This window comes from Pseudomonas sp. JV449, from assembly GCF_032424295.1.
GTDB classification, from domain to species: Bacteria; Pseudomonadota; Gammaproteobacteria; order Pseudomonadales; family Pseudomonadaceae; genus Aquipseudomonas; species Aquipseudomonas marginalis.
In genome coordinates, this window is record NZ_VYKD01000028.1 from 227227 (window position 1) to 342569 (window position 115343).

Consider the following 115343-nt stretch of genomic DNA (forward strand, 5'->3'; position numbering starts at 1 on the left):
CGTTGTAGCGCTCCAGCAACGGCGAGCCATAGCTCCAGGCACTGCTGGCAAATGACGAAAACGGCACCATTTCATCGTTGCTGTTGCGCACGAACCAGCGGTCCAGATCGGCCGCTTGCATCCGCGTGCTGGCTTCACCCTGCACGTAGACCTTCTTCACGCGGCCCTGGTTGAGGAAGTCATTCACATAGGTGCCGCCCAGCGCCGTGGACAAGGTGCTGTTGATGTCGCTGGTGCTCAGGCTCAGGGCCCCGGCCTTGCGGTCATCGATACTGATTTTGAGTTGCGGTGCATCGTCAAGGCCATTGCTGCGCACGCCCAGCAGGCGCGGGTCTTGCCTGGCCAGCGCGATGAACTGCTCGCGCGCCGCCACCAATGCGTCGTGGCCAAGACCGGCGAGGTCCTTGAGCTGCAAATCAAACCCCGAGCTCTGGCCCAGGCCACGCACGGCGGGCGGTTGCATCACGAATACATCGGCATCGCCAATGCTTGCCAGGGCCAAGGTGGCACGTTGGGCAATCGTGGCGGCATCGTCCGAGCGCTCACTCCAGTCCTTCAAGCGAATAAACGCCCGTGCGGTGTTCTGGCTGTTGCCGCCCATGCCCAGGCCGCTGATGCTGATCATCGCCTCGACTTCCGGCTGCTTGAGCATGTACGCCTCGAACTGCTGCAACACCGCCTGGGTGCGGCTGTCGGTAGCGCCCACCGGCAGCTGGATTTGCGCCATGAGAATGCCCTGGTCCTCATCCGGCAAAAACGAAGTAGGCAAGCTGGCATAACCCGCCGCCATGGCTGCGGCGATCAGCACATACACCACCAGGCTGCGCCATGAGCGTTGCAGGACAGCGCCGACCAACGCTTCATAGGCGCTGGAACAGCGTTCGAAGGAACGGTTGAACCAACCGAAGAAGCCCCGTTGAACCGCGTGCCCCGGCTTGAGCAGCGTGGCGCACAGTGCCGGCGTGAGGGTCATCGCCACCACCACCGACAGCACCATGGCCGAGACGATGGTCACCGAAAACTGCCGATAGATGATCCCGGTGGAACCGCCAAAAAACGCCATGGGAATAAACACCGCGCTCAGCACCAGGGCGATGCCGACCAGTGCACTGGTGATTTCATTCATCGATTGACGCGTGGCCGCCAGGGCCGACAAGCCCTGCTCGGCCATCACCCGTTCGACGTTTTCCACCACCACAATCGCATCGTCGACCAGCAAGCCAATGGCCAGGACCATGGCAAACATGGTCAGGGTATTGATCGAGTAACCGAACAACGCCAACACGCCAAACGTGCCCAGCAACACCACCGGCACAGTGATCGCCGGGATCAGCGTGGCCCGCAGGTTTTGCAGGAACAGGAACATGATCAGCACCACCAGCACGATGGCCTCGCCCAGGGACTTGACCACTTCCTCGATGGACAGGCTCACAAAGGGCGTGGTGTCGTAGGCGATCACGTTCTTCAATTGCATTTCGGTGGGGTAAAACGGCGCCAGTTCCTTGAGCTTGGCCTTGACTGCCTCGCCCACCTCCAGCGCATTGGCGCCCGCCGCCAGTTGCACCCCCATGGCGGCAGCCGGCTTGCCGTTGAGGGCCGAGTTGATGTCATAGCTCTCGCTGCCCAACTCCACGGTCGCCACGTCGCCGAGCAGCACGACCGCGCCGTCGCTGCCGGACTTGACCACCACATTGCGGAACTCCTCGGCCGTCTGCAGTTTGCTGCGCGCGCTGATGGTGGCATTGAGTTGCTGGCCCTTAACCGCCGGCAATGCGCCGAGTTGGCCGGCTGAGACCTCGGTGTTCTGCGCCTCCAGCGCAGTGCTCACATCCGACGGCATCAGCGCGTATTTTTCCAGCAGCGCCGGGTCCAGCCAGATACGCATGGCGTAGCCCGACCCGAGGGTCTGCACGTCGCCCACGCCGTCGATACGGCTGATGGAGTCGAGCAAGGTGCTGGAGATGTAGTCACCGATCTGGGTGCCGGTGACGCTGGGATTATCCGAGGCCAGGGCGGCAATCATCAGGAAGTCCGAGCCGCCCTTGGTCACGGTCAGGCCTTCGCTCTGCACCGACTGCGGCAAGCGCGACTCGGCCTGTTGCAGCTTGTTCTGCACCTGCATCTGCGCCACATCGGGGTCGGTGCCGGCGCCAAAGGTCAGGCTGATACTGGCGCTGCCCGCCGAACTGCTGGAGGCCGACATATAGGTCAGGTTGTCCAGGCCTTTCATCTGTTGCTCGATGACCTGGGTCACCGAGTCTTCGACGGTCTTGGCCGACGCGCCGGTGTAGGTGGCGGAAATACGCACGGTGGGCGGCGCGATGTCCGGGTACTGCTCCAGCGGCAACTGGCTGATGGATAACGCGCCGCCGAGCATGATCACGATGGCGATGACCCAGGCGAAAATCGGTCGATCGATAAAGAAACGCGCCATGTTCAACCCTCCTGCGCCAGGGCGCCGGCATCGGCGGCCTGGGTCTGGACCACGGCGCCGATGCGGACTTTCTGGCCACCTTCGACGATCACCTGGTCACCGGCCTGCAAACCCGCCGTCACCCACCACTGGTTGCCCACGGCGCGGTCAACGCTGAGCACGCGTTGCTCGACCTTGCCGTCAACCACCAGCAACACCGAGGTCACGCCGCTGGCGCTGCGACTTACGGCTTTTTGCGGGATCAGGATCGCCTGGTCATCCCGGGCCTGCTCCAACACGCCACGCACGTACATGCCGGGCAGCAGCACATGCTCGGGGTTGTCGAACACCGCACGCAAGGTCACGGTGCCGGTGCCCTGGTTGACGCTGACCCCGCTGAACTTGAGGCGGCCGTCGTGGTTGTAGGTGCTGCCGTCATCCAGCGTGAGGCTGATGCGGGCCTCGCCGTCGCCGTTGGCCTGCAACACGCCACGGGCCAGGTCGCGCTTGAGGGCGAGCAATTCAGTGGTGGACTGGGTCACATCCACATAGATCGGGTCGAGTTGCTGCACGGTAGTGAGTGCGGTGTCCTGGTTGGCCACCACCAGTGCGCCGGGGGTGACCGTGGACGTCTCGATACGCCCGGCCACCGGCGAGCTGATGCGGGTGTAGGCCAGGTTGATGCGGGCAGTGTCGAGGTCGGCCTGGGCCACCTGGACGTCAGCGGCGGCGGTCAGCAGGGTGGCCTGGGAATCTTCGTTGGTTTGCTGGCTGATGGCGTCGATCTTCACCAACCGGGCGTTACGCGCGGCGGTGGTCTGTGCCGACTTCAAGGTGGCGCGCGCCTTGGCCAGGCTCGCCTGGGCCTCAGCCAATGCCGCCTTGTAGGGTGCCGCATCCAGTTGGTACAGCGCCTGCCCGGCCTTGACCTCGGCGCCTTCGACAAACAGACGCTGCTGCACGATACCGCCGACCTGCGGGCGAATCTCGGCGACCATAAACGCCTGGGTGCGCCCGGCCAGCTCAGTGGTCATGACCTGGCGCTTGGGCTGCACAGTGATCACCGAGACCACGGGGGTGGCGACTGCCGGCGCAGGGTCGCCGGCCGAGCAGCCGCCAAGCAGCACCAGAATGACGAACGACAGGAGAACCGCGGCGGTTACCAGGTATTTGGCGAAAAGTTTGGTCGACATAGTTGCCTCTGCAAGACGGGGTGGTGCAAGCCTTACCGTCATGCTGCTCGGCAAATGTGCAGGAAAATTGAAGATTGCCCGCCTGGGTTGAATCTTTCCTCCATGGAGCCCTAAATGGGCGGGTCCACTCTTTTACGGCCCTTGTTCATGAAGTTGAGTATCTCCACCAAACTGTTTGTCGCCGTATCGGCCGGTGTGCTGCTGGTCATCCTCAGCATGGGCCTGGCCACCGGCTGGAGTTTTGGCCGCGGGTTTCTTGGCTATATCAATGAACAGGCGCTGGAGCGCATGGCCACGGTGGTGCCGCGCCTGGCCAGTGCTTATGCGCGCGAAGGCAATTGGGCGTTCATGCGCAACCGCCCGGATCGCTGGTTCGACATCATGCGCCCAGACCCCGACGAAGAACGGGTCACCCATGACCTGCGTACACCGCTGGCCTCGGACTTGACGGGTGCGCTGTTTCGCATCGCCCTGCTCGACAAGGACCGCAAGCGCGTCACCGGCTACACCGCGATTGGTGAGGATGCGCTGGTGAGCCCCATTGTGGTCGCGGGCGAAACCGTGGGCTGGCTGGCCGTGACCCCGTTCCAGAGCGTGACCGAGGCCGGTGGCGAACGCTTCCAGCAATACCAGCTGCGCACCAGCCTGGTGATGGGCGTGTTCTCGTTGCTGCTGGCGATGCTGATTGCCTGGTGGATCGCCCGCACGCTGCTGGAGCCGGTCAAGCGCGTGGCCGCCGCCACCCACCGCCTGGCCAGCGGCGACTACAGCAGCCGCGTGGCCGTGGCCTCCCACGACGAAGTCGGCCAACTGGCCCGCGACTTCAACCAGTTGGCCTATACCCTGGAGCGCAACGAAAAAATGCGCCGGGAGTTCATGGCTGATGTCTCCCACGAACTGCGCACACCGCTGTCGGTGCTGCGGGGCGAGCTGGAGGCGATCGAGGACGGTGTGCGCAGCCTGGATCAAAGCTCAATGAAGTCGCTGCAAGGCGAAGTCAGCATGCTCAGCAAGCTGGTGGATGACCTGTATGAACTGTCGCTGGCGGACGTGGGCGCCCTGACCTACCGCAAGGCCCCATGCCTGCTGAACGACGTGCTCGAAAACAGCCTGGCGATCTACCGGGAGCGTTTCACCGCCCGCCAGTTGCAGCTCGACCTGAAGCTGCCGCGCGAGCCCGTGGAGCTGCTGGCGGATGCCAGTCGGCTGCAGCAATTGTTTTCCAACCTGCTGGAAAATTCGCTGCGCTACACCGACGTCAATGGCAGGTTGCGCATCAGTGTGGGGGGCGACCGCGACACGGTGCGTATCGACTTTCTCGACTCCGGGCCGGGCGTGTCCGCAAGCCAGTTGCCACGCTTGTTCGAGCGGTTCTACCGTGGCGAGTCATCGCGCAACCGCGAGCATGGCGGCGCCGGCCTGGGCCTGGCAATCTGCCGCAGCATCGCCAACGCCCACGATGGCAGCCTGGTTGCCGACCACTCGCCCTACGGCGGCCTGTGGCTGACCCTGCGCCTGCCCCGGAGCCTGTGAACCATGCACGATGAACCGCCGATCCTGATCGTCGAAGACGAACCCAAGCTCGCCGCCCTGATGCGCGACTACCTGGAGGCCGCCGGCTATACCACCCGGTGCCTGGACAATGGCCTGCACGTGGTGCCCGCCGTGCGCGCCCACGAGCCCAGGTTGATCCTGCTCGACCTGATGCTGCCCGGCCGTGACGGCATGCAGCTGTGCCAGGACCTGCGTGGTTTCAGCGCGGTGCCGATCATCATGATCACCGCCCGTGTCGAAGAAGTGGACCGCCTGCTCGGCCTGGAAGTGGGCGCCGACGACTACATCTGCAAACCCTTCAGCCCCCGTGAAGTGGTGGCCCGGGTCAAGGCCATCCTGCGCCGCAGCCCGCAGCTGCTCGGCACCGGCGCGCCGCGCCTGCTGATCGACGAAGCCCGCTACCAGGCCTCGCTGGACGGCATCGCGCTGGACCTCACGCCCCTGGAACTGCGCCTGCTCAACACCTTCGCCCGCGCCGCCGGCCGCGTGTTTTCCCGCGACCAGTTGCTGGATCACCTCTACTCCGACCACCGCGTGGTCACCGACCGCACGGTGGACAGCCATATCCGCAACCTGCGGCGCAAGCTGGAACAGGTATGCCCGGGGGAAACGCCGATTGAGTCGTTGTATGGGGTGGGGTATCGGTTTCAGTTGGCTGAAAAGCAGCCACAGGCCTGACAACACCGCTTCCCACATTGGGTTCTTCGGTGCTTGGAAGATTGAGGTTACATCGGCGTGCTGCTGATAACCCGCAGCGCCAACCCCTCGTACGCATCCAGGGTAATGGTGAACTCGCCCTCCGCCGTCAGGTCGCCCTCCACCCGTTCGTTGATGATGTCCACCACCATCCCCGCCGCAATATCCGGCAGGTTCAGGGTTTCGGTGATCGGCGTGGCGCCGAAGTTCAGGGCGGTGATTTGCGTGCCTCTGCCGGCCGGCAATTCGTGGACCATGATCAACAGGCCGGGGTTCTGCACGTCGGGCACCAGTATCTGGCGGCTGGCGGCGATGTCGTAGGCGCGGCGCACGGCGAGGATCTTTTGCAGTTGCGAGGCGAACGAGTCCGGGTCCTGCAACTGGCTGTTGAGGCTGCCGTAGAGGCTTTTCGAGCGCGGCATCTGGCCGGCCGACAATTCTGCGTCCGGGTTCAGGTCCACCAGGTCGTACGCGCCGCGATGAATCCAGCGGGTATCGCCATCCTGCATCAAGTGCGCGACTTCCTCGGCGGCCAACGGCAGCGCGCCTACCAGGTCCCAGCCGGACAAGGCGAACACCCCGGGCTGCATGGCGTTGTACATCACCAGCAGTAAATGGATCTGGCGAATCTGTTGAATGTCGGCAGCACTGATCGCCTCCAGGTCGCGAATGCCCAGCGCGGCCGTGATGATGCTGGCGGTGGTGCAGGACACGCCATTGGTCACGAACTTGAGGTTATACGGCGCATGCTCGCCGGCCAGGCGTTCGTACATCTGCTCGCGGATGTGCTCGCGCAGGATATTGCCGGGGAATGTCTGCCCCTGGTAAAGGAAGGTGTCGTGGGCATGCAGGGTCCAGAAGTGCACCAGCTCCAGGGTCAGCTCATCGTGGTTCTGCAACGCGTGGATCAGCGAGCCGGGGTCGATGCCCTGGCGGTGCATTTCGCGCAGCATCAGGCGCAGGAATTCGGCATCGCCCATCAACAGCGCGTGCTGGTACGCCGGGCGGGTGATGAAGTCATAGGACAGGTCGGCGCCGCCATGGGACATCGACGCAATGTCATCCACCGTGAGGTTCAACTCCTGGAAGCTGAAACCACCGGCCTTGCGAATCGCCCCGCCCAGCAGTTGGTTGCCGGTGATCGACAGCGGATGGCTCTCGGACCAGGCCGTGCCATCGAGGGTGCGTTCCACGCCGAGGAAACCATTGGCGTCCAGGCGCAGGATCTTCGCGCCCATCACGTCGATGGCGTGCAAGGCGTCGCCGATGATCATCTGCTGCGCGGCGAAGGTCGGGTCGAGCCAGTTCAGCGACGGCTGGCCTTCCTTGAAGTAATGCAGGTACACCCAGCGACGCGGCTTGCCATCCACGCCGATGACCACCGGCGTGGTGCTCCAGTCGGTTTCCTTGACGCCGGGCTCGAAGAAGATCACCCGCTGTAACTGGCCGACGATATAGTGCTTGTCGCGCAGGGCGTCCACCTGGGCCGGGCTGAGGTTCTGCGCATCACGACCCTCGGTCACGTCGGGCAGCAGCGGCCAGTCTTCCTCGCGGATCTCCACCATATGGTAAAGGCCGGGGTAATCCTCGTAGGCCATCTCCGCCAGGCGAAAGTCCGCGCCCTTGCCGGTGTGGGACGGAATCACGTCGTCGATGATCACCGCATTGTGCGCCGCCGCCATGCGCGTCAACGCCTGCAACTGCGCCTCGGTGCCCAACTGCGGGTCGATCTCGAAGCTGATGCGGTCGAAATTGCCGTCGATGGTCGGCGTGTGCCGGGTGCCGGTCAGGCCACCGGATTTCTTCAGCGGGCCGTTATGGATGCCCTGGATGCCGATCTTCGACAGCGCATGCCATAGCGTCTCATCCCCCAGCGCCTCCAGCACCGTACCGCCCTCGCGCGTCACAATCGACGCCGGGTAGGCGGTAAACCACACCGACGACAAGGCCGAGGCATCACGGGGCCGGGTCTGCGCATACGGCTGTTGCCACAACCGGCCCTGGCCCGAATAGAGCTTCGCGCGCTGGCGTGCCGCGTGCAGCATCGATTGTTCCACCAGCCAGTTCACATGGTTGTTTTCAGCCGCGGTCATAAGCTTGGTACCTGTCGTGGTTAAACATTACTCGTGAACATATGAGGGCTCGGTGGGCCATTCGTTGCATTGCAATGTGGCGTGCCTGAACGGGTGTAGATACCGTCTTGTCCAACACCGCACAAATCCGTAGCTGTCGAGCCCCGGCGAGGCTGCGTCGGCCGCGGCTCGAGCTTGAGTCGGCAGCGCGCCTGACGCAGCCTCGCTTGCGCTCGGCAGCTGCTACGGGGGTGGGGCCGTGAGGTGGATTGGTTTTCGTAGCAGCTGCCGAGCCCCGGCGAGGCTGCGTCGGCCGCGGCTCGGACTTGAGTCGACAGCGCGCCTGACGCAGCCTCGTTTGCGCTCGGCAACTGCTACGGGGGTGAGGCCGTGAGGTGGATTGGTTTTCGTAGCAACTGCCGAGCCCCGGCGAGGCTGCGTCGGCCGCGGCTCGGACTTGAATCGGCAGCGCGCCTGACGCAGCCTCGCTTGCGCTCGGCAGCTGCTACGGGGGTGGGGCCGTGAGGTGGATTGGTTTTCGTAGCAGCTGTCGAGCCCCGGCGAGGCTGCGTCGGCCGCGGCTCGAGCTTGAGTCGGCAGCGCGCCTGACGCAGCCTCGCCAAGGCTCGACAGCAAGGGAATCGAGTCGGGCTCTCAGCAGGTTTCCCGATACTGCCTCGGCGTAAACCCCGTCGATGCCTTGAACTGTCGGGTGAACGCGCTGTGGTCGGTATAGCCGCACTGCAGCGCGACCTCGGTAATCGGCATGTCGCTGTGCAGCAACCGATGGGCGTGTTCCAAGCGTACTTTCTGGATCATCTGCCGGGGTGTCAGGTGGAACACGCGCTTGCAGTAGCGCTCCAGTTGCGCCACGGAAATCCCGGCGATGCGCGTCAGTTCACCGAGGGTGACACGGCGGTTGAAGTGCGTGCGGATATGCTCGTCCACAGCGGCCAGGCGTTGGTAGGCCGGGTGGGTTTGGCTGGCCGATTGCAGGTCGACCGAGATCCCGGCCAGGCCGATGATGCGGCCTTCGTGGTTGTACAGCGGCCATTTGTGGGTGAGGCACCAGCCGGGTTCGCGGCTGCCGTACAGGTGCAGTTCAAGTTGGTCTTCCAGCACAAAACCTTGCTGCAGCACGCGCCGGTCCTGCTCGGTGTAGCCCGGTCCCAATGGTGCGGGAAAGACGTCGGCGCTGGTCTTGCCCAGCAATGGTTGCAGCTGCTTGAGGCCGCAGCGCTGCACCAGGGTGCGGTTGGCGAGGACGTAACGGGCCTCCAGGTCCTTGATGAAGATGGCGGCATTGGGGATCACGTCGAGCATTGGCAGCAGCTGCGCCACACCGGCCAGTAGCTGCTCGATGCTGTGGGGAGGGCTGGCCCCTTGGCAAAGGCTCGCAAACGCGCGTTGAAGCATGAGTGTCTCTCCCCGGCTGTCACCTTGATGGCAAGCAGATTGCCCCATGCCTGGGGTGCTGTCGAGCAGGGCGAACTGTGCTGATTTCGTCATCGATGTCGGCAAAAAACATCAATCGCCGCCCAGCCTGCGCGTTCACGATAGGGCCACTGCATGCCTATCCCTACACTCACAAGAAGGCAGCCCACAGCTCTTATTGATGGAGCACGTTATGAAGCGACTGCATGTGATCGACTCCCACACCGGCGGCGAACCCACGCGCCTGGTGATGACCGGCTTCCCCGCGCTCAAGGGCGCGAGCATCGCCGACCAGTTGGAAAACCTGCGCACGGAGCACGACCCATGGCGCCGCGCCTGCTTGCTGGAACCCCGTGGCAATGACGTACTGGTGGGGGCGCTGTACTGCGCGCCCGTCACCCCGGGCGCCACCTGCGGGGTGATCTTCTTCAACAACGCCGGTTACCTGGGCATGTGCGGCCACGGCACCATCGGCCTGGTGGCGTCCCTGCAGCACTTGGGGCTTATCCAGCCGGGCGTGCACACCCTCGACACCCCGGTGGGGACGGTGGCCGCGACCTTGCACGACGACGGTGCCGTGACCCTGCGCAACGTGCCTGCCTATCGCTATCGCCAGCAGGTGACGGTGGATGTACCGGGCCATGGCGCAGTCCAGGGCGATATTGCCTGGGGCGGCAACTGGTTCTTCCTGGTCTGCGAGCATGGCATGGCGTTGGAGATGAGCAACGTCGACGCTCTCACCGACTACACCTGGGCGATGCTCAAGGCCCTCGAGGCCCAGGGCATCCACGGCGCAGACGGCGCCCTGATCGACCATATCGAACTGTTCGCCGACGACGCCCACGCCGACAGCCGCAACTTCGTCATGTGCCCTGGCAAAGCCTACGACCGCTCGCCCTGCGGCACCGGCACCAGCGCCAAGCTGGCGTGCCTGGCCGCCGATGGGAAACTCGCCCCCGGTGATACCTGGGTACAAGCCAGCATCACCGGCAGCCGCTTCGAAGGCCGATATGAATGGGACGGCACACGTGTCATCCCCTTCGTCACCGGCCGCGCCTACATGACCGCCGACAGCACCTTGCTGATCGACGAGCAAGACCCGTTTGCCTGGGGCATCTGAGCCCAACCCCTTTGATTGAACGCTGCAAGGAGCCAGGACAATGAGCGACAACATCTTCACCGGTTGCGTCCCCGCGCTGATGACCCCATGCACCGCCGCGCGCAAGCCGGACTTCGACGCGCTGGTCGCCAAGGGTCGCGAGTTGATCGATATCGGCATGAGCGCCGTGGTGTATTGCGGGTCCATGGGCGACTGGCCGTTGCTCACCGAAGCCGAGCGCCAGGAAGGCGTGGCGCGCCTGGTGGCGGCCGGCGTGCCGACCATTGTCGGTACCGGCGCGGTGAACAGCCGCGAGGCGGTGGCCCACGCCGCCCACGCGGCCAAGGTCGGCGCCCAGGGCTTGATGGTGATTCCGCGCGTGCTGTCCCGAGGTGCGTCCGCCACGGCGCAAAAGGCGCATTTCTCGGCGATCCTCAAGGCCGCGCCCAACCTGCCGGCGGTGATCTACAACAGCCCCTACTACGGCTTCGCCACTCGCGCGGAGTTGTTCTTCGAACTGCGTCGCGAACACCCGAACCTGATCGGCTTCAAGGAGTTCGGTGGCGCTGCCGACCTGCGCTATGCCGCCGAGCACATCACCTCCCAGGACGACAGCGTGACACTGATGGTCGGCGTCGATACCCAGGTGGTGCACGGTTTCGTCAACTGCAACGCCACGGGCGCGATCACCGGCGTCGGCAATGCCTTGCCCCGCGAAGTGCTGCACCTGGTGGCCCTGAGCAAGCAAGCCGCCAAGGGCGATGCCAAGGCCCGGCGCCTGGCGCGGGAACTGGAAGCGGCGTTGGCGGTGTTGTCGTCCTTCGACGAAGGCTGCGACCTGGTGCTGTATTACAAGCACCTGATGGTACTCAACGGCGACCAGGGCTACGCCCTGCACTTCAACGAGACCGACGTGCTCAGCGATGCCCAGCGGCGTTACGCCGAAACCCAGTACGCGCTGTTTCGCCAGTGGTATGCCAACTGGTCGAGAGAGGCGTAGCTGATGCACGACCCTGACCCTGCGGATATCGCCGTAATCGGAGCCGGCATCATTGGCGTTGCCTGCGCCCTGCAGCTGGCGCGCCAGGGGCGGAAAGTGCGGGTGATCGACCAGCAGGCGCCCGGCATGGGCGCCTCCTACGGCAACGCCGGGCACCTGGCGACCGAGCAAGTGTTCCCGATCGCCGACCTGTCGATCCTCAAGCGCTTGCCCGCCATGCTCATGGACCCCATGGGCCCGCTGCGCCTGGACTGGAAATACCTGCCACGCGCCCTGCCCTGGTTCATCCGCCTGCTGCTGAACCTGCGCCCGGCGAGTTACCAGGGCACGGTGACGGGTCTGCGCGCGCTCAATGAAGCGAGCTTTGGCGCCTGGCAACGGTTGCTGGCCAGTATTCAGCGCCCGGAGCTGTTGCGCGAAGATGGCTCGCTGCTGGTGTTCGAACGTTCAGACTCCCGCGCGGCCATCGATGGCTTGCAACGGCGCGTGCAGGCGCAAAACGTGCCGGTGGATTTCTGGTCGGCGGATGCCATCCGAAGGATTGCCCCGCAATTGGGCGCCCAGATCCAGGGCGGCCTGTTTTTCCCGCGAACAGGGCACTTCCTCGACCCTTACCGATTGGTCTGCGAATTGGTGGAGGCGGCCAAGGCCAGTGGCGTGCAGTTCCTCCAACACCAGGTGCTGGATGCGCGGGTTGAAGGCGATGGCGTCACCGTGAGCACCGATCAAGGCACCTTTGCCGCCCGCCAGGTGCTGATCGCCTGTGGCGCCCACTCGGCCAGACTCACCGCCGCCCTGACCGGCAAAAAAGTCCCACTGGATACCGAACGCGGCTATCACCTGATGCTGCCCCATGAACATCAGCGCCTGCCGTTTGCCGTCACGTCCCTGGAGCGCAAGTTCATCATGACACCCATGACAGGCGGCCTGCGCCTGGCCGGCACCGTGGAATTCGCCGGCCTCGACCGCCCGCCGAACATGGCGCGGGCGTGGCAGTTGCATCGGTTGAGCCAGGGGTTGTTTCGTGAGGATTTGAGTGCAGAGGACGCGACCCCGTGGATGGGCTTCAGACCGTCGCTGCCGGATTCGCTGCCGATTATTGATCGGGTGTGTGACGGGAAGGTGCTGCTTGCGTTCGGGCATCAGCATCTGGGGCTGACCCAGGCGGCGGTGACGGCGGAGATGGTGGGGCAATTGGCGTCGGGGGCGCCTGCGTTTTCGGGGTTGCCGGCGCTAGGGCCGTATCGACTGGGGCGGTTTTGAGAAGAACCGCCACGTCCAAGCACAGCAACTTGCACAAGCTATTTCATGTGGTGAGCGGGCTTGCCCCGCGTGGGGGGCGAAGCGCCCCTGATCAAGACGAATGCCGAGTCTCAGGCACTCCTCTGCGCCTGGTTTTGGGGCTGCTGCGCAGCCCAACGCGGGACAAGCCCGCTCACCACAATTGAGCTCGACAACTCCCACATTTGATCTTCATGGTTTTGCAGACGGTGCTCGCTTCACTGCACGAGATTACCGGTCGAAGCAGCCAACAGGGCATCCGCCGTGCCTTGGATTTCTTCGCGCATCCACAGCTTTTCCAACCAGCCGCCAGGAATTGCTTGGGCGCCATAATACGCACCGGCCAGCTGACCAACGATGGCTGCGGTAGTGTCTGCGTCATCGCCCAGATTGGCCGCCATCAGCACTGCCGCCGCAAAGCTGTCGGTATGGTGGAAGCACCAGAGTGCGGCCTCAAGGGACGCCACGGCGTAGCCGGTGCCGGCGATGTCATCACGCGACTTCTCCAGGTAATTGCCCTGCGCAAGTGCGGCGACTTTGGCGGTCGCGAGGTCCATCTGCGCCAACTGCAATACCTGATCCTTTGAAACACCCTCAAGCGCATTGCTGATTGCCTGGGCCAGCACCAGGCAGCACTCGATTGCTTCCAGAGCAGCGTGGGTGGTGCGCGAACTTTCGGCGGCGTAATGGCGGATACGTTGAAGGTCCGGAAAGTAAAACAACACCACCGGTGCAAGGCGCATCATCGAACCATTTCCGGCGGAATACGGATCCGTAGAACCTGAAAAGGGGTTTGCGCTGTCTTGATAGGCCGTTAGCGCTTTACTCACGGTCAGGCCAATATCGAAACAGTCGCCGGTGGAGCTCAAATAGCCCCATTTCCACCAATTCAGATAGCGACCCATCTGATCCGCCGCGTCAAACCCCTCTTTGCGCAACAGACTTTCGGCGAGGCACAGCGCCATTGAAGTATCGTCAGTCCACTGGCCGGGCTTGAGGTTGAACGGCCCTCCTCCCACCATATCGGTGAGCGGAGTAAATGTGCCACGGGGCATGAACTCGACCGTGGTACCGACTGCATCGCCACAGGCCAAGCCCAGCAAACTGCCGCGATAACGATCCAAACGTGTAAGAGACATGGGTCCTCCTTGAAAAATCATGTCGGAGTGCACGGAGCGGCAGTCACTTTACTTGACCAACCGCTTCTCCTTGGAGGGGCGATATCCGAAATACGAGCTGTAGCACTTGCTGAAATGGCTTGGCGAGACAAACCCGCACGCCACCAGCACCTCCACCTGTGACAGTTCGGTGTGCTGCAACAACCGGCGTGCTTCGGTGACGCGCAGTTCCATGTAGTAGCGCTGCGGCGTGGTGCCCAGTTGCTCCTTGAACAGGCGCTCCAGTTGGCGGCGCGAGCGGCCGGCGTAGACGGCGAGTTGGTCGAGTTCCAGCGGTTCTTCGAGGTTGGCATCCATCAGCTTGACCACTTCGCGCAGGGGCGCGCTGACGCTGACGTTTTCAGTGGGTTTGATCCGCCGGTAACGCGATTCCTCGAAGGCCAGGATGTCTTCGATACCTTCGACCAGGGCTTTGTCGTGCAAGCTTTTGATCCAGTCCAGGGCCATGTGGAAGGCGCCGGAGGGGCTCGACGCGGTAAGGCGGTCGCGGTCGATCACGTAGGGCTCGCTGGTAACGTGGGTGGCCTTGGACACTTCCGCCAGGGCCGGGCGGTGTTCGGGGTGGATGGCGCAGCGGTAGCCCTGCAACAGGCCGGCACGGCCGAGGAACCATGCGCCGTTCCACAACCCCGCGAGGCTCACGCCCTGCTCGGCGGCACTACGCAGCAGTTGGATCAGTTGGTCGTCAGCCTTGAGTTCGGTGCGAAAGCCGCCGCAGATCACCAGCAGATCCAGGCCTTGCAGCGCGGGCGCATCGAGACGCGCATCCGGCCGGATCACCAGGCCCAGGTCACTGATGACTTCCCCGTCGTCACAACCGAAGGTGCGCGTGGCGAACAGATCAGGTCGCAGCAGGTTGGCGGTGACCACGGTGTCGAGGGTCTGGGTGAATGCCGGCAGGGAAAAATGTTCGAGCAGCAGGAAGCCGACGCGAGTGACCGATGCCGGCTGGGAGGTTTCGTTGAGGTAGCGCAGGTTCTTGCCTTTCATGCCACCGCTGAACTGGCGTCTTTCCATCGAGGATTGGCCCACTTTTATTGTTGATGCAATGGGCGCCATCTTAGGGGGAAAAACGCTGGCTGTCTCAGGCACTGATCTTGAAAAAACCACGGGCGCCAAAAGCCCGTGGCAGAACCCTCGCCGACGCATCTGATACGGTTTTTTCTTTGCTATCTGCGCCTGTATTGAAACGCCGCCTGGGCGGACAATGGCCCCCATCCCCACCCCCTTCCTTCGGAGGCCTTATGACCAAGATGGCGATTTTCCTGTTCGGTTTTTTGGTGCTGACCATCGGCATCGGCCTGCTGGCGACCATCTCGCCGGTTTAGCACCTAGCCGGCAAACAACATCGGGTACAGCGACAGCACCAGCAACCCGGCCATTGACCAATTGAACAGCCTCAACCAGCGCGGCTCGCGCAGCACATTACGCAAGCCGCTGCCACACCCGACCCACACGCACACGCTGGGTAGGTTGACCACGGCAAAGACCAGCGCAATCACCAGCACGTTGGTGACATAGCCCTCAGCCGGCGTATAGGTGGTGATGGCCCCGAGCGCCATTATCCACGCCTTGGGGTTCACCCACTGAAACGCCGCCGCGCCCAAGAACGTCATGGGTTTGCCGTGTTCATCATTGCTATCGGACATGCCGCCCGCCGTGGCGATCTTCCAGGCCAGGTACAGCAAGTACACCGCGCCCACATAGCGCAACACCGTGTAGGCCCACGGGAATACCTTGAACACTTCGCCCAGGCCCAGGCCGACCGAAATCACCAGCAGCATGAAGCCGATACTGATCCCCAGCGCATGGGGCATCGAGCGACGAAACCCGAAGTTCACCCCCGAGGCAAGCAACATGGTGTTATTCGGCCCTGGGGTGATCGAGGACACGAAGGCGAACAGCACAAAGGCTGACAGCAGGCTGGTAGACATGGACATGGTGCGGCATCCGAGCAGTGTGGTAGGCCTGCGACAGTAGTGGGTTATGCCGCCCGGCGCCCCGTACAGCCAGGCACGGATCGAGGCATACACTTCAGGTTCAGATGGCTCCGGCGTTTTCACAAAGCTTTCACAGACGCGGCCTTATGGTGAACCCAGCTCCTAATGAACATCCCTTTTAGCCCGTGCTCCCCATCGCGGGCTTTTCTTTGCCTGGGATTTATACGGGGCAAAAAAGAGGTGAGCCATAATTCATGGCCCACCTCTGGTTGACTAACGGTTAACGCGGACCACCGCCTGGGCCACCGCCTTGACCATGACCACCACCGCCGTGATCACCACCCCCGCCACCGCCCGGCGGCATGAATATCCAGCAGCCCGACAAGGTCGACAACAGCGCGACAACAACAGCCGCCTTGGTTAGGTAATTCAACTTCATGACAACGCTCTCTGCTTTACAAGGTTGGGTGTACGTCAAGTAAGACCTCGGTAAATGAAGTCCGTCATGAGTTTCGTGTAACGTCTTGGTAGGGTTTGTGTTGGGGTGGATACACGTCATTCGTTGATGCGAGTAAGGCCAACTTCGCTACCTGATCAGCACCAAAGGGAGAAGTAGATGAAAGAGTTGATACAGGGCCTCGATGGACCCAGAACTGCCCAGCAGGAATTGTTTTATGACCTGGAAGATGCAACTGCAGTCATTGGCTGGTCCGTGGTTGAACTGACAGCCCTGGCAAACAGCAGCAGGACGCCGAGTGAGGCGTTGGCGCTAATGAAGATCGGCACGTTGCTGGCAACTCAGCGGGATAAAATCGCCAGGTACGCGGGTGAAGTGAAGGCGCAGCGCATCAGCAGGTCAGAGACTGGCGCTGAAGATAGAGTTCAGTACGCTCAAGAATGAGGGCCTCGACTCGGAAATCGTAGCCAGCCCTCGATCTTTACGTCAGCGAATAGTGCGAGCCAGCGGGAGCCGACTCGATCAGGTCATTCGACAGCAGCGTCAGGTTGAGCGTTTCTCGTCGAGATCATGTAGTTTTTTAACACCCTTCCCCGTCTTCCGCTCGTATTGATGATGAAAAAACCAAACGACCAAAAGTAGCATCGCCAGACCAAAAATGAATAGCAGCAGCTCTATTGCGGGACCTTCGTGTGAAAACATTTTCGTTCCTCATCCTGAAGTAGCGTGACTTGAAAACAGCCACAACCGAAATTATTCGTAACAATACGAACATTTTCAGGGTAGTCGCCAACACGGGCCATGACAACCTTAAAAGCCTCCTGACCCTTGATCTAGAAACGTCACTCGTCGAAAAAACCTTCGAGCGTGGGAGGGACACGGCACAACGCTGTACACAACGGGAAGGGAATGGCGCCTGCACAGGCGGATGCGGAGGAAGGTAGATCGGCCTGCTCGAGAGGTTGGCACCCGGGCCTTTTCTTCCGCCCAATAAAAAACCCCGTAGACGTTAATCTACGGGGTTTTCAAGAGTGGAGGCCGAGGTCGGAATCGAACCGGCGTAGGCGGATTTGCAATCCGCTGCATAACCATTTTGCTACTCGGCCTCAAACGATCAATGCCCTTGCCACTGGCATTCACCGTATAAAAACTTGAGTGGGCCATAGAGCCCTGCCTCTACTCTAACTCATTGAATACATTGAAGTTTTTAATGCTTCGTTGCGTTCGATGGGCGCCATTATGTACTCATTTGCTTTTGCCTGCAACCCCTTGATTTCAAAAATATTTCGTATTGGCATCAAGGGGTTGCGCGTCTGCCCTACTCCTTGATGAGCTGCTGCTGGTACTGCGGGTCGGCCTTGATCTGGGCGTCGGTGAACGGCAGTGGGCGGAGTTTTTTCTGCGCGAAGGCTTGGGTCTGGTCCTTGGCGTAGGGGGATGCCGGGTTGCTGGACAGGGAAAACGCGAGCACGCCCTGGGCGTGAGGCCCCTGGTCGTCGAAGGTGACGATCTGCAGGTAGCTGCTGCCGCTGACCACTTCGCGCTTGCCGTCGGCCCGGGGCACGGTTTGCATGGCGTTGTAGATCCCCAGCGCTTGCGGGCCGCCGTGGATCGGGGTTTGGCCGCTGACCTGGATATCGCCCCATTTGCTGTCGGCGTTGAGGCCGAGTTTGGCCACGGCTGCGCTGGAGGCCAGCATGGCTTCGCGCAGGGCCTTGGCCACGGGGGCGCGCTCGATGGCCAGGCCCCGTGGGGTGGTCAAGGGTTGGGCCGGGTCGAACGCGACGCGCCAGGCATCGGGGAGTTGCTGCAGGTCTTCAACCAAATTGATGAAGTGCACCAGGCCCAGGCCGCTGTCGAGGTTGGCGCGTCGGTCCCAGTCGTTGAGGCTGGTGCACAGCGACTTCAGCGCAGTCGCGTCGGTACCGAGGTATTTGGCGCAGAATTCCAGCAGGTCGGGCATGACCTGGCCGGCCAGGTACACCTCGTTGTCCATGACCATGTTTTGCAGGTCGGCGACGCTGATCGGTCGCGCCTCCAGGGATTGCAAGCGTTGCAGGGCGAAGCGTGCGCGCGGGCCGAGGCCGATGTGGTCCTGGCTGATCACCGGGGAGAAGCCGGTCAAGGGCGCCTTGGGGTTGGCCAGCCACGCCGAATCGTTAGAGTGCTGCACGTAGTCGCTACGCTCCAGCTGCGGCAACTGGTCGGAGGGGAAGATGCCGGCCTGGGCGGCACGCGGGTCGACGTCCCAGGCACAGGCACTGCGGGCACCGTCGAGCATGATCATCTGCAGGCCTGCACGCGGGTCGCTGCATTGCGCCAGTTTGGCCGCGCTGACGTTGGGCACCACCGACAGGTTCATGTACAGGCTCTGGCCCTGGTCATCGGCGGCCAGGGTATTGACCCACGGGATGCCTTGCAGGGTGTGCACCGAGGTTTGCAGGTCCTTGAGGCTCGTGGCACGGTTCATGGCGTACCACTGTTGCAGGACGCGGTCGTTGCCCAGGTTGGCATCGCGCAGGCTGAAGGCGTGGTGAGTGTCCCAATCCAGCTTGCCGGGCCATTGCACCACGGGGCCGAACTGCGAGCTGTAGACCGAGTGGGTTACCGGCGTCACGCTGCCGTCCGCTTGCCTGACCTGCACCGTCACCGAGGTTTTCTCCAGGGGGATGGATTTTCCATCCAGCATATAGCGCTTGGAGTCCTTGGGATCCAACGTCAGGCGATACAGGGTGAAGTGCTTGGACGTGTCCACCGTATGGGTCCACGCCACATGCTGGTTGAAGCCGATATTGATCACCGGCAGGCCGGGCAGCGCGGCGCCCATCACATCCAGCTGGCCGGGGATGGTCAGGTGCATTTCATAAAAGCGCATGCCGCCCACCCACGGGAAATGCGGGTTGGCCAGCAACATGCCACGGCCATTGAACGAGCGGTCGCGGCCCACCGCCACGGCATTGCTGCCGCGATCCAGGCTGAAGCGCTGTTGATTGGCGGCGGCCAATTCGAATGCCTTGGCGCTGGGTTGCACACTCGCGGAGGCCTGAGGCGGCGCGGCGCCGACCAGGGCTTCGGCGAACTGGCCGACACCGCCCTCCACCAACAATCTGCGGGTCAATTTCACCAGGTCTTCAACCACCAGCGGCCGCACCCAGGCCGCCTGGCACTGGGCGGGTGCGCCCTGCTCTTTCAGGTAACGGTTGTAGCCGGCCACGTAGCCTTGCATGCGCTGTTGGATCTGCGGGCTTTGCGTCTTCCAGAAAGCCGCCACCGCGCCCGGTGTATTCAGCCAGGTGAAAAACACATCGCTGGCCAGGTTGTTGCGCTCTTCCAGGGTCGACTGCTCGGGGCCGAAGTACCGGGCCCGCTCGCCGTTTACGGTAACCAATTCATTGGCCAGCAGGCACAGGTTGTCCTGGGCATAGGCATAACCGATCCCCAAGCCCAGGCCACGCTCGTCATTGGCGCGAATATGCGGCACGCCGAAACTGGTGCGGCGGATATCCGCCGACGCCTGTGTTGTCGATTCCCGTGCTGTTGCAGCCAGGCTCGCCCCCAGCAACAGCCCCGTCACGCACACCTTGGCCAACCCGTTGGAAATAATCACACAGACTCCGCAGTCAAATTGAACACCCTCACAGGGGTAACCACCCCACCGTAAAGACGCAAAAAACCGGGAGAAATTTAACCCTGGAGCGGGTTTATCCGAGGCGCTGCAGATGTGACAAAGCCGATACCGACAAATTTTCTACATCACACCCTTCATGATTTTGCACGCTCGTTCGTCTTATTGACTAAGAGCGCCATCATTTTCCTGATCAGGCTCTGATAAGGAGTTTTTGCATGTACAACCCGCAAGTGCCCACGGACGGACATTCACCCGCAGCCGACAGCCAATTTGGCAACGGCGCCCAAGCGTTCGGCAAAACCCCCGAACAGCAAGGCAACCAGCGTATTCGCCACCTGCTCAAGTGTTTCGGCCTGCGCACCAGCCTGATCCGGCTGAAGGTCATCGACGCCCTGCTCACCGCCGCCGACAACCAGCGCACCCTGGGGGTACGTGGCGTGCACAGCCATTTGCTGGAGCTGGGGATCCCGTTGTCGTTCCTGAGTGTGCGCGAGGTGCTCAAGCGCCTGTGCAGCGAAGGCGTGATCACCCTTAACGCGGATAAAAGCTACAGCCTCCATGAAGAGGCTGCCAAGGTACTCGACGCTCGAAGCTGAGGCTGACCTTAAAGCTTGACCTTGCGGCGCATGATGCCGTTGATCACCACCACGACGACCGCGACGGCGATGGCGATGGTCTGGAATGTCTTCTCACTGATAAACCCGATGTTCTGCAGGTAGGACAGGCCAAACATCGTCGCCAGTACCGCCAGGGCGATCAGGATCGAGTATTTCAAGCGTTGCTTTTGGGTCATGACGGGTTCCTGAACCGGAAGAATGTATTCACTGTGTATCGCCGAACACGCCAGGCACATACCCGGCGACGGGATGCACGGGGTCGACAGGGTCTTATGTTACAGGTGATGAAAAGCTTTGGCTCCTCCGGTGTGCCGCTCACCCCGACGGCGGTGGGCCGCCGGGCTCAGGCCATGCCTTCACTGGCTCCCCCCATGCACCCACCGCTGATGCAACCCGCGTGCAAGCGCATCCAGGGCAAACCCCAGCAGCCCGATCAGCAATACCATCGCCATCAGTTCCGAATAGGCCAGGCGATCACGGGTATCCAGGATGTAGTAGCCAAGCCCCGCGCTGACCCCGAGCATTTCGCACGGCACCAGCACGATCCACAGGATCCCAATGGCCAGCCGCACGCCAGTCAGCACGTGCCCCACCACGCCGGGGATGATCACCCGGCGCAAGGTTTCCCAGCGCGTGGCGCTCAGGCTGCTGCTCAACTGCAGCCAGCGCGGGTCGAGCTGGCGCACGCCGGCGGCGGTGTTGAGCATGATCGGCCACACCGCAGCAAACGCCAGCAGGAAGTAGATCGGTTGGTCCCCTACCCCCATCAGCATCACCACGATGGGCATCCAGGACAGCGGCGAGATCATCCGCAGAAACTGGAAGGCCGGCGTGGTCGCCGCTTCCAGGTTGCGCGAACTGCCCACCAGCAGCCCCAGCGGCACCCCCACCAGCAAGGCCAGGAACAGCCCGACGAAGATGCGCTTGAGGCTCACGACAATATGCAGATACAGCTCACCGCGCCCCAGCAATTCCCACAGGCTGCTGAAGGTGGCGGCCAGCGAAAAGCGCGCCGCCAGGCCGCCCCCATCGCCCCACACCTTCACCCCCAGCCACCACAGCAACAACAGGCCGGCCAGGCCACTCAACCCGAGCAACCAGCCCGGGACTCTGCGGTTGTTCAAACGCCAATCTCCTCGGTCCGCTCAAAGCCCTCGGGCAAGCCGAAGGTGCCCATGCCGCCCACCGCTTCGATGGCGTTGCGCACAAAGCGGTCATCCACCAGATCCTTGGCGACAAAGGCCGGGTCCAGATCGGCGAGGAATTTCTTGTCCCCCTCGATCAGCGTGTCCTTCAAACGTCGCACCAATTCCTCGGTGTAGCTGGGGAATGGATAGGGCTGGAAGTCGATGCGGTGCTCGTCCCAGTCGGCATGCCGGATCGCGCCATCGGCCAGGTAGGCCGCGCGGTCGGCAGCGGCTGGCGCCAGGACTTTGCTCAACACCGGCTCGGCATGTGGCGTGTAGCGGTTCGGGCCGTCCTTGGACAGCAGTTTCACCGCCTCTGCGCGGTTATCACGGGTCCACACCTGGGCCTTGACGATCGCATTCACGACTTTCTGCGACCACTCCGGGCGATTGTTCAGGTCGTGTTCGTGCATGAACACCACGCAGCACGCGTGATTGCGCCACACGTCACCGGTAAACCGCTGCACACGCCCGACCTTGAGGTTCTCCGCCAGGGCGTTGAACGGCTCGGCGACGATATAACCGTCGATGCGCTGGCTGGCCAGGGCCGGCGGCATGTCCGAAGGCGGCAGCACGATCAGGTTGACCTCATTGGCGCCGATCGCACTGCCGGCAGCACGCGCCACCGGGGTCAGGCCGTTGTCGCGGAACAGTTGCTGCACCACCACGTTATGGATCGAATACCAGAACGGGATCGCCACCGACTTGCCGCCCAGTTGCTTCACCTCGGTAATGCCTGGTGCCACGGTGAGCCCCGAACCGCCCACATGGTTCCACGCCACCACCTTGGCCGGCACCTGGCTGCCATAGCGTGCCCACACGGTCATCGGCGACAGCAAGTGAATCACGTTGACTTGCCCGGAGATAAACGCCTCGATCACCTGCGCCCAACTGCGCAGCAATACCGGGCGCTCGGCCTTGATGCCTTCGGCTTCGAACAGGCCGTTGTTATGCGCCACCAGCAAGGGCGTCGCGTCGGTGATCGGCAGGTAGCCGATGCGCACCGGCGCATCCGGCTCGCTGGCGGCGCGGGCCTGCAGGCTGCTCAGCAGCGGCAAGGCGCCGGCGGCACTGAGGACTGCGGAAAGTTTGAGAAAGTCACGGCGCGAGTGGGTCAGGTCATCCAGGCACATGGCTGGGCTCCAGCAGGTCAAGGGGTTGGGGTTGAGGGCGGCTCGCCTGCCGTAGGGTTTTAAGAATCTCGATGCGCAGCGCGCCGATGGCTTCCACCTGTTCTTCCCGTGGTTGCGGCAGGTCGATGCGCCATTCGCCCAGCGTCCGCGCCGGGCGGTTGCCCAGCAGCAGGATGCGGTCGGACAACAGCAGCGCTTCGTCGATGTCATGGGTGATCAACACCGCCGCCGAACCCTGCTCACGGTTGACCTTGAGCAACAGGTGCTGCATATCGGCACGGGTCACTTCATCCAGCGCACCGAAGGGCTCATCCAGCAACAGCACCTGGGGCTGGCGTGCCAGGCAACGGGCCAACGCGGTGCGCTGGGCCATGCCGCCGGACAGCTGCGCCGGAAATTGCTGGCGGGCGTGCTCCAGGCCAACCGCCGCGATGGCGTGGTCGACGCGCCGGCGGCGCTCATCAGCGCCGAGGTGCGGCTGGCGGGCGAAATCCAGGCCGAACGCGACGTTCTTTTCCAGGCTCAACCAGGGCAGCAGGCTGGGGTCCTGGAACGCTACGGCGACACGTGGATGGGGTCCGTTCAACGGCTCGCCCAACACCTGCACCTTGCCATCCTGGGGCGCCTGCAAGCCGGCAAGCACCCGCAACAGGCTGGACTTGCCGACCCCGCTGGGCCCCAGGATCGACACCACTTCACCGCGCTGCAATTGCAGGTCGAAGCCTTGCAGCACCGGGCCGCCGGCGTACCCCAGGCCAATGCCCCGGGCACTCAATACCACCGGGCTCACAGGTTGGCCTGGCGTTGCAACTCGGTGCGCAATTGCACCAGGCTGGGCGTAACGATCGGCACAAACGCCGACTCCCGCCAGCGCCGCGCAAACCCACTGCCATGGGCCGTGAGGTAGGCCTTGCCGCCGCTGGCCTGCAGTTCCAGCTGCACCGCGCTGGCGGCGGTTTCGGCCAGGCCGATGCGCAACTTGAACAGCGCCACCGGCTCAGCGGCGAAGCGCCCGGCGAGCAGGCCATTCTGCAGCTCGGTCACCAGGTGATCCAAGGTCCCGCGCAACCCTTCGAGTTCTTCGCGCAACACCGTGCGGGCCGCGCCCAGGTGATGGGCGACTTCCGCCAGCGAGCGCCGGGCCAGGCCGATCGACATACCGCACTGCAAACCCAGGAACGCCGGGCGCACGGCCGGCAGGAACTTGCGTGCATCCTCATGCAGCAACCACTCGCGACTCAGCTCGACACCTTCGAGGCCCAGGGCGGCGGTGTTGCTCGATTGCAGGCCGAGCAGCTCCAGATCGCCGGAACGTTGCAAACCCGCCACCGAATCCGGGATCGCCAGGATAAACGGCGCGCCGCCGCTGGCATGCTCGACCGCCGCCGCCGCGACAAAGCCGTTCTTGCGGAGGTTGGTCACCCAGTGCAGGCGACCGTTGAGGGTCCAGCCATGGTCGTTCGGCTCGGCGCTGATCTGCAGCGTCTCGATGCCCGACAGGAACTTCATCGCATTCGACAAACCGGTCGCCCCCGCCAGCCTGCCGCTGAGCAGGTCCGGCAGCAATTGCTCGCGCAGCCGCTCATTCGGGCTCTGCAGCAAATACTCGATAAACGAGCGCTGGCCCCAGCACACAAACGCCGCGGCCAACGAATGGCTGGCGACATGGGCGATGGCCTCGACGGCGCCGGCCACATCGCCGCCCAAGCCGCCGAAGGCTTTTGGCACACCGATACGCAGTATGTTGGCCTCTGCCAGCCGTGGCAGCACTTCCTGGGGATCGCAACTGCCCACATCCAGGGCCTGCGCTTGAACATCGAGCCAACGGCTCAAGATCGGGTCAAGCATTCATGTTTCTCCTTGTCAAAGCGGCAGGGCCATCTGCCCTTCAGCTGGCCGGTTTTTCCCAACGGTATTGCGCCAGCTCCGGGTTCAGCGGGGTACGGGCAAACACGTTAGCGAAGTTGCACAGAGTTGCCAGGCTCACCCCCAAAATAACTTCCAGGGCCTGGCCTTCGGTGTAACCGGCGGCGCGGAACGCGTCGAAACCGGCATCGCTGACATCGCCACGGGTGGCAATGACTTCCCGGGTAAAGGCAGCGAGTGTCTCATAACGGGCATTGGGCAATTCGCCGCGCTGGCGCAGGGCGTCGATCACCTCTTCCGGCAGCTTGGCCTTGTTGCGCGCCACGGCGGTGTGGCCGGCGACGCAGAAATCGCAGCCGTGGGTGGTGGCGGCAATCAACTGCACCACTTCGCGATCGGCCAGGCTCAGCTCGGCCTTGGCGTTCAGGCCCGAGACGGTGATGTAGGTTTCCAGCGCCGCCGGGGCATTGGCCAACACGGCCAGCAGATTGGGGATGAAACCCGAGGCTTTCAGCGCATTTTCCAGCAGCGGCTTGGCGGCGGGTGGCGCGGTTTGCGGGGTGAGCAGCGGTACACGGGACATGGAGCGGTCTCCTGAGGGGTCGTGTATCCAGTCTGTTGGTTATAAGAAATCCTCTCAATAGGCTAAAGTAGCGATTACTTGCTCTTGAGTCTTTCCATTAGATGAATTCTTCCAGTGCCCTTGTCGATTGGTTATTAGACAGCCTCGAACTCAACACCAGCCTGTTCCATGTCGGGCGCTATTGCGGCGATTGGCATGCCAGCACCCACGGCCTGGCGCGAGCGAGTTTCCACCTGATCGTGCAGGGCGAGTGCTGGCTGCATATCGCCGGCGAACCCACGCCCGTCGAGTTGAACAACGGCGACGCGGTGTTCCTGCTCCGTGACCTTGAGTATCGGTTGTCCGGAGCAGCCACGGCGGCCGGCGCGCGGGAGTGTCCGCGACGCCCGATGCTGCCCCTGGACAACGGCGCCAGCGACGGCGTGGGGCTGGTGTGCGGGTTCTTTCACTTCCAGTCGGGCTTGTCGGCGATGATCGTCGATACCCTGCCCGCGTGGATCGTCCTGCGGGCCGGCGACCCCTCGCTGACGGCCGCCCGCAACCTGTTCGAGCTGATCCTGCAAGAGTGCCAGCGCGACCCGGCGCCGTCCGCGGCCTTGCTCGAGCGCCTGTGCCACCTGCTGTTCCTGTATGTACTGCGCCAGCAAGTGCTGGATAACCACGCACTCGGTGGCCTGGCCGCGCTGGGTCGCCAGCCGGCATTCGCGAACCTGCTGGAACACTTGATCGCCCGCCCGGCAGACGCCTGGACCCTGGAAAGCATGGCGGCCTGCACCGGCTTGTCGCGCTCGGCGTTTTTCAAGCGCTTCACTGAATTGTGCGGGCAGTCGCCCGGCCAGGTGCTGCTGATGATGCGCATGCGCCACGCCTGCCAATTGTTCAAGCAGGACCAGACGGTCGCGGATGTCGCAGTGGCGGTGGGTTATCAGTCTGTGGCGGCGTTTACCCGAGCCTTCCACAAAGTGACCGGGCAGCAACCCGGCGCTTATCGCAAGGCCCAGGCCTAGCGTTGCAAACCGGTGCCCGGCCGACCACACAGCTCAACCAGCCAATCCACAAACACCCTCACCCGCTGTGACAACTGGCGATGGGGCGGATACAGCGCCGTCAGCGCCATTTTCGGCACCGGCAACTGCGCCAGCACGGGCACCAGGCGGCCCTCGGCCAGTTGCCGCATCGCATGATAGTGCGGCGCCTGAATCAGGCCATAGCCGGCTTCGCACGCAGCGAAATAACCATCGGAGCTGTTGACCGCCACGCGCTTGGGCAACTGGATCGAGTGCACGGCGTTGTCGACCAGGAACTCCAGGCCGAACCGCTTGCCACTGGCCGTGGAGACATACTCGACCATCTGGTGATTGGCCAGGTCGTCGAGGCCCGCCGGTATGCCCATGCGCTCCAGGTACACAGGACTCGCCAGGGTCAACTGGTCCATCATTGCCAAAGGCCTGGCCACCAGCGACTCATCCAGGGCCGGACCGCCGCGCAGCACGCAATCCACACCTTCGCGGATCAGGTCCACCGGGCGGTCGTTCAGGCCGATGTCCAATTCGATCTGCGGATAGCGCGCGGTGAACGCCGGCAACGCGGGAATCACAATCAAGCGCCCGATCCCCGAGGGCATATCCACGCTCAAGGTGCCGCGTGGGTTCTGGCGGCGGGTGGAGAACACCGCCTCGGTTTCCTCCAGGTCGGTGAGCAACTGTACGCAACGCTGGTAATACGCAGCGCCGTCCAGGGTCGGGCTGACCTGGCGCGTGGTGCGCTGCAGCAACTGCACGCCCAGGTGCGCTTCCAGTTGCTTGATCAGGATGGTCACCGACGCGCGCGGCAGTTGCAGGCTGTCGGCGGCCTTGGCAAATCCACCCAACTCGACAATCCGGGTAAACACACGCATGGCGTTAAAACGATCCAAGGGCCGACTCCAGGAGGATTATTTAGAAATTACCAATAGTGATAGTGCTTTTAGCCGGTTTATCCAGGTTTTGTCGAGGGTAACAATGGCGTCCTACCTCATCAGGAGCTGCACCCATGCACACTCGTCAACTCGGTAAGAACGGTCCCCACGTCAGTGCCATCGGCCTCGGCTGCATGGGCATGAGTGACTTCTATACCCCCGGCACCGACACCACGGAGGCCACTGCCACCCTGCATCGCGCCTTGGAGTTGGGCGTCAATTTTCTGGATACCGCCGATATGTACGGCCCCCACACCAATGAGCAACTGATCGGCAAAGCCATTGCCGGCAAACGTGACCAAGTGTTCCTGGCGAGCAAGTTCGGCATTGTGCGTGACCCGGCCAATTCGGCGGTGCGTGGAGTGAACGGTCGCCCCGAGTACATTCGCGATGCCATCAACGGTACCTTGCAGCGCCTGGGCGTGGACACCCTGGACCTGTACTACCAGCACCGAATCGACCCGCAGGTGGCCATCGAAGAAACCGTCGGTGCCATGGCCGAGCTGGTGCAGCAAGGCAAGGTGCGTTACCTGGGGCTGAGCGAAGCATCCGCCGCCACGCTGGAGCGCGCCCATAAGGTGCACCCGATCAGCGCCCTGCAAAGCGAATATTCCCTGTGGAGCCGCGACCAGGAAAGCAACGGCTGCCTCGCGGCCTGCCAACGCCTGGGGATTGCGTTTGTGCCTTACAGCCCGCTGGGCCGAGGTTTCCTGACGGGCGCACTGAAAAGCCCGGAGGATTTCGATGCCGATGACTACCGCCGCGCCAACCCACGCTTCCAGGGCGAGAACTTCGCGAAGAACCTGCAACTGGTCAAGCAGGTTCAAACCCTCGCGGCAGACAAAGGCGTCACTGCCGGGCAACTGGCGCTGGCGTGGGTGTTGGCACAAGGCGACTTCATTATTCCGATTCCTGGCACCAAGCAGCGCAAGTACCTGCAGGAGAACGTGGCGGCCGTGTCGATCCGACTCGGCGCGGCTGAACTGGCGGCACTGGAGAGGATCTTTCCGGCCGATGCAAGTGCCGGCCTGCGCTATCCCGCAGAGGTGATGGCCATGCTGGATATCTGACGGCCAAGCTCAAGGGGCACCCGGTTTGCGGTGCTCCGACGCCAACACGTTTAGCACTAAAGCCCCTCCGGGGGCGGGGAACCTTCTCAGTCGGAGTTCCACGTAATAGCAACCCTGATACGTAATCAGGGTGCCCTTACACGCACACCCAAGAGGACATGCCGATGCTATCTGCACTTGCCCATTCCCTGACATCCGGACTCTACGCCCAACTCCCCCAGCCTTTCGCTGAAACAAACGCTTCGCACTTCACCCCTCCCACCGACCTGACGCCAGGCATCGTGAACCGCCGCACCCACACGCTGCTTGTCGACGGTGACACCAAAATCAGCAGGGTCGTTGACTGGAACCCAGATGACCTCAAGGGACCGAAGATCCTGACCAGTTATCTCCACGTGGAAACCGGTAATGCCGCCGACCGTATCCACGTGCGCAGTTGGTCGGTGGACAAGCTGCAGATCTTCATCAACGATAAACCGCATTTAGTCGATATCAATACAAAGGAAAGAAGCGAGCACGAGCTTTTCATCGACAGCCACGGCGGTGACGACACGGTCATCATCGACGATGACGTCAAGCTTCGCGTGAGCGTGAAAGGCGGCGACGGCAACGATTATCTCCAGGCGGGCGGAGGTCGCAGCAGGCTTTTCGGAGGGGCTGGCAACGATATCCTGCAGGTGGGCAGCGGCCTGGGTTATGCCGAGGGCAACGACGGCGATGACACAATCATGGGAGGTCCCGGCAATGGCGTAATGTACGGTAATAAAGGCAAGGACCTGCTCATTGCAGGCTTTGGCCCCTCCACCAGGCAGACCTATCTGGACGGTGGCGACGACAACGATGTACTTCTTGCAGGCAGCGGACATACCGTTGCACATGGGGGCAATGGCGATGACGTCCTTGCAGGGTACGAGCGCACGACCTTCTACACCGGCAAAGGAAACGACACTATCTGGAACAGCCAGCCCAAGGACCTTATCTACGCCAAGGCCAGGGATGGTTTCGACCGCACCAGGGGTTCGACTTTCACCGAAGTGAAGCCAAGCAATGCCGGCAACCTGGGATTCAGTGTAGAAACTCCCCCTGAGACCCCGGAGGAGGACGCACAGGCTTTCAAGCAGCGCGTCGCCGACGATTTTGAATTTCTGCGCAGTTCACCCATAGGGCAACAAGCACTCAAACAAATGGATGAGCTCGCGGTGGCAAATGGCGGCAAGGTTACCATCAAGCCGATCGGTAACGGCGGTACCCAATACGTTCCTGGCAGTAGTGAACTGGATGAATTGACGCCCGAGGAGCGCGAAAGCGCAGAAGCCGGAACCTACGGGCATATCACGGATGGCGTTCCCGGTTTCCGCGTCACTCGCGGCATCATTCACTATGACCCGCCATCTATTATCGAAAACGCCGAGCGTACCCACACAATCGTGCCCGTAACCGGTCTCGCCCATGAGATAAACCACGCCTACACCTACGCAACCGGTACAACCGAGCATGGGTACACCCGCGAAGCGCCGGGGGACGACGGCCTTGTCGAGAATGGTGAACGTCAAGTCATCGGTTTACCCTACGTTGAAGAACCTTCCGAGGACGGCACCCCTCCCTCGACATCAGCGCGTGTAACCAATCCGAAACACTTCACCGAGAACGCCCTGAATGCAGAAATGGGCAAACCCTTGAGGCAGTCCTACTTATGGACACCCAGCCCTCAAGGTCGCGGCGAGTGATACAGCGCCGGCAAGCCAGGCATTGATTCGATAAGCGGTAATCCCCATGGCGAGGCAACTGCTGGCCTCGCCATGTTAAAAACCTGATTTGGCACCTCCGTACCTAAAGCTCTTCCTCGCCAAGCCGATAGCCCTACGAAGCTCCAAAACAGCCGCGTCGATAATAAACGCTTCGTAAGGACGACCCCCATGCCCCCACTGCGTTCCATCCAAGCCCGCTATACCCTGTTCCTGGTGCTGTTCGTCCTGGTGTTGTTCGTGTTGACGGTCGTCGGCATCGGCCAACTGGTCGCGCCCACGCTGCGCCATACCGAGGAACAGGTGGTGCTCAACCGCATCAGTGAGGTGGCCGAGCAGATCCAGGGCGAACTCAACAAGGTTCAGTCCCAGCAACGCACCATCACCCAGACCATTCCCCTGCTCGACAGCGATGCCATCGACAAGGTCCTGCCGGGCCTGGTCGACCAATATGGTGAGCTGAAGGTCTTCGGCGGCGGTATCTGGCCGCTGCCCAACCAGCGCACGCCGGGTCGCAACAAGCACAGCACCTTCTGGCACCGCGATGCCTCGGGCAAGCTGGCAGTGAACACCTTCTGGAACAGCGACCCCGCCCCCAACTATTACGACCAGAGCTGGTACAAGGGCGGTCTCGCATCGCCACGCGGCCAATGTGCCTGGGCCGCGGCCTACAAGGACGACGCCAGCCAGGAGCCGCGCACCAACTGCGCCATGGCGATCCAGCGTGACGGCGCGGCGTACGGCGTGGCCACCATCGACGTGACCCTGGGCTTCTTCAACGAACTGGTAGCCAGCAAGGAAAAGGACATCGGCGGGCAAATGCTGATCGTCGAAGGCGATGGCAAGATCATCAGCAACAGCACGCGCCTGAGCAGCCCGGTGGTATTGAAGAACATCAGTGAATTGACCGGCACCTCGGCCTTTGCCGCCCAGGTCAGCAAGGCCCTGGCCCATCGCGACCAAGCCTTGCAGCGCAACGAGTTCGACAACCAGGGCGTGGCCAGCACCTTCTACATGCGCCCCATCGAAGGCACGCCGTGGTTCCTCGCCACCGCCCTGCCCACCTCGCTGATCACCGCCCAGCGCGATGACGTACTCGGCAGCCTGGCCCTGTTGCAGATCCCCATGGTGTTGCTGCTGGTGCTGCTGGCGGTGTATGCGATCCGCCAATTGGTGCAGCGCATGAAAATCCTGAAGACCAACATCGACGCACTGTCCGCCGGCGATGCCGACCTGACGCGGCGCATCACCATCCGCGCCGAAGACGAACTGGGCGCCATCGGCCATTCGGTGAACCGCTTTATCGTCTACCTGCAAGACATGATCGGCGAAGTGACCCAGGCCACTGGCGCCATGTCATCGGGCCTTGAGCAATTGCAGCACACCTCGGCCCACACCAACAGCATCCTGGTGCGCCACGCCTCGGAGACCGACCAGACCGTCACCGCCATCACCGAGATGAGTTCCACCGCCGACACAGTGGCGCAAAACGCCGCGCAAACCGCTTCGTTCACCCAGCGCGCCAACGAACACGCCGACCGCTCCCGCGTGGTGGTGGGTGAAGCGTCCACCAGCGTCAGTGCGCTGATCGGCGAGGTCGCCAGTGCCACCCACACCGTCGAGAACATGCGCCAGGACGCCGCGCGCATCACCGAAACCCTCGGCGTGATCGGCGCGATTGCCGGCCAGACCAACCTGCTGGCCCTCAACGCCGCGATTGAAGCCGCGCGGGCCGGCGAGCAGGGTCGTGGTTTTGCGGTGGTGGCCGACGAAGTCCGCGCCCTGGCGGCGCGTACCCAGGCCAGCACTTCGCAGATCAATGAAATGCTCGCACGCCTGACCACCGGTGTCAGTTCGTCGGTGGCGGCCATGGAGAACACCCAGGCCAGTTGCCAGTCGGCGGCGGATGCCACGGCACGGGTGAACACCGGCCTCGACGAGATGGCCGGTTCGGTCAGCCATATCAATGACCTCAGCACCCAGATCGCCACCGCTGCCGAACAGCAAAGCGCGGTGACCGAGGAGATCAACCGCAGCATGGTGCATATCCGACATATGGTCGAAGAGCTGGTGCAGAGCGGCCATGCCACGCAAACCAATACACAAAGCCTGCTGGACGCCAATGGCCGGGTGATTGCGTTGATGGGCCGGTTCAAGGTGCGCTGATAAATGGCTGAAACACTCCCGTGCAATGTGCGGGAGTGGGACTATTCTGACAGTTCACAGCCACACAGGAGGTGTGCCATGCGCGCTGTCGAGCAGTCGGTCCGCTTGGATCGGATCAGTCAGGAACGTTTTATCCAGGCCCCTATCGATGCCGTCTACGACTATGTGACCCAACCGGATCGCTGGCACGAATGGCACCCCACCTCCCTCGGTGCCGACACCGGCACCAGCGGCCCCCTCCCCGCCGGCGCACGTTTTACCGAAATGATCGACTTGCTGGGCGTGCGCGTGCCCATGAGCTACCGCGTGCAGATCGCCCGGCGTCCCGACGAGTTCAAGACGGTGTTCACCTCACTGGCCGTCGACGGCTCGATTCATTACTTTTTGCAGCCCTTTCGCGACGGCACCCTGTTCAAGCGCGTGCTGACCTATGAAACCGAATTGCAGTTGGCCAGCCTCCATGAACGCATGATCGCGCTGTCGGCGATTGCACTGGACCGGCTCAAGCAGCGGATGGAAAACTCGCTCTCCGTATAATTTTGAAACATTAACCCGACGTCCCACGGATAAAAGCAGGGAGAATGCCCGGCTTACTGCCCGGTATTGGACGAGACCTCCATGAAAATCCCATTGCGATTGGCCCTGCTTTCAGTGTTGTTCACCACCACCCTGGCCCAGGCCGCCGACCTGATCCCCATCGATGTGCACCGCGACGCCAATTGTGGCTGCTGCAAAAAGTGGATCAGCCACCTGGAAAGCAACGGCTTCAAGGTCAAAGACCATGTCGAAGCCGACATGAGTGCAGTCAAGCAACGGCTGGGCGTGGCCCCGCGCCTGGGCTCGTGCCATACCGCCGTGATCGACGGCAAGTTCGTCGAAGGCCATGTGCCCGCCGAGCAGGTACTGGCCTTGCGCAAGCGCGACGACCTGCTGGGTATTGCCGCACCGGGCATGCCCATGGGTTCGCCCGGCATGGAAATGGACGGCCATGCCGAGGCCTATCAAGTCATCGGCCTGACCCGCGATGGCCAGGATGTGGTGTTGGCGGACTACCCGGCGCACTGATCGGTGCCGATGGGTTACCTGGGGCTGTTTCTTGCCGCATTCGGCGCGGCGACGTTACTGCCCCTGCAATCGGAAGCGGTGCTGGTCGGCCTCTTGATCAGCGGGCACTACAGCCTGTGGCTGCTGCTGGGTATCGCCACCCTGGGCAACGTCCTCGGCTCGCTGGTCAATTGGTGGCTGGGGCGCTGGGTGGAGCACTTCAAGCAGCGTCGCTGGTTTCCGGTCAGCGACAAGCAGCTGGAAAAGGCCCGCCATCATTACCAGCGCTGGGGGCACTGGACGCTGCTGCTCAGTTGGCTGCCGGTCATTGGCGACCCGCTGACGTTGGTGGCCGGGGTGATGCGTGAACCGTTGTGGCGGTTCCTGCTGCTGGTGACCCTGGCCAAGGGCCTGCGATACGCGGTGCTCGCCGCCGTGACCCTGCAATGGGTGTTAATCCCCCGTTAATCCCGCGCAAACAGCATCCGAGCATTCTGTCCGGAGCCCCGCCCATGCCTCTATCCCGCGTTTTTTGCATCGCCGGCCTGCTGACGGCCGGCGCCGCCCCGGCGTTCGCCGCCAGCTATGGCCCTGAGCTGCAAGGTTTCCAATACCCCTATCCCCTCGAACATTTCCAATTCCAATCCCAAGGCAAAGCCCTGCAAATGGGCTACATGGACGTGCCGGCCAAGGGCCAGCCGAACGGGCGCAATGTGGTGCTGATGCACGGCAAGAACTTTTGCGGCGCAACCTGGGAAGGCACGATCAAGGCCCTGAGCGACGCCGGTTATCGGGTGATTGCACCGGACCAGATCGGTTTCTGCAGTGCCAGCAAGCCCGACCACTACCAGTACAGCTTCCAGCAATTGGCCCTCAACACCCATCAATTGCTGGAAAAACTCGGCATTCAAAAGGCCACGCTCATAGGCCATTCCACCGGCGGCATGCTCGCCACCCGTTACGCGTTGATGTACCCCGAGCAGACCGAGCAGCTCGGGCTGGTGAATCCCATCGGCCTGGAAGACTGGAAAGCCCTGGGCGTGCCCACGCTCAGCGTCGACCAATGGTATGCGCGAGAACAGAAAGTCAGCGCCGAGGGGATTCGCAAGTACCAGCTCAATACCTATTACGTCGGACGCTGGAAGCCGGAGTACGAGCGCTGGGTAGACATGTATGCGGGCCTGAGCAATGGCCCCGGCCACGCGCTGGTCGCATGGAACTCGGCGTTGATTTACGACATGATCTTCACCCAGCCGGTGTACTACGAGTTCAAGCATCTGCAGATGCCCACCCTGTTGCTCATCGGCACCGCCGACACCACCGCCATCGGCAAAGACGTTGCGCCGCCGGCGGTCAAGGCCAGGATCGGCAACTACGCGGTACTGGGCAAGCAAGTGGCCAAACTGATTCCCCATGCCACACTGGTGGAGTTCCCGGGCCTGGGCCATGCACCGCAGATGGAAGAACCGGCGAAGTTTCACCAGGCGCTGTTGCAGGGCTTGAGCGCCCTTTAATCCAACTTTTCGAGGCACGCGTGCATGTCGGTACAGATCGCAGTCATTGATGATTGGCAAAATGTGGCCAATGGCGTGGTGGATTGGTCGGTGCTGGAGGCGGTTGGGCAGGTGCACTTCCTGCACGATTACCCGGCAGATACCGCCACGATGATCGAGCGTTTGAAGGCGTTCGAGGTCATTTGCGTCATGCGCGAACGCTCGACCTTCGACCAAGCGCTGTTACAGGGTTTGCCCAACCTCAAGTTGCTGGTGACCGGCGGCATGCGCAATGCCGCCCTCGACATTGCCGCCGCCAAGGCCATGGGCATCCAGGTGTGCGGCACCGACAGCTACAAGCAGGCGGCGCCGGAGCTGACCTGGGCACTGATCATGGCGTCTACGCGCAATCTGCTGACCGAAGCCAACTCACTGCGCGCGGGTGGCTGGCAGGTGGGACTGGGTGGCGACCTGCATGGCAAGACCCTGGGAATTCTCGGGTTGGGCAGTATTGGCCAGAAGGTCGCGCAGTTTGCCCAGGTATTCGGCATGCGGGTGATTGCCTGGAGTGAAAACCTCACGCCGGAGCGCGCCGCGCAGGCCGGGGCGACCTGGGTCAGCAAGCGCGAGCTGTTTGAGCAGGCCGACATTCTCACGATTCATTTGGTACTCAGCGACCGCAGCCGTGGCCTGGTCGATGCCGAAGCATTGAGTTGGATGAAGCCGACGGCCCGGTTGGTGAATACCGCGCGCGGGCCGATTGTGGATGAGCAGGCGCTGGTGCAGGCATTGACCACTGGTCGCCTGGCGGGCGCGGCACTCGATGTATTCGCCGAGGAGCCGCTGCCGGTCGATCACCCGTTTCGCCACTTGCCCAACGTACTCGCCACGCCCCATGTGGGCTACGTGAGTGAGCAGAACTACCGGCAGTTCTATGAGCAGATGATTGAAGATATCCAGGCCTGGACCACGGGCGCGCCCATTCGGGTGCTGGGCTGACGCACCAATCAGGTGCGGTCCGCACTAAGGGTGTGAGCGTAATTTTTGTGGTGAGCAGGCTTGCCCTGCGCTGGGGCGCGAAGCGGCCCTGAACCGGCGCAAGCCTGCTCACCACAACCTATCGCCTTCCTCAATTGCATATGGTTACAAGTTTTTTGTCCTACAAAATTCCCGCACAAACCCTACAGGCTCTGGAATCTGTCCTAGACTGATGACCGATGGGTCCCTTCCAAAACAAAAACCCCGCAAAAAATCTAAACTTTCGAACTCTGCCGTAGGTCCAGTTTTAAGGTAGGGCGAGTGCACGCGGTTCACACCCGATGCCCGTCCATCCAATCTATTTAAGCCGACCGTGCAACTGGCATAAGCCTTGCCAGTTTGTATAGCGCTTGTGCGCCTGGCCGCAGGATGCGGTCTTCGGAGCTAGTGGCAGCGGGCCATTAGCCAACCAACATTGGGAGAGAACTATGATCAGTGCCGCTGTAGATACTCAGGGAGAGCGTTTTAGTAAGGCGGCAGAGGGGCCAACGTCACTGGCCGACCTGCCCAACACTGTGCGGCCGATCGTGAGTAATAATCCCAATCGAAAGAAGGTATTGTTCGTCACCTCCGAGTTCGCCGACCTGGTGAAAACCGGTGGCCTGGGCGACGTGTCCGCGGCCCTGCCCCGCGCCATGGCCCACTTGCATGATGTGCGCGTCCTGATCCCCGGTTACCCGCAGGTGATGGAAAGCGACAACCCGATCCATATCATCGGTGAGCTGGGTGGCCACGCCGCACTGCCGCCGTGCAAGATCGGGCGCATGGACCTCAAGGACGGCCTGGTCATCTATGTGCTGATCTGCCCCGAACTCTACGAGCGCGAAGGCACGCCGTACGGCGCCAACAATGGTCGCGACTGGCCGGACAACCATATTCGCTTCGCCCGCCTGGGCCTGGCCGCTGCCGACATGGCCGCCAACCTCGCCCAGATCCACTGGTGCCCGGACCTGGTGCACGCCCACGACTGGCCCGCCGGCCTGGCCCCCGCCTATATGCACTGGCGTGGGTCACGCACACCGACCTTGTTCACCATCCATAACCTCGCCTATCAAGGCGTGGTCAGCCTGGCCTCGACGCCGGAGCTAGGCATTCCGCCCCACGCCTTGCAGCAGGAAGGCATGGAGTTCTACGGCAAGATGTCGTTCCTCAAGGCGGGCATGGCGTATTCCAGCCACATCACCACCGTGAGTGCCACCTACGCCCAGGAAATCACCACGCCGGAATTCGGCTGCGGCCTCGACGGTTTCCTCGCCGCCAAGACCCAGCAGGGCCTGCTCAGTGGCATCCCCAACGGCATCGACGAAAGTTGGGAAACCTCCACCGACACGCACCTGACCCACAACTTCAATATCGGTGACTGGGAAGGCAAGGCCATCAACGCCGACCACGTGCGCGAACTGTTCGGCCTGCATGACTCCACCGGCCCGCTGTTCGCGGTGGTCTCGCGCCTGGTCTACCAGAAAGGCCTCGACCTCACCGAAGCGGTGGCGAGCTTTATCGTCGAGAACGGCGGCCAGATCGCCATTATCGGGCGAGGCGAGCCGGAAGAGGAACAGGCCATGCGTGAACTGGCGCTGCGCCTCCCGGGCCAGGTCGGTGTGCGCATCGGCTTCAACGAGACCGACGCGCGGCGCATGTTCGCCGGCAGTGACTTCCTGCTGATGCCATCGCGCTACGAGCCCTGCGGCCTCAGCCAGATGTATGCCCAGCGCTTCGGCTCGCTGCCCGTGGCTCGCAACACCGGCGGGCTGGCGGACACCATCGAGAATGGCGTCACCGGCTTCCTGTTCAATGAATCCACCGTAGAAAGCTACGAAGAAGCCCTGAGCCGTGCGTTCCGGGTCTTCGCCAATAAAGGCCTGCTCAACGCCATGCGCAGCCGCGCCATGACCCAACCCTTCAACTGGTGCCAGGCGGTGGAACCCTACGCCGAGCTGTATGAACAACTGGTGGCCAAGGCCTTGGGGAAATCGACTAAATAATCAAGGGAGGTCTTCATAGATGCCGTTACGGACTTTGGAAACCTGGCCCCACGGCGCAATCATGCTGGACGCGCAACACACGCGTTTTGCCTTGTGGGCGCCAGACGCGTTTTATGTCAGCGTTGAATTGGAAAACGGTAAATCCATCGCCATGCTGCCCCAGGCAGATGGCTGGTTCGAGACTGAAGTGAAGTGCCCGGTGGGCACCCGCTACCGCTATAACATCGATGGGGAAATGGATGTTCCCGACCCCGCGTCCAGGGCCCAGGCCTCGGACGTGCATGGCTGGAGCCTGGTGGTCGACCCGCTCGCCTACACCTGGCGTCACGCCAACTGGCAAGGCCGCCCCTGGCACGAAGCCGTGATCTACGAATTGCACGTCGGCGCGATGGGGGGCTACGCCGAAGTCGAAAAGCACCTGCCACGCCTGGCCGAGCTGGGCGTCACCGCGATTGAATTGATGCCGCTGGCGCAATTTCCCGGTGAGCGCAATTGGGGGTATGACGGCGTACTGCCCTACGCACCGCACTCCTCCTACGGCTCGCCCGAGCAACTCAAGCACCTGGTCGACAGCGCCCACGAACACGGCCTCGCCGTGATCCTTGACGTGGTCTACAACCACTTCGGCCCCGACGGCAATTACCTGGGTCAATACGCCAAAGGCTTCTTCCAGGAAGACGTGCACACCCCATGGGGTGCCGGGATCGACTTTGAGCGCCGTGAAGTGCGGGATTTCTTCCTCGATAACGCGCTGATGTGGCTGCTCGAATACCGCTTCGACGGCCTGCGCCTGGACGCAGTGCACGCCATCGACAACCCCGGCTTCCTCCAGGAACTCGCGCAACGGGTACGCCAGCAGGTGGATACCGGTCGGCATGTGTGGCTGGTGCTGGAAAACGAGCTGAACCAGGCCAGCCTGCTCAAGGAGGATTTCGACGCGCAATGGAATGATGACTTCCATAACGTGCTGCACGTGTTGCTGACCGGCGAAACCGATGCCTATTACAGCGACTTTGCCCAAGACCCCACCACCAAACTCGCCCGTTGCCTGGGCGAAGGGTTTATCTACCAGGGCCACACCACTCGCCATGGCCACGAGCGCGGCGAACCGAGCGCTGACTTACCGCCCACGGCCTTCGTCGCGTTCCTGCAGAACCATGACCAGATCGGCAACCGCGCCCTGGGCGAACGCCTGCACCAGCTCTGCTCGCCCCAGGCGCTCAAGGCTGCAACCGCCCTGCTGCTGTTGTCGCCTATGATTCCGCTGATGTTCATGGGGGATGAGGCGAACGCGAGCGAGCCGTTCCTGTTTTTTACCGACCACCACGGTGAACTGGCTGAAGCGGTACGCGAAGGCCGGCGCAATGAATTTGCCGACTTCGCCGCGTTCCATGACCCCGAGCGCCGTGAACGCATCCCGGATCCGAACGCGCTGTCGACATTCGCGCAATCGGCCCCGGTGATCGCCGATAACCCGCACGCTGAGCTCTACCGCCAACTGCTGGGCCTGCGCCATCGCCATATTGTGCCGCACCTGCCTGGCGCCGTGGCATTGGGCGCGCAGGTGCTGGCCTACGCCGCCGTCAGTGCGCGCTGGCGCCTGGGCAACGGCAGCCTGTTGCAGATCGACCTGAACCTGAGCGCCACGCCGCTGGATCACCCGGCCACCGCACCGGTCCTGTTTGAAACGCCGGCCCTGCAAGGTGCGCAACTGCCGCCCTTCAGCGCCCGCGTCACCTTATCCCCTGTTGGAGAGCACCCTTGAGCGAAGCGAACCTGGAAATCCTCGCCAGCCGCGCGGGCCTGGCCGTCGATTGGATCGACGCAAACGGCCGCCCGCAACGAGTGACACCCGACGCCCTGCGCGCGGTTCTCAAAGGCCTGGGCCACCCGGCCGACAGCGATGCCGACATCAACGCCAGCCTGCTTGAATTGGAGCGGGTGCAACAAGACAAGCACCTGCCGCCCCTGATGACCGTCGACAGCGGTGAAGGCCTCGACCTGGCGCGCTACTTCGAACCCGACACCCTGTGCCGGGTCAACCTCGAAGACGGCGAAAGCCTGGAACTGCGCCTCGACGGCAATGCCGTGCTGCCCGGGGTTATCGCCTTGGGCTACCACCAGGTGCAGATCGACAACCAGAGCTTTACCCTGGCGGTAGCGCCCACCCATTGCTACAGCGTGGCCGAAGCGGTAGACAACCGCCCCGCCCGCGCCTGGGGCCTGAGCGCCCAGCTGTATTCACTGCGCCGCTTGGGCGATGGCGGTTTCGGCGACACCCTGGCCCTGGAACACCTGGTCCGTTCCGCCGCCGAACGCGGCGCCGATGCCCTGGCGATCAGCCCGATGCACGCGATGTTCAGCGCCGATACCGAGCGCTACAGCCCGTACTCGCCGTCCAGCCGCCTGTTCCTCAACAGCCTGTATGCCTCGCCCGCCTGCATTCTCGGTGAACGTGAGGTGCGCAACGCGATTGAAGCCCTTGGCCTGGAAGAAGAGCTGCACGCGCTGGAACAGCACAGCCTGATCGACTGGCCGGCCGCTGCGCGGGCCAAACAACGGCTGTTGCGCGTTCTGTATGAAGACTTCCGCCACGGCCATCACCCGCAGCACGCCGACTTCCTGAGCTTTCGCCAGGCTGGTGGCGAGGCGCTGGAAAACCATTGTCGCTTCGAAGCCGTGCAGGCAGTGCGCGCCGCTGCAGGCGAGGACCTTGACTGGCGCCACTGGCCTGAAGAGTGGCGCTCGCCGCAAAGCCCGGCGCTGGTGGCGTTCGCAGAAGAGCACCACGTCGAGATCGGCTTCTACGCCTTTGGCCAATGGCTGATCGCCCGTTGCCTGGAGCGCGCCCAACAAGCCGCCAAAGGCAGCGGCATGGGCGTCGGCTTGATCGCTGACCTGGCCGTCGGTGCCGACGGCGGTGGCAGCCAGGCCTGGAGCCGCCAGGATGAGTTGCTGGCCGACCTGACCGTGGGCGCGCCACCCGACATCCTTAACCGCGCCGGCCAGGGCTGGGGCATTTCCGCGTTCTCGCCCGAAGGTCTCAAGCGCAACGGTTTCCGCGCGTTTATCGAGATGCTGCGGGCCAACTTCGCCCATGCCGGCGGCTTGCGCATCGACCATGTGATGGGCCTGCAACGCCTGTGGGTGATCCCCATGGACGCCTCGCCGCGTGAGGGCGCTTACCTGTATTACCCGGTGGACGACCTGTTGCGCCTGCTGGCGCTGGAATCCCACCGCCACCAGGCCATCGTGCTCGGCGAAGACCTCGGCACAGTGCCCGATGGGCTGCGCGAAAAACTCATCGCCCGCTCGATCCTCGGCATGCGCGTGCTGTTGTTCGAACAGGGCCACGATGGCCAGTTCAAGCCGATCCTCGACTGGCCGGACAACGCCCTGGCCACCACCAGCACCCACGACTTACCGACCCTCAACGGTTGGTGGCACAGCCGCGATATCGACTGGAACGTCCAGCTGGGCCTGATCGATGCGCCCACCGTGGAGCAATGGAGCGAGCACCGCCTGCGTGAACGCCAGGCGCTGCGCCAGGCCTTGAGCCAGGACCCGCAGAACTTCGTCGATGAGATCCGCAATGAAACCGACCACATGATCGACGCCAGCGTGCGCTACCTCGGCCACACCCGTGCGCCGCTGGTGCTGTTGCCGCTGGAAGACGCCCTGGGCCTGGAAGAACAGGCCAACCTGCCCGGCACCACCGACACCCACCCCAATTGGCGCCGCCGTTTGCCGGGCGAGGCCTCCAGCCTGCTCGACAACGCCGGTGCCGCGCGCCGCCTTGAACTGCTGGCCGTCGCGCGTAACCAAGCCTATGAGCGTGACCGATGAAAGCCCTGCCCCTGCGCGCGACCCAGCGCCTGCAATTCCACAAAGGTTTTACCCTGGATGACGCGGTCCCCCTGGTACCGTATTTCGCCCAATTGGGCATCAGCCATCTATATGCCTCGCCCTTGCTGAGTGCGCGTGCCGGTTCCATGCACGGCTACGATGTGGTCGACCCCACCAGCGTTAACCCCGAGCTGGGCGGCGAACCGGCCCTGCGTCGCCTGGTCGCGGCCCTGCGCGAGCACGATATGGGGCTGATCCTCGATATCGTCTCCAACCATATGGCCGTGGGCGGCGCCGACAACCCCTGGTGGCTGGACCTGTTGGAATGGGGCCGGCTGAGCCCCTACAGCGAATTCTTCGATATCCAGTGGCACTCCCCCGACCCGCTGCTCAAGGGCCAATTGCTCATGCCCTTCCTCGGCAGCGACTACGGCGAAGCCTTGCAGAGCGGCACGCTGACGCTGCATTTCGATGCGGCCCACGGCGCGTTTCATGTCGAGCATTACGAACATCGCTTCCCGATCTGCCCACGGGATTACGCGGCGATCCTCGGCGCCGACGAGCTGCTTAAACCCCTGGCCGACCGTTTCAGCGCCCTGGCGTATCAGGATGACGCCTACGCCGAAGCCGCCTGGCTCAAGCAGGCATTGGCCGAGCGTGCCACCGAAGTCCTCGAGCTTATCGAACGCCGACTGACCGAGTTCGACGGACGCACGCCGGAGGGCTTCAAGCGTCTGCACCACTTGCTCGAGCAACAGGCCTACCGCCTGGCCAGCTGGCGCACGGCGGCGGACGATATCAACTGGCGGCGCTTCTTCGACGTCAACGAACTGGGCGGGCTGCGCGTGGAGCGCACGGCGGTGTTCGAAGCCACCCATGGCAAGATCTTCGAACTGATCAGCCAAGGCCTGGTGGATGGCCTGCGCATCGACCACATCGACGGCCTGGCCGACCCGCGCGGTTACTGCCGCAAGCTGCGTCGTCGGGTGGATTCGCTGTCGCCCGAGCGGCACTTGCCGATCTTCGTCGAAAAAATCCTCGGCGAGGGGGAAACCCTTCGCGAAGACTGGCAAGTGGACGGCACCACCGGCTACGAATTCATGAACCAGTTGTCGTTGCTGCAACACCATCCCGAGGGCTTTGCGCCGCTGGCCGAGGTGTGGACACGCCACAGCGAACGGCCCTCGGCGTTTATCGAAGAGGCACGGCTGGCCCGCCAGCAAATCCTCAACGGCTCCCTGGGCGGCGACTTTGAAAGCGTGGCCCAGGCCCTGTTGCAGGTGGCCCGCGACGACGTCATGACCCGCGACCTGACCCTCGGCGCGATCCGTCGCGCATTGCAGGAACTGATCGTGCACTTCCCGGTGTACCGCACCTATATCAGTGCCCGTGGTCGCAGCGCAGATGACGACAAGGTGTTCCAGCAGGCCCTGGACGGCGCCCGCACGACCCTTGGCGAGGGCGACTGGCCGGTGCTCGAGCATCTGGAAAATTGGCTCGGCGGCCAGCCCTGGCGCAATCGTCCGGTGGGCCGCGAGCGCAAGATGCTCAAGCATGCCTGTGTGCGCTTCCAGCAACTGACCTCGCCGGCAGCGGCCAAGGCCGTGGAAGACACCGCGTTCTACCGCTCGGCCGTGCTGCTGTCGCGCAACGATGTGGGCTTCAGTACCGAGCAGTTCAGCGCGCCGTTGGCCGAGTTTCATGCCATCAACCAACAGCGCTTGCAGGCCTTCCCCGACAACCTGCTGGCCACCGCCACCCATGACCACAAGCGCGGCGAAGACACCCGGGCGCGCCTGGCCGTGCTCAGCGAGTGCGCGCCGTGGTACGTCGAGCAAGTGGAGCATTGGCGCACCCTGGCGGCGCCGTTGCGCGACGACGCGGCCACACCGTCGGCCGGTGATGAACTGATCCTGTACCAGGTGTTGCTGGGCAGTTGGCCGCTGGACCAGGCCGAGGACTTCGAGGGCTATCACCAGCGCCTGTGGCAGTGGCAACAAAAAGCCCTGCGCGAAGCCAAGTTGCAGAGCAGCTGGAGCGCGCCCAATGAGGCCTATGAACAGGGTGTCGAGGCTTTTCTCACCCGCCTGCTGCTCACGGAGGAGGGTCGGCCCCTGCGCAGTGCGATCAATAACGCAGCCCAGGCCATCGCCCCCGCCGGCGCACTGAATGGACTGGCGCAAAGCTTGCTTCGCCTTACCGTGCCGGGTGTGCCGGACCTGTACCAGGGTGATGAGTTCTGGGACTTCAGCCTGGTGGATCCGGACAACCGTCGCCCGGTGGATTTCACCGCGCGGCAACAGGCACTCAATACCCCGCCGGACATCGGCGAACTGTTGTTCAACTGGCGTGATGGGCGTATCAAGCAAACCTTGATTGCCCACGTACTGGCCTTGCGCAAGGCCCATCCGCAGGTGTTCCGCAGCGGCCGCTATACAGCGTTGGAAGTGGTCGGCCAACACGCCGAGCGGGTGGTCGCATTCTGCCGCGAACACCAAGGCAAACGCGTGCTGGTGGTGGTGCCACGCTGGTCCCATGAGCTGCTTGAAAACGGTGTGCGTCCCCAGATCAATGCGCGGGTTTGGGGCGATACACGGGTGAAATTACCGTTCGCCGCACCAACGCAAAACTGGAAGGGACTTTTTCATACAGGCGCAGTCACACCAGACAAGGAGCTGTTGATCAGCACTGCCCTGGGGGATTTCCCGGTCAATGTCTTTATCAATCCTGATGATCAAGAAAGCTGAAAATTTTCTGTGAGGAGCATTGTGATGAGTACTGAAGACAAACGCATACGCGAACTGGCGCATCAGATCTGGGAGTCTGAAGGCAAACCCCACGGGGAAGACGCGCGCCACTGGGAGATGGCGCGCAAGCTGGCCGAAGCCGAAGCGCTGACGCCGAGCAAACCCAAACCCGCCGCGAAGCCCAAGACCGCACCCAAGCCGGCGGCGAAGGCCAAGCCACCGGCGCCAGCCGCGAGCAAGCCGGCGCCGCCGGCGGCCAAGAAGCCACCCGCGCCGAAAAAGCCCAAGGCTTAACGCGCACGGCGCCATCAACCTTTTGCCGGCGCGGTCGGCAAAAGGTGATTTCACTCTTCTTATCATCAGCTGAAAACTCGTCAGCACGGCCGCGTTCGGCCCGAAAAAATAGCCTTGCAGGAGCAACTCAATGAGCAAACCCCATAAGACCCCTTCGACGCCGGGCAGCGAGCCGTCGCGGATTCGTGAAGGTTTGCCCTTCCCCCTCGGCGCTACCTGGGATGGCCTGGGTGTCAACTTTGCGCTGTTCTCGGCCAACGCCGAGAAAGTCGAACTGTGCCTGTTCGACGACACCGGCGAAGTGGAACTCGAGCGCATCGAACTGCCCGAATACACCGACGAAATTTTCCACGGTTACTTGCCCGACGCCCACCCTGGGCTGATCTACGGCTACCGTGTGTACGGGCCTTATGACCCGGCCAATGGTCATCGCTTCAACCACCACAAATTGCTGATCGACCCCTACGCCAAGCAACTGGTGGGCGAACTCAAATGGTCCGAAGCGCTGTTCGGCTACACCATCGGCCACCCGGACGACGACCTCAGTTTCGACGAGCGTGACAGTGCGCCCTTCGTGCCCAAGTGCAAGGTCATCGACCCGGCGCACACCTGGGGCAACGACCAGCCGGTGCGGGTGCCGTGGGACCGTACGATCATCTACGAAACCCACCTGCGCGGCATCAGCATGCGCCACCCTTCGGTGGGCGAAGACGTGCGCGGCACCTGTGCCGGGTTGATGGAAGATGATGTGCTCAAGCACATCCGCCAGTTGGGCATCTCGTCGGTGGAGTTGCTGCCGGTGCACGCCTTCGTCAACGACCAGCACCTGCTGGAAAAAGGCATGACCAACTACTGGGGCTACAACAGCATTGCGTTCTTCGCCCCCGACCCGCGCTACCTGGCCAGCGGCAAGATCGCCGAGTTCAAGGAGATGGTCGCGCACCTGCACGAGCAGAAGCTGGAAGTGATCCTCGACGTGGTCTACAACCACACCGCCGAAGGCAACGAGCGCGGCCCGACCCTGTCCATGCGCGGCATCGACAACGCTTCGTACTACCGGCTGATGCCCGATGACAAGCGCTTCTACATCAACGACTCCGGCACCGGCAACACCCTGGACCTGAGCCACCCGTGCGTACTGCAGATGGTCACCGACTCCCTGCGTTACTGGGCCAACGAGATGCACGTCGACGGCTTCCGCTTCGACCTGGCGACCATCCTGGGCCGCTACCGCGATGGCTTCGATGAACGCCACAGCTTCCTCGTGGCCTGCCGCCAGGACCCGGTGCTGCGCCAGCTGAAACTGATTGCCGAGCCCTGGGACTGCGGCCCCGGTGGCTACCAGGTGGGCAACTTCCCGCCAGGCTGGGTTGAATGGAACGACCGCTTCCGTGACACCGTAAGGGCTTTCTGGAAAGGCGATGACGGCCAACTGGCGGACTTCGCCGGGCGCATGACCGCCTCGGGCGAGATGTTCAACCACCGTGGCCGCCGCCCGTACAGTTCGGTGAACTTCATCACCGCCCATGACGGTTTCACCCTGCATGACCTGGTGTCGTACAACGACAAGCACAACGAAGCCAACGACGAAAACAACCAGGACGGCAGCAATAACAACCTGTCCTGGAACCACGGCGTCGAGGGCCCCACCGACGACCCGGAAATCAACGCACTGCGCCTGCGCCAGATGCGCAACTTCTTCGCCACGCTGCTGCTGGCCCAGGGCACGCCGATGATCGTGGCCGGTGACGAGTTCGCGCGGACCCAGCACGGCAACAACAATGCCTACTGCCAGGACAGCGAGATCGGCTGGGTCAACTGGGACCTGGACGAGGACGGCAAGGCGTTGCTCAAGTTCGTCAAGCGCCTGATCAAGCTGCGCCTGGCCTACCCGATCCTGCGTCGTGGCCGCTTCCTGGTGGGCGACTACAACGAAGACATCGGCGTCAAGGACGTCACCTGGCTGTCGCCGGCTGGCAACGAGATGACCACCGAACAGTGGGAAGACAGCCACGGCCGTTGCCTGGGCATGCTGATGGATGGCCGCGCCCAGGAAACCGGGATTCGCCGCGCCGGTGCCGACGCCACCCTGTTGCTGGTGGTGAACGCCCACCACGACGTGGTCAATTTCCGCCTGCCGCCGGTGCCGGAGGGTGAGTTCTGGACCTGCATGCTCGACACCAACGAGCCGGCGGTACGTGGCCAGGAACGCTTCGAGTTCGACCACGAGTACGGTGTGACCGGCCGCTCGCTGCTGCTGTTCGAACTGCAGCGTGACGACGAGGTGTGACATGGCACTGCATGGATTCCTTCAAGGCTTCCAGGGCTATGCGGACACGCAGGACCTGGCCAAGGCCCTGAGGGCATTTCAGGAGGAAGGCCTCGATCAGTTGCCGCTGCCTGGCAGCGGCGACACCCTGGGGCGGTTCAGCCGCCTGGCGCAGGTGGCGGGTCATGACCTGCGCTTGTGCAAGCTGTTCGAAGGCCACACCGATGCGTTGGCCATCATTGCCGAGCTGCGTAGCCCGGCGCCGCCTTTGGGCAGTCTGTGGGGCATGTGGGCCGCAGAACCGCCGAATGCCAAGGTGCAGGTGCGCTGCGAGGGCCATCGCCTGCGTCTGGACGGGCGTAAAGCCTGGTGTTCCGGGGCGGCGGTGCTCAGCCATGGTTTGCTGACGGCGTGGGATGAACAAGGCGGCCAGCAATTGGTGGCGGTGCAGATGGACCAACCGGGCATCACGGTCACCCACGACGGTTGGAATGCCGTGGGCATGGCCGCCACCGGCAGCGTCGAGGTCGTCTTTGACGGCGCCCATGGCCTTGCCGTGGGCGGCCCCGGCGACTACCTCGGGCGTCCCGGATTCTGGCAAGGCGGCATCGGTATCGCCGCCTGCTGGTACGGTGCGGCACAACGCCTGGCCGAGGTGTTGCGCGATCACTGCAGCAAGCGCTCGGAGCCTCACGCCCTCGCCCATCTGGGGGCGGTCGACAGCGCCTTGAACAGCGCTGCCTGCGTGCTGCGGGCCAGTGCGGAGCAGATCGACCGCTACCCCAGGGCCGATGCCCGGCACCTGGCCCAGCAGGTGCGCGCGAGCATCGAGGACACCGTCGAGCAGGTCATGCGGCACGTGGGCAGAGCCGTGGGCGCGGGTCCGTACTGCAAGGATCCGCACTTCGCCCAGTTGATGGCGGACCTGCCGGTGTATGTCCGCCAGAGCCATGCCGAACGCGACCTGGCCGGCCTCGGCGAACTGGTCGCAGGGGAACCCACAGGGAGGTGGCAGTTATGAAACCCAACCCGATCGTCGGCCAGGGCACGCCCCTGCAGCGCTGGCAGGACTCGCCGCTGATGGCCGAACTGCCGCAGATCAGCGTCGAACAATTGGTACCCGAGGGCCACCGCGCGGTGATCATCGCCCCACACCCGGATGACGAAGTGCTGGGCTGTGGCGGCCTGTTGCAAGGCTTGGCCGAACTGGGCCGGCCCATTCAATTGATTTCGGTCACCGATGGCAGCGCCAGTCATCCCGGCTCCACCCACTGGTCGGTGGAGCGCTTGAGCGTGGTGCGCCCCCAGGAGTCGGCCCAGGCCCTGCACCGCCTCGGTGTGCCGTTGCACAGCCTGAAATGGTTGCGGGCCGGCTTCAGCGACAGCCAGGTGGCAGCGCGGGAAGACCAGCTCAGCGCCTTTATCCAGCGCCACCTCAAACCCACGGATGTGGTGTTTACCACTTGGCGCGAAGACGGCCATTGCGACCACGAGGCCGTTGGCCGCGCGAGCGCCAAGGCAGCGCACGCGGTGGGTGCGGCCCTCTATGAGCTGCCGGTCTGGACCTGGCACTGGGCGTCTCCCGAGAACAGCCTGGTGCCCTGGCACCGTGCCCGCAAAATCCCCCTGAGCTGTGAAGCCGTCGCGCGCAAGCGCCATGCCATTCATGCGTTCGCCAGCCAGCTGGAGGGTGACCCGCAGATCGGCCTGCCGCCGGTGCTGGCGCCCTATGTGGTGGAGCGTCTGCTACAACCTTTTGAAGTGGTATTCGTATGAGTGTGGCGACACCGTATTTCGATCAACTGTTTGCCGGTAACGACGACCCCTGGGCCTTTCGCCAACGCTGGTACGAGCGTCGCAAACGGGCGCTGACCCTGGCACTGTTGACCCGGCCGCGCTATGCCTCGGTGTTCGAACCCGGTTGCGCCAATGGCGAATTGAGCTTCGAGCTGGCCCCGCGCTGTGATCACCTGCTGTGTTGCGACACCGCCTCGGCCGCCGTCGCCCTGGCACGCAGCCGCCTGCTGGGCTTTGCCCATGCCCGTGTGGAGCAGAGCCGCCTGCCCGAGCAATGGCCGATAGGCGAGTTCGACCTGATTGTCTTGAGCGAGTTGTGCTACTACCTCGATCGCGATGACCTGTGCCGCTTGATCGATCGCGCCCTCAGCAGCCTCACCGCCAACGGCCAGGTGTTGGCCTGCCACTGGCGCCCGACGATCGACGGGTGCCCGCAGACCGCCGAACAGGTGCATGCCCTGCTCCATGAGCGGCTGGGGATGCCCCTGGTCGCCACCCACCACGAACCCGACTTTCTACTCGACCTGTGGAGCCGCGACGGCACTTCGGTTGCCACCCTTGAGGGCCTGCGATGATCGGCATTCTGATCCCGGTACATAACGAAGAGGCGCTGCTCGGCGAGTGTCTGGAGGCAGCATTGGTGGCCGCCAGTCACCCAGGCCTGCTGGGTGAAACGGTGCAGATCCTGGTGCTGCTCGACAGTTGCAGCGATGCCAGTGCGGAGATTGCCGAGGGGTTCCCGGTGCAGCGCCTGGAGGTACAGGCGCGCAATGTGGGCCATGTGCGCGGGGTGGGCGCGCGACACCTGCTCAACCAGGGTGCACGCTGGATTTCGTGCACCGACGCCGACAGCCGCGTGGCCCCCGATTGGCTGGTGGCCCAGTTGGCACTGGGCGCCGACGCGGTGTGCGGCACCGTGACCGTCGACACCTGGAGCGAAGAGTTCGACCCGGCGGCGCAGATCCGTTACCAGGCGGCGTACCACGCCCGTGACGGTCACCGGCATATCCACGGCGCCAACCTGGGCATCAGTGCCGGGGCCTATGTGCGCGCCGGAGGGTTCGAACCGCTGGCCTGTCACGAAGATGTGCAATTGGTGCGTGACCTCGAGCGCTGCGGGGCCTCCATCGCCTGGAGCCACGCCCCGCAAGTCATCACCAGCGCGCGCCTGGAGGCCCGTGCCCAGGGCGGGTTCGGCGATTATTTGAAGAGCCTGATGTGCGCGTCTTGAAAAAAACGACATTGCAAAATGTAAAAGCGACCAATCCTTGTCTATGCTGATGACGCCTTGCTGGTAATTCAGGGTTGGATTACCACGCGTGCACCACGGCGGAGTCTGTGGTGAATAAATAGAGTCGTCCCGTCAACGGGGCACGACCCAGCATCAATCGACAAGGACGTAACGCCCATGAAGCCTGCCTCCCTCAGTGAAGGCCGTCGCGGCCCCGCGCAAATCTGGAACAGCGCACCGCAGCTGGCGCAAATCCCGCCTATCTCTACCACCTCCCTGGTGCCCGCTGGCGCGCGTGTGGTGATCATCGCGCCCCATCCCGGCGACGAGGTGGTGGCCTGCGGCGGTCTACTGCAATTGCTCAGCACCCTGGAACACCCCCTGCAAATGATCTCCATCACGGACGGCAGTGCCAGCCACCCGGGTTCCCACGTATGGCCGGCCAGCCGCCTGAGTGTGGTGCGGCCCCAGGAAAGCGCCGAGGCGCTGCGCCGCCTGGGCATGCCCTTGCACAGCCTGAAGTGGATTCGCGGCGGTTTCTGCGACAACGCCCTCGCCGCCCGCGAGCCGCAACTGAGCCAATTTATCGCGCGCTACCTGCAACCGGGCGACGTGGTGTTTTCCACCTGGCGCAACGACGGCAATGACGACCATGAGGCCGTCGGCCGTGCCAGCGCCAACGCCTGCAGGCTGGTGGGTGCGCAACTCTATGAACTGCCGATCTGGGCCTGGCACTGCCCCGCCCGCGAGGGTGCGATGATCCCCTGGCAACGGGCGCGCAAGGTACGCCTGGACACCTGGACCGTGGCGCGCAAACTCCACGCCGTCCATGCGTATGCCAGCCAGTTGGCGGGCGACCCGCAGATCGGCCTGGCGCCGATATTGGCCCAGGTGCTGCTGGAGCGTATGCGCGAGCCTTACGAGATCGTGTTTTCGTAAGCACGAAGGGGAGCAAGCAGCCCGCCGCTCCCCTCATCCGTGTATTTACTCCCCGGACGGCCGGCATTTGATGATGTAGCGATCGGCGTCGTTCCAACGCTGGTCTTTACGCAGGGTTGCCTGGGCATGGTCGACACTCCCGGCTTCGACTGATTCATCCGCCTGCCTGGCCTCCGCCCCTTGCCCGGCGTTGATCGTCTTGTCATAGACCGCGCAATCGAATAACGCGGCCCAACTCAGGGCGGGCAACATCATCAACACCACGGCCAGTGCTTTTACTGTTTTGATAGTCACGATAGCTCTCCTTGTAGATGAGGTGGCCTCACAGGCCATTCGCCAGGCACGTCGAGGATCATCCAACGGCTACGCCCTCAGGCCCGTCGGGCCTGCGCCTTCTACATTCATCCACTACCGTTTCGCTCCCGGCCCATTAAGCATAGCCAGGTAAATGCTGCGGCCGAACTCGTCTACACCTGTTATTTCTGACAGTAGCGCCCCGCACTTTGTATGACTATGGTGCAAAAAGTGCTGCACAGGTTGAGGTGCAGTCGAGAAAGCCATGCCAACCCTTTGCATTGGCCGGTGTTTTCAGACTCAGGTAACCCGTCGTCCCTGATCCGTATCGCGTTCGTTGTTGCCATGGTCTTTAACCGTGCCTGTCACCAGGCACCGTGGAGATAGGTCGCGCTGCGCGAGGATGGATCATGAGCAAACGACTTCCCCCCTTGGCTTGCCTGGGCGTGGCCATCGCTGCGTCGTCCTGGTTGGCTACCTGGCCCGGCAGTACACAGGCCTGCACGTTGACGGTCACGCCAGGCGATGACGTGATCAACTGCAACAGTGGCGCAGCCAGCGCCCTCGTGGACACACAAGGCAACAACAGCCTGATCTTTTCCTCCGGCAACGGCAGCGTGACTGCGGTGACCTATGGCGTCGGTAACGACCTGATCGAGCTCAATACACCCGATGCCGTGATCGGTGTCGGCGGTGTCAGCATGGGGGATGGCGCGAACATCTTTCGCCTCTTTCAAGGGCAGGTCCAGTCAGTGGTGATTCAGGGCGCCGGTGCCGATATCGTGCAGGTCAGCGGTGGGCAAGCGCAAGCCATCAACCAGGGGGCTGGAGCCGACAGCGCCGCTATCAGCGGCGGTACGATTGCTTCGCTCGCCCAAGGTGATGGCTACGACACCTTTCGCATGAGCGGCGGCACCATCACGGGTGCCTTTGAAGATGGCGACGAGGCGCTGATGACTGGAGGCACTATCGGGCGCGTCGACATGAAACTCGACGACAACATATTCGACATGCAGGGCGGAACCATCATCGGCAACCTGGTTACCGGCTTTGGCAACGACACTATCCTGGTGTCGGGCACCAGCTATATCGGCGGCAACATCAGCGTCAGTGGGGGTACCGACGTGATTAAAATCACTGGCGGTACGGTCAACGGGCAGATTCTTGCCAGCTTTGGTGAAGACCAGTTCGAGTGGGACACAGGCGGCGAGATTCACTCATTTGTGCTAATGGGCGGCGATAACGACACGGCGCTGCTGAAAAACCTGACCGAAGCCATCGTAGCCCCCACGCCCTTGGTGGACGGTGGCGCGGGTACCGACACGTTGACATTTGACAACACCAAGGTCAGCACGCCCGAGCGCTATACCAGTTGGGAAAACGTGAACCTGGATAACAATTCGCAACTGACCCTCGGCGGCACCTTCACCCTTGGCGATACCGGCACCGGCACGGGCACCATGAACCTTAATGGCAGCAGTGTGTTGCTGGTCAGCACGGGAGTCATCAACCCGTTCACCGCCGGCCAGTTGGCGACGCTGAACAACAGCGGCCTGATCGATATGACCACCGCCAGCACCGGCACCTCCGACACCCTGACAGTCAATGGCAACTACACCGGCACCGGCGGCCAGCTGGCGCTGCAAAGTGTATTGGCTGGCGACGGCTCGCCCAGCGACAGACTGGTGGTGAGCCAAGGCACGATGCAGGGCAGCACCAGCATCCGCGTGACTAACCTCGGCGGTGCGGGTGCGGCAACGCTGCAGGATGGTATCCAGGTGGTGCAGGCGCTCAACGGTGCCACCAGCAGTGGCACCGTGTTCGCACTCGGAGCGCCGGTATCCGCTGGCGCGTACGACTATCGTCTGTTCAAGGGCGGCGTAACGGCTGGCACCTCGGAAAACTACTACCTGCGCTCGACCATTCCGGTGGTGCCACCAGACCCGGTGATTATCGTGCCGCTGCCAACCCCCGTACCCGGAGAGCCCCCATTGCCGACCAACCCAGGGATCACCCCGATTCCTATCTATCGTCCAGAGGTGCCGATCTACGCTGCGCTGTTCCCCGCGGCCCAGCAGATGGTGCAGGGCATGCTGGGTACCTTTCACCAGCGCATGGGCGACCAAAGCCAGCAACAGCAAACTGGCGCGTTGCCGGCGGGTTGGGGCCGGGTCTATGGCACCAGCAGTCGCCAGAGTTTCGCGGGAACGGTCAACCCAACGTTGGACAGCTCAGTGACGGGCTTCCAGGTCGGTAGCGATGTATATGCCGGCACAATGGGCGATGGCCAGCAACGCCTTGGGTTCTTTGTCGGCCATAGCCGCCTCAAGGGCACTGTCAAAGGTTTCAACGGCGGTAGGGAAGACAAGAGCGCCGGTAAGACCACCTTGCGTGGGGACAGCCTGGGGGTCTACTGGACGCTGATCGGCGCCAATCAGGCCTACCTTGACGTGGTGTTGATGGGCACGCGCTTCAACGGCAACAACGAGTCGGACCGAGGCGTGAAGATGGACACCAGTGGGCATAACGTCACGGCATCCGCCGAAGTCGGCTGGCCGATCCCGGTGACCCGCAATTGGGTCGCAGAGCCCCAGGCACAAGTCATCGTCAGCAAGACCAAACTGGATAGCCAGAACGACGGGATTTCCGATGTGTCCTATGACGCTGACACCAACCTGACCACTCGTCTCGGGGTCCGCCTGCGTGGTGACTATCAAGTGCGTGGCCTGCCGCTGCAGCCCTATGTGCGGGCAAACGTCTGGCATAACAGCGCCGGGCAGAACACCGTCACGTTTGCCGATGTGACCGACATCGACACCGAGCAGAAGTCCACCACCCTGGACCTGAGTGTCGGCGCCATGCTGAAGGTGGCCACGGGCATCAGCCTGTACGGCGAGCTGGGCTACAACCGCAACCTGGACAGCAACACCTTCAACGGCCGCCAGGGCACGGTGGGCTTGAGAATGGAGTTCTAGGGAACCCGTGAATCACCTATGACCGGGATTGACCACCCCGGCAGCCTTGAAGCGTGAAAACTGAAAGGCAATGCCCAGCCAGATAAACCAGGCCGGCATCACGTACAGCGCCAGGCGTGTATCCGGCCGCAACGCCAGCAGGCCGAGGACGAAGGCCATGAAGGCCAGGGAAAACCAGGCCATCGGCACACCGCCAGGCATCTTGTAGAGAGATCTGGCGTGCAGGTCCGGGCGCTTTTTGCGGTAGGCAATGTAGGACGCGAGGATGGTCGACCAGGTGAAAATCACCAGGATCGCCGACACCGTCGACACAATCGTGAAGGCGGTCATCACCTCCGGCACCACAAACAGCAACACCAGGCCCAGCAGCATCAGCAAGGTGGTGAAGGCCAGGCTGATAAACGGCACGCTGCTTTTCGACAAGCGTCCAAAGATACCCGGGGCGTCCCCCAGGTCAGCCAGGCCGAACAACATGCGGCTGGCGGAGAACACCCCACTGTTGGCCGACGAGGCCGCCGAGGTCAGCACCACGAAATTGACGATCCCCGCCGCAGCTGGAAAGCCCGCCACCAGGAACAGTTCCACGAACGGGCTCTTGCTCGGCGACACCTGTTGCCACGAGGTGACCGCGATGATGCACGCCAGGGCCAGCACGTAAAACAGGATGATCCGCAGCGGAATCGAGTTGATCGCCTTGGGCAAGGTCCTTTCCGGTGCTCGGGTTTCGGCGGCTGCGGTGCCGATCAGTTCGGTGCCGGCAAAGGAAAAGATCGCCATCTGGAAGCCGGCGAAAAAACCGAACAGGCCATTGGGAAACGCCGCCTGTTTGTCCAGCAAGTGGCTCACGGAGGCCGTGACCCCGGTGGGCGAGACAAACGAGCTGGCAATCAGCACCACGCTGACACCGATCAGGGTCAGCACCGCGATGATCTTGATGATCGCGAACCAGAATTCCACTTCGCCGAACAGCCTGACCGTCAGCACGTTCAACGCGAACAGCGTCAACAGCATGCCCACCGCCGGCATCCACGCTGGCACATGCGGGAACCAGTACTGGAAAAACCCGCCGACCACCACCGCGTCCCCCACCACCGCCACGCTCCAGCTCAGCCAGTACGACCAGCCGAGAAAGAACGCCGCACGCGGGCCCAGGTAGGCGCCGGCAAAGTCGGCGAAGCTCTTGAAGTTGAGGTTGGACAGCAGCAGCTCACCCATGGCGCGCATCACGAAGTACACGAACAGCCCGATGATCATGTAGATCAGGATGATCGAGGTGCCGGACAACGCGATGATCTTGCCGGAGCCCATGAACAGGCCGGTGCCGATCGCACCGCCCATGGCCATCAGCTGGATGTGGCGGTTGCTCAGGGTGCGTTGCAACGCAGGCTTTTCACACAGCCCGGACGTGGTTGTTTTCATCACAAAACCTCTTGTTATGTTTTTGAGTTTTGGCAGAAAAAAGAATCGAGCGAGTGTTGTTATTAGGTCAGGCAGTCTTGCTTTCGAAGCCGTGCAGGACGTTGACGGCGTTGATGCCGATCTCGTCGACCATGTAGCCGCCTTCCATCACGAACAGCGTCGGCACGCCCACCCCGGCGATGATCTCGCCCATGCTGAGGAAGTCCTGGCTGTCGAGGAGGAAGTGGCTGATGGGGTCGTCCTTGAAGGTGTCGACGCCGAGGGAGATCACCAGCACCTCGGGGGCGAAGTGTTTGAGTTGCTGGCAGGCGTGGATCAGCGCGGTTTTGTACTGGGCCCACGTGGTGTTTTTCGGCAAGGGGTAGTTCAGGTTGAAGCCCTCCCCGGCACCTGCACCGCGTTCGCTGTCGGCGCCGGAAAAATACGGATAGGACACCGACGGGTCGCCGTGCAGGGAGATGAACAGCACCTCCGCGCGGTCATAGAAAATATTCTGCGTGCCGTTACCGTGGTGGAAATCCACATCCAGCACCGCTACGCGCCTGGCACCTTGGGTGATGGCCTGTTGCGCGGCAATCGCGGCATTGTTGAGGTAGCAATAACCGCCCATGTATTCGCGGGCCGCGTGGTGCCCCGGTGGGCGGCACAGGGCGAAGGCACTGTGATGGCCTTCGTCGATCAGCGCCAGGCCGGTGAGCGCGATGTCCGCGCTGGTCTTGACCGCCTGCCAGGTGGTGGCGGTGATCGGCGAGCCGGCGTCCATGGCGAAGAAGCCCAGCTTGCCGTCGATGAAGTCCGGCACCTGCTCATTGGCCAGGTCGCGTACCGGCCACACCAGCGGCAGCGCGTCATGGCGGCGGCCGATGGCGGTCCATTCGGCCCAGGCGGTTTCGAGGAAGCTGACGTAGCGCTCGCTGTGGGCGTTGACGTAGCAGGCGCGCTCGAAGCTGCGCGGCACGATGATATCGCCCAGCCCGACGTGCCGGACGCGGTCACGCACGGTGTCGGCGCGGCTGGGTTGTTCGAATGAGGGCTTGAGCACGCCGTCCTTGAGTTCGGTGCCGTGGTGCAAACGGTGGTCATCACTAAAAACAGTCAGCATTTGGATACATCCGCCAGAAAAAGACAGGGTCTATTTTGTTCTGGCTGCACAGGGCTTTCTTTGCTTTTACTTCTGACACTGATAGCTTTATCGGGTGTTTTTACCCTGGTTACAGCCAAATATGAAAAATAAAACCAAGCAGGTCGTTCTTGACGACACCGATCTCGCCATCCTCGCCCTGCTGCAGGAAGACGCGAGTATTTCCAACGCCCAACTGAGCGAGCGCCTGGCCCTGAGCCTCACCCCCTGCTGGCGGCGGCGCAAACGCCTGGAGGAAGAAGGCGTGATCAAGGACTACCAGGCCAACCTCGATCGCAAGTTGCTCGGCCTGGACATCATGGCGTTTGTGCATGTGCGTTTTGCGATCCACACCGACCATGCTCCGGATGCGTTCGAAGCGGTGGTGAAGGAGCTTCCTCAGGTGCTGGCGTGCCACAAGATCACCGGCGACGCGGATTACCTCTTGCAGGTGCTGGCGGAGGATCTGGACAGCTACAGCGAATTTGTCGAAAGCGTGCTGCGGCGGCAGTTGGGGATTGCGTCGATCCAGTCGAGCCTGGCGCTGCGGGAGGTGAAAGCGACGAGTCGGATGGCGATTCCGAAACGCGATTGAACACGCAAAAAAACAACTCGCCGACGGCAGGTAATGGCAAAAAGCCTGCCCTGCAGATGTGAAAAATTCGTTAACTAATTCTCCCCAAAGGCTTTTTCCGACAGATTTAATCTGCCAAACTAATGCGAATAATTATCAACAGATTTATTATTCGCCACGGACGGCACTTAGGGGAGAGTCCGTTCCATGTCTGTGCAACAACACGGCGGTAAAGGTTTTACACCCAGTCTGATCGCTTTGGCGGTGTGTCTCGCCACCTCGCACGCGGCCTTCGCCGCCGACGCTGAAACGCCGGCAACCACCTTGGAACTGGGTGCGACCCAGATCTCCGGCGAGCAACAACTGGGCGAAACCACCGAGGGTACGCAGTCCTACACCACCGGCGCGATGAAAACCGCGACCAAACTGCCCCTCACCCTGCGTGAAACCCCGCAGGCCGTCACCGTCATCACACGCCAGCGCATGGATGACCAGGGGATGACCAGCATCAACGACGTGGTCAATGCCACGCCTGGGCTATTCCTCAACTATTCCAGCGGCCCGGGCCGGCAGTCCTACACCTCACGCGGTTTCGACATCGACAACCTGATGTACGACGGCATCCCCAGCGGCTACAACGGCGTTTCCGTAGGCGCCCAGCCGAACCTGGCGATGTTCGACCGTGTCGAGGTCGTGCGTGGCGCCACCGGCCTGGTGACCGGTGCGGGCAACCCGTCGGCGGCCATCAACCTGGTCCGCAAGCGGCCGCTGGACGAACAGAAAGTCACCCTCACCGGTGCCGCCGGCAGCTGGGATGACTACCGTGGCGAGCTCGACGCCTCCAGCCCGCTCAATGACAGCGGCACCTGGCGCGGCCGGGTGGTCACTTCCTACCGAGACGCCAACAGCTTCATCGACAACGCCGAGTCCTATCACGGCCTGTTCTATGCCGTCACCGAGGCCGACCTGAGCGAAGACACCACCCTCACCCTCGGTTTCTCGAACCAGAAGGACAAGACCAACTACTTCTGGGGCTCGTCGATGATCGGCCAGGACGGCCATCACCTGGACCTGCCGCGCTCCTACAATCCCGGTACCGACTGGGAGAACAAGGACCAGGAAATCAACACGGTCTTCGCCGAACTGCGCCAGCGCCTGGCCAATGACTGGAAGCTTCAGGTCAACGCCAACTACGCCGAACAGAACGCGTTGTTTTCCGGTTCCTACCAGTCGCGCTGGGTCAACAACACCCTGGCGCGCACGGTCTACCAGGCCGCCTACGATGAAAACCAGGCCGGTGTCGACGCCTTTGCCAGCGGCCCGTTCCAGGCATTCGGGCGCACCCATGAACTGGTGGTGGGTGCCAGCCGACGCATCTACGACATGACCACCCACAACTACAGCCCCTACGACACCAACTGGCCCCTCACCGCGGGCAAACCGGACTTCGTCCACACCACGGACGATCGCGAGGTCACCACCCAGGACGGTGTCTACGTGACCACGCGCCTGAGCCTGGCGGACCCGTTGAAGCTGATCCTCGGCGGGCGCCTGGACTGGTATGACTACGATGCCCACGGCAGCAACGACGGCGACTATCACGTCACCCGCAACCTTACCCGCTACGCGGGGCTGATCTACGAGCTGGACGATCACCACTCCGTGTACGTCAGCTACAGCGACATCTTCACGCCGCAGAGCGCCAAGGACACCTCCGGTACCCCGGTCAAGCCGATTGTCGGCAAAAACTACGAGGTCGGCATCAAGGGCGAATACCTGGGTGGCGCGCTGAATGCGAGCGTGGCGCTGTTCCGTGTCGACCAGGAAAACCGCGCCACCCAGGTGACCGTGCAAAACTGCCCACAGACAGAGTGCTATGAGGCCTCCGGAGAGATTCGCAGCCAGGGGATCGACTTCGAACTGCAAGGCGCGCTGACCGAGAACTGGCAGGTCGGCGGTGGCTACACCTACGCGCGTACCCACACCATCAAGGATGAAGCCAACCCGCAGAAGGTCAACAAGCAGTACGACACGGATGTTCCGGAGCACCTGTTCAAGCTGACCACCCGCTACAACTTCCAGGGCCCGCTGGAGAAACTGCGCGTGGGCGGCAACATCTCCTGGCAAAGCCGCCTGTACAACGACGTCAAGCTGGCTGACGGCAGCACCTACCGCCTCCAACAGGGCGCCTACGCCGTCACCGACCTGATGGCCGGCTACAAGGTCAACGACCACCTCGACCTGCAGCTCAACGCCAACAACATCTTCGACCGCCGCTATTACTCCACCATCGCCAACTCCGTGAGCTATGGCGGCGACGCCTACGGCACCCCACGCAACATGATGCTGACGGCCAAATACAGCTTCTGATCCACCTGGCGAACGGGGGTCCTGATGTGGGGGCTTGCTCCCTCCCACATTGCCCCCCGGCTTGTCACCACGAATGTGTTCTGCCCCCTCCGAACGCATTCGCGCTTAAAGTCCCCTCCCGCAAAGCCGATAAACTTTTTGGTTTCCCTGCACCCGCAAAGTGCCTGAACGCGGGCCGTAGTGGCACGCCGCATGCTTTGATCCTTGCCAGACCACATGGAGTAAGAGTGAATGCCCGCACGCGCACGTTTCCTGGAGCACTACCGCAAGGCCGACCGCATCATGCTGGCATTGATCTGGCTGATGACGCTGTTCTCCGTCGGGCTTGCGTTCTGGCACGACACCCTGACCCAGGCGATTGTCGTGGGAGGAGGCACCAGCACGGTGCTCACCGCGCTCTACCGCGCCATCGGCGGCACGCGGGTGATGCGTTGCGCACTGGGCGCGGGCTTGATGGTCATGGCGGCGCTGCACATCAACCAGGCCCAGGGTGTGATCGAAGCGCACTTCGGGATTTTCGCGCTGCTGGCGGTGCTGACGTTCTATCGAGACTGGCTGCCGATCCTGGTGGCCGCCCTGACGATTGCCGTGCACCACGTGGTGTTCCATGCGTTGCAGCATCAAGGCTTCCCGGTGTTCGTGATGGCGCATCACGGCGGTTGGACCATGGTATTTGTCCACGCCTTCTACGTCGTGATGGAAACCATCGCCCTGCTCTACCTCGCGGTAAACAGCCAGGCCGAGGCGGTGGAAAGCGAGGAAATGCTGGAAAAAATGCTCGCCGTCACCACCCAATTCACCGTGGACAGCGCCAAAGGTGAAGGTAAGGTGCACGTCTCTCTTGCCAAGCGCTTCGACCATTTCCTGCAACAAATCACCCACCTCATCGACGGCGTCGCCCGCGACTCCCACGGCCTCGGCCAACTCGGCCAGGAACTGGCCCACGCCAGCGGCACCCTGGAAAAAGGCGCTCGCCACCAACTGGCCGAAATCGCGCAAATGACCGACTCCATGCAGCGCATGGAAGACGCCATGGGCCACATTACGGTGCACGTCGAAGAAGCGGTTGAACACGCGGGCGTCGCCAGCCAACAAATCCTGCGTGGCCAGGAAAGCGTCGGCCGCGCCCAACACGAAATCACCCAACTGGCCACACGCCTGGAAGGCACCAACCACACCGTCCAAGGCCTGGCGGTCCAGGCCGAACAAATCGGCTCGGTACTGGAAGTCATCAGCAGCATCGCCAACCAGACCAACCTCCTTGCCCTCAACGCCGCCATCGAAGCCGCCCGCGCCGGCGAACAAGGCCGCGGCTTCGCCGTCGTCGCCGACGAAGTGCGCAGCCTGGCGCAACGCACCGCCGTCTCCACCCAGGAAATCAAAACCATCATCGAAGGCCTGCAGCAAGGCAGCCGCCAGGCCGTGGAAGCCATGCACGACAGCCGCCAGGGCGTGGAACGGTGTGTGGAGGACAGTCAGCTGGCAGTGGAAATGCTGCGAGCGGTGGGCAATGACATTACCCAGATCGATGCGCTGAATGGGCGGATTGTCTCCACCACACGCGAACAGACCTCGGCGAACCTGGAGATTGTCGGGCGCTTGCAATCGGTGCAGAGCATTGCGCAGAGCACGGCGGAGGATGTGGAGATGTTGGCCAGGAGCAGCGAGCAGTTGCCGCCGATTGCGGTGCGGTTGGATGCGTTGGGGAGGCGGTTTCACCCGTGATAATTTGGGGCTCGCCATCAGCCGGAAGCCATCACGGGTCTCGTCTTGGCGGCCCGGGCCGCCCCTGGTCCTGAGCGTTCGCTTAGTCTTGCTTGACCAGCTCGACCCTGCGGTTTTCAGCTTTGCCTGCCTCGGTGGCGTTGTCGGCCACCGGGTCAGCCTCGCCAAATCCGGCCGCAGATAACCTCGCCGTGTCGATACCCTTGGCGGTGATGGCGGCCTCGACGGCCTTGGCGCGGCCGTATGACAGTGTCTTGTTGTACGCGGGATCACCGGTGTGATCGGTGTAGCCGTTAATGGCCAGTTTCAACGATGTATTTTGCTTGAGTAACAACGACACCTGCTCGATCTGTGGCTGTGAACCCGGAAGGATGCGGGTCTGGTCAGTCGCAAAGTTGATGTGCAATGCAACCTTGCCGGTTTTATCTATCTGCGCTTTCAGTTCACTGGCCGGCAACAGGCTGGCCGTTATTTGCAGCGGTTTGGTTTCGGCAATCAGCAGGCCGCCGCCGAACGCGTAGCTGCACAAATGAATCCAGATATCGCGGTCGGCGCGATGGATAACAAACACCTGCGCGGCGTTATTCCAAATGTCCCCCAGGCCACTGTTGTATTTGAGCGCGAAGTCCCGCGGCCATTCTTTGATCTTCTGGCCAGGGTCTTCCGGAATCCTGCCATCGAAGATCTTGCTGCCGCCCAACGAGGACACTACGGACTCGAGGTTGCGCTGCAATTCCAGGTCGGAGAACGCCTTGCCCTGCGCGGCGTCGATATGGGCTGACCAGACCTTGCCTTCTACTACTGCCAGGCGATCACCGGTCCAGAAGGGTACCTGATCGAAGTCGGAGACATCGGGCGCGGTGGCGATGACATATCCGTCGGGAAGGGCGATGTAGGGAAAGGCGCCCAACGGCACGTTCGACACCTCAAGGCTCGCGGCATCGAATACCTTGTTGTCTGCTCCGCTCTCGAATGACGAGGCTTGAATGCTCAGCCCCAGGGTGACGATTAAAACCAGGGTAGTCGCTGCTGTTTTTTTCACTAACGTCATGTTATTCCCGCAAATCCTTAGCACCCAGGGTGATGGTCGAGCGGATAAAGGGTGCTGCTGTCGTTGGCTGCTTATAAAACCGGGGCTATCGAGATAACTCAATAGCACAGCTGCCCTATTGCATCGCGCTTTGGCGCTGGATCACAGTTGTTCGCGCTCTAATAGGTCTTTTCTACGCTATTCGACGCTGCCGATCGTATTGAACAGGGATGCTTTTTTTGAAACCTATAACCACCAGAAAAATTGAAATGAACGCTGCGCTGGCGATGGCCTTGATCTCGCTGTTAACCACCAGCGCTACCTGGACCGAGGCAGCCGTTGGTGCAACGGCCTCCTCGGCACCGTGTACCAATGAAGCGGATTTCCAGGCCGGCACCGTTGTGGAGTCTGAAAGTCGCGACAACACCTCTGCAGTAACCAATCGAAGTAAAACCGAAACGCTGGGCCCTGAAGACTTCGCCGGGGCCAACCCGGTGGCGTCGTTACACACCACGTTCATAAGCAATTCGCCGGTGTATTTAACGACCACCTTTGCGCAAATCAAGGACGGCCAGTTGATTCGCTATGGTGATCGACACGGTGCCGGGCCTTCGTTGACCACGACCCTTTACACCCCTCCTCCCACCACGCCGCTGGATTTACAACCCGGGCAGACAGTCGCCGTCAGTTACAAGAACCAGGTCGTCAGCGGCGGCACCACGCTTGAGTTTGAGGTATCAGAAAAGCTGACCTACAACGGACGCGAGACGATCAAGACAGCACTCGGGACGTTCGAGACCTGTCGTTTCACCAATGAAATTTCCACTGGATCAACGTCCGGTCAGCAACCGACCCAGAAGGTCGTGGTGCAGAATTGGTTTGCTGCCGAAGGGCCCTACCGTGGACAATCAATCAGGTCGGCCAGCCTCTCCGGAACCAATGGAGGACAGGAGCGGCTCGTTGAAGTGGTCAAGATGCGATATGAGACGCGAGCCAACTAGGTAGCTTTATGCCCAGGCGATGAGAAGGAGGATAGCACTGCCCTTCCTGGCAACGGGTTCAAGCCCGCTGTTTGTGCCGCAGTTGCATCGACCAAAATGTACTTAATTGCTTAATGGCCTTTAGTAACTAGCACAGGTGTACTAGTTCAGCTGTTCTATATCATAAGTTGTATGAGTCGGACATGATCAAAGCGTGTTTTCATTGATCTGGACGGGTTGTGCTTGCTGATATGAGTTGCCGAATTGTGGTGGCGGACGAACACCCACTTTATCGAGAGGGCATGACAGGGCTACTGGAGTGCTTAATACCTGAAGCAACGATAAAACAGGCAGGAAACCTGGAGGAAGTCTGGGTTCTCCTGGAACGCTGGCAACCTGTCGCCATGCTGTTTATCGAAGTATATTTGCCAGGGCTTTGCTCCTTGAAAGAGCTTGCGAAACTGTGCGGGGAAAGAGGCACTACTGCAGTCGTTGTTGTTTCGACAGTCGATGACAGCGTGGTCATTACGCGAGTGATGGAGGCCGGCGCCAATGGTTTTATTGGCAAGAACATTTCAGCCGAAGAGGTACGTAACGCCATCAACGATATTCGGAATGGCCAAGTAGTGGTCAAATACGAACCGGCCGAATCACCATCATTTGAAAGTGATCATGCGATGGGCAAACTGACGTCGCGGCAGCGGGAAGTCTGGCATTTGATCGCACAAGGTAAAACCAACAAGGAAATTGCCGCTGAACTGGAAATCTCTCCCTATACCGTGCGTATTCACGTGTCTTCGCTGATACGTGCCTTGAACGTACCCAATAGAGCAGTAGCCGCCGCGCGTTTCGCGGGGCGCTACACCTGCTAGTCCCTTGATGGATCTACGGGTAACTCGCACCGCACTTCATTGACTTGACCTGCTCAAGCAACACGTTGCGCAGTTCCGGCGGTCGCACCGGTTTGGCCAGTACCGAGATATTGAATGCGTGCAGTGATTGACGGATGCGCTCGATTTCGTGCCCGGTGATGACCAATGCCGGTATCTCTTGACCCCGGAACTCGCGTATTGCCGCGATACATTCGGACCCCGAGACCTTTGTGCCCAGGTCGAAGTCGGCAATGATGATGTCGCAATCGCTGGCCAGGGTATCCGCATCACTGTGGGTCTCGACGACGCAGCCCCATTTCTCCAGCAGGGCCTTGGTGGCCAGCAACACATTGGCGTCGTCTTCAATCAGGCATATCCGTAGTCCGTTCAGGCGCTCATGGGTGCTTTTCATCCGAGGCGCGATGACCTTTGGGGCGGCGTGTTTCAACCCGCTGATTGCCACCTGGGTGCCGCGCCCGGGCGTGGAGCGAATATGTACATCGACATTGAGCAATTGGCTGATGCGCTTGACGATGGACAAGCCCAACCCCAGGCCCTCGACATCCTTGTCGCGTGCGTGGCGCACCCGGTAAAACTCTTTGAACACGTCCGGTAAATGTTCGGCGGCGATACCGCAGCCCTTATCGTAAACCACCACGGCCAAGCCCTTTGCCTGGCGTCTGACACCGATCAGCACGGGCTCTCCCGATGCGTACTTGATCGCATTGGACACCAGGTTCTGCACCATGGTGGTCAACAGCCCCCCATTGACGTTCACCCAATGCGGGCAAGGGTGCAGGCGCAGTTGAACCCCGGCCCAACGCGCGGCCTCGGTGTTCTGTTTGACGACCTCCTGCAACAGCGCGCCCAGGTTCACCGGTTCCGCTCGCGGCTCCAGCTTCCCGTTGTCGAGGGTGTAGATATCCAGGATCGAACGGAACAGCTGAGAGACGGTGTGCAGCGAGCGGTCGATGTTGTCCACCAGGCGCAGTTCTTCGCCGCCCAGATTCGCGTCCCGCAGGCACGCGGTGAACAGGCCGATGGAGTGGATGGGCTGGCGCAGGTCGTGGCTGGCCTGGGCGAGAAAGCGTGATTTCTCCTGATTGGCGGCGATTGCCTCTTCCGATGCGATACGCGTGCGTTTGAGCAGAATGTGTGCATAGGTCGGCACGACGATGGTGGTCACGATCAGCATCAGGAACATGTAGGGCTGCGCGCGCCAGAAGGGGTTGAACAAGAAAATAACGATAAGGGTAGACAACGCGATCACGGTTGCCAGGGCCAGATAGTGTGAGCCGAAACGCATGCCATTACCCAGGGTCACCCAGAGCAGCGCGGCATAAATAGGCAATGCACCTTCGCCTCCCAGCACCATGGCGAAAGCGATACCGGTGTAGTCATGGAGCATTGAGAGCAAGCGCCGCCAAAAAAAAGTGTCCTGGCCAGCGCTTGATCGCCATGCGCAGGAATATCGACACCACGATGAAGGTCGAGATATACACGATGATGGGCGTGTAGGCTGCGGTATCGCTGGGGCGCAGCCCGCTCAGTACGATGATGTACAGCAGCGCACAGGCGCTGACGGTCAGGCGCAACGTGGCCTGATTGAGTTCGCTGTTCTTTTCCACGCGTTCAACCTCATGGACCATGGGGGATGCATCGCTGGATGCCGCCCCCTTGAGAACAATAAGGCGTAGGTTGGCGTGTTAAGGCATCAAACGACACGGCGTGTCGTATCAGAAGCGGAACGTGTCAGTAAAGCCTGTAGTAATCCACCACGTCATCCACGAAGTAAATTATCAACTTCGTTCCCTGGGTCTGGCTTTGAGCTTTTTTCGTGCCCGTCACACTGCCGACATCATTGGCGACACCCTGTGCCTTGGACACTTGCGACGAGGCGTCGTACATCTTCAGGCTTGTCTCGGTCGAGACATATTTGTGGGCCAGGGTCATGTACTTTTCCAGACCCTCCTGGTTTTTATCATAGGTCCAGTTGGACCCGTTGCTTCTGCTCGTTGAATCAAGTTGCTCTTCGGCTGGAGCGCCGAACAATTGCGTCACCTGAGTCTTGGTAGTTTTTCCTGGGATGATGGTTTTCTTCAGGTAAGCAACATCGTACTTTTGTGCTCCAGGATTTAAGGAACTCATCAAATCCCCAGTGTTAGCACAGCCTCCCAGGCCTGCGGTCAGTATGCACAGCGTGAATCCGATTCTAAGTAGTTTTCCATATTTCAAGCACATAGACTTACCTTGAGTTGTGATTAATACCATTCCGTTTCGACCGGATGCACGGTGAAGTTGACACAACGTAGTGCAACTAATCGAGCCTTTTGATTCACAGGTGGGCAAACACACTGGAACACTTCAACGCTGAAGTTAAAGTGCATTCCGGTGTGCGCTCTGGCTCAAAGCCTTTAAGACTTTTTCGAGCGTGTACAGCTTATGAGGGCACGTGAGCTGACGCCATAGTACAAGTGTGCTATAGGCGGCCAACAGGGACTTGTCTAGCATAGCCAGATGGACATTAATGGCTTGAATCAATGTAATAAATTACTCGCCAGTTGATGTAATGCCCGATTATTGAAGCCGCATGAATGGAGTCGAAATATGAAATCATGGATCGCCGTCTTATCCATTCTGATGCTGTCCGGGTGTGCGGGTTCTCCCTTGAGTAATCTGGTCATGAACCAGCGTTATCAAACGACATCGGACATTACTGCTTCATGGGTAGGTGCATCCGAAGATGAGTTGGTGACGTCATGGGGGGCGCCAAAAAACAGCCATGGCCTCAGTGATGGCAACTCGAAAATCATCGGCTACGACTACGTATGGCTTACAAACGGCAGCCATTCGATGGAATGGGGTTATGTGCCTGATTACGCCCGTTGCGAACAGCGGTTCATGATTGAAAAGGGCGTGGTGACCCGCTGGTATTCATCTGGCGACTGTCCAAAAAGGCCTAAAGGCGCCAAGTTGATCCCCGGTAACACCCCCGTGCCCCAACCCACGCTCTAATGGTCATTGCACCGTCTTGATTCACGTATCGAGCTTGCCCGGCCACCCACTGGCACCGGGAAAGTTACTGAATTGAGCCGCCGCCGCCGCACGGGTGGGCACACCCAGGGATTTAAGCAGAGTGGAAACATGGATGCGTACGGTGAACGGGGAGATACCCAGTTGCTTGGCTATTTCCTTATTGGTCTTGCCCGCCGCAACCAGGCCGAGCACTTGCCGCTGGCGGGCGGTGAGTGAGGCAAGGCTTGGGTCCAGCAGGGGATTTTCGGGGTTGTACTTCACCACGACTTCCCCTTCCCGAATCGCCAGGATGGCTTCGGCAATGCCTGCCGGATCAACGTTTTTGCCGATAAAGCCATCAGCGCCTTGGGCGATGACCTGGGAAATAATGTCCAGGTCATCGACCATCGACACCACAATGATCGAGGTGCGCTTGAACTCGTTGCGCAGTTGGCCTATGACCTGCATCGACGTGATACCGGGAAAGCGCAGGTCCAGAATCAACGAATCAACTTCTGCGCCCGTACGCGCCAGCGCCAGTACTTCATCCAGATTGCCCGCCTGCTCTATCATCGCTGTCGGCATAAGCCGTTCTATGGTTCTCAGCATACCTTCGCGAAACAGAGGATGGTCATCTGCCACTATGATTCTGTGCGTCATGTCAAGGCCCATCTCACCTCAGGTCCGGCGCATCGTAACGCAAACTGTAACGCCAGGTTTCAACTTTTAAGCGACTTCTTACCCTGGAGAATCGCAATGAACATGACGGAAAAGAACAGTGAGCTGGACCAGGCCACGTTGCGGTTGACGGTCAGCACCTGTGCTTCGCTGTACATCTTGGTGGTGGCCCTCCTTCCTTCAAGTGACTTCGCCACCTATGTACCGATCATGTGGTACATGGCGTTTTTCATCAGCGTGGCAGTCCCCCTGCGCATGGCGATCAAGCGCTGGCCAGGGCACTTTTTCTGGCGCCGATTGTTCGCCATGGCCCATGACTATACCGGCATCGCTTTCGCCATGATCGTGGGTGGAGAAGGCGCGTTGCCGGTTTATGCCGCGTTGCTCTGGGTCACATTGGGCAATGGCATGCGCTTTGGCTCGCGCTACTTGACCGCCGCGACACTCATCGCACTGAGCATGCTGGTCATGATCTTCATGCTTACCCCGTTCTGGCGCGCACAGCCCTACATGTTCCTGATGCTGATCGTGACCACCATCGTCGTGCCGGCCTATGCGCACATTCTGCTCAAGCGCACGCGTATCGCATCGGAAGAGGCAATCGCCGCCAATCAGGAGAAATCACGCTTTCTCGCCCAGGCCAGCCACGACCTGCGCCAGCCCATCCACTCCATCGGCCTGTTCACCGCGTGCCTGCGGGACGCGAATCTGGGCGGCGAAGAACTGCGACTGGTGGACAACATCGACCGCTCGCTGCATACCGTCTCTCAACTGTTCCGTTCGATTTTGGATATCTACACCCTCGACAACGGAAAGCTGGAGCCGCAAGCGGAACCGGTGAACCTGGGCGCGCTGCTGCGGGACGTCGTCAAACAGAACACCGAGGCCGCGCGCTGGGCCGGGGTTCAACTGCGCCTGCGCCCTTGCGAGCACTGGGTTAATGTCAATGCGGGGCTGTTGACCACCATGGTGCAGAACCTGGTGTCAAATACACTCAAATACGCGTCCGGCCAACCGGTCTTGATCGGTGTGCGTCCCAGAGGCAAGGGCTTGGCCATTGTCATCTACGACAAGGGACGCGGCATCGCCGCTGAACATCTGCCGGACGTATTCAAGGAGTTTTACCGGGTGCGCCACGCACGCGACAAGGATGTCGAGGGCCTGGGGTTGGGCTTGTCCATCGTCAAGCGCATCAGCCAGTTGCTCAATCTGGATATCCAGTTGGACTCCCGACTCGGCCAAGGCACCCGCGCCACTATCCAACGCCTGGAAAGCGTCGCGCCAGGCATCGAGACGCAACGGCCAGCGCCCACGCAAAGCCGTCTGCAGGGTCTGCGGGTATGCCTGGTGGAAGACGATTCCAACGTACTGATGGCGACCTCGGCCTTGCTGGAAAAATGGGGATGCGAGGTAGAAAGTCATAGCGATGGACTGAACGTGACCACGGAATGCGACATCATCATTGCCGACTTCGACCTGGGCCCTAGGATTTCAGGTTCCGAGTGTATCGCTGCAATTCGCGAACAGCGTGGTTGGGAAGTACCGGCCATGATCATGACCGGCCATGAAATCGAGCGTATCCGCAGCACATTGATCCACATGAATATCTCCATCCTGTCCAAGCCCGTGCGTCCACCTGAATTGCGAACAACCTTGCTCGAACTGACCAAGCATTTCGCCAGGGAAATGGGTTAGCTGGAGGATGTCGATGCCCGGATATATCGAAGGACGTCCGTCCGACCACCGCAACAGAATTGCCCAGCAGCGGTTACTTAGCTGTTCAGCGACATCGGCTTGTCTCCACCCGGAGGCAATCCAAACGCCTTGCGCACCCCATTGAGAAACGCCCCATAAGGCCGGCCCAGAACCAGCATCATCAACGCCGCACCGAGCGTGCCGCGCACCAGCCCACTTCCCGATGCACCACTGACGGCAATGATTGCTGCATAGATGGGCACCTGGAAACTGACGAGGGCGAGACTGTCCCATAGCAACCTGGAAACCCGCCCCTGACTGGCGCGCGTCATCACCCAATCCCGCCATAGACCGTAAGGTCTCGCGACCGGCACCATCAGCACTGCGCCCAGAAGGCGCGCATGAAGGACCTGATCCCACGCCATGCCGGCAATGAAACGTTCATTGACGATGCCGGTGATTGTGAAAAACACGATCAGCGCCGTTGTGTCTGCAAAAAACGCAGTCCGGCCCATTGACTGTCGCGAGCGTTGAAGCACATCACATCTCCTGTCCTGGCTTGAACAAACAAAGCGCTGGACCTTGATTCACGCACGACGCCAGCTCAGCCAACAGTGCCAACCTTCAGCCCGGTTACTCGGCCCACCATGATTCAGCTATTCGGCGGCGCATCTTCCCGATGTGACAGCGGCTGCACCGCCAGGTGCGGAGATTCACCGAAGAACTCGATCAGCAGTTCGGTGAGCACGCGTATTTTACGGGCGGGATGCGGACCCGGCGGGCGGAGGATGTAGGCCCCGGCCGGTGGTGGTGGATGGTTTGTCATGATCGGTACCAGTGCGCCGGATGCCACGTGTTCATGGGTGAGGCAGTCAGGCAGGTAGGCGACGCCGAGGCCAGCAATCGCAGCGGCAACAAGGGCGATGCCGTTGTCGGCCTTGAAGCGTCCTTGCGGACGAACCGTGATGATCTTGTCGCCGTCCATGAACTGCCAGGCTTCAGTGCCTTGCAGAAGCGCCTGATGGTCGACCAGGTCGTCCGGCGTCGCGGGGGCACCGTGCGCCTTGATGTAATCCGGGCTCGCGACAAGCTTGGTATAGACCGGGCCAATGCACCTTGCGATCAGGTTGGAGTCCTTCAGATACCCCACGCGAATGGCGCAATCGTAGCCCTCGGTGATGAGGTCAACGAAGCGATCGCTGTAGCAAGTCTGCATATGCAACTGAGGGTGACGGCGTGCCATTTCCGCCAGCACCGGTGCGAAATGAGTCGGGCCAAACGACAGCGGGACGGCCACGCGCAGGCGGCCGCGAAGAGCGCCGGCAGGCAGGATCGTTTCCTTGGCGATGTCGATCTCGGTGCAGACTCTGGCGGCGTAGTCCCTGAATGTCGCGCCGGACTCAGTGAGTGCCGCGCCGCGAGTGGAGCGTGCCAGCAGTTGCACGCCGAGTTCGCTTTCAAGCCGAGCCAGGCGACGACTGACGATCGACTTCGATACGCCAAGACGCACTGCTGCCTGCGAAATGCCCCCGGCATCAGCCACCTCCACGAAGGTCTGTAGTTCTTCGATATCCATGCTTGCGTTCCCCGTCATGCGACACAGCACATCGCAGGATGCTACTACTGTGTCGAACATGGGAACAGCACAATGGATTTTCCAGGCACAGCATCCTCTACCCGTGTCCTGGAATCCATTACCCGCACGGGCTCAGGCCTTTTTACCAACGTGCACCCATAAAAAGGATTTGCCCATGGCAAGCGAGACTCTGCGCAACCCCCATACCGACCCACTACTGACCCCGGAAAACTCAGCGTTGATCATCATCGATTATCAGCCTGTTCAGGTTTCCTCGATCCGCTCGATGCCGCGTGACGAACTCGTCTTCAACATCACCAGCGTCGCCAGGGCGGCGGTCAACTACAACCTTCCGATCATCCATTCGACCGTCAATGTAGCGACCGGTCGCAACAAACCGCCGATCCAGGAACTGCAAGAGGTACTCGGCCACCTGCCGACCTATGACCGCACCTCGATCAACAGTTGGGAGGACATGGAATTCAAACAGGCGGTCAAGGCGCTTGGGCGTAGGAAACTCATCATGACGGCGCTCTGGACCGAGGCCTGCCTGACATTCCCGGTGCTCGACGCTATCCAGGAAGGCTATGAAGTGTATGTGCCGGTCGACGCGGTTGGCGGCACATCGCTCGCCGCACACGAGGCGGCGCTACACAGAATGGAGCAGGCGGGCGCGAAGCTCATCAGTCGCGTGCAGATGTATTGCGAACTGCAGCGCGACTGGGCGCGAGAAGTGACCGTGCCGGGCTTTATGGGCGTGTTCGAGAACTTCGACGGGTTCAACGCTGAAAAGGCTCTGGAGGAAGCGGGCAAGAAAACCTGATCAAAGGGCAGTTGATGATTGCGTGATGGCCCTGGCCTGATGTGGCGATCATCGGTCAACGCTTGCGTGCCCAGGTTTCAGCCGCAGAAGAAGCGCCAGCAAGTTAAATCAAATCAACTGAACCCGCGCTGGCATCATTGCGATCCAGCGCGTCAGCATCAGGGCCGCCTGGCAGTTCATTACCGCTTCACACACACAAACAACGCATTGCCGGTCACGCCCGCCCAGGGCGTGATCCGCTCATAGTCATGCTCGAACACCTGCACCTCAAAATACGGCTGTAACAGCCCCTGCAACTCCGTGAAACTCAGCGCCACCATGGTGTGCTCATCCTGCCAGGCCTGGGTCACCCCCGCCGTGGTCTTTTCGATACTCAGGCGCAGTGCCTGCTGCTCCCCTTCTCCGCGGTAATGCCAGCCGGAACCGAAGGTGAAATGACTGCCTTCAAACTCCACGCTATGGCGTACCAGCAAGCGGTTGTCGATATGCAGTTTGTCCACCGCGTTGAAGCAGAACACGCCGTTGTCGGCGAGTGCGCCGTGCACGCTGGCGAGGCAGGCACGCAGTTGGGCCAGCCCGGGGTTGTAGTGAGTCGAGTACAGGAAGCAGGTGATCAGGTCTTGCGGTTCGTCCACCTGGAAACCGGCCATGTCCTGGCGGCTGAACCCTGCCTCGGGGCAACGCAGTTGGGCGAGGTCCAGCATCGGTTGGCTGATGTCCAGGCCGGTGCTGCGGTAGCCGAAGTCGAGGAAGTGGCGCACATGGGGCCCGGTGCCACAGGCAAGGTCCAGATGGCGGCGCCCGTCATTGCCGAACAACTGGTGCAGCCGGCGCACGCTGTGGCTCTGCGCGCGGTAGTCGATGTCGGCGCACATCAGGTCGTAGTAGATGGACAGGTCGGTGTACAGCGCGTTGGAGGACATAAGTGGCCAGAGGGTTCGGCGGGAATTTCGCGCCGGCATGGTAACCCAGTCCCGGGTGTAAACCGCTACACTCGCCCCTCAACCATCCGCCAAGGAGGCAACCATGAGCGTTCGCGGTCCAGACCGACAGATCGACAATATCGAGTTCAACGTGGGCGATATCGCCCGCAGCAAAGCCTTCTACGGCGCAGTGTTCGGCTGGGCATTCGTCGACTACGGCCCCACCTACACCGAGTTCAGCGATGGCAGGCTGACCGGCGGGTTCACGACCGCAGAGCCCGTTCGACCGGGTGGCCCGCTGGTGATCCTGTACGCGGATGATCTTGAAGCCACGCAGCAGCGGCTCAAATCCGTCGGCGCCGTGATCAGCCGCGAGACCTTTTCGTTCCCCGGTGGCAGCAGGTTTCACTTCATTGACCCGGATGGTTATGAGCTGGCGGTGTGGACCGCTCAGCCGTAGCCGGCCGCAACACCGGGCGTGGAAGCGCAGTCGCGCTCCCACAGGCTGGCGAGCGCCGCTACTGCAACGGCACATAAATATCGGTCTGCCATTGATCCTGCGGTGTCTCGGGGAAAATGCTCAGGTATTCGAAAAACAACGGCTGGTCCCGAAGCTCCTCGCCGCTGCCAGGCAGCCAGTCGCGGTAGATCGGATAGATCGACTCTGCGATGTGATCCGGCGAACCCACGTGACGCACCACCACACAGCGCCCGCCGGGGATGACGCGTTCAGTGACGCCGAACTCATTCGCGGCCAGCGCCTGGTGAATCTCGCCGCAAATGGCAAACCGGAACTCATCGGCCGGGGTCGTATCAGGATTGTCGAAGGGAATACCGAAGCTGCGACTTGAAGCCACCGGCGACTGCCCGCTGTGCATGCGCCACGCAATGAATGTCTGCACGCTTTCATTCACGCGCCCTGGGGCGCCGCGGTGCTCGAATGCGGCCACCTTGACCGCAGGAAACTCCACAATTCGTACCTGCATGATGATGCTCCTGGAAAAGTAAGGGACGCTGAATACCGCGCGCCAGAGCTGCCAATCCGGTCGTTTCCGGAATGCGCTCGGCGCCATGCCGAACGCTCGCCTGAACGCCCTGGCAAAGGCTTCAGGACTTTCGAAGCCGGCCCCCAGCGCCGCCTCCAGCACCGAATAATCAGCGCGGGAAGACAAGTCATGTGCCGCGCGGCGCAGGCGCATCAGTTGCACATAGCGCGCAACCGGCATGCCCACGAACGCGGTGAATTGCCGATGGAAGTGAAACACCGAAAAATGCGCCACCCCGCTCAGCGTCTTCACCGACAAGTCACCTTCAAGATTCGCGTCGATATAGGCGAGTACGGCGTCGAAACGCTGTGTGTAGGCGGCGTTGCCTGGCAAGTCAGACACGGGTTGCAAGCTCCGGGATAGGCGTTGGACGATAGGATCAACTATACCGACAGCCTGCGCCTAGCCGTGCTTGCTGAGGTGGATGTGCCAGCACGGATTCACACAGGAAGCCTGGCAATCACCTTGATCTCGAACTGGTACCCATACAGCCAGGTAACCCCCACGCCAGTCAGCGTCGGGTGCGGCGCTTCGCCCCAGAACTCCGGCACCACCTTCCAGATCGTCTCGAACCTGGATTCGGGATCGACGATAAACACCGTCACATCGATCACATCGTCAAAGGTGCAGCCGGCAGACCCCAGAATCGCATTCAGGTTGTTGAACGCCAGACGGACCTGATCCTCCAGATCGGGCTCGGGCGAGCCGTCTGCATGGCTGCCGACCTGCCCCGACACGAATAAAAAGCCATTGGACTTAATGGCCGGTGAATAGCGATTGCGCTCATACAGCGCTTGGCGTCCAGGCGGAAAAACCACATTACGCTGCGTCATGGAAGCCTCCATCAAAGGGTCGAGATTGACCCGCAATTAACGATGGGCAGACTCTAGGGGCTTGTGCCAGGGCGATAAACCAGCAACCTTGGCCAGCACTGTTTGTGAAACCCAAACAATCGATCGCCGAGGCCTTAATGGACCGTTTTGATGCAATGCAGGCATTTGCTCGCGTGGTGGAAGCCGGCAGCTTCACCAAGGCCGCCGAGACCCTGCACATGAGCAAGACCACCGTGACGCAACTGGTGCAGCAGTTGGAGGCACGCCTGCGGGTCAAATTGCTTAACCGCACCACGCGCAAAGTCAACGTCACGGCCGACGGCGCCGTGTACTACGAACGCGTGCTGCAGCTGCTGGCCGATATGGACGACGCCGAGACCAGCCTGTCCGGCGCGGCAACCCTGCCCAGGGGCCGCCTGCGCGTGGATGTGCCGAGCCCACTGGCCAGCATGATCCTCGTCCCCGCGTTGCCTGGGTTTTACGCCCGCTACCCGGACATCCAGATCGACATGGGCGTCAGCGACCGTATCGTCGACATGATCGATGAGAACGTCGATTGCGTGGTGCGTGGCGGTGAACTCACCGACCAATCCCTGATGGCCCGACGTGTAGGCGACCTGGCGCTCGGCGTGTTTGCCGCGCCGAGCTACCTGGCACGCGTAGGTACGCCCACCCACCCACGGGAACTGGAAGACGCCAACCATCGTATCGTCGGCTTCCTGTGGGCCCGCACCGGCAAGCCCTTGCCCTATGCCATGGGCAAGCACCAGGAAAGTCTCCAGATCAAGGGCCGCTACGCCCTGGCGGTCGATGATGGCAATGCCTACCTTGCTGCCGGCCTGGCGGGCCTTGGCGTGCTGTGGCTGCCCACCTACATGTCGAAAGCCTTCGAGGACCGGGGCGAATTAGTGCCCTTGTTCAAGGACTGGCACCTTGATCCGATGCCGCTTTACGTGGCCTTTCCGCCGAACCGGCATATCAGCCTCAAGCTGCGTGTGTTTATCGAATGGGTGACTGAGTTGCTGGCCGTGCATGCGCCTGTCAGTGGGCGACAGGATGGGTGCTGATGGACTCGTGTACGGGTTCGCTGATCGATGAAATGCAGCCGGAACAACCAACCTCTACTGCCCTTCAAGGCTTCTCTTCAGTCGGCGCAGATGACTACTGACGATCACTTTATGGGCGAGCCCTACCGGTAACATGTAGATGCGTCCATAGAGGTTATGCGTGACGACCGATGATGTGATGGTGAGCACACGATCGGTTATCGAAAGGCAGATCATGACATCCAGATGCCTGTCACGCTCGGTAAGAACCAGGATATTGGAGGCGCTGTGCTCCACCAGAAAGAAATCCAGGTGTTCGCCTGCGTGTACCGTTTTTCGCGCAACGCCCGAGAACCCGCCGATTCGCCTCACACCGAATAACGAAGAAATTGCGTCCCTTATTCGGAAAGCCAGCCGCATGGCCAGCCCCGGCTCAGCCGTTGTGATGTTCCACGCGTCAAGCATGGTGATTTCAACGGGGAGCTGAACCGACCTAATGTGGTAGTAATCGAGCTCCGACAGTGCACGCAACGTGTGAGCTGGTGATGTGATAGGCAATTTTCATCCCGTCCAGTGGGCCAGTTTTCATTCCCGATAACATCCGAGGCTGAGTGTTATGCGGCTATGTTACGTCAATGTACAGCCGCCATGAACGTCCCCTCCCTGTCCCTTCCCCCGTGTATCGCAAGTGGGCGAACATATCCCCGCCATAGTATGGTTGCGGCCCCCAACCCTCACAGGATATGAAGGTTACCCATGCGTTTACTGTTTCCCCTGGCCGTCAGCTTGACGCTGATCGGCTGCGCCACCACCAAGACCGACGTTCGCAACGAAGCACAAATCAGTCGATATGACCCGGCCAATACGGCGCGTGTCCGCCTGATCACCGGTGACACCACCCACGCAGGCTTTATCAGTGGCCAGACCTGCGAGATGTTCTACAACGAGTCCCTGCTGACCAAAACCCCTGAAGAAGCCGGATGGCAAACAGCCCATGTCGACTCGGCGGGACTCTACCCTTTCCGGGCGACAGACCGCCAGAACAGCGTGATTGGCATGCCTGCCAGCAAGGCGAGCAAAGCCATCAATCAATCGCCCAAGGTGTTTGACGAACATGTCATCCCGGCCGGTAAACCGTTTATTGCAGGGTTCGCCATGGGGGGATCGCAACTCTCCTGCTTTCCCGCGCCTGTCACGCTCATCCCCGAGCCCGGTAAAGACTATGAAATGGAACTTCAAATGATGAAAATCAGCACGTTCAAGGCCGGCTGCGTGATTGCCGTTCGCCAACTCTCCACCCAGGCCGACACCACCGTAGAAACGCCGCTGAAACCCCAGGTGTGTGCCAAAACGCCGTCGGGCTGGTACACCGTGACCCCAGCGTCCTTGCCTTGATCGTCCCGGGACAGTTGTTGAACGGCAGTTGTGCTTGACTCAATGGTTTTCCTCACACTCATACAGGGACAGACATGGGCATTTTGGATCGGTTGTTTGGTGGACGCTTTACCATGCCGCCTCCCGAGGAAACCAACCTCAGCGCTTCAGCGATCATGAAAGAGCTACGGCCCGAGCGCAGCGACCCCACCCAGAAAAAAGCCCTCGAAGCCTTTGCCCAGGCGCTGGTGGCGACCACTGCGGAAAAAGAAGGCGCCAGACTTGTCCGCCGCGTTATGCGCAGATACGCGATGGGAGATGACCCCTGCAGTGCCCTCACCGAAGGTTTCCTGAATGACGCCAAGGGGCAAAAACTTGAACACCTTGTACTCCTCAGCGTGGATTGGAAGGGCTATGACGTGTTTGAGTATCAAGCGCCCTTTCTGGTCAGCGCCAGTGGCTTGAAGGCGCCCTACGCCTATGTACGGGAAGACGCTACCTCCATGCCACAGGTTCTCGATAACTTCGATCAGTGGCTCGCCCGGTTCGGTAAACGGTTTCTTCACCTGGACTCCGGAGGTGAAAATTACGACGGTTTCATTGTTGACGCGGATCGACTGGAAGACGTTATCGAGCTGGCTGGACGAGCGGGAATCCACGTGCGTCTTGAGAGCTTCTGACTCTGCGGCGGGGTGAGGGGCTTCTGCAAAACCTGTTCAATCAAGCCCTCGCCCGAGGAATGCCCCTGCCCCGGCCGCTATCCGATCAGGTTTTCCCTTTCCCGGTCATTGCGGCCTTGGACCTGGAGCCCTGCCCCCCCCCTCGGGCGTTCAGCCCGCTGTTTTTGCTCCTGCTTGAATTGCTGCTGCCAGCGCACCAGCGCCTCAGCCCCGTCCGATGCCTGCACGGCCCATGGCGTCGACGCGATCATGCCGAAAAGCGTCCAGATAAGGAGTTGCTTCATTTCATCTCACCTTGGTTGTTTGAACTGGAATGGATGCGGATATCCGCGTTGGTAATGCTTGAATAGGTGTCGAGCAGCCCGGCTAACTCCTGGTAGCCAGCCGCCAGAGCGTGAGCCCCCAGCCGGGTCAATGATCTCGACGTCCGACGTGCCTGAGCCGCGCTGATCGCGGGAGTGGAGGCATACCGTGAAATACGCTGTTCGCCCCTTTGCGCGCACGTGGCGATCGCCGAGTCAGGTTCCAGCTCCCGTGTCTGGCGTTGTAAAGTCAGCAGCCGGCGACTCAATTGAAGGGACACAGAGCCGGCGCCGCCCGCCGGTTGGTGACCAGCGCCCAAGAGTGCCTGCAAGGCGACCAATCGGTGCTGTTGCCGGGCCTGCCACTTGAGCAGGTCCATGCGGCGCCCGTGCCGGAGTAAGCGCCGGGTGTCCCTGTGCAGCGCCTGGGTGAGGACGTGTACATGGCGGGCGGATTTCCCCGGCAGTAGCTGGAAGGCCAGCAGGCAGATGGCAAGCGCTGCCAGCCAGGCGAGCGCTTGATTGGCGAAGTCCGTGAAGTCGTACTGGGCCGTGCCGCCGGTGCCGACGAGGGTGTTGAACGCGATCAGGTAGGCAATGCCCTGCAAGGCGTGGCGCGGCCGGGTGGTGGCATGAATGCCGACGGTCCAGAAGGCGATCAGCACGATGCTGAGCAACGCGAACCCGCTGATGTGCGGCAACACCAGGAACTTGCACGCCGCTGCCGTTACGATGCCGTAGAGCGTCCCCTCGAAGAAGCGGCCGATGCCTTGAGCGGGCGCCGGGCTGGTGGCCAGCAAGGTGCAGCACGGGCCCAACACCGCCAGCAAGGTTGGCCCCTGGTCCCAGGCGGTCAGGTACCAGACCGCAGCGGTTGCAAGCGTGGCCACCAGGGCGCGTAGACCGTTGCGCAGCGCGTCGCCGTAATGGCGGTGGAACCCCACGGCGCGGGCCGGCGTCCGGGGCGCGCGTTCAAGGCAAGCAAAGCTCAGCAAGGCGCTGGACAGGTCTGCCAATTGTTCACTCAAGCACTGCTGGCTTTGACAGTTTTCATGCGCCTGGGCGAGGCAGTGCTGCATCTCCCGGACATGCTCGGCTGCCGCGGAAAAACCCGGCTTTGCTTCGGCCAGCTGTTGCAGCTGCGCGCCCATCCGAACGAGGGAAGGCAAGCCACTGCGGTTGAGCGGTGACTCGTCCAGGATCACCCCATGCACATACGCAAGCCCTGCCTGCAGGGTCGCAAGCCTGGAACGGATCAGGCGGGACTCACCTCGGCCGATCCCGAGAAGCTCGTCCACCTTACCCACATCGATGGCGAGCTGGCCCTGCACACTAGCCAGTTGCGCGCCCTGCTCCCCCTCAATTCGCAAGGCCAGCAATCCCAAGGTACGGGCGGCGATGTCCTCAAGCGCCTTGTTCAGTTTGGACTCGACGGTCTTGCGGCTGAACAGCGTCGCCACCAGACTCAGGCTCAACACCCCGAGGACCACGGCCGTGCCCCGCGCCACGATATGCTCGAAACCTTGCTGCGGGGCGACAATGGCCGGGCCCAGGGCAAGGCAAACCGTATAGCCTGCGACCACTGCCGCCGTGGCCTGGTAGTGCCGAAGCACGGTCATGGCACCGACACAAAGGCCGAGCCACACCCCGATCCCGAGGATGAACAGCAGCATTTTTTGCGCGAACAGGCCGGTCAGAACCAGGGCGGCGAGCAACCCCACCAGGGTTCCCAGTACGCGATTGAAGCCCTTGCCGACCACCGCGCCCTGCAGCGGATGGATCAGCAGCAACACGGTCGAAGCCGCCGAGAACGGCGCCTCCAGGTGCAATTGGAAGCCCAGCCACAGGGCCAATGTGGCCGCCGCAAGACTGCGCAGCACATACCCCGAGGTCTCGGGCGGCCATGCCCCGAGCATTCGCAGTGCGCGGACCATCACATGAAATCCTGCAGCCACTGGGTAAGCCGCCAATGGGGGGCGGCCCCCGCCTCGGCGACCTCGATACTCGCAGTCATCCCCGCCGCCAGCTCCACGCCCGGTGGCACCTTGTCCAGCTCAATCCGAACCGGCACACGCTGGGCCAGGCGTATCCAGCTGAACGTAGGAGCCACCTGGGGCAAGCCACTGTTACTGCGCAGCTCGTTGCCGTCGGCAATGCCTCTGCCGAGACTCGCCACATGCCCTTCAAGCAGCGGCGCAAAGCCCATGAGCTTGATGGACGCTGCGGCCCCCACGCGAACACCGGGCAGCTTGGTCTCCTCGAAGTAACCGGTGACCCAGAAGCTATGGCTGTCGACCACATAGATATTGGTATCGCCCGCCGCCGCGTAGTCACCCGGCTGCAGCCGCAGCTGGGTCACATACCCGTCGACCGGTGAACGAACCGTCGTGCGCTGCAGATCCAGCTGCGCGTGGGCCAACTGGCTCTGGGCCGCGTCCACCCGCGCCCTGGCCACCGCCAGGTCCCGGGCCGCATTGTCGGTCTCCTCCCGCGCAATGGCATCGCCGAGTTGCTGGCGACGGCTGAGCTGTGAGCGGCGCTGTTCGAACACGCTGCGCGCCTCGGCAAGCTCGGCCGTTCGCTGTTGCCGGGCCAGCAGATAGGCGCTGCGGTCGATCTGATACAACAACGCGCCCTTGGCGACCCACTGGTTGTCCTCGACCAGCAGTTGTTCAACCTGGCCGGACACTTCGGGGGCAATGCGGATGACTTGCGCGCTGACCCGCCCGTCCCGTGTCCAGGGGGCCAGCTCATAGGCGCGCCACAACTGCGTACACAACAGCAGCGCGGTCAAGCCGAGCATCAGGGTGACGAGGGTCTTGAGCAGGTGTTTGATCGTCATCGCCCGCGCCTCAAAACTTCAGCACGAGGATCGAGAGAACGATCAACGACATGCAGAAACGCGCCATGCTCGGGTGCCAGGCCCAGTCCAGCCAGGGCCGCACGATCCGCTCCAGCAGTGCGTAAACCACGGCGGTAACGCCCAGGTAGAGCAAGAAAGGCGGCAGGTAGAGGTGGGCAATCGTGATTTCGCTCAGCATCGTTGAATCTCGCAGTCGGCAATGGCCTTGCTGACGATGGTAGGGACTGCAAGGCCGTGCCGATATTGAGTATGCTGCCAAGATATAATCAAATTCAGACAATCGAGGTGCGCGACGTGGACGAGACACATCTCTACGGGGTGGATCAATTCGAACTGGACAATTTCGACCAACCCGCAGTGGCGTTGATGCTGGGAAGCCAGCGAAACGACACCGAATTCCCCGTCCATACGCACCGCAAAGGCCAACTGGTGGTGGCGTATCACGGCGGCATCGTGTGCACCGTAGAGGATGGCGTGTGGATGGTGCCATCGGGGTTCGGCGTATGGATTCCGGGCGGTATTGCCCACAGCAACCGGGTGACCGCCAACGGCAAGATCGGCTATCTGTTCGTAGAGCCCGGTGCCGCAGCATTACCGCACACATGCTGCACGCTGGTGCTGTCACCGCTGGTCCTGGAATTGATCCTGCACTTGAGCGCCCAAGCCCAGGACTATCCGCCGGCGTCTGCCAATGCACGCGTGGCGAGCGTGCTCCTCGAACAGTTGGAACTGGCCCCCTCGGAACAGCTGTACCTGCCGCTTCCGGCCACAACGCAGCTGCGTTTCATCGCACGGGGGTTGGCCCAGGACCCGTCAAATCGCTGCACCATGGCCCAATGGGCACGCCAGGTCGCCATGAGCGAGCGCTCCCTGGCGCGCTTGGTTAAAAGCGAAACTGGGCTAACCTTTGGCCAATGGCGCAAGCAATGGCAAATCATCGTGGCCTTGCAGAGCCTGGCCGAGGGCGAATCCGTGCAACGCACCGCCGAAGCCCTCGGGTACGAGTCGGTCAGTTCGTTCATCAGCATGTTTCGCAAGACACTGGGCTCGCCGCCAGCGCGGTACATGCGGCGGACCGCAACACGTTAGCGGGGATCCGGCTGGCTGATGAAGCTTTACCCGTCGAACGGCCTAAATTTGCAGAATGACGTGCCGATAGGCTGGATATAACCCAAGGAGGCGGTTTCCCATGTTCAATACAAAAGCCAAGAACCAGCTTCACGCCCAGGCAGCCGAGCTGTTGGAACTGCGCCAACTGCGCGATGGCCTGAACCGTGAAATGCTGACGTTGAGCATCGACTCGACATTCAAGATCACCGCATGCAACGACAACTTTGCCAAGTCGTTGGGCTGCACCCCGGAGCAACTTCGAGGCCGTGCCATGGCCGAGATCGTCCCGCAGTACGTCTCCAAGCTGCCCTGCTTTCATAATTTCCGAGCGGCGGTCGCCGCAGGCAAGTCCATTACCGACGATTACCGCTACCTGCATGCCGACGGCTCATTGATATGGCTGCATGCACATTGGCAGCCGATCACGGATGCGAGCGGCCAGCTGAGTCATGTCACCTGCTATGCAACGAACATTACCGCCCGGGTAGAAAAAGCATCGGAAAACACTTCTTTCATCCAGGCATTGCTGCGCTCGACGGCGGTGATCGAGTTCGACCTCTCCGGGCATGTCATCACCGCCAATGAACAGTTCCTGCACGCCATGGGCTACAGCCTGGAACAAGCCAAAGGCAGCCACCACCGGATTTTCTGCAAGCCGGAGGAAACCTCGTCGCAGCACTACAAGGATTTCTGGGCAACCCTGAACAGGGGCGAGTTTGTAGCCGGCCGATTTGAACGCGTTGACAGCCGCGGCCAGACCGTGTGGCTGGAAGCAACCTACAACCCGGTGTACGACACTGAAGGCGCACTGTGCAAGGTGGTCAAGTTCGCCACGGTGGTCTCCGACCAGGTTGCCCGGGAACAGGAAGTCAGTGGCGCGGCGCAAACCGCATTTGAAATTTCCCGGCAGACCGATGTCAGTGCCGAGCGCGGAGCCGTCGTGGTCAACGACACGATGCATACCATGCATAAAATCGCCGCTGATATGCAGGCGGCTGCCGGCGGAGTCGAAGCCCTCGGAAAACAGTCACTGCTGATCAGTTCGATCATTCAGACCATCAGCAGCATTGCCCAGCAAACCAACCTGCTGGCATTGAATGCCGCGATTGAAGCCGCCCGTGCAGGCGAGCAAGGTCGCGGCTTTGCGGTGGTGGCTGATGAAGTGCGACAACTGGCCGGGCGCACCAGCACGGCGACGGAAGAAATCGCCTCGGTGGTGCTGCAGAACCAGAAACTGGTGGATGAGACCGTCGCCGAAATGGCCAACAGCAAATCCCAGGCAGAGCAAGGTCTTGAACTCGCCACGCAGGCAGGCCAGGTCATTGTGGAAATTCAGGATGGCGCCAAGCGGGTGGTCGACGCGGTGGGCAGGTTTGCGAATCAGGTGGCTTAGCCGGAGCAGTCACAGGGCCGCCTGTGCATGAGGCGGCGAACTGCACGCCGGACATGGGAAACAAGCCGCACATTGTCCAACCACCTCCACTCCCCTTATCCTCGACGCTCCCCGTCCGTCCAAAACCGGAGCCGCCATGGACCTCGCCACCCTCGCCCTGTTCCTCCCCGCCTGCTTCGCCCTGAACATGGCGCCCGGCCCCAATAACTTGTTGTCCGTGAGCAACTCCACCCGCTATGGCTACCGCACCTCCTGCATCGCCGGTATCGGCCGCCTGCTGGCCTTTGCCGGCATGATCGCCCTCGCCTCTGCGGGGTTGGCGGTGGTGTTGCAAACCTCGGAACTGTTGTTCTACGCGATCAAGATCCTGGGCGCGGCGTATCTGTTGTATCTGGCGTTTCAACTGTGGCGCGCAAATCCCCAGGCGGAGGCGGAATCGGTAACCGCCAAGGTGAGCCTATGGGCACTGGCGCGACAGGAGTTCCTGGTGGCGGCGGGCAACCCCAAGGCGATCCTGATCTTCACCGCGTTCCTCCCGCAATTCGTGGTCCCCGGCCAACCCATCACCCCGCAATTCGCCGTGCTGGGCGCGCTTTTCCTGGTGTTGGAATGGGTCGCCATCAGCCTCTACGCCTATATGGGCCTGCACATGCGCCGCTGGTTTGCCGAGCCGCGTGGCAAGCGGATATTCAACCGCTGCTGTGCGGGGTTGTTGTCAGCGGCGGCGACGGTGTTGTTGACCGCACGTAGGGCTTGAGGAAAAAAACATGACCCGCAACCAACTTGCCGACCTTTACCTCGGCTACATCGACTGCCTAAACCGGCAGGATTGGAACCGCCTGGGCGACTTCGTCCACCCTGAGGTGGCCTATAACGCCAAGGTAGTCGGCCTGGAGGGCTACCGCGCCATGCTGGAGCGCGACTTCCGCGAGATCCCCGACCTGGTGTTCCACATCCAGTTGCTGATCGCCGACCCGCCCACCGTCGCCTGCCGGCTGAACTTCAATGTCACGCCCCGGGGCGAGTTTTTCGGGCTGGCGATCAATGGTCGCCAAGTGGCGTTCTCGGAGAACGTTTTCTACACGTTCGTCGACGGGAAAATCGCGCAGGTCTGGTCGGTCATCGACAAAGCGGCGATCGAACAGCAGTTGGCCGTCTAGACTCCACGCACCGATTCTCACGTGGAGTCCCATCATGAAGAGCAAAACCACCCTCTGCCTCTGGTACAACGGCACCGCCAAGGAGGCTGCCGCCTTTTACGCCAAGACCTTCCCCGACAGCACGGTCGACGCCGTGCACCTGGCGCCCGGCGACTACCCGTCCGGCAAACAGGGCGATGTGCTCACGGTGGAATTCACCCTGATGGGCATCCCGTGCATCGGCCTCAATGGCGGCCCGATATTCCCCCACAGCGAAGCGTTTTCCTTCCAGGTCGCCACCGATGACCAGGCTGAAACCGATCGCTACTGGAACGCCATTATCGACAACGGTGGCCAGGCCAGCGCCTGCGGTTGGTGCAAGGACAAGTGGGGGTTGTCGTGGCAGATCACGCCTCGGGTGTTGACGGACGCGGTGGCACACGCTGATCCGGCCATTGCCAAGCGTGCATTCGACGCGATGATGACCATGACCAAGATCGACATTGCGGCGATAGAAGCCGCGATAAAGGGCTGACCGACTACGCCTACGTCTACGAAGCGAGCACAGACAAGAATGACGTTTTCCACTTCGATGCACACAGCGACACCCAAGAGTACCCAACCATGAGCGACGGCGTGCGTATCAGCCCACGGACCATCCCCGTGCCCTCTTCGATCAGCCCCGAAGCCCAGGCGATGCTCAAGCGCATGGTGGGTGAAGATGGCGTACCGTTGAACGCTCTGCACGTCATGCCGGCGCCTGACGACCACGACGGCTGGCGCCGCATGCAGGCCACCGTTGCCGAGCACTTCGCCGTAGCCACCGCCGGCCAGGCGGCCTCACTGCGCGCGAGCCTGCATACCCTCCGTGTAGAAAACGCGACCGTGCATGTGGCGACGCCGTCGGATCACACCGGCGACGCCTACATTGACCTGCATGGCGGTGCCCTGGTATTCGGCGGTGGCGAAAACTGTCGCGTCGCGGCCGGGAGGCAGGCCGACCTGCACAACATGGTCTGCTACGGCGTGGACTACCGCATGCCACCCGATCATCCCTACCCGGCGGCACTGGATGACTGCATGGCCACCTACCGCCATGTGCTCAAGCATCACGCCCCAGACCGTATCGTGATCGGTGGCCGCTCGGCGGGCGGCAACCTCGCAGCGGCCCTGGTATTGCGTGCCCGCGACGAAGGGTTGCCCTTGCCGGCGGCGCTGGTGTTGTTGTCGCCGGAAGTGGACCTGACCGAATCGGGCGACAGTTTTCACGTCAACCGCACGGTAGACGTGGTGCTGCCCAACCCGCTAATGGGCACCAACCTGCTGTATGCCGCCGGCGCGGACCTGGCCCACCCGTACCTGTCGCCGCTGTTCGGCGATTTCAGTCGGGGCTTCCCGCCCACTTTCCTGCAAAGCGGCACGCGGGATCTGTTCCTGTCCAACACCGTGCGCCTGCACCGGGCCTTGCGCCAGGCGCGGGTGCCGGCGCAATTGCACGTGTTCGAAGCGATGCCCCATGGCGGTTTCATGGGCGCGCCGGAAGATGCAGAGCTTGCACAGGAAATCCGCGCATTTGTGCGTGAACACCTGCAACGCGCTTGACACATTTACTGACATCCCCTGAAGATGGAAGCCTCATTCAGGGTGTGTCAGTTATGTCCGCAACCTCACTCGTTAACCGTACCGTCATTGGCTTGATTGCCAAGGCGCAAGGTTGCGTTGCGCACGCCCTCAAATCGAAGAAACAGTCGCTCATGTGACCGGGGCGCGCTGTCCCGTCAGATGAGCTGACAGGACATTGAGCGCGGACTCCCTCCCCCTTTGCACAATTGCCCATGCCCTTCTGACGGTGACTCAAGCGGTCAATCATCAGGAGAAAGTGCATGTCATCGTTTCAAGGTATCTGGGTTCCCGTGGTCACGCCGTTCCAGGATGGCGCCATCGACTTTGTCGGCCTGCACCGCCTGGTCAGCCACCTGCTGGGCAAGCACGTGGCCGGGATCATGGTGTGCACCACCACGGGCGAAGCTGCATCGCTCAGCCGCCAGGAACAACTGGCCGTGCTGGATGCGGTATTGCAACAGGTGCCCGCCCACCGCGTGGTGATGGGCCTGGCGGGCAACAACCAGATTGAGCTGCTGCAATTCCAGGCCGAGATCCTCAAGCGCCCGCTGGCGGGTTTGCTGGTGCCGGCGCCGAGTTACATCCGCCCTTCCCAGGCCGGCCTTGAAGCGTTCTTTCGCACGGTGGCCGATGCGTCCAGCGTGCCGATCATTCTCTACGACATTCCCTACCGTACCGGCGTGACCTTCGAGCAGGCGACCTTGCTGAACATCGTCGCGCACCCGCAGATCGTGGCGATCAAGGACTGCGGCGGCAACCTGGGCAATACCCTGGCGGTGTTGGCCAGCGGTGAGGCCGATGTGTTGTGTGGCGAGGACCTGCAGATCTTCAATGCGCTGTGCCTGGGTGCCAGCGGTGCGATTGCCGCGTCGGCCCATGTGCGCACCGAACAGTTTGTGGCGCTGTGGCAACAGGTACGGGACAACCAGTTGGCTGAGGCGCGGGCGACGTTCCTTGGCTTGGTGCCGTTGATCAACACACTGTTCATGGAGCCCAACCCGGCGCCGGTGAAAGCCGCACTGGCGCTGGAGGGCTTGATCGACAGTGAGTTGCGGGCGCCGATGCAGCGGGCAACCGAGGCGGTCATCGCAAAGCTGCAAAGGCTTTCACGCCAGGCCCAGTAACCTGTGGTGAGCGGGCTTGCCCCGCGTTGGGCTGCGAAGCAGACCCAAAACCAGGCGCTGTGGTTTACCTGACAGAACACAGGCATCCTGATTGGGGCTGCTTCGCAGCCCAGCGCGGGGCAAGCCCGCTCACCACAACAAGCCCGCTCACCACAATAAGCTTGCGCAGGCTCAACCAATAACGCATTCGAGATTGCACCTCCACGCCCCACGTGATCTGAGGACTACTCCTAACCTGTGGCGAGCGGGCTTGCCCCGCGTTGGGCTGCGAAGCAGACCCAAAACCAGGCGCTGCGGTTTACCCGACAGAACACAGGGAGCCTGATTGGGGCTGCTGCGCAGCCCAGCGCGGGGCAAGCCCGCTCACCACAACAAGCCCGCTCACCACAATAAGCGTGCGCAGGCTCACCCAATAACGCATTCGAGAGTGCACCTCCACACCCCACGTGATCTGAGGACTACTCGTAACCTGTGGTGAGCGGGCTTGCCCCGCGTTGGGCTGCGAAGCAGACCCAAAACCAGGCGCTGCGGTTTACCTGACAGAACACAGGAAGCCTGATTGGGGCTGCTGCGCAGCCCGGCGCGGGGCAAGCCCGCTCACCACAGCAAGCCCGCTCACCACAATAAGCTTGCGCAGGCTCACCCGATAACCCATTCGAGATTGCACCTCCACGCCCCACGTGATCGAGGACTACTCCTAACCTGTGGCGAGCGGGCTTGCCCCGCGTTGGGCTGCGAAGCAGACCCAAAACCAGGCGCTGTGGTTTACCTGACAGAACACAGGGAGCCTGATTGGGGCTGCTTCGCAGCCCAGCGCGGGGCAAGCCCGCTCACCACAGCAAGCCCGCTCACCACAGCAAGCCCGCTCACCACAATAAGCCCACTCTCCCCTTCAGCCACGACAGCCCCTCACCACAAGACCCAAGCTGCTCATGCTATGGTGCACTCCCCTTACCGTGCCTGCCCATCACCGTATGATCGTGATCCCTCGTCCCCTGCGCCTGACCTGCTATTCCCTGCTGATCATCGCCGGTGCGTTGCTGGCCGCTGCCTTGGCCACACGCCACGCCGAACGCCAGGCGTTGGTGGACGATGCGGCACGCGCCAACCAGCAACTGGCGCTGTACGCCAATTCCCTGCACACCCTGATCGAACGCTACCGCGCCCTGCCCGCCGTGCTGGCGCTGGACTCGGAGATGATCAACGCGCTCAAAGGCCCGTTGGACGCCGGCACCCAGGACTTGCTCAACCGCAAGCTCGAACGCATCAACGGTGCGGCGCAGTCCTCCACCCTGGAACTGATGGACCGCACAGGCCTGGCCGTGGCCGCCAGCAACTGGAACTTGCCGAGCAGTTATGTCGGGCACAACTACGGGTTTCGGCCGTATTTCAGCCAGACCAAGAGCCAGGGCACCGGGCGCTTTTACGCAGTCGGCGTGACCACCGGGATCCCGGGGTATTTCCTCTCCAGCGCCGTGCTGGATGAACACGAGCAGTTCCTTGGCGCCATGGTGGTGAAACTGGAATTCCCTGAGCTGGAGCGCGAATGGGCCCAGGGTGATGACCTGTTGCTGGTCAGCGACGCGCGCGGCATCGTGTTTATCGCCAACCAACCGGGCTGGCGTTATCGCAACCTGCACCCGTTGTCGGCCAGCGACCTGGTCGAACTCAAGGCCACCCGCCAATACGACAAGAAACAACTGCAGCCGCTGGACACCCAGACGTTGCAACGCTTCGACGAAAACAGCCACCTGATGCGCGTCAACGGCCCCGAAGGCAACGCCAATTACATCTGGGAGTCCCTGCCGCTGAAAGCCGAGGGCTGGACCCTGCACCTGTTGCGCAAACCCCAGTTCGCCTTTGAGGACCAGCGCAACGCCGGCCTTGCCGCCGCCGGCTCCTGGCTGGCGCTGGTGTTCCTGGTGCTGTTCCTCAGCCAACGCTGGCGCCTGGCCCGTTTGCGCCAGCGCAGCCGCGAAGAACTCGAACAGCTTGTGGAAGAGCGCACCCAGGCCCTGCGCACTGCCCAGGATGGCCTGGTGCAATCGGCGAAGTTAGCGGCGCTGGGGCAGATGTCCGCCGCCCTCGCCCATGAGATCAATCAGCCGCTGACCGCCCAGCGCATGCAGTTGGCGACCCTGCGGTTGCTGCTGGACCACGGTCGGGTGGACGACGCCTACAAGGCCCTGACCCCGCTGGACGATATGCTCACACGCATGGCCGCCCTCACAGGCCATCTCAAGACCTTTGCGCGCAAAAGCCCCAGCGGCCTGCGCGAACGCCTCGACCTGGCCACCGTGGTCGACCAGTCCCTGCACCTGCTCGACGCGCGCCTGCGTGATGAAGCCATCGGCACCGTGCTCGACCTGACCCGCCCCGCCTGGGTACGCGGCGATGCGATCCGCCTCGAACAGGTGCTGATCAACCTGCTGCGCAACGCCCTCGACGCCATGGCCGACAAACCCCGCAAGCGCCTGGAAATCCGCCTGCACGCCGATCAGCAACTGTGGCAACTCACGGTCAGCGACAGCGGCGGCGGGATTGCCGAAGAGCACCTCAACAGCGTGTTCGACCCGTTCTTCACCACCAAGCCGGTGGGCGACGGGCTCGGCTTGGGCCTGGCGGTTTCCTACGCTATCGTGCACGAATTGGGCGGACGCCTGAGCGCCAGTAACCGTGGCGACGGCGCGGTATTTACCCTGACCTTGCCTATCGCGCTGGAGACACCCGACTTATGTTGAACGCGGTGATTGTGGTCGATGACGAAGCCAGCATTCGTACGGCCGTCGAGCAATGGCTGAGCTTGTCGGGGTTCGAGGTGCAGTTGTTCAGCCGCGCCGAAGCCTGCCTGGCGCAACTGCCCAAGGACTTTCCCGGGGTGATCCTGAGCGACGTGCGCATGCCCGGGCTCAGCGGCCTGGAGCTGCTGGCCGAAGTGCAACGCCGTGACGCCGACCTGCCCGTCATCCTGCTGACCGGGCATGGCGATGTACCGATGGCCGTCGAAGCCATGCGCGACGGCGCCTACGACTTCCTGGAAAAACCCTTCAGCCCCGATGCCTTGCTCAACAGCCTGCGCCGCGCGTTGGACAAGCGCGGGCTGATCCTGGAAAACCGCCGCCTGCACCAACAGGCCGATCATCGGGCACAGTTGGAGTCGAGCCTGCTCGGCGTGTCCCGGGGCTTGCAGAACCTGCGTCGGCAGGTACTCGACCTGGCGACCTTGCCGGTCAACGTGCTGATCCGTGGCGAGACCGGCAGCGGCAAGGAGCTGGTCGCCCGCTGCCTGCATGACTTCGGCCCACGCGCGAAAAAACCGTTTGTGGCGCTCAATTGCGCGGCGATTCCCGAGCAACTGTTCGAGGCCGAACTGTTCGGCCACGAAAGCGGCGCCTTCACCGGTGCCCAGGGCAAGCGCATCGGCAAACTGGAGTACGCCCATGGCGGTACGCTGTTCCTCGATGAAATCGAAAGCATGCCCCTGGCCCAGCAAGTGAAGCTGTTACGGGTATTGCAGGATCAGAAGCTGGAACGCCTGGGCTCCAATCAAAGCATTCATGTGGATTTACGCATCATTGCCGCCACCAAGCCGGACCTGCTGGAAGAAGCCCGCGCCGGGCGCTTTCGCGAAGACCTGGCCTATCGGCTGAACGTTGCACAACTGCGCCTGCCGCCTCTGCGCGAGCGCCGCGAAGACATCCCGCTGCTGTTCGATCACTTTGCCCAAAGCGCCGCCGAGCGCCTGGGTCGCAGCGTGGAACCGCTGAGCGGCGCGCAACTGGGGCGCCTGCTCAGCCATGACTGGCCGGGCAATGTGCGCGAACTGGCCAACGTCGCCGAACGCCAGGTGCTGGGCCTTGGCGAACCGGAACCGGAAGGCATCGAAGCCGGGCAATCGCTGGCCGCGCAGCAGGAGGCGTTCGAGGCCCATTGCCTGAAGGCCGCATTGACCCGGCATAAAGGTGATATCAAGGCGGTGCTGGCGGAGTTGCAGCTGCCACGGCGCACCTTCAACGAAAAGATGCAGCGCCATGGGTTGGCCAGGGACATGTTCCTGAAAGATGAATGAGCGAATTTCCGCTCATTCCCCTAAAAAGCATCAGCGACTTTCCGCTCAAAATAAACCCGAGCCCCTTCTAGACCGGGCCTTCATCTACCTGGCACAGCTCCTGCTATAGCCCCAGCCAGGCTGCGCTCGCGCCGCTCCATAAAAACAACTAGATGAAGGATCCTTCAATGGATAACTCCAACACCTTGCCCCTGGGGTCGGCGGCCGCGCCGGCCAAAGAACGCACCACCACCAGCCGCATCAAATCGATCTTCAGCGGATCGGTCGGCAACATGGTCGAGTGGTACGACTGGTACGTCTACGCCGCGTTCTCGCTGTACTTCGCCAAAGCCTTCTTCCCGAAAGGCGATACCACCGCCCAATTGCTCAACACCGCCGCGATCTTCGCCGTGGGCTTCCTGATGCGTCCGATCGGTGGCTGGCTGATGGGCCTGTACGCCGACCGTGTGGGTCGCAAAGCAGCACTGATGGCGTCGGTCCTGCTGATGTGCTTCGGCTCGTTGATCATCGCCCTGAGCCCCGGTTACGAAACCATCGGCGTCGGCGCACCGATCCTGCTGGTGTTCGCCCGCCTGCTGCAAGGCTTGTCGGTCGGTGGCGAATACGGCACCTCGGCCACCTACCTGAGTGAAATGGCCACCAAGGAACGTCGCGGTTTCTTCTCCAGCTTCCAGTACGTGACCCTGATCTCCGGCCAGCTTATCGCCCTGGCAGTACTGATCGTGTTGCAACAAGTGCTCACCACCGAGCAACTGTACGACTGGGGCTGGCGTATCCCGTTCGCCATCGGCGCCCTGTGCGCAGTGGTCGCGCTGTACCTGCGTCGCGGCATGGAAGAAACCGAGTCGTTCACCAAGAAGGAAAAAGCCAAGGAAAGCGCCATGCGCACCTTGATGCGCCACCCCAAGGAACTGATGACCGTGGTCGGCCTGACCATGGGCGGCACCCTGGCCTTCTACACCTACACCACCTACATGCAGAAGTACCTGGTGAACACCGTCGGCATGAGCATTTCCGATTCCACCACGATCTCGGCGGCAACGCTGTTCCTGTTCATGTGCCTGCAACCGATCGTCGGTGGGCTGTCGGACAAAGTCGGGCGTCGGCCGATCCTGATCGCCTTCGGCATCCTCGGCACCCTGTTCACCGTACCGATCCTCACCACCCTGCATACTATCCAGACCTGGTGGGGCGCGTTCTTCCTGATCATGGCCGCGCTGATCATCGTCAGCGGCTACACCTCGATCAACGCCGTGGTCAAGGCTGAACTGTTCCCAACCGAAATCCGCGCCCTGGGCGTAGGCCTGCCCTATGCACTGACCGTGTCGATCTTCGGCGGTACCGCTGAATACATCGCGCTGTGGTTCAAGAGCATCGGGATGGAAACCGGCTACTACTGGTATGTGACCGCGTGTATTGCGGTGTCGCTGGTGGTCTATGTGACCATGAAGGACACACGCAAGCATTCGCGCATCACCACGGACTAACGGTTGGATGCAGTAACAAATGTGGGAGCGGGCTTGCCCTAATGCCAGTCAGTTAAGGCTTTTTGTAGGAGCGAGCTTGCTCGCGAAAAACTCACAGGCGCCGCGTTCATTCAGGAAGCACGCGTTATCGTTGACGTTTTTCGCGAGCAAGCTCGCTCCTACAGGAGGCGATGTACGCTTAACTGACTGGCATTAGGGCAAGCCCGCTCCCACCTGTTGAATCAGGACACCTCTGCTACCGGGCTCCGGCCATGCCGCCGCTGTGCATACGACGCCCCGGCAATCATCACCACCAGCACCGCCGCCAATACCGCCGATGATCCAATGGTGCCGAAATCCAACCCGCCCTTTTCATGGGGCTTGGTCAGGAAGTCGCCCAGGGTTGCACCAAACGGCCGGGTCAGTACAAACGCCACCCAGAACAACAGCACCGACGAGATTTGGGTGAAGTACTTGAGCGCCAGCACCGCGGCGATGGTCGAACCAATCAACAAGGCGCCACCGGCAAAGCCGAGCCCCGAATCGTCCGCCAGGAAGTCGCCCAACGCGGTGCCCAGGGTGTTGGAGAACAGGATCGCCATCCAGTAGAACAGCTCGCCTCGGAAAGTCTGCACCTTGTTCACGTTCAGCGAGTCACCACTGAGATGCCACATCGCAAAGATGATCATCAGGATCACGATCAGGATCATCGACCCGGTGGCATAGCCCAGGCCCAGAGTGCGGTCCATGAAATCCGACATGGTGGTGCCGGCGGTGCTGGTGGACAGGATCACGATCCAGTACAGCACCGGGTTGTAGGTTTTCGACCAGAGTTGTGTCACCAGAGTGACCAGGAACACGCTGATGAGGATCATCGAGCTGATGGCGTAACCGACGTTCAGGGTCATCGACAACAAGTCCCCGGCGGTTTCGCCCAGGGTGGTTGCGCAGATTTTCATGACCCAGAACGCCAGGGTGATCTGAGGAAGTTTATTCATGCGGTAGAAGGCTCCGAGGCTCAGTCTTATAGGGGGTATCGACCTTGGGCGCAGACTGAACGGGCCGCTGTGAAAAATAGGTGGCCGCTGAATGAAAATTCCATAGGGCCGATGGAAATTCGTCGCCATGGATTGCACTATGGCTGCCTCCCAGAACCCCGCAGCAGGAACCCGGCCATGTCTGACGCTATCCACTTCTACGAACCGGCCAACGGCCATGGCCTGCCACATGACCCGTTCAATGCCATTGTCGGGCCACGGCCGATTGGCTGGATTTCATCTCACGACAGCAACGGCCGCCTGAACCTGGCGCCCTACAGTTTCTTCAATGCGTTCAACTACATTCCGCCGATCATTGGGTTTTCCAGCGTCGGGCGCAAAGACAGCCTGAACAACATCGAACAGACCGGCGAGTTTGTGTGGAACCTGGCCACCCGCCCGCTGGCCGAGCAGATGAACCAGAGCTGCGCGGCCGTCTCGCCGGAGGTGAATGAGTTCGAGTTGTCCGGCCTGACACCGGTGGCGTCGAAAATAGTCGGCGTGCCGCGAGTGGGCGAGAGCCCGGTGTCGTTCGAGTGCAAGGTGACGCAGATCATCCAGCTGCAGCGCGCCGACCAGCAGTTGGTGCCCAGCTGGCTGGTGCTGGGCGAGGTGGTCGCGGTGCACATTGCCAAGTGGCTGCTCAAGGATGGGGTGTACGACACCGCAGCCGCGGAGCCGATCTTGCGTGGCGGTGGCCCGGCGGATTACTTCCAGTTGGGCCCGGAGGCGTTGTTCAAGATGTATCGCCCAGGCGCCAGCAAACCCTGACTGAAATACACCAAAAAAGTGGGAGGGGGCTACACCCCGATGGCCATGGGTATCGACACAACTTTGGCTCAACGCTGAACGCCCGGCAGATAGGGCACTGTGGTGAGCGGGCTTGTCCCGCGTTGGGCTGCGTAGCAGCCCCAGTAAAGAAGAATGCGGTGTATCAGACACTCTGTAGAGGCTGGTTTTGGGGCTGCTACGCAGCCCAACGCGGGACAAGCCCGCTCACCACAGGGAGATTTGTCAGGGTCTGAAAAGTTGTGTAGATACCTATGCTCATCGGGAGCAAGCCCCCTCCCACATTAGAGGGTCGGCGTTGTTCAGCTCGCGGCGCTCGCCCAGGTCAGTTGACCCTCTTCATCCACATCGATCAGCCGCTCGAGCTGCACGGTGGCTGCATCATCGGCGTCGGAGGCGGTCTTGAAGGTCTGTCCATCCAGGATCTTGTGAAACTGCGGGGCGCCCATGCCATCCAGTGCCTTGACGGCGACGGCGGCGCTGTAGCCCCCTTCACCTGGTACTACGGCGGATACGGCTTCGTGGTGGGCAAATTGTTTACGTGCCATGTTGCAGGTCCTGGCCAATGGAAAAGTTGGCCATTCTAACCATTAACCGGCCAGTTGCAGGTACTCGCCGTAGGCATTGGCGGCAGAGGCATCGGTGAAGGTCTGGAAGTCCATGCTGCGCACGACCATGTCGTTCAACAGCTCGGTGAAGATCATCAGGGCCGGCGAGTTGAAGTAGGCGCTCATCGCCTGCTCGCTGCTCCAGAAACCCGAGATCAACCAGACATCGGGATCGACCTGGGAATGCTGCAACGAAAATTGCAGGCAACCCTGAGCCTGACGGCCCGGTTCGATCAAACTGCTCAAGCGTGCACCCAGTTCGGTGCTGCACCCGGTGCGGGCGCGGATAAAGGCCATATGGCTCGCGGGAATGGGGGTGGACATGTTCGACTCTCCCGTTGAGAAGTGATGCTCGGCAAGCACTGTGAGGGTGTGTTGCCACAGGATCAAAGATAACGGCGCGGGTGCGGGCGCGGTTAGTCAATTCCTGCTGGCTTATTGCACAATCCTGCGAGAAGCGTAGAGAGGACGTAGGGACCGCCGGTTCGATTCCACAGGCAAACGCCTTGTTTCAGGGACATGACAGCCCGAGAACTTGCCTGATTCACGACACGTCGCAGGATCAGGCAAGGATTGTGCAGAATCGACCTAACACTGTTTGAAAAGCCGCCGCTAAGCTGAGCCCATCAAAAAAGCATGCAGAGGACGCCTTATGCCGTCGCCCGAACATCAGTCCATGCCCCTCGACGCCGAGACGGAAAAACAGCGTGCCGAGCTGGCGAGCATCGTGCATCGTCATACCTGGGAAGACGGCTCCTATGGCACGGCGATTACGTCACTGTTCCTGAACCGCCACAACACGCCGCGTGACTTCATGCCGGTACTGGTGGAGCCGGCGTTGTGCATCCTCGCCAACGGCAGCAAGGAAGTGCGCCTGGCCGACGAAATCTTTGCCTACGACCCGCTCAATTACCTGGTGTTCTCGGTGGCGATGCCGGTGGCCGGGCGAATCATCGATGCCACGCCGGAAGATCCGAACCTGTCAGTGCGCATCAATATCGACCCGGCGCAGCTCACCGCCTTGATCGCCGAGGCCGGCCCCATGGGCGTGCCCACGCGCCCGACATCGCGCGGGATGTATGTGGACCACATCGACCCCCAGTTGCTCGACGCCGTGCTGCGCCTGGCGCGCCTGCTGGATACGCCCAAAGACATTGCCATGCTGGCGCCGCTGATCAACCGTGAAATCCTCTACCGCCTGCTGCGAGGTCCCCAGGGTTATCGCCTGTATGAAATTGCCGTGGCCAACAGCCAGAGCCATCGCGTCAGCCAGGCGATCAAGTGGCTCAATGGCAACTACGAACAACCGCTGCGCATCGATGACCTGGCCAAGGAAGTGAACCTCAGCGTCTCGACCCTGCATCACCGTTTCAAGGCGATTACGGCCATGAGCCCGCTGCAGTACCAGAAGCAGCTGCGTTTGCAGGAAGCACGTCGACTGATGATTGCCGAAGGGCTGGAAGCGTCGGCGGCGGGGTATCGGGTGGGGTATGAAAGCCCGTCGCAGTTCAGCCGGGAGTACAGCCGGTTGTTTGGGGCACCGCCGCTGAGGGATTTGGCACGACTGCGCCAAAGCGTCTGACCCCCTTTCCGTCGATACCGTCTTATCCCGCACCGCGCAAAACCCCGTAGCAGCTGTCGAGCCCCGGCGAGGCTGCGTCGGCCGCGACTCGGTCCTGAATCGGCAGCGCGCCCGACGCAGCCTCGCTTGCGCTCGGCAGCTACGGAGAAGTCAGTCCAGGGTCCGGGGCAGTTGCAGGGTGACCCGCAAGCCCCCCTCACGCAAATTCTGCAAACTCACTTCACCGCCATGGCTATGGGCAATATTGCGCGCAATACCCAAGCCCAAACCGTAACCCTGCTGCTGGCCGGCCAGGCGAAAATGCGGTTCGAAGACCTGTTCCAAACGCTGTTCCGGCACGCCTGGACCTTCGTCGTCGACGTGCAGGATGAACTCCGCGCCATCGTCCTCAATACGCAAATGGGCGTTCTGCCCGTACTTCAAGGCATTGTCGATCAGGTTGCCGATGCAGCGCTTGAGCGCCAGCGGCTTGCCCGGGTACGCCGCCACTGCTGCGCCGTCCAGGGTGACCCGGCCGTTGCCGTTGGGCGCCACATAAGGCTCCACCAGGCATTCGAGCACATGGTTGAGGTCGACCGGCTGGATGTTCTCGTGGATATCGGTGTCTTTTACACATTGCAGCGCGCCCTTGACCAGCAACTCCAACTCATCCAGGTCACGGCCGAACTTGGTTTGCAGGTTCTCGTCTTCGAGCAATTCCACGCGCAGGCGCAGGCGGGTAATCGGTGTGCGCAGGTCGTGGGAAATCGCGCTGAACAATTGGCTGCGCTCCGTGAGGTAACGGCTGATGCGTTCGCGCATCGCATTGAACGCGCGGCCCACTTCCACCACTTCACTGCCGCCGCCTTCGGCTACCGGTTCCACATCGGCGCCCAGGGACATGTCACGCGCCGCCCGCGCCAGGCGCTTGAGCGGCCGGCTTTGCCAGTGCACCAGCAGGCCGATGAACAGCAGCAAAAAGCCGCTGGTCAGCACGATAAACCACACCTGCTGGGACGGCAGGCCCTGTTCTTCCAGGCTGGTGTAGGGCTCGGGCAACAGCGAAGCGATGTACAGCCATTCGCCGGGGGCGAGTTCGATCTGGGTGACCAATACCGGCGGGTTGACGGGTTCCAGGGTCAGCGCGTAATGGGCCCAGGAGCGCGGCAACTCATCCAGTTTCAACCCGGCGTTGAAGATGCGCAGGTCTTCGGCGCTGACGAACTCCACCGAGATAGGCACGTCGGCGCCCAGGGTCTGGCGCAGGACTTCATCCACGGCCACCAGCACCGCCTGCTTGCGCGGGGTTTGCGGCAATACTTGCATGTCGAGTGGCCGATCATTGAGGGTCACGACAAAACGGGTACCACCCATGCTGCGCAACTGGTCAAGGACCAACGGCCGATAGGCCACCGGCAACGAACGGAAATAACTCACGCTGGCGGTCATCGAGTGCGCGAGGCTACGGGCGCTGGTGACCAGGCCTTCGAGCTGGGTGGCGCGCAACTGCGAGACCCAGATCACGCTGGACAGCGCCTGGGCGAACAGCACCGCGAGCAAGGTCAGCAGCAACATGCGCCCCAGCAGGGAGCGCGGTACCGGGAAGCGCCGGCGGCGTTCGCTCAGCGGCTCAGTGGGCATTGCCGGCAACCACGCTGGCTGCCAGTTGATAACCGCTGCCGCGCACGGTGCGGATCAGCCTCGGGGGTTTTTCGGTGTCGCGCAGGCGTTGACGCAGGCGGCTGACAGCCATGTCGACGATCCGGTCCAGCGGCATCAGGTCGCGGCCACGGGTGGCGTTGCCGATGGTGTCGCGGTCGAGAATCTGCTGCGGGTGATCGAGAAACAGCTTGAGCAGGGCAAAGTCGGCACCGGAGAGGATCACCTCTTCGCCATCCACGTGGAACAGCCGATGACTGATCATGTCCAGGCGCCATTCGTCGAACACCAGCACATCGCCATTGCCGCTGCGCTCCTGGCCGAACTGGCAGCGGCGCAGCAAGGCCTTGATCCGCGCCTGCAACTCGCGGGGGCTGAACGGCTTGCCGATATAGTCGTCGGCCCCCAGTTCCAGGCCGATCACGCGGTCGGCTTCGTCGGAACTGGCGGTGAGCATGATGATCGGCACCTGCGCCTGGCGCGGGTGCTGGCGAATCCAGCGGCAGAGGCTGAAACCGTCTTCGTCCGGCAGCATCACATCGAGGATGACCAAGTCGCATGGCGCCTCGTTCATCGCCTGGCGGAACCCCGCGCCATCCGGCACGCCACGCACCTGGAAACCGGCGCGACTGAGGTAGGTCTGCAGCAATTCGCGGATTTCCTGGTCGTCGTCGACGAGGAGAATCGATTTACTGATTACGCTCACGGGGTCCTCCTTGTTGTTATAGGTGGTGCGGGTCAGGCAAACGCCTGTTCCAATGCGACGCCAGCCCCGGTCAACCCGGAATACGGCGCAGTCACCAGCCACACCGGGATGCCCTTGAAGTAGTCGCTCATGCAGCCTTTGTCACTGAAGCTCCTGGCAAAACCGCTGTTGATGAAGAAGTCGGCAAACCGCGGAATCACCCCACCCACGATATACACACCACCGCGCCCACCAGTGGTCAGCACATTGTTGCCGGCTACCCGGCCCAGCCAGATGCTGAATTGATCCAACACTTCCATGGCCACCGGATCGCCCGCCAGGCCCGCCGCCGTGATGGCTTCAGGGGTGTCGAGCACCGGTGTGTGGCCATCGACCGCACAAATCGCCCGGTACAGCCGCGGCAGACCGCCACCGCTCAAGGCGGTTTCGGCGCTGACGTGGCCGATCTCGGTGTAGATATGCTGCCACAGCTGGGTTTCCCGCGGGCTGCTCAGGGGCAGGTCGACGTGGCCGCCCTCCCCCGGTAACGCCGCGTAACGACCTGCACCGAGGTCCAGCAGGGTACCGACACCCAGGCCGGTGCCCGGACCGATCACCACCGCCGGACGCAACGGTTCCGGCGTGCCAGGGCAGACCACGCGGAATTCGTCGGGTTTAAGACGCGTCATGCCCAGGGCCATGGCCGAGAAGTCATTGACCAGCAGCAGCTCATCCACCTGCAAGGCCTGGCAAAACGCAGTCTTGCTCAAGCGCCAGTGATTGTTGGTGAATTTAAATTCATCCCCGCTCACCGGCCCGGCGACCGACAGGCACACCGCACCGATGTCGCCGATTTGCAGGCCTTCTTCCTTGAGGTAGACCTTGATCGCGTCCTCAGGGCTTTGGTGATCAGCCGTGGCATGCACCCGGATCGAATGCAGTGCCTGATCTCGCCACAACGCAAAACGGGCGTTGGTACCCCCGATGTCACCGACCAGCGCTAGCTTCACTTAAGCGTCTCCAAGGCACAGGTAAAGGCGCTGGCGCCCTGCTCTGCGGAGCTTGCGGCCAAGCGCATAAATGCAAACAGCTCGCGACCGGCCCCCACGTTATTGCCCAACAGGCCCGTGGCAGGCGTGCGCGCTGCAAATTCTTCGGCGTCCACCTTAAGCTCCAAGGTGCCCTTCACGCCATCCACGCGAATGATATCGCCATCTTTGACCCGTGCCAGTGGCCCGCCGCTCTGGGCTTCGGGGTTGACGTGAATCGCGGCGGGGATCTTACCCGACGCGCCGGACATACGCCCGTCTGTCACCAGTGCGACCTTGAAACCACGGTCCTGCAGCACGCCGAGGAACGGCGTCATCTTGTGCAGTTCCGGCATGCCGTTGGAGCGCGGGCCCTGGAAGCGCATCACGGCGACAAAATCCTTTTCCAGCTGGCCGGCCTTGAACGCATCAGCCAGGTCTTGCTGATCCTGGAACACCACCGCCGGCGCTTCGACGATCTGATGCTCAGGCGCTACGGCAGAGACTTTCATGACTCCGCGGCCGAGATTGCCTTCCATCACACGCAGGCCGCCTTCCGGCGAGAACGCGCGCGCCACCGGGCGCAGGATGGTTTCGTCGAGGCTTTCGATCGGGCCATCGCGCCATACCAGCTCGCCGTCGACCAGGAATGGTTCCTGGACATAACGGCTCAGGCCCTTGCCGGCCACGGTGTTGACGTCGTCGTGAAGCAGGCCGGCTTCAAGCAGCTCGCGGATCAGGAACGACATGCCGCCCGCTGCCTGGAAGTGGTTGATGTCGGCCTTGCCGTTTGGATACACGTGGGACAGGGTCGGCACCACCTCGGAGAGGTCGGCCATGTCGTCCCAGGTGAGGATGATGCCCGCCGACATGGCGATGGCCGGCATGTGCAGGGTGTGGTTGGTGGAACCGCCCGTCGCGTTGAGCGCAACGATGGCGTTGACGATGGATTTCTCATCGACGATCTCGCCGATCGGCGTGAAGTTGCCGTTGGCCTTGGTCAAGCGCGTGACCTGGTGCGCGGCTTCGCGGGTCAGGGCGTCACGCAGCGGCGTGTACGGGTTGACGAACGAGGCACCCGGCAAATGCAGGCCCATCACTTCCATCAGCAGTTGATTGGTGTTGGCGGTGCCGTAGAAGGTGCAGGTGCCGGGGCTGTGGTAGGACTTCATCTCCGATTCCAGCAGCTCTTCGCGAGTGGCCTTGCCTTCGGCGTAGCGCTGGCGCACATCGGCCTTCTGCTTGTTGGAGATGCCCGACGGCATCGGCCCGCCCGGTACGAAAATCATCGGCAGATGGCCGTAGCGCAGCGCGCCCATCATCAGGCCGGGCACGATCTTGTCGCAGATGCCCAGCATCAGCGCCGCGTCGAACATGTTGTGGGACAGCGCTACCGCCGTGGACATGGCGATGACTTCACGGCTGAGCAGGCTCAGTTCCATGCCGGGCTCGCCCTGGGTCACGCCGTCGCACATGGCCGGGGTGCCGCCGGCGAACTGGCCGACCGAGCCGACTTCGCGTAGGGCTTTCTTTATTTGTTCCGGGAAATGTTCGTACGGCTGGTGCGCCGAGAGCATGTCGTTATATGACGAAACAATTGCCACGTTGGCGGCGTTCATCATGCGCAGGCTGTTTTTATCTTCGGTGCCGCAACCGGCCACGCCATGGGCGAAGTTGGCGCATTGCAGCTTGCCGCGCATCGGACCGTCGCTGGCTGCGCCGCGAATGAGCGCAAGGTAAGCCTCGCGAGTGGCGCGGCTGCGGGCGATAAGCCGTTCGGTGACCTCAAGGACGCGGGGATGCATGTGTAGAACTCCAGGCTAACGGATGTGGCGACCTGAGTGTCTATGCTGATCAAACGCCCGCAGCTCATGGGATGGCAGAGAGTCGTTTGGATCATCGGACCAGTTGATTCAGGTCACTCGTTGTAGATTGAACAAAATATTGCCACTAAAAAGGCTTGTTTTCTATTTTTATGCGAATAATCTTGTAATTCTTACAACAAATCGACGACAGGCACTTTCCAATGACTCTTCGTATCGCAATCAATGGTTTTGGCCGTATCGGCCGTAATGTCCTGCGCGCACTGTATACCCAAGGCTATCGCCAGGATTTGCAGATCGTCGCCATCAATGATTTGGGCGACAGCTCGATCAATGCCCACCTGCTCAAATACGACACCGTGCACGGCACTTTCGATGCAGAGGTCGCCCACGATCAGGAAAGCCTGACCGTCAATGGTGACCGGATTGCCGTCAGTGCCATTCGCAACCCGGCCGACCTGCCGTGGGCGGCGCACAAGGTCGACGTGGTGTTCGAATGCACCGGTCTGTTCACCGACCGTGACAAGGCTGCCGCCCATATTACCGCTGGTGCACGCAAGGTGATCATCTCCGCCCCGGCCAAAGGCGCGGACGCGACCGTGGTCTACGGCGTGAACCACGACATCCTGCGTCAATCCCACCAGATCATCTCCAACGCGTCGTGCACCACCAACTGCCTGGCGCCGGTCGCCCAGGTGCTGCACCGCGAATTGGGTATCGAAAGCGGCTTGATGACCACGATTCATGCCTATACCAACGACCAGAACCTGACCGACGTCTACCACACCGACCCGTACCGCGCGCGTTCGGCCACCCAGAACATGATCCCAAGCAAGACCGGCGCCGCCGAAGCGGTGGGCCTGGTGCTGCCGGAGCTGGCAGGCAAGCTGACCGGCATGGCCGTGCGTGTACCGGTGATCAACGTGTCGCTGGTGGACCTCACCGTGCAGTTGAAGAAAGACGCCACTGCCGACGAAGTCAACGCACTGCTCAAGGAAGCCAGCCAACACTCGAAGATCCTCGGCTATAACACCCTGCCGCTGGTCTCCAGTGACTTCAACCATAACCCGCTGTCGTCGATCTTCGATGCCAACCACACCAAGGTCAGCGGCAAGTTGCTGAAAGTGCTGGCCTGGTATGACAACGAGTGGGGCTTCTCGAACCGCATGCTGGATAACTGCCTGGCTTTGTGTAACGCCGAATAACGCCCTTTGTGGAATGGCTTTTGTGGGAGGGGGCTTGCTCCCGATGACGGGGTATCAGTGATGAATGCATCGACTGACACACTGCATCGGGAGCAAGCCCCCTCCCACACTGGCCCCATGTAGGCTCACAGAAATAGCCACTTGCCATTTGAGTTGATGATAAGCATTATCATTAACTGCAAATCGGTCTGGTATCACTGTGAGCCAATCTCGCTTCAACCAAGTCTTTCTCACCCAACGGGTGATTCTGCTACGCACCTTGCAGCGGATGGTGAATAACCACAGCACCGCCGAGGACCTGTTGCAGGAAACCTACCTGCGCGTCACCCGGGCCCTCAGCGAGCGGCCGATCGATCACCTCGAACCCTTCGTCTACCAGACCGCGCGCAACCTAGCGCTGGATCATCTGCGTTCGCGCAGGGTTCAGGCGCGCACCCTGCAGGAAGATGTGCCACTGGACATCCTGCAAAGCGTCGCCGCCCCCATCAGCACCCCCGAAGACGCCACCCAGGCCGAGCAATTGCTTGAGCACCTGAGCATCAGCCTCGGCCAGTTGAGCGCGCGCCAGCAGCAGATTTTCATCCTCAGCCGCCTGCACGGTTGCAGCTACCAGGAGATCGCCGATCAGTTGGACGTGTCCTTGAGCACCGTGCAAAAGGAACTGAAATTGATCATGGCCATTTGTGTAGGTGTGGCCGAAAGACTGGATCGGCCTTAAGCTTCAGCCGACGAAATTGTCGACCCAAGCTGTAGGAAAGATGAATAAAACGTGGCGAAGACCCGAGGAACACCGTGACGGACCCGAATAAACTGCGCCCCCATGAGCTGGCTCATGAGGTGTTGCAAGACACGGCTATGGACCAGGCCCTCGACTGGCTGATCGTCTTGCAGTGCCCAGCGCCCGGGCAGCGGGCCGAGTTCGAAGCCTGGCTGGCCCAAGACCCCGCCCACGTCCACGCCTTCGGCAAGGCCCAGGCCGCCTGGGGTGGCGCGCCGGTACACAGCGCCGCCGTCGCCCTGGCCGCGCCGCGCAAACCCAGGGGCTGGCGCCGGATCAAGCCGCACTGGAAACCGCTGGCCACCGCCGCCGTGCTGTTGATCGGCCTGTTCAGCTTCAGCAACCTGCCGGTACGCCTGCAAGCCGACCATCTCACGGTGGTGGGCGAACGCCAGCGCCTGCAATTGGACGATGGCTCGAAAGTGTTGCTGAACACCAATTCGGCGTTTTCCAGCAGCATCAAGGACCACCAGCGCATCGTCCGCCTGTACCAGGGCGAAGCCTTTTTCGAAATCATGCCCGGCCATGGCCTGCCCCTGGAAATCGACGCCGGCCCCGTGCGCGCCAGCGTGCGTGATACCGCCTTCGCCGTGCGCTACCTCAACGGCGAAGCCCAGGTGCAGGTGCAGCGCGGCGATGTCGACCTGAGCAACACCTTCGACGATGCCCGCGTGCGCCTGAGTGCCGGCGAAAGCATCCGCATCGGGCCCAAGGGCTTTGGCCAACCGGCCCGGCTGGATGCCAGCAAGGACCTGGCCTGGGTGCAAGGCCGGCTGATTTTCGAAAACTGCCCGATGAGCGAAGTGCTCGCCGAGCTGCGTCGCTACTACCCCGGCTGGATCGTCAACACCAACGACAAGCTCGCCAGCGTTGCCGTCACCGGCAACTACCGCCTCGACCAACCCCTGGATGTGGTGCGCTCCCTGGCCCACATCACCTCAGCCACATTGTCGGAATACCCCGCGCTGGTGATTTTGAACTAAATGAGAATTATTTTTACTCGATAGCCTTCGGCGGTACGTCTCGTCTTAGCCAATGCAACTGATTCCTATTTGGTTCGGTTCGCAACTATAAGATTCGTACCTTCCGGAGCGCTCTCGATGTCCTCTCGTTTCAACCGCCGGTCCTCCTCCCCCGTGCTGTCCTTGCTGACCGCCGCCATCCTGCTGGCCGGTTCGCCAGTGATGGCCGCCACTGCCGCCGAACCTGCCGCCCGCAACCACGGCAACTACAGCTTCAGCATCGAGCAACAGCCACTGGTTTCGGCGCTGAACGCCTTTACCAGCGTGACCGGCTGGCAAGTCGGCCTGCCCGCCGAGCTGGGCCAGGGTGTGTCGTCCCCTGGGGTGCGCGGCGCCCTGTCGCCGGAGAAAGCCCTGGACCGGCTGTTGGTGGGGACCAACCTGAGCTACCGCAAGCTGGGCAACAACAACATCGTCCTGGAAAAGCGCACGGCGGGCAGCACCCTCAACCTGCAACAGGTGACCATCAGCGCCACCCGTAACGCGCAGGATGTGAACAGCGTACCCAGCACCGTCAGCGTGCATGATCGCGAAGAACTGGACCGCCAGAACGTCAACACCATCCGTGATCTGGTGCGCTACGAGCCGGGCGTCTCGGTCGGCGGCGCTGGCACCCGTGCCGGCAATGCCGGGTTCAACATCCGCGGGATCGACGGCGACCGCATCCTCACCCAGGTGGACGGTGTGGAAGTGCCCGACAACTTCTTCAACGGCCCCTACGCCAAGACCCGCCGCAACTACGTCGACCCGGAGATCGTCAAGCGCGTCGAGATCCTGCGCGGCCCGGCCTCGGCCCTCTACGGCAGCAGCGCCATCGGCGGTGCCGTGAGTTACTTCACCCTCGACCCGGACGACATCATCAAGCCCGGCCAGGACGTCGGCGCACGCCTGAAGACCGGCTACAGTTCCGCCGACAAAAGCTGGCTGACCTCCGGCACCGTCGCCGGCCGCGTGCAGGACTTCGATGGCTTGCTGCACCTGAGCCAGCGCAATGGCCATGAGACCGAATCCTACGACGGCAACAACGCCACCGGCCTGGCCCGTACCGGCGCCAACCCCGAGGACGCGCGCACCACCAACATCCTGGCCAAGCTCGGCTGGAACTATGGCGATGACAACCGCCTGGGCCTGACCTATGAGAAGTACAAGGATGATCGCGACGTCAACCTGAAGAACGCGGTGGGCGGCCCGTTCATCGGCGGCCGAGGCTTCAACCTGTACCGTGATCGCCGTGGTAACGACACCATTACCCGCGAACGTTTCGGCCTGGAAAACAGCTTCGCCCTTGAGTCGCCGATTGCCGACCGGATCAAGACCAGCCTCAACTACCAGATCGCCAAGACCGACCAGACCACTGCCGAGATCTATCAGTCAGGTCGTCGTGTCCTGCGTACCCGCGACACGCTGTACCAGGAAAAACAGTGGATTTTCGATGCTCAGTTGGACAAAGCGTTCAGCCTCGGTGAAACCGATCACCAAGTGACCTACGGCACCACCCTCAAGCAGCAGAAAGTCACCGGCTCGCGCGAGGGCGGCGCGACCTGTGTGGCCGTCGGCAGTGGCTGCACCGCCATCGGCGCGCCCAGCCCGATTGCCACTGACAGCGTGAAAAAGTCCAGCGACTTCCCCGACCCGACCATCAACACGTATTCGCTGTTCGCACAGGACCAGATCAGCTGGGACAAATGGACCTTCCTGCCCGCCGTGCGCTACGACTACACCCAGCTCAAACCCAAGCTGACCCAGGCGTTCCTCAACACCGTCAACCCGACAGGCGCGGACCCGGTGAGCGACAAGGAAAAAACCTGGCACCGTGTGACACCCAAGTTCGGCCTGACTTACGCCCTGACGGATCAATACACCTGGTTCGGCCAATATGCCGAAGGTTTCCGTACGCCATCCGCCAAGGCGTTGTACGGCCGCTTTGAAAACCTCAACCTGGGCTACACCGTCGAGCCCAACCCCGACCTCAAGCCAGAAACCAGCAAGGGCATCGAAACCGGGATTCGCGGCAAATTTGACGAGGGATCCTTTGAAGTCGCCGTGTTTTACAACAAGTACCGCGATTTTATCGATGAGGACAACGCCGTCGTCGGCGGCACGGTCGAACAGTTCCAGGCCATCAATATCAAGCGCGCCACCATCAAGGGGGCCGAAGCCAAAGGGCGCCTGAACCTGGATGCATTCGGCGCCCCGCAGGGCCTCTACACCCAGGGTTCGGTGTCCTATGCCTACGGTCGTAACGACGATAACGGCGAGCCGCTGAACAGCGTCAACCCGCTCAAGGGCGTGTTTGGCCTGGGCTACGACCAGGACAACTACGGTGGTCTGTTGAGCTGGACCCTGGTGAAAAAGCAGGATCGCGTCGACAGCAGTACCTTCCACGCGCCGGACGGCGACACCAGCGGCCCCTTCAAGACCCCGGGCTTCGGGGTTGTCGACCTGACTGCCTTCTACAAGGTCACCAACGACGTGACCATCAACGGCGGCCTCTACAACCTCACCGACAAGAAATACTGGAACTGGGATGACGTGCGCAGCTACGACAGTGTCGGCGAAGCCGCTGTGACCGGTCCGGCCAACCTCGACCGCTTGACTCAGCCGGGCCGCAACGTTGCGATCAACCTGATCTGGGACATCTGACGACACCCGACTCACCTCGTCGAAATTTCAGCGACGAGGTGAGGATTTTTTACTGTGCCGCGTCTTCTTGTTCGTCTAGTTGATAACAGCTCTCTTTAGGGCAACAAGGCGCTCCCCTTCCCAAGGACTTTTTCATGACCGCTTCTTCTACCGCAGAACGCCCAAGCCTGCGCTCCCAGCGCCTGAACCAGATCACCCACGAGCCGCACACCAAGCTGGATGCGCTGGTCAAGGCTCACGCCCCGTTTGAAACCCAGGCCAACTTCGCCCGTTTCGTGGTCGCGCAGTACCTGTTCCAGTCGGAACTGGTGGCCCTGTACAACGATGCCGAACTGATCAAGATCGTGCCTGACCTGGCCGAACGCTGCCGCGCCGAGGCCGCCAGGCTGGATCTGGCAGACCTGGATACAGAAGTGCCAGCACCGGTCCCCGGCGCGCTGAAGAACCCAAGCAAGGCCGAGGCCCTGGGCTGGTTGTTCGTGTCCGAAGGTTCCAAGCTGGGCGCTGCGTTCCTGATCAAGCGCGCCGTAGGCCTGGGCCTGAGCGAAACCTTCGGTGCCCGCCACCTGGGTGAGCCGGCCGGTGGTCGCGCCGAAGGCTGGAAAAGCTTCACTCGCACCCTGGATGCGTTGCAATTGAGCGCCGAGGAAGAAGCCGCAGCGGAAAAAGGCGCGGTGGATGCGTTTGTACGCTTCACCGTGTTGCTGGAACAGGCGTACGCTAGCGCCCCTGAACTGGCCTGATCGCCCACATTGAAATGCAACCGACTGTGGGAGGGGGCTTGCCCCCGATGGCGGAGGGCCAGGTACCTATTTGTTGGCTGATGCACCGCTATCGGGAGCAAGCCCCCTCCCACATTTAAACCGCATTTCAATGCCGACTCTTTTGTTATCCCCTACTTTGCACACACCATGACCCGCAAACCCCAATCCACCTCGAAAATCGCACAGATCCTCTTCGGCCTGCTGGCCTACGTCAGCCTGGGCATCGGGCTGGTGGCGATTGTGGTGCCGGGTTTGCCCACCACCGAGTTCATCCTCCTGGCCGCCTGGGCCGCGACCAAAAGCTCACCGCGCCTCAGTGCCTGGCTGGAAAACCACCGCCTGTTCGGACCGATCCTGTTCAACTGGCGCAACGGCAGGATCATCGCGCGCCGGGCCAAAGTCAGTGCCACCGTGAGCATGCTGCTGTGCGCCATCCTGATGCTGGTGATGCTCGACCACGGCTGGCCGATCTACCTGGCGATTGCCGGGATGAGCCTGGGCAACCTGTGGATCTGGTCACGCCCGGAACGGCTCGCACAGCCCGTGTGACGCCGGCTGTAGCCGCTTTCCTACCGCCCATCGCCTATCTCTCATGAATTGATTTGTTACGCCGATGTTTCAGACATAGCGCTGAATGGACTTGGCCCTGGATTGCATGCATTTCCACACGCCCATTCGCGAGTGAACCTATGTTCGACACCCTCTCCATACGTTTGAAAATCGTGCTGCTGTCCGGGCTATGTCTGCTGGGCGTAATAGCGTTGATCATCAGCATCAACCTTTACGAAACCAACCAGAACGACCATCTGATCAGCGATTCAAGCTCGCGAATGCTCACCAGCAGCGTGCAGAACCTGCTGCAAGCCAAGGCAGCGGAGCAAGCCGTGCTGCTGCGGAAAACCTTTGGTGAAAATCTTACCGTGATCACCGCCATCGCCGATCAGGTCAAAGACCTGCGCAACCTGGCCACCAAGCGCTCGCTGGACCCCGGCGCCTTGCGTGAAGAACTCAACCAGAGCCTGAAAACCACCTTCGAACGCAACAGCAAAGTGCTCGGCATCTGGCTGGCGTTCGAGCCCAATGGCCTGGACGGCAAGGACAGCGAGTTCGCCAATGACAAGACCCGCGCGTCCAATGAAAAAGGCCGCTTCTCCAGCTACTGGAACCGCGTCGGTGGTGAACCCTTGAACACCATCATGCTCGAGGAAGACCTGACCAAGACCACCCTCAACCTCAGCGGAACGCCCTATAACATTTGGTACACCTGCCCCCGGGACACCCGAAGCACCTGCCTGCTGGACCCATATGAAGACACGGTGACCGGCACACCGGTACTGATGACCACCATTTCCTTGCCGATGATCGTGGACGGGAAAGTCATTGGCGTGGTCGGTGTCGATATCGCCCTCAACACCCTGCAAGCCAGCACGGACGCCGCGCAAAAAGAGCTGTTCGACGGTGCGGCACACCTTGAGATCATTTCCAGCAACGGCCTGATTGCGGCCTACAGTGGCGAACCCGCCAAGGTTGGAAAAAACCTGGTCGACACCCTCGGTGCAGAAGGCAAGGAGATCGTGCAACTGCTCGCCAGTGGCAGCTATGTCAACCGCGAACAAGGCGACACCATCCGCGCGGTTTACCCGGTCAAGCCCATTGCCGATGCCAAAGCCTGGGGCGTAGTGATCAAACTGCCCAAACACGTGATGCTTGCCGACAGCACGAAACTTCAAGGCGTGCTCGACGCAGCCCAGGCCAGCGGCACCCTCAAGGCCCTGCTGGTCGGCGCCGCCGCCGGCCTGCTCGGCTTGCTGCTGATCTGGCTCACCGCCACCGGCGTGACCCGTCCGATCAACAGCGTGGCCGCCATGCTCAAGGACATCGCCAGCGGCGACGGCGATCTCACCCAGCGCCTGGCCTATGCCAAGAAAGATGAACTGGGCGAGTTGGTGAACTGGTTCAACCGCTTCCTCGATAAGCTGCAACCGACCATCGCGCAGATCAAGCAAAGCATCACCGAAGCCCGTGGCACGGCTGACCAGTCCTCGGCCATCGCACGCCAGACCAGCGAAGGCATGCAGGTGCAGTTCCGCGAAATCGACCAGGTGGCCACGGCGTCCAACGAAATGAGCGCCACCGCCCATGACGTCGCCAACAGCGCCTCCAATGCCGCCAGCGCGGCACGCGGCGCCGATCAGTCGGCCCGTGAAGGCATGTCGATCATCGAGCAGAGCACCCGCGACATCACCACCCTCGCCGAAGAAGTCAGCAAAGCGGTGGGCGAAGTCGAAGCCCTGGCGGTCAATAGCGAGCAGATCGGTTCAGTCCTGGAAGTGATCCGCAGCATTGCCGAGCAAACCAACCTGCTGGCGCTCAACGCGGCGATCGAAGCCGCACGCGCCGGGGAAAGCGGCCGGGGGTTTGCGGTGGTGGCAGACGAAGTGCGCAACCTGGCCAAGCGCACCCAGGATTCCGTGGAGGAAATCCGCCTGGTGATCGAACGCATCCAGAGCGGCACCCGTGGCGTGGTGGCAACCATGCACTCGAGCCAGAGCCAGGCCCAGAGTAACGCCGGGCAGATCCATCAAGCCGCGCAGGCCCTGGGCAAGATCAGTGATGCGGTGACGGTGATCAGCGACATGAACCTGCAAATCGCCAGCGCCGCCGAGCAGCAAAGCGCCGTGGCCGAAGAGGTCAACCGCAACGTCTCGGCGATCCGCACCGTGACCGAAACCCTCACCGGCCAGGCCACCGAATCGGCGGCCATCAGCAGCCAGCTCAATGCGTTGGCCAGCCAGCAGATGAAACTCATGGATCAATTCAAGGTGTAAGACACACCAATGGTCAAATGTGGGAGGGGGCAAGCCCCCTCCCACATTTTGATCGCCTACTGCTTAGAGACCCGTCCAGGCCTTCACAAACGCCGCCACATCTTCCTTCGGCGCCGTACGCGGCGGGTTCTGCGGTGTACCCAAATAAAGGAAGCCAATCACCTCCTCATCCGCCGTCAGCCCCAGGCCTTTGGCCACGTGGGCCGAATAGGACAACTCACCCGTGCGCCACACCGCACCAATCCCCTGGGCATAGGCCGCCAGCAGAATGCCGTGGGCCGCGCAGGCGGCTGCCAACAGTTGTTCAGACTTGGGCACCTTGAAGTGCTCCTGCAGGCGGGCAATCACCACCACCACCAGCGGTGCACGCAGCGGGCCGTTCTGGGCCTTTTCGATGACAGCCTGGGGAGCATCGGCGTCCTGCAAACGGGCGGCTTCGGCCAACAGCGTGCCCATCTGCTCACGGGCGGCACCTTCCACGGTGAGGAAACGCCAAGGGCGCAGTTGGCCGTGGTCGGGCGCACGCATGGCTGCGGCGAACAGCACATCGCGCTGCTCCTGGGTCGGTGCCGGTTCCAGCAAACGCGGCACGGAAACACGGTTGAGCAAAGCGTCGAGAGCCTGCATTGGCCACCTCCAGAAAAAAATGTGCGGTCATTCTAGCGGGAATGAATCGGGATGCCACCAAACGATAATTGCTCTTATTCAATCCGCCCCGCCCTGTTAGACTTTGCGACCTTATTTCCAGCCTTCGTCCGGGAAACTCGATGTTTCGTTCGCTTTTTCGCCTGTGCGCAGCGTTGATGGCCTTGAGCCTGGCCGCCTGCGACGACGCCCCACGCTTCACCAAGGCCGAGCCGGGTGAATCGCGAGCGGGCGGCGCGACGACGGTGAACAAGCGCGACCAGAATGCGTTTTCCCTGCCCTCGGCCAACCTGTCGCCCACGCGCCGCCTGGATTTCAGCGTGGGCAACAGCTTCTTTCGCAGCCCCTGGGTGATCGCGCCGTCCACCACCACCGCCCGGGATGGCCTGGGCCCGCTGTTCAATACCAACGCCTGCCAGAACTGCCATATCAAGGACGGCCGTGGCCACCCGCCGCTGCCCGACGCGGCCAATGCGGTGTCGATGCTGGTGCGCCTGTCGATTCCCCTGTCTACCCAGGACCAGGCGCCCTACGCCAAGCTCATCGAGCAAGCCGGGGTGGTGCCCGAGCCCGTCTACGGCGGGCAATTGCAGGACATGGCCGTGCCCGGCGTCGAACCAGAAGGCAAGGTGCGCGTCGACTACACGCCGGTCAACGTCACCTTTAAGGACGGCACCGTCGTCGAGCTGCGCAAGCCCGACCTGCAAATCACCCAGCTCGGCTATGGCCCGATGCATCCGGACACGCGCTTCTCCGCACGCATCGCCCCGCCGATGATCGGCCTGGGCCTGCTCGAAGCCATCAGCGACGCGGACATCCTGCGCAATACCGACCCGAAGACCGCCGACAAGGAAGCCCTCGTCGGCAGGGCGAATCGGGTCTGGGATGACGCCGAGCAAACAACCGTACTCGGGCGTTTTGGCTGGAAAGCCGGGCAACCCAATCTCAATCAACAAAATGTTCACGCGTTCTCTGGTGATATGGGCCTCACCACCTCCCTGAGACCCTTCGATGACTGCACCGACGCCCAAGTCGCCTGCAAACAGGCACCCAACGGCAATGGCCCCGATGGCGAGCCGGAAGTCAGCGACAACATCCTGCGCCTGGTGCTGTTCTATACGCGCAACCTGGCCGTGCCCGTGCGCCGCGACGTCGACACGCCGCAGGTGCTGGCCGGGAAAAACCTGTTCTACCAGGCCGGTTGCCAGGGTTGCCATAAACCGACGTTCACCACCGCCGGAAATGCCGCCGAACCCGAGTTGGCCAACCAGGTGATTCGCCCCTACAGCGACCTGCTGTTGCACGACATGGGCCCAGGCCTGGCCGACAACCGCACGGAATTCAAGGCCGGTGGCCGCGACTGGCGCACGCCGCCGTTGTGGGGCATCGGCCTGACGCAGACCGTCAGTGGTCATACCCAGTTCCTGCATGACGGCCGCGCCCGCAACCTGCTCGAAGCCGTGTTGTGGCACGGCGGCGAAGCACAAGCGGCGCAGCAGCATGTGTTGTCCTTCAATGCCGAGCAGCGCGCTGCGTTGCTGGCGTTCCTGAATTCTTTATAAGCTTCGCCCCAATTACAGAAGGGAGCTCGACATGTTCCGTCCCAAGTTGTTGTTCACCAGCCTGGCCGCCCTCGCCCTGGGTGCCTGCTCGCCACAAGACCCGCAAGCCGTGACCTCGGCGGCGATCGCCAAGCAAGTGATCCTGCCGACCTACAGCCGTTGGGTCGAAGCCGACCGCCAGTTGGCCGTCAGCGCCCTGGCCTACTGCCAGGGCAAAGAAAGCCTGGACACCGCCCGCGCCGACTTCCTCCACGCGCAAAAAGCCTGGGCCGAGTTGCAACCGCTGCTGATCGGCCCACTGGCCGAGGGCAACCGCTCGTGGCAGGTGCAGTTCTGGCCGGACAAGAAGAACCTGGTGGGCCGCCAGGTCGAGCAACTGGTCGCCGCCCAGCCGCAGATCGACGGTGCCGCACTGGCCAAGTCCAGCGTGGTGGTGCAGGGCCTGTCGGCCTACGAATACATCCTCTACGACGCCAGGACCGACATCGCCGACGATGCGCAGAAAGCCCGTTACTGTCCGCTGCTGGTGGCCATTGGTGAGCGCCAGAAAGCCCTGGCCGAAGAGATCCTGGCCAGCTGGAACAGCACCGACGGCATGCTCGCGCAGATGAGCAAGTTTCCGAACCAGCGCTACGCTGATTCCCACGAAGCCATCGCCGATCTGCTGCGCGTACAAGTGACCGCACTGGACACCCTGAAGAAAAAACTCGGCACGCCCATGGGCCGCCAGACCAAGGGCATCCCGCAGCCGTTCCAGGCCGATGCATGGCGCAGCCAGTCGTCCCTGCAAAGCCTGGAAGCCAGCCTCGCCGCCGCCCAGACCGTGTGGGTGGGCGTGGACAACAAGGGCCTGCGTGGTTTGCTGCCGGCGGATCAGAAGCCATTGGCCGACAAGATCGACGCGGCCTATGCCGCCGCGCTGAAACTGTTCGCCAGCAACCAGCGCACCCTCAACGAACTGTTGAACGATGACGCCGGACGCCAGCAGCTCAACGACATCTACGACAGCCTCAACGTCGTCCACCGCCTGCACGAAGGCGAGCTGGCCAAGGCGCTGGGGATCCAACTGGGCTTCAATGCCAACGACGGTGACTGATGATGCTCAGGCGACAGGCTTTGGCGATCGGCAGCGTGCTGCTCAGCGCACTCACGTTGGGTGGCTGGACGCTGTTCAAAGGGAAAGACAGGGGCCCGCTGCTGCTGTCGGCGCGCGATGATGCAGACGGCAAGCACTATGCCGTGGGCTTTCAGCTGGACGGCAAGCAGGTGTTTGCCACCCAGGTCGGCCAGCGCTGCCACGACATCATCAACCACCCGACACTGCCGATTGCGCTGTTTGTTGCCCGCCGCCCAGGCACCGAGAGTTACCTGATCGACCTGCGCGATGGCGCGCTGTTGCAAACCCTCACCTCGAACGCCAACCGCCACTTCTACGGCCATGCGGTTATCCACAAGAGCGGCAATTGGCTGTACGCCACCGAAAACGACACGTCAGACCCCGGCCGTGGCCTGCTCGGTGTGTACAAGTTCGAAGGCGAGCGCCTGGTGCACAGCGGCGAGATCTCCACCCATGGCATCGGCCCGCACCAGGTGTCGTGGATGCCCGACGGCGAAACC

At 61.9% G+C, this 115343-nt stretch carries 102 protein-coding genes, 1 tRNA gene and 3 pseudogenes (2 of these 106 only partly in view); 64 read left to right on the forward strand and 42 right to left on the reverse strand.

The annotated features are described in order from the left end of the window. Positions 1–2434 carry the 5' portion of an efflux RND transporter permease subunit gene (locus F6S08_RS25080; RefSeq protein ID WP_315872477.1) on the reverse strand. 680 nt of this gene lie to the left of the window's left edge, so the window shows 2434 of its 3114 coding nt (coding positions 1–2434); it begins with the start codon at positions 2432–2434; its stop codon lies off the left edge, out of view. 2 nt (positions 2435–2436) lie between these two features. Then, positions 2437–3606: an efflux RND transporter periplasmic adaptor subunit gene (locus F6S08_RS25085; RefSeq protein WP_315872478.1), complete on the reverse strand. Its 1170-nt coding sequence runs from the start codon at positions 3604–3606 to the stop codon at positions 2437–2439. A gap of 114 nt (positions 3607–3720) precedes the next feature. Here F6S08_RS25085 and F6S08_RS25090 point away from each other — a divergent pair, with 114 nt between their 5' ends. Both F6S08_RS25090 and F6S08_RS25095 read left to right on the forward strand, forming a co-directional pair. Continuing rightward, a complete protein-coding gene (locus F6S08_RS25090) occupies positions 3721–5139 on the forward strand; it encodes an ATP-binding protein (protein ID WP_065927390.1) in 1419 nt (472 codons plus the stop codon). A 3-nt stretch (positions 5140–5142) separates the two neighbouring features. Next, positions 5143–5838: a response regulator gene (locus F6S08_RS25095; RefSeq protein ID WP_065946925.1), complete on the forward strand. Its 696-nt coding sequence runs from the start codon at positions 5143–5145 to the stop codon at positions 5836–5838. Between the two features lie 47 nt (positions 5839–5885). On the opposite strand, the gene treS is transcribed toward F6S08_RS25095, so the two are convergent. Continuing rightward, a complete protein-coding gene (gene treS / locus F6S08_RS25100; protein ID WP_074846860.1) occupies positions 5886–7949 on the reverse strand; it encodes a maltose alpha-D-glucosyltransferase in 2064 nt (687 codons plus the stop codon). A 633-nt stretch (positions 7950–8582) separates the two neighbouring features. After that, on the reverse strand, positions 8583–9344 hold the full coding sequence (locus F6S08_RS25105) for an AraC family transcriptional regulator (protein ID WP_027606712.1): 762 nt from the start codon (positions 9342–9344) through the stop codon (positions 8583–8585). A 211-nt stretch (positions 9345–9555) separates the two neighbouring features. Here F6S08_RS25105 and F6S08_RS25110 point away from each other — a divergent pair, with 211 nt between their 5' ends. From F6S08_RS25110 to F6S08_RS25120, 3 genes are read left to right on the forward strand one after another with little or no spacing between them, the layout of a single operon-like run. After that, positions 9556–10482 (forward strand): 4-hydroxyproline epimerase, encoded by a 927-nt coding sequence (locus F6S08_RS25110; protein ID WP_065927387.1) that lies wholly within the window; start codon positions 9556–9558, stop codon positions 10480–10482. A gap of 40 nt (positions 10483–10522) precedes the next feature. Beyond that, a complete protein-coding gene (locus tag F6S08_RS25115; protein ID WP_065946923.1) occupies positions 10523–11461 on the forward strand; it encodes a dihydrodipicolinate synthase family protein in 939 nt (312 codons plus the stop codon). A 3-nt stretch (positions 11462–11464) separates the two neighbouring features. Continuing rightward, complete coding sequence (locus tag F6S08_RS25120) at positions 11465–12724, forward strand: FAD-dependent oxidoreductase (RefSeq protein WP_315872479.1); 1260 nt, start codon at positions 11465–11467, stop codon at positions 12722–12724. Between the two features lie 236 nt (positions 12725–12960). On the opposite strand, the gene F6S08_RS25125 is transcribed toward F6S08_RS25120, so the two are convergent. Continuing rightward, entirely contained in the window at positions 12961–13881 is a 921-nt protein-coding gene (locus tag F6S08_RS25125) for an ADP-ribosylglycohydrolase family protein (RefSeq protein WP_065946921.1), read from the reverse strand. Positions 13882–13929: 48 nt separating this feature from the next. Next, positions 13930–14937: a GlxA family transcriptional regulator gene (locus F6S08_RS25130; protein WP_074846863.1), complete on the reverse strand. Its 1008-nt coding sequence runs from the start codon at positions 14935–14937 to the stop codon at positions 13930–13932. 80 nt (positions 14938–15017) lie between these two features. Here F6S08_RS25130 and F6S08_RS25135 point away from each other — a divergent pair, with 80 nt between their 5' ends. Next, complete coding sequence (locus F6S08_RS25135) at positions 15018–15248, forward strand: hypothetical protein (RefSeq protein ID WP_141690759.1); 231 nt, start codon at positions 15018–15020, stop codon at positions 15246–15248. A 3-nt stretch (positions 15249–15251) separates the two neighbouring features. Here F6S08_RS25135 and F6S08_RS25140 read toward each other — a convergent pair whose 3' ends face one another. Then, positions 15252–15860: a LysE family translocator gene (locus tag F6S08_RS25140; RefSeq protein WP_065927383.1), complete on the reverse strand. Its 609-nt coding sequence runs from the start codon at positions 15858–15860 to the stop codon at positions 15252–15254. A gap of 280 nt (positions 15861–16140) precedes the next feature. After that, entirely contained in the window at positions 16141–16299 is a 159-nt protein-coding gene (locus tag F6S08_RS25145; RefSeq protein ID WP_162844265.1) for a hypothetical protein, read from the reverse strand. Between the two features lie 177 nt (positions 16300–16476). On the opposite strand from F6S08_RS25145, the gene F6S08_RS25150 reads away from it, so the two are divergent. Then, positions 16477–16761: a hypothetical protein gene (locus tag F6S08_RS25150; protein WP_065927382.1), complete on the forward strand. Its 285-nt coding sequence runs from the start codon at positions 16477–16479 to the stop codon at positions 16759–16761. 588 nt (positions 16762–17349) lie between these two features. Here the strand turns inward: F6S08_RS25150 and F6S08_RS25155 are convergent. Both F6S08_RS25155 and F6S08_RS25160 read right to left on the reverse strand, forming a co-directional pair. Then, positions 17350–17423 (reverse strand) — tRNA-Cys (locus F6S08_RS25155). A 212-nt stretch (positions 17424–17635) separates the two neighbouring features. Further along, a complete protein-coding gene (locus F6S08_RS25160) occupies positions 17636–19924 on the reverse strand; it encodes an acylase (RefSeq protein WP_315872480.1) in 2289 nt (762 codons plus the stop codon). A 236-nt stretch (positions 19925–20160) separates the two neighbouring features. On the opposite strand from F6S08_RS25160, the gene F6S08_RS25165 reads away from it, so the two are divergent. Then, positions 20161–20541, forward strand: a complete 381-nt coding sequence (locus F6S08_RS25165; RefSeq protein WP_065927339.1) for a fe2+ zn2+ uptake regulation protein — start codon at positions 20161–20163, stop codon at positions 20539–20541. An 8-nt stretch (positions 20542–20549) separates the two neighbouring features. Here the strand turns inward: F6S08_RS25165 and F6S08_RS25170 are convergent, their stop codons facing one another. The 6 genes from F6S08_RS25170 to F6S08_RS25195 form a co-directional block, all read right to left on the reverse strand. Further along, positions 20550–20738, reverse strand: a complete 189-nt coding sequence (locus F6S08_RS25170; protein ID WP_027606724.1) for a hypothetical protein — start codon at positions 20736–20738, stop codon at positions 20550–20552. Positions 20739–20918: 180 nt separating this feature from the next. Next, complete coding sequence (locus F6S08_RS25175) at positions 20919–21686, reverse strand: ABC transporter permease (RefSeq protein ID WP_065927338.1); 768 nt, start codon at positions 21684–21686, stop codon at positions 20919–20921. Beyond that, a complete protein-coding gene (locus F6S08_RS25180; RefSeq protein WP_065941680.1) occupies positions 21683–22882 on the reverse strand; it encodes an ABC transporter substrate-binding protein in 1200 nt (399 codons plus the stop codon). The genes F6S08_RS25175 and F6S08_RS25180 overlap by 4 nt, the downstream gene beginning before the upstream one ends. Next, positions 22869–23672 carry an ABC transporter ATP-binding protein gene (locus tag F6S08_RS25185; protein ID WP_281113500.1) on the reverse strand — a complete coding sequence of 268 codons (804 nt, stop codon included), beginning with the start codon at positions 23670–23672 and terminating at the stop codon, positions 22869–22871. Before F6S08_RS25185 ends, F6S08_RS25180 begins: the two co-directional genes overlap by 14 nt. Continuing rightward, entirely contained in the window at positions 23669–24730 is a 1062-nt protein-coding gene (locus F6S08_RS25190) for an acyl-CoA dehydrogenase family protein (protein ID WP_315872481.1), read from the reverse strand. Before F6S08_RS25190 ends, F6S08_RS25185 begins: the two co-directional genes overlap by 4 nt. Positions 24731–24770: 40 nt before the next feature. Beyond that, positions 24771–25331: a carboxymuconolactone decarboxylase family protein gene (locus F6S08_RS25195; protein ID WP_027606729.1), complete on the reverse strand. Its 561-nt coding sequence runs from the start codon at positions 25329–25331 to the stop codon at positions 24771–24773. 101 nt (positions 25332–25432) lie between these two features. Between F6S08_RS25195 and F6S08_RS25200 the strand changes: the two genes are divergently transcribed. Then, positions 25433–26338, forward strand: a complete 906-nt coding sequence (locus tag F6S08_RS25200; RefSeq protein ID WP_027606730.1) for an AraC family transcriptional regulator — start codon at positions 25433–25435, stop codon at positions 26336–26338. On the opposite strand, the gene F6S08_RS25205 is transcribed toward F6S08_RS25200, so the two are convergent. Next, positions 26335–27246 carry a LysR family transcriptional regulator gene (locus F6S08_RS25205; protein ID WP_065927332.1) on the reverse strand — a complete coding sequence of 304 codons (912 nt, stop codon included), beginning with the start codon at positions 27244–27246 and terminating at the stop codon, positions 26335–26337. The genes F6S08_RS25200 and F6S08_RS25205 overlap by 4 nt on opposite strands. 116 nt (positions 27247–27362) lie before the next feature. Here F6S08_RS25205 and F6S08_RS25210 point away from each other — a divergent pair, with 116 nt between their 5' ends. The 19 genes from F6S08_RS25210 (at position 27363) to F6S08_RS25300 (ending at position 50952) form a co-directional block, all read left to right on the forward strand. Beyond that, the gene (locus F6S08_RS25210) at positions 27363–28358 is read left to right on the forward strand and encodes an aldo/keto reductase (RefSeq protein WP_065927331.1); all 996 of its coding nucleotides are present in this window, start codon (positions 27363–27365) and stop codon (positions 28356–28358) included. Between the two features lie 164 nt (positions 28359–28522). Further along, positions 28523–30085 carry a M91 family zinc metallopeptidase gene (locus F6S08_RS25215; protein WP_315872482.1) on the forward strand — a complete coding sequence of 521 codons (1563 nt, stop codon included), beginning with the start codon at positions 28523–28525 and terminating at the stop codon, positions 30083–30085. Positions 30086–30274: 189 nt separating this feature from the next. Next, positions 30275–32269 (forward strand): methyl-accepting chemotaxis protein, encoded by a 1995-nt coding sequence (locus tag F6S08_RS25220; RefSeq protein ID WP_315872483.1) that lies wholly within the window; start codon positions 30275–30277, stop codon positions 32267–32269. 78 nt (positions 32270–32347) lie between these two features. Continuing rightward, positions 32348–32806, forward strand: coding sequence for an SRPBCC family protein (locus F6S08_RS25225; protein ID WP_065948308.1), 459 nt, complete (start codon positions 32348–32350; stop codon positions 32804–32806). An 81-nt stretch (positions 32807–32887) separates the two neighbouring features. Continuing rightward, on the forward strand, positions 32888–33334 hold the full coding sequence (locus F6S08_RS25230; RefSeq protein WP_065927328.1) for a DUF411 domain-containing protein: 447 nt from the start codon (positions 32888–32890) through the stop codon (positions 33332–33334). 9 nt (positions 33335–33343) lie between these two features. Then, positions 33344–33781: a YqaA family protein gene (locus F6S08_RS25235; protein WP_027606736.1), complete on the forward strand. Its 438-nt coding sequence runs from the start codon at positions 33344–33346 to the stop codon at positions 33779–33781. A 44-nt stretch (positions 33782–33825) separates the two neighbouring features. Then, positions 33826–34827, forward strand: a complete 1002-nt coding sequence (locus F6S08_RS25240) for an alpha/beta fold hydrolase (RefSeq protein WP_065948307.1) — start codon at positions 33826–33828, stop codon at positions 34825–34827. 24 nt (positions 34828–34851) lie between these two features. Beyond that, positions 34852–35805, forward strand: a complete 954-nt coding sequence (locus F6S08_RS25245; RefSeq protein ID WP_315872484.1) for a D-2-hydroxyacid dehydrogenase family protein — start codon at positions 34852–34854, stop codon at positions 35803–35805. Between the two features lie 467 nt (positions 35806–36272). Further along, positions 36273–37829 carry a glycogen synthase GlgA gene (gene glgA, locus F6S08_RS25250; protein WP_315872485.1) on the forward strand — a complete coding sequence of 519 codons (1557 nt, stop codon included), beginning with the start codon at positions 36273–36275 and terminating at the stop codon, positions 37827–37829. Between the two features lie 19 nt (positions 37830–37848). Continuing rightward, on the forward strand, positions 37849–39594 hold the full coding sequence (gene treZ, locus F6S08_RS25255; RefSeq protein ID WP_315872486.1) for a malto-oligosyltrehalose trehalohydrolase: 1746 nt from the start codon (positions 37849–37851) through the stop codon (positions 39592–39594). Further along, positions 39591–41675 carry a 4-alpha-glucanotransferase gene (gene malQ / locus F6S08_RS25260; RefSeq protein WP_137212251.1) on the forward strand — a complete coding sequence of 695 codons (2085 nt, stop codon included), beginning with the start codon at positions 39591–39593 and terminating at the stop codon, positions 41673–41675. Before treZ ends, malQ begins: the two co-directional genes overlap by 4 nt. Then, a complete protein-coding gene (locus F6S08_RS25265) occupies positions 41672–44422 on the forward strand; it encodes a malto-oligosyltrehalose synthase (RefSeq protein WP_315872487.1) in 2751 nt (916 codons plus the stop codon). Before malQ ends, F6S08_RS25265 begins: the two co-directional genes overlap by 4 nt. Before the next feature lie 24 nt (positions 44423–44446). Then, entirely contained in the window at positions 44447–44716 is a 270-nt protein-coding gene (locus F6S08_RS25270) for a DUF2934 domain-containing protein (protein WP_065925222.1), read from the forward strand. 130 nt (positions 44717–44846) lie between these two features. After that, positions 44847–47006, forward strand: a complete 2160-nt coding sequence (gene glgX, locus F6S08_RS25275; RefSeq protein ID WP_065925221.1) for a glycogen debranching protein GlgX — start codon at positions 44847–44849, stop codon at positions 47004–47006. Between the two features lies 1 nt (position 47007). Next, positions 47008–48006 carry an acyl-CoA dehydrogenase family protein gene (locus tag F6S08_RS25280; RefSeq protein WP_065948302.1) on the forward strand — a complete coding sequence of 333 codons (999 nt, stop codon included), beginning with the start codon at positions 47008–47010 and terminating at the stop codon, positions 48004–48006. Further along, positions 48003–48761, forward strand: a complete 759-nt coding sequence (locus F6S08_RS25285; RefSeq protein WP_065925219.1) for a PIG-L deacetylase family protein — start codon at positions 48003–48005, stop codon at positions 48759–48761. Before F6S08_RS25280 ends, F6S08_RS25285 begins: the two co-directional genes overlap by 4 nt. Next, positions 48758–49357, forward strand: a complete 600-nt coding sequence (locus F6S08_RS25290; RefSeq protein WP_065925218.1) for an SAM-dependent methyltransferase — start codon at positions 48758–48760, stop codon at positions 49355–49357. Before F6S08_RS25285 ends, F6S08_RS25290 begins: the two co-directional genes overlap by 4 nt. Beyond that, entirely contained in the window at positions 49354–50013 is a 660-nt protein-coding gene (locus F6S08_RS25295; RefSeq protein ID WP_065925217.1) for a glycosyltransferase, read from the forward strand. Before F6S08_RS25290 ends, F6S08_RS25295 begins: the two co-directional genes overlap by 4 nt. Before the next feature lie 177 nt (positions 50014–50190). Then, positions 50191–50952, forward strand: coding sequence for a PIG-L deacetylase family protein (locus F6S08_RS25300; RefSeq protein ID WP_065925216.1), 762 nt, complete (start codon positions 50191–50193; stop codon positions 50950–50952). A gap of 45 nt (positions 50953–50997) precedes the next feature. On the opposite strand, the gene F6S08_RS25305 is transcribed toward F6S08_RS25300, so the two are convergent. Beyond that, positions 50998–51246, reverse strand: a complete 249-nt coding sequence (locus tag F6S08_RS25305; protein WP_315872488.1) for a hypothetical protein — start codon at positions 51244–51246, stop codon at positions 50998–51000. Between the two features lie 410 nt (positions 51247–51656). Here F6S08_RS25305 and F6S08_RS25310 point away from each other — a divergent pair, with 410 nt between their 5' ends. Next, a complete protein-coding gene (locus tag F6S08_RS25310; protein ID WP_315872489.1) occupies positions 51657–54221 on the forward strand; it encodes an autotransporter outer membrane beta-barrel domain-containing protein in 2565 nt (854 codons plus the stop codon). A gap of 12 nt (positions 54222–54233) precedes the next feature. On the opposite strand, the gene F6S08_RS25315 is transcribed toward F6S08_RS25310, so the two are convergent. Both F6S08_RS25315 and F6S08_RS25320 read right to left on the reverse strand, forming a co-directional pair. Next, a complete protein-coding gene (locus F6S08_RS25315; protein WP_027606751.1) occupies positions 54234–55640 on the reverse strand; it encodes an amino acid permease in 1407 nt (468 codons plus the stop codon). 67 nt (positions 55641–55707) lie between these two features. After that, positions 55708–56742, reverse strand: a complete 1035-nt coding sequence (locus F6S08_RS25320) for a histone deacetylase family protein (RefSeq protein WP_315872490.1) — start codon at positions 56740–56742, stop codon at positions 55708–55710. A gap of 121 nt (positions 56743–56863) precedes the next feature. Here F6S08_RS25320 and F6S08_RS25325 point away from each other — a divergent pair, with 121 nt between their 5' ends. The 3 genes from F6S08_RS25325 (at position 56864) to F6S08_RS31595 (ending at position 61429) form a co-directional block, all read left to right on the forward strand. Further along, on the forward strand, positions 56864–57355 hold the full coding sequence (locus F6S08_RS25325) for an Lrp/AsnC family transcriptional regulator (RefSeq protein ID WP_027606753.1): 492 nt from the start codon (positions 56864–56866) through the stop codon (positions 57353–57355). Between the two features lie 186 nt (positions 57356–57541). Beyond that, positions 57542–59704, forward strand: coding sequence for a TonB-dependent siderophore receptor (locus tag F6S08_RS25330; RefSeq protein ID WP_065925212.1), 2163 nt, complete (start codon positions 57542–57544; stop codon positions 59702–59704). Between the two features lie 1032 nt (positions 59705–60736). Further along, entirely contained in the window at positions 60737–61429 is a 693-nt protein-coding gene (locus F6S08_RS31595) for a methyl-accepting chemotaxis protein (RefSeq protein WP_409999777.1), read from the forward strand. 82 nt (positions 61430–61511) lie between these two features. Here F6S08_RS31595 and F6S08_RS25340 read toward each other — a convergent pair whose 3' ends face one another. Further along, positions 61512–62480: an OmpA family protein gene (locus tag F6S08_RS25340; RefSeq protein WP_315872492.1), complete on the reverse strand. Its 969-nt coding sequence runs from the start codon at positions 62478–62480 to the stop codon at positions 61512–61514. 266 nt (positions 62481–62746) lie between these two features. Here F6S08_RS25340 and F6S08_RS25345 point away from each other — a divergent pair, with 266 nt between their 5' ends. After that, a complete protein-coding gene (locus F6S08_RS25345; protein ID WP_409999778.1) occupies positions 62747–63460 on the forward strand; it encodes a hypothetical protein in 714 nt (237 codons plus the stop codon). A gap of 230 nt (positions 63461–63690) precedes the next feature. Beyond that, complete coding sequence (locus tag F6S08_RS25350) at positions 63691–64311, forward strand: LuxR C-terminal-related transcriptional regulator (RefSeq protein WP_074846917.1); 621 nt, start codon at positions 63691–63693, stop codon at positions 64309–64311. Between the two features lie 13 nt (positions 64312–64324). On the opposite strand, the pseudogene F6S08_RS25355 reads toward F6S08_RS25350, so the two are convergent. Further along, a pseudogene (locus F6S08_RS25355) lies at positions 64325–65960 on the reverse strand (hybrid sensor histidine kinase/response regulator). Between the two features lie 103 nt (positions 65961–66063). Continuing rightward, entirely contained in the window at positions 66064–66459 is a 396-nt protein-coding gene (locus F6S08_RS25360; RefSeq protein ID WP_065925237.1) for a hypothetical protein, read from the reverse strand. A gap of 459 nt (positions 66460–66918) precedes the next feature. On the opposite strand from F6S08_RS25360, the gene F6S08_RS25365 reads away from it, so the two are divergent. Then, positions 66919–67326 carry a hypothetical protein gene (locus F6S08_RS25365; protein ID WP_315872494.1) on the forward strand — a complete coding sequence of 136 codons (408 nt, stop codon included), beginning with the start codon at positions 66919–66921 and terminating at the stop codon, positions 67324–67326. 21 nt (positions 67327–67347) lie between these two features. Here the strand turns inward: F6S08_RS25365 and F6S08_RS25370 are convergent, their stop codons facing one another. Then, positions 67348–67986: a response regulator transcription factor gene (locus F6S08_RS25370; protein ID WP_065925236.1), complete on the reverse strand. Its 639-nt coding sequence runs from the start codon at positions 67984–67986 to the stop codon at positions 67348–67350. A 96-nt stretch (positions 67987–68082) separates the two neighbouring features. Between F6S08_RS25370 and F6S08_RS25375 the strand changes: the two genes are divergently transcribed. Beyond that, positions 68083–69699 carry a hybrid sensor histidine kinase/response regulator gene (locus tag F6S08_RS25375; protein WP_370671253.1) on the forward strand — a complete coding sequence of 539 codons (1617 nt, stop codon included), beginning with the start codon at positions 68083–68085 and terminating at the stop codon, positions 69697–69699. A 77-nt stretch (positions 69700–69776) separates the two neighbouring features. Here the strand turns inward: F6S08_RS25375 and alaE are convergent, their stop codons facing one another. Then, positions 69777–70238: an L-alanine exporter AlaE gene (gene alaE, locus F6S08_RS25380; protein WP_315872495.1), complete on the reverse strand. Its 462-nt coding sequence runs from the start codon at positions 70236–70238 to the stop codon at positions 69777–69779. A gap of 113 nt (positions 70239–70351) precedes the next feature. Continuing rightward, positions 70352–71275 carry a LysR family transcriptional regulator gene (locus F6S08_RS25385; RefSeq protein WP_315872496.1) on the reverse strand — a complete coding sequence of 308 codons (924 nt, stop codon included), beginning with the start codon at positions 71273–71275 and terminating at the stop codon, positions 70352–70354. A 175-nt stretch (positions 71276–71450) separates the two neighbouring features. On the opposite strand from F6S08_RS25385, the gene F6S08_RS25390 reads away from it, so the two are divergent. Continuing rightward, on the forward strand, positions 71451–72098 hold the full coding sequence (locus tag F6S08_RS25390; protein ID WP_065925205.1) for a hydrolase: 648 nt from the start codon (positions 71451–71453) through the stop codon (positions 72096–72098). Between the two features lie 179 nt (positions 72099–72277). On the opposite strand, the gene F6S08_RS25395 is transcribed toward F6S08_RS25390, so the two are convergent. Continuing rightward, complete coding sequence (locus tag F6S08_RS25395; RefSeq protein WP_065925204.1) at positions 72278–73021, reverse strand: class I SAM-dependent DNA methyltransferase; 744 nt, start codon at positions 73019–73021, stop codon at positions 72278–72280. A 103-nt stretch (positions 73022–73124) separates the two neighbouring features. Between F6S08_RS25395 and F6S08_RS25400 the strand changes: the two genes are divergently transcribed. Then, a complete protein-coding gene (locus F6S08_RS25400) occupies positions 73125–73481 on the forward strand; it encodes a VOC family protein (RefSeq protein ID WP_065925203.1) in 357 nt (118 codons plus the stop codon). Between the two features lie 58 nt (positions 73482–73539). Here the strand turns inward: F6S08_RS25400 and F6S08_RS25405 are convergent, their stop codons facing one another. Continuing rightward, entirely contained in the window at positions 73540–74409 is an 870-nt protein-coding gene (locus tag F6S08_RS25405) for a GyrI-like domain-containing protein (protein ID WP_065925202.1), read from the reverse strand. Positions 74410–74507: 98 nt separating this feature from the next. Next, positions 74508–74900 (reverse strand): RidA family protein, encoded by a 393-nt coding sequence (locus F6S08_RS25410; protein WP_065925201.1) that lies wholly within the window; start codon positions 74898–74900, stop codon positions 74508–74510. Between the two features lie 137 nt (positions 74901–75037). Here F6S08_RS25410 and F6S08_RS25415 point away from each other — a divergent pair, with 137 nt between their 5' ends. Then, positions 75038–75967 carry a LysR family transcriptional regulator gene (locus tag F6S08_RS25415; RefSeq protein WP_315872497.1) on the forward strand — a complete coding sequence of 310 codons (930 nt, stop codon included), beginning with the start codon at positions 75038–75040 and terminating at the stop codon, positions 75965–75967. Positions 75968–76021: 54 nt separating this feature from the next. On the opposite strand, the gene F6S08_RS25420 is transcribed toward F6S08_RS25415, so the two are convergent. Beyond that, the gene (locus F6S08_RS25420) at positions 76022–76504 is read right to left on the reverse strand and encodes a DUF2867 domain-containing protein (RefSeq protein WP_065925199.1); all 483 of its coding nucleotides are present in this window, start codon (positions 76502–76504) and stop codon (positions 76022–76024) included. Positions 76505–76702: 198 nt separating this feature from the next. Here F6S08_RS25420 and F6S08_RS25425 point away from each other — a divergent pair, with 198 nt between their 5' ends. Next, positions 76703–77341: a hypothetical protein gene (locus F6S08_RS25425; RefSeq protein ID WP_065925198.1), complete on the forward strand. Its 639-nt coding sequence runs from the start codon at positions 76703–76705 to the stop codon at positions 77339–77341. Between the two features lie 74 nt (positions 77342–77415). Further along, on the forward strand, positions 77416–78000 hold the full coding sequence (locus F6S08_RS25430) for a hypothetical protein (RefSeq protein ID WP_065948290.1): 585 nt from the start codon (positions 77416–77418) through the stop codon (positions 77998–78000). Between the two features lie 77 nt (positions 78001–78077). On the opposite strand, the gene F6S08_RS25435 is transcribed toward F6S08_RS25430, so the two are convergent. The 4 genes from F6S08_RS25435 to F6S08_RS25450 are packed head-to-tail and all read right to left on the reverse strand — an operon-like array spanning position 78078 to position 81343. After that, positions 78078–78284 carry a hypothetical protein gene (locus F6S08_RS25435; RefSeq protein WP_315872498.1) on the reverse strand — a complete coding sequence of 69 codons (207 nt, stop codon included), beginning with the start codon at positions 78282–78284 and terminating at the stop codon, positions 78078–78080. After that, on the reverse strand, positions 78281–80236 hold the full coding sequence (locus tag F6S08_RS25440; RefSeq protein ID WP_315872531.1) for an FUSC family protein: 1956 nt from the start codon (positions 80234–80236) through the stop codon (positions 78281–78283). Before F6S08_RS25440 ends, F6S08_RS25435 begins: the two co-directional genes overlap by 4 nt. Continuing rightward, entirely contained in the window at positions 80236–81144 is a 909-nt protein-coding gene (locus F6S08_RS25445) for an HlyD family secretion protein (RefSeq protein ID WP_065925195.1), read from the reverse strand. The genes F6S08_RS25440 and F6S08_RS25445 overlap by 1 nt, the downstream gene beginning before the upstream one ends. 10 nt (positions 81145–81154) lie before the next feature. Continuing rightward, positions 81155–81343 (reverse strand): DUF1656 domain-containing protein, encoded by a 189-nt coding sequence (locus tag F6S08_RS25450; RefSeq protein WP_065925194.1) that lies wholly within the window; start codon positions 81341–81343, stop codon positions 81155–81157. A gap of 116 nt (positions 81344–81459) precedes the next feature. On the opposite strand from F6S08_RS25450, the gene F6S08_RS25455 reads away from it, so the two are divergent. The 11 genes and pseudogenes from F6S08_RS25455 (at position 81460) to F6S08_RS25500 (ending at position 93110) form a co-directional block, all read left to right on the forward strand. Beyond that, the gene (locus F6S08_RS25455) at positions 81460–82254 is read left to right on the forward strand and encodes an AraC family transcriptional regulator (protein WP_074848172.1); all 795 of its coding nucleotides are present in this window, start codon (positions 81460–81462) and stop codon (positions 82252–82254) included. 190 nt (positions 82255–82444) lie between these two features. After that, a pseudogene (locus F6S08_RS31600) lies at positions 82445–83128 on the forward strand (PAS domain-containing protein); the annotation flags it as partial. 105 nt (positions 83129–83233) lie between these two features. Next, positions 83234–83668 (forward strand): annotated as a pseudogene (locus F6S08_RS31605) (methyl-accepting chemotaxis protein); the annotation flags it as partial. A 136-nt stretch (positions 83669–83804) separates the two neighbouring features. Then, complete coding sequence (locus F6S08_RS25465; protein WP_315872499.1) at positions 83805–84425, forward strand: LysE family translocator; 621 nt, start codon at positions 83805–83807, stop codon at positions 84423–84425. A 10-nt stretch (positions 84426–84435) separates the two neighbouring features. Then, positions 84436–84828 carry an ester cyclase gene (locus F6S08_RS25470; RefSeq protein ID WP_315872500.1) on the forward strand — a complete coding sequence of 131 codons (393 nt, stop codon included), beginning with the start codon at positions 84436–84438 and terminating at the stop codon, positions 84826–84828. 34 nt (positions 84829–84862) lie between these two features. Beyond that, entirely contained in the window at positions 84863–85342 is a 480-nt protein-coding gene (locus F6S08_RS25475; RefSeq protein ID WP_315872501.1) for a VOC family protein, read from the forward strand. Between the two features lie 89 nt (positions 85343–85431). Further along, positions 85432–86409, forward strand: a complete 978-nt coding sequence (locus F6S08_RS25480; protein ID WP_065948284.1) for an alpha/beta hydrolase — start codon at positions 85432–85434, stop codon at positions 86407–86409. Positions 86410–86690: 281 nt separating this feature from the next. Continuing rightward, entirely contained in the window at positions 86691–87554 is an 864-nt protein-coding gene (gene dapA / locus F6S08_RS25485; RefSeq protein ID WP_315872502.1) for a 4-hydroxy-tetrahydrodipicolinate synthase, read from the forward strand. 974 nt (positions 87555–88528) lie between these two features. Next, a complete protein-coding gene (locus tag F6S08_RS25490; RefSeq protein ID WP_074847551.1) occupies positions 88529–90295 on the forward strand; it encodes an ATP-binding protein in 1767 nt (588 codons plus the stop codon). Next, positions 90289–91623 carry a sigma-54-dependent transcriptional regulator gene (locus F6S08_RS25495; protein ID WP_065925870.1) on the forward strand — a complete coding sequence of 445 codons (1335 nt, stop codon included), beginning with the start codon at positions 90289–90291 and terminating at the stop codon, positions 91621–91623. Before F6S08_RS25490 ends, F6S08_RS25495 begins: the two co-directional genes overlap by 7 nt. A 167-nt stretch (positions 91624–91790) precedes the next feature. Then, a complete protein-coding gene (locus F6S08_RS25500) occupies positions 91791–93110 on the forward strand; it encodes an MFS transporter (protein ID WP_315872503.1) in 1320 nt (439 codons plus the stop codon). Between the two features lie 221 nt (positions 93111–93331). Here the strand turns inward: F6S08_RS25500 and F6S08_RS25505 are convergent, their stop codons facing one another. Next, positions 93332–94087: a hypothetical protein gene (locus F6S08_RS25505; protein WP_065925868.1), complete on the reverse strand. Its 756-nt coding sequence runs from the start codon at positions 94085–94087 to the stop codon at positions 93332–93334. A 177-nt stretch (positions 94088–94264) separates the two neighbouring features. On the opposite strand from F6S08_RS25505, the gene F6S08_RS25510 reads away from it, so the two are divergent. Continuing rightward, entirely contained in the window at positions 94265–94897 is a 633-nt protein-coding gene (locus F6S08_RS25510) for a flavin reductase family protein (protein WP_065925867.1), read from the forward strand. A 320-nt stretch (positions 94898–95217) separates the two neighbouring features. On the opposite strand, the gene F6S08_RS25515 is transcribed toward F6S08_RS25510, so the two are convergent. Both F6S08_RS25515 and F6S08_RS25520 read right to left on the reverse strand, forming a co-directional pair. Beyond that, on the reverse strand, positions 95218–95463 hold the full coding sequence (locus tag F6S08_RS25515) for a hypothetical protein (protein ID WP_053135736.1): 246 nt from the start codon (positions 95461–95463) through the stop codon (positions 95218–95220). A 42-nt stretch (positions 95464–95505) separates the two neighbouring features. Further along, positions 95506–95847 (reverse strand): antibiotic biosynthesis monooxygenase family protein, encoded by a 342-nt coding sequence (locus tag F6S08_RS25520; protein WP_065925866.1) that lies wholly within the window; start codon positions 95845–95847, stop codon positions 95506–95508. Positions 95848–96175: 328 nt separating this feature from the next. On the opposite strand from F6S08_RS25520, the gene F6S08_RS25525 reads away from it, so the two are divergent. Continuing rightward, positions 96176–97105, forward strand: a complete 930-nt coding sequence (locus F6S08_RS25525) for an AraC family transcriptional regulator (protein ID WP_315872504.1) — start codon at positions 96176–96178, stop codon at positions 97103–97105. A gap of 150 nt (positions 97106–97255) precedes the next feature. Here the strand turns inward: F6S08_RS25525 and F6S08_RS25530 are convergent, their stop codons facing one another. Genes F6S08_RS25530 through edd form a run of 4 tightly spaced genes read right to left on the reverse strand, consistent with a single transcriptional unit; the run spans position 97256 to position 102261 of the window. Next, positions 97256–98725: an ATP-binding protein gene (locus F6S08_RS25530; RefSeq protein WP_027605500.1), complete on the reverse strand. Its 1470-nt coding sequence runs from the start codon at positions 98723–98725 to the stop codon at positions 97256–97258. Continuing rightward, the gene (locus F6S08_RS25535) at positions 98715–99449 is read right to left on the reverse strand and encodes a response regulator (RefSeq protein ID WP_024077192.1); all 735 of its coding nucleotides are present in this window, start codon (positions 99447–99449) and stop codon (positions 98715–98717) included. Before F6S08_RS25535 ends, F6S08_RS25530 begins: the two co-directional genes overlap by 11 nt. Before the next feature lie 32 nt (positions 99450–99481). Next, entirely contained in the window at positions 99482–100438 is a 957-nt protein-coding gene (locus tag F6S08_RS25540; protein ID WP_065925865.1) for a glucokinase, read from the reverse strand. Next, positions 100435–102261 carry a phosphogluconate dehydratase gene (edd, locus tag F6S08_RS25545; RefSeq protein ID WP_027605498.1) on the reverse strand — a complete coding sequence of 609 codons (1827 nt, stop codon included), beginning with the start codon at positions 102259–102261 and terminating at the stop codon, positions 100435–100437. The genes F6S08_RS25540 and edd overlap by 4 nt, the downstream gene beginning before the upstream one ends. Before the next feature lie 221 nt (positions 102262–102482). Between edd and gap the strand changes: the two genes are divergently transcribed. The 7 genes from gap (at position 102483) to F6S08_RS25580 (ending at position 111519) form a co-directional block, all read left to right on the forward strand. Continuing rightward, on the forward strand, positions 102483–103484 hold the full coding sequence (gene gap, locus F6S08_RS25550) for a type I glyceraldehyde-3-phosphate dehydrogenase (protein WP_065925864.1): 1002 nt from the start codon (positions 102483–102485) through the stop codon (positions 103482–103484). Between the two features lie 199 nt (positions 103485–103683). Beyond that, positions 103684–104202: an RNA polymerase sigma factor gene (locus tag F6S08_RS25555; protein ID WP_065925863.1), complete on the forward strand. Its 519-nt coding sequence runs from the start codon at positions 103684–103686 to the stop codon at positions 104200–104202. A gap of 74 nt (positions 104203–104276) precedes the next feature. Continuing rightward, entirely contained in the window at positions 104277–105245 is a 969-nt protein-coding gene (locus F6S08_RS25560; protein WP_074847553.1) for a FecR family protein, read from the forward strand. A 117-nt stretch (positions 105246–105362) separates the two neighbouring features. Then, positions 105363–107927 carry a TonB-dependent receptor gene (locus tag F6S08_RS25565; protein ID WP_315872505.1) on the forward strand — a complete coding sequence of 855 codons (2565 nt, stop codon included), beginning with the start codon at positions 105363–105365 and terminating at the stop codon, positions 107925–107927. 134 nt (positions 107928–108061) lie between these two features. After that, positions 108062–108670, forward strand: a complete 609-nt coding sequence (locus F6S08_RS25570) for a biliverdin-producing heme oxygenase (RefSeq protein WP_137212824.1) — start codon at positions 108062–108064, stop codon at positions 108668–108670. Between the two features lie 168 nt (positions 108671–108838). Beyond that, the gene (locus F6S08_RS25575; protein ID WP_027605492.1) at positions 108839–109240 is read left to right on the forward strand and encodes a YbaN family protein; all 402 of its coding nucleotides are present in this window, start codon (positions 108839–108841) and stop codon (positions 109238–109240) included. A 140-nt stretch (positions 109241–109380) separates the two neighbouring features. Then, complete coding sequence (locus tag F6S08_RS25580; RefSeq protein ID WP_065925024.1) at positions 109381–111519, forward strand: methyl-accepting chemotaxis protein; 2139 nt, start codon at positions 109381–109383, stop codon at positions 111517–111519. Between the two features lie 63 nt (positions 111520–111582). Here F6S08_RS25580 and F6S08_RS25585 read toward each other — a convergent pair whose 3' ends face one another. Beyond that, complete coding sequence (locus tag F6S08_RS25585; RefSeq protein WP_065925023.1) at positions 111583–112146, reverse strand: NAD(P)H nitroreductase; 564 nt, start codon at positions 112144–112146, stop codon at positions 111583–111585. A gap of 140 nt (positions 112147–112286) precedes the next feature. Between F6S08_RS25585 and F6S08_RS25590 the strand changes: the two genes are divergently transcribed. The 3 genes in view from F6S08_RS25590 to F6S08_RS25600 are tightly spaced (at most 31 nt apart) and all read left to right on the forward strand, a layout consistent with a single transcriptional unit that may run on beyond the window. After that, the gene (locus tag F6S08_RS25590; RefSeq protein ID WP_315872506.1) at positions 112287–113726 is read left to right on the forward strand and encodes a di-heme oxidoredictase family protein; all 1440 of its coding nucleotides are present in this window, start codon (positions 112287–112289) and stop codon (positions 113724–113726) included. Between the two features lie 31 nt (positions 113727–113757). Next, complete coding sequence (locus F6S08_RS25595; RefSeq protein ID WP_065947898.1) at positions 113758–114822, forward strand: imelysin family protein; 1065 nt, start codon at positions 113758–113760, stop codon at positions 114820–114822. Positions 114823–114824: 2 nt separating this feature from the next. Then, a protein-coding gene (locus F6S08_RS25600; RefSeq protein WP_315872532.1) for a DUF1513 domain-containing protein crosses the window boundary here: on the forward strand, positions 114825–115343 show its 5' end (the start). The gene runs 579 nt beyond the window's last position; 519 of the gene's 1098 nt are visible here — the first part of the coding sequence; its start codon is at positions 114825–114827; its stop codon lies off the right edge, out of view.

Excerpts from the sequence above, each read along its gene's own strand:
- F6S08_RS25085 (WP_315872478.1), bottom strand. The coding sequence starts at position 3,606 with ATGTCGACCAAACTTTTCGCCAAATACCTGGTAACCGCCGCGGTTCTC.
- F6S08_RS25090 (WP_065927390.1), top strand. The coding sequence starts at position 3,721 with ATGGGCGGGTCCACTCTTTTACGGCCCTTGTTCATGAAGTTGAGTATC.
- F6S08_RS25095 (WP_065946925.1), top strand. The coding sequence starts at position 5,143 with ATGCACGATGAACCGCCGATCCTGATCGTCGAAGACGAACCCAAGCTC.
- treS (WP_074846860.1), bottom strand. The coding sequence starts at position 7,949 with ATGACCGCGGCTGAAAACAACCATGTGAACTGGCTGGTGGAACAATCG.
- F6S08_RS25105 (WP_027606712.1), bottom strand. The coding sequence starts at position 9,344 with ATGCTTCAACGCGCGTTTGCGAGCCTTTGCCAAGGGGCCAGCCCTCCC.
- F6S08_RS25110 (WP_065927387.1), top strand. The coding sequence starts at position 9,556 with ATGAAGCGACTGCATGTGATCGACTCCCACACCGGCGGCGAACCCACG.
- F6S08_RS25115 (WP_065946923.1), top strand. The coding sequence starts at position 10,523 with ATGAGCGACAACATCTTCACCGGTTGCGTCCCCGCGCTGATGACCCCA.
- F6S08_RS25120 (WP_315872479.1), top strand. The coding sequence starts at position 11,465 with ATGCACGACCCTGACCCTGCGGATATCGCCGTAATCGGAGCCGGCATC.
- F6S08_RS25125 (WP_065946921.1), bottom strand. The coding sequence starts at position 13,881 with ATGTCTCTTACACGTTTGGATCGTTATCGCGGCAGTTTGCTGGGCTTG.
- F6S08_RS25130 (WP_074846863.1), bottom strand. The coding sequence starts at position 14,937 with ATGGAAAGACGCCAGTTCAGCGGTGGCATGAAAGGCAAGAACCTGCGC.
- F6S08_RS25140 (WP_065927383.1), bottom strand. The coding sequence starts at position 15,860 with ATGTCCATGTCTACCAGCCTGCTGTCAGCCTTTGTGCTGTTCGCCTTC.
- F6S08_RS25145 (WP_162844265.1), bottom strand. The coding sequence starts at position 16,299 with ATGAAGTTGAATTACCTAACCAAGGCGGCTGTTGTTGTCGCGCTGTTG.
- F6S08_RS25150 (WP_065927382.1), top strand. The coding sequence starts at position 16,477 with ATGAAAGAGTTGATACAGGGCCTCGATGGACCCAGAACTGCCCAGCAG.
- F6S08_RS25165 (WP_065927339.1), top strand. The coding sequence starts at position 20,161 with ATGTACAACCCGCAAGTGCCCACGGACGGACATTCACCCGCAGCCGAC.
- F6S08_RS25170 (WP_027606724.1), bottom strand. The coding sequence starts at position 20,738 with ATGACCCAAAAGCAACGCTTGAAATACTCGATCCTGATCGCCCTGGCG.
- F6S08_RS25180 (WP_065941680.1), bottom strand. The coding sequence starts at position 22,882 with ATGTGCCTGGATGACCTGACCCACTCGCGCCGTGACTTTCTCAAACTT.
- F6S08_RS25190 (WP_315872481.1), bottom strand. The coding sequence starts at position 24,730 with ATGCTTGACCCGATCTTGAGCCGTTGGCTCGATGTTCAAGCGCAGGCC.
- F6S08_RS25195 (WP_027606729.1), bottom strand. The coding sequence starts at position 25,331 with ATGTCCCGTGTACCGCTGCTCACCCCGCAAACCGCGCCACCCGCCGCC.
- F6S08_RS25200 (WP_027606730.1), top strand. The coding sequence starts at position 25,433 with ATGAATTCTTCCAGTGCCCTTGTCGATTGGTTATTAGACAGCCTCGAA.
- F6S08_RS25210 (WP_065927331.1), top strand. The coding sequence starts at position 27,363 with ATGCACACTCGTCAACTCGGTAAGAACGGTCCCCACGTCAGTGCCATC.
- F6S08_RS25215 (WP_315872482.1), top strand. The coding sequence starts at position 28,523 with ATGCTATCTGCACTTGCCCATTCCCTGACATCCGGACTCTACGCCCAA.
- F6S08_RS25220 (WP_315872483.1), top strand. The coding sequence starts at position 30,275 with ATGCCCCCACTGCGTTCCATCCAAGCCCGCTATACCCTGTTCCTGGTG.
- F6S08_RS25225 (WP_065948308.1), top strand. The coding sequence starts at position 32,348 with ATGCGCGCTGTCGAGCAGTCGGTCCGCTTGGATCGGATCAGTCAGGAA.
- F6S08_RS25230 (WP_065927328.1), top strand. The coding sequence starts at position 32,888 with ATGAAAATCCCATTGCGATTGGCCCTGCTTTCAGTGTTGTTCACCACC.
- F6S08_RS25235 (WP_027606736.1), top strand. The coding sequence starts at position 33,344 with ATGGGTTACCTGGGGCTGTTTCTTGCCGCATTCGGCGCGGCGACGTTA.
- F6S08_RS25240 (WP_065948307.1), top strand. The coding sequence starts at position 33,826 with ATGCCTCTATCCCGCGTTTTTTGCATCGCCGGCCTGCTGACGGCCGGC.
- F6S08_RS25245 (WP_315872484.1), top strand. The coding sequence starts at position 34,852 with ATGTCGGTACAGATCGCAGTCATTGATGATTGGCAAAATGTGGCCAAT.
- glgA (WP_315872485.1), top strand. The coding sequence starts at position 36,273 with ATGATCAGTGCCGCTGTAGATACTCAGGGAGAGCGTTTTAGTAAGGCG.
- treZ (WP_315872486.1), top strand. The coding sequence starts at position 37,849 with ATGCCGTTACGGACTTTGGAAACCTGGCCCCACGGCGCAATCATGCTG.
- F6S08_RS25265 (WP_315872487.1), top strand. The coding sequence starts at position 41,672 with ATGAAAGCCCTGCCCCTGCGCGCGACCCAGCGCCTGCAATTCCACAAA.
- F6S08_RS25270 (WP_065925222.1), top strand. The coding sequence starts at position 44,447 with ATGAGTACTGAAGACAAACGCATACGCGAACTGGCGCATCAGATCTGG.
- glgX (WP_065925221.1), top strand. The coding sequence starts at position 44,847 with ATGAGCAAACCCCATAAGACCCCTTCGACGCCGGGCAGCGAGCCGTCG.
- F6S08_RS25280 (WP_065948302.1), top strand. The coding sequence starts at position 47,008 with ATGGCACTGCATGGATTCCTTCAAGGCTTCCAGGGCTATGCGGACACG.
- F6S08_RS25285 (WP_065925219.1), top strand. The coding sequence starts at position 48,003 with ATGAAACCCAACCCGATCGTCGGCCAGGGCACGCCCCTGCAGCGCTGG.
- F6S08_RS25290 (WP_065925218.1), top strand. The coding sequence starts at position 48,758 with ATGAGTGTGGCGACACCGTATTTCGATCAACTGTTTGCCGGTAACGAC.
- F6S08_RS25295 (WP_065925217.1), top strand. The coding sequence starts at position 49,354 with ATGATCGGCATTCTGATCCCGGTACATAACGAAGAGGCGCTGCTCGGC.
- F6S08_RS25300 (WP_065925216.1), top strand. The coding sequence starts at position 50,191 with ATGAAGCCTGCCTCCCTCAGTGAAGGCCGTCGCGGCCCCGCGCAAATC.
- F6S08_RS25310 (WP_315872489.1), top strand. The coding sequence starts at position 51,657 with ATGAGCAAACGACTTCCCCCCTTGGCTTGCCTGGGCGTGGCCATCGCT.
- F6S08_RS25315 (WP_027606751.1), bottom strand. The coding sequence starts at position 55,640 with ATGAAAACAACCACGTCCGGGCTGTGTGAAAAGCCTGCGTTGCAACGC.
- F6S08_RS25320 (WP_315872490.1), bottom strand. The coding sequence starts at position 56,742 with ATGCTGACTGTTTTTAGTGATGACCACCGTTTGCACCACGGCACCGAA.
- F6S08_RS25325 (WP_027606753.1), top strand. The coding sequence starts at position 56,864 with ATGAAAAATAAAACCAAGCAGGTCGTTCTTGACGACACCGATCTCGCC.
- F6S08_RS25330 (WP_065925212.1), top strand. The coding sequence starts at position 57,542 with ATGTCTGTGCAACAACACGGCGGTAAAGGTTTTACACCCAGTCTGATC.
- F6S08_RS31595 (WP_409999777.1), top strand. The coding sequence starts at position 60,737 with ATGGGCCACATTACGGTGCACGTCGAAGAAGCGGTTGAACACGCGGGC.
- F6S08_RS25340 (WP_315872492.1), bottom strand. The coding sequence starts at position 62,480 with ATGACGTTAGTGAAAAAAACAGCAGCGACTACCCTGGTTTTAATCGTC.
- F6S08_RS25345 (WP_409999778.1), top strand. The coding sequence starts at position 62,747 with ATGGCCTTGATCTCGCTGTTAACCACCAGCGCTACCTGGACCGAGGCA.
- F6S08_RS25350 (WP_074846917.1), top strand. The coding sequence starts at position 63,691 with ATGAGTTGCCGAATTGTGGTGGCGGACGAACACCCACTTTATCGAGAG.
- F6S08_RS25360 (WP_065925237.1), bottom strand. The coding sequence starts at position 66,459 with ATGAGTTCCTTAAATCCTGGAGCACAAAAGTACGATGTTGCTTACCTG.
- F6S08_RS25365 (WP_315872494.1), top strand. The coding sequence starts at position 66,919 with ATGAAATCATGGATCGCCGTCTTATCCATTCTGATGCTGTCCGGGTGT.
- F6S08_RS25370 (WP_065925236.1), bottom strand. The coding sequence starts at position 67,986 with ATGACGCACAGAATCATAGTGGCAGATGACCATCCTCTGTTTCGCGAA.
- F6S08_RS25375 (WP_370671253.1), top strand. The coding sequence starts at position 68,083 with ATGAACATGACGGAAAAGAACAGTGAGCTGGACCAGGCCACGTTGCGG.
- F6S08_RS25385 (WP_315872496.1), bottom strand. The coding sequence starts at position 71,275 with ATGGATATCGAAGAACTACAGACCTTCGTGGAGGTGGCTGATGCCGGG.
- F6S08_RS25390 (WP_065925205.1), top strand. The coding sequence starts at position 71,451 with ATGGCAAGCGAGACTCTGCGCAACCCCCATACCGACCCACTACTGACC.
- F6S08_RS25395 (WP_065925204.1), bottom strand. The coding sequence starts at position 73,021 with ATGTCCTCCAACGCGCTGTACACCGACCTGTCCATCTACTACGACCTG.
- F6S08_RS25400 (WP_065925203.1), top strand. The coding sequence starts at position 73,125 with ATGAGCGTTCGCGGTCCAGACCGACAGATCGACAATATCGAGTTCAAC.
- F6S08_RS25410 (WP_065925201.1), bottom strand. The coding sequence starts at position 74,900 with ATGACGCAGCGTAATGTGGTTTTTCCGCCTGGACGCCAAGCGCTGTAT.
- F6S08_RS25415 (WP_315872497.1), top strand. The coding sequence starts at position 75,038 with ATGGACCGTTTTGATGCAATGCAGGCATTTGCTCGCGTGGTGGAAGCC.
- F6S08_RS25425 (WP_065925198.1), top strand. The coding sequence starts at position 76,703 with ATGCGTTTACTGTTTCCCCTGGCCGTCAGCTTGACGCTGATCGGCTGC.
- F6S08_RS25430 (WP_065948290.1), top strand. The coding sequence starts at position 77,416 with ATGGGCATTTTGGATCGGTTGTTTGGTGGACGCTTTACCATGCCGCCT.
- F6S08_RS25435 (WP_315872498.1), bottom strand. The coding sequence starts at position 78,284 with ATGAAGCAACTCCTTATCTGGACGCTTTTCGGCATGATCGCGTCGACG.
- F6S08_RS25440 (WP_315872531.1), bottom strand. The coding sequence starts at position 80,236 with ATGGTCCGCGCACTGCGAATGCTCGGGGCATGGCCGCCCGAGACCTCG.
- F6S08_RS25445 (WP_065925195.1), bottom strand. The coding sequence starts at position 81,144 with ATGACGATCAAACACCTGCTCAAGACCCTCGTCACCCTGATGCTCGGC.
- F6S08_RS25450 (WP_065925194.1), bottom strand. The coding sequence starts at position 81,343 with ATGCTGAGCGAAATCACGATTGCCCACCTCTACCTGCCGCCTTTCTTG.
- F6S08_RS25465 (WP_315872499.1), top strand. The coding sequence starts at position 83,805 with ATGGACCTCGCCACCCTCGCCCTGTTCCTCCCCGCCTGCTTCGCCCTG.
- F6S08_RS25470 (WP_315872500.1), top strand. The coding sequence starts at position 84,436 with ATGACCCGCAACCAACTTGCCGACCTTTACCTCGGCTACATCGACTGC.
- F6S08_RS25475 (WP_315872501.1), top strand. The coding sequence starts at position 84,863 with ATGAAGAGCAAAACCACCCTCTGCCTCTGGTACAACGGCACCGCCAAG.
- F6S08_RS25480 (WP_065948284.1), top strand. The coding sequence starts at position 85,432 with ATGAGCGACGGCGTGCGTATCAGCCCACGGACCATCCCCGTGCCCTCT.
- dapA (WP_315872502.1), top strand. The coding sequence starts at position 86,691 with ATGTCATCGTTTCAAGGTATCTGGGTTCCCGTGGTCACGCCGTTCCAG.
- F6S08_RS25490 (WP_074847551.1), top strand. The coding sequence starts at position 88,529 with ATGATCGTGATCCCTCGTCCCCTGCGCCTGACCTGCTATTCCCTGCTG.
- F6S08_RS25495 (WP_065925870.1), top strand. The coding sequence starts at position 90,289 with ATGTTGAACGCGGTGATTGTGGTCGATGACGAAGCCAGCATTCGTACG.
- F6S08_RS25500 (WP_315872503.1), top strand. The coding sequence starts at position 91,791 with ATGGATAACTCCAACACCTTGCCCCTGGGGTCGGCGGCCGCGCCGGCC.
- F6S08_RS25505 (WP_065925868.1), bottom strand. The coding sequence starts at position 94,087 with ATGAATAAACTTCCTCAGATCACCCTGGCGTTCTGGGTCATGAAAATC.
- F6S08_RS25510 (WP_065925867.1), top strand. The coding sequence starts at position 94,265 with ATGTCTGACGCTATCCACTTCTACGAACCGGCCAACGGCCATGGCCTG.
- F6S08_RS25515 (WP_053135736.1), bottom strand. The coding sequence starts at position 95,463 with ATGGCACGTAAACAATTTGCCCACCACGAAGCCGTATCCGCCGTAGTA.
- F6S08_RS25520 (WP_065925866.1), bottom strand. The coding sequence starts at position 95,847 with ATGTCCACCCCCATTCCCGCGAGCCATATGGCCTTTATCCGCGCCCGC.
- F6S08_RS25525 (WP_315872504.1), top strand. The coding sequence starts at position 96,176 with ATGCCGTCGCCCGAACATCAGTCCATGCCCCTCGACGCCGAGACGGAA.
- F6S08_RS25530 (WP_027605500.1), bottom strand. The coding sequence starts at position 98,725 with ATGCCCACTGAGCCGCTGAGCGAACGCCGCCGGCGCTTCCCGGTACCG.
- edd (WP_027605498.1), bottom strand. The coding sequence starts at position 102,261 with ATGCATCCCCGCGTCCTTGAGGTCACCGAACGGCTTATCGCCCGCAGC.
- gap (WP_065925864.1), top strand. The coding sequence starts at position 102,483 with ATGACTCTTCGTATCGCAATCAATGGTTTTGGCCGTATCGGCCGTAAT.
- F6S08_RS25565 (WP_315872505.1), top strand. The coding sequence starts at position 105,363 with ATGTCCTCTCGTTTCAACCGCCGGTCCTCCTCCCCCGTGCTGTCCTTG.
- F6S08_RS25570 (WP_137212824.1), top strand. The coding sequence starts at position 108,062 with ATGACCGCTTCTTCTACCGCAGAACGCCCAAGCCTGCGCTCCCAGCGC.
- F6S08_RS25575 (WP_027605492.1), top strand. The coding sequence starts at position 108,839 with ATGACCCGCAAACCCCAATCCACCTCGAAAATCGCACAGATCCTCTTC.
- F6S08_RS25580 (WP_065925024.1), top strand. The coding sequence starts at position 109,381 with ATGTTCGACACCCTCTCCATACGTTTGAAAATCGTGCTGCTGTCCGGG.
- F6S08_RS25585 (WP_065925023.1), bottom strand. The coding sequence starts at position 112,146 with ATGCAGGCTCTCGACGCTTTGCTCAACCGTGTTTCCGTGCCGCGTTTG.
- F6S08_RS25590 (WP_315872506.1), top strand. The coding sequence starts at position 112,287 with ATGTTTCGTTCGCTTTTTCGCCTGTGCGCAGCGTTGATGGCCTTGAGC.
- F6S08_RS25595 (WP_065947898.1), top strand. The coding sequence starts at position 113,758 with ATGTTCCGTCCCAAGTTGTTGTTCACCAGCCTGGCCGCCCTCGCCCTG.